Genomic DNA, 112804 nt, shown 5'->3' on the forward strand with positions numbered 1-112804 from the left:
GACACGTCCGGCCAGCGCGTCCAGGACTGCGTCATCAGCTTCGGGCAGCGCGGCAAGAAGCTGCGGGAGAACAATCGAGAAATCGCGGCTACAGAGGACCGCCGCCATTTCCTCCAGCTCGATGTCGAGGTCGCGGGGCAATTGCTGCTTGAGCGCAGCATACAGCCCCGCCGATCGAATTTGGTGCAGTCCGCCGAGGCTACCATCGTTCCTGACGCGTACGGCGTGTTCGTCGACCAGCCGCGCCAAGGCGCGCGCGAAATCACCCTGGCTCAATCCCAAACGGTCGCGGAGCCGTTCGGATTCGGCCGCCCCTCCAAAACGCGCGGCAGGAACGACCGCCTGAAGGATGGCAAGCTCATCGTCGCGCCCTTCGAGCAAGCGGCGGCGGACCTGCGCGTCCAAAGTATCCTGTAGCCGCCGTCCGCTTGTCAGCAGATGCCCGTATTCGAGCAGAAGCCCTTCGCTGCGTTCGAAGGGCTCCCGCCAGTGGAGGAAAGCCAGCTCGCGCTCTGGCCGCAACGCCCGCCAGATTCGTTCGGCGAGATCCGCGTCGAGAGCGGGACGTGCCAGTGCGGTCGAGGCGAGACTGTTAATAAGGAAGAGGTCCTCCTCGCGTATCGTGCCAAGCAGCAGCACTCCGGGCGTGTGGCTGAGCTCATCTGCCAGCGCTTCCCAGATCCCGCCAAGGTCGCGACCGACATCATCGAGCACGAATCCCACGGCGCGCTCAGGCGATGCTTCGAGGCTACGGGCCAATTGTACCAGCAGATGAGCCTGATCGGCGGACGCGCGTCGCAGCCGAAACCAGCGGATGGCATGCCGGTTTTCGTATGCGAATAGCCAAGCCGCTGCGGATTTGCCGCTTCCTGATGGCCCCGTGATCAGCGCGCGCCGCCGCCGCTGAAGGCCGGTCGCCAGCTCGATCATCAGGTCCGGGCGCTCCATCACGAGCCCCGCTGCGACATGGCCGGGCGCAACGTCGACGCCCTCATAGAAATAAGAATCTTCCACGGGCGCAAAGTTGACTGGCTCGCAAAGGCCAGCCGCGATGGCCGGAAACAATCCATCCCAGTCGACAAGGGCTACAACCGCAGCGGCTAACGCTTCGACGTCGGTCGCGTCCACGACGGCCGGCTTGTCTGCGGGCGCGCGATAGTTGTGGTCGGCTTTTTCGCCGACAAGGTGACGAAGGCGGTGCGCAATCAGCCGGCCGACCGCGTCGGCGGTATCGCGACGAGCACCAAAAAGGATGACGCTCTCATCAAGCGGGTTGGCGATGCTCACCACTGAGGTGACTTTAAGGAGCTCGTTGAGGGTCAGGCCCTTCGATGCGGTGAAGTCCTCAAGATGGGAGGCCAACAGCGCAGCATTGTTGGCGTCATCGGCGAGTCTGCCGTCCCAACCGGTTTCGATGATCTCCTCGGCGGGCCGCTCGAGCAGAAGCACGATCCTGCACGAGCCTGACCGCAGCCTCTCTACCTCGATAGTACCGGCCGATTTCGCCATTATCGCCGCGAGTTCCGCGGTCGCGAATCGCCCGCGCGGATTATGGCGCGACTTTGCCTGGACGCGAATCTCCGCAGTTCCGCCATGGAGCGTGAGGTCGTCCACGCCCTCGGGTACGAGGACCGTAGCATCAAGACTCCCAGCCCAAATCCGGGTCGCCAACCACGCGCCCGCGGCATCCTGAAAGCGAAAGCCTCGCCCCGCCCGCGCGCCTGCTCGGCTGGTTGCCCAGAGACTGGGATCAATCTGAATTGCAGCGTCCGCCATAAGCGACATCCTGGCATGGTATGGCTGCAGAAACAAATCCGTGCCTCGTGTGCCCGAGCAAGTACTGCTAGTCACCCTGTTAAATACTGCGAATGTTACGGATACGTCTGCTCATAAATTCAGTCGGCCGAACTCATATAGCGGGTATCGGCGAAGGATTTTGGAATGAGCGGCAGTTTTGGGATCTCCGGCGAATCGCCGCTAATGGAGCGCTATGCAGAAATCGCCCGCCCGCCGCGACCATTCTCGATCCAAAATTTAGCGCCTCACCTCGGTAACCTGAGTGCGGCCGCACCTTTCGCATCCAGCGCCCCACTCACCCCCCGCGCCGCAGCAATCACCTCTTCCGCAAACGTCCGATACGCCGCCATCCGCTCCGCATCCCACTGCGGCGGGAAGTTGGCGATGTCGTGGAGGTTGGCGATCTTGTCGCTTAGCTTGATCAGCCGCGCCCCAGCGGACTTGCTCGCCGTGGTCGCAACCTGCAGTCGCTTGCGCTCAGCCTTGGGCAGCGTTTTGTCGTCGGTGACCTCGGCGACATAGCCGGCAACCACTGGCCCGAACCGTTCGGCAATCTCCTCAGGGGTTGTCTCGGTGTCCTCCACCGTGTCGTGGAGCAGTGCCGCGACCAGTACGTCGACGTCCTCGATACCGGCCTCTGCAAGGATGGCAGCGACGCTGAGGGGGTGGTTGATGTAGGGGGTGGCGTCGACGTCCTTGCGCCGTTGGTGACGGTGCCGGTCGGCAGCAAAGCGGGCGGCGTCGAGCAGCCGCGCCAGGCCGGTTGGTGGGCGGGTGTCAGTGAACATGGTCGGTCTCCTGATAGGCATTGATGATCGTGTCGAAGCAGGCGGCGGCGTGGAGGGGTTCGTCCTCGACCAGAATGTCGGGGTTGCGGGTGGTCGCTGGCAGGTAACCCAGCACCTCGAGGATCATCCGCATCCACTCCGGCCGGCCGAGGATGACCCCGAAACAGTGCCGGTCGACCCAGTGACGCCACCGGTCCAACTCATGCTCATAGGGACAGTCGAACAGGGTCAGCTGGGGGTTGAACAGGGTGTTCCGATACCACGTGCACACCCTGTCCCACGTCGGGATCAGGGGTGCCATGTCGACACGGGGGTACCGGTCGAACAGGTCCGGCAGGAGGACTCCGGGACGGGTCAGCAACAGGGCGTTGCGATAGGCCTGCCAGCAGCCGTGCAGCAGCTGGTGGAGCATCACCACGGAGCTGCGGCGCTGGATATAGGCGAACCCGTCGATGGTGAGGACTCCCTCGGGACGGGTCACCGAGGGGTAGGGGTCGAGACGTCGGAAGGAAGTCCTAGGACTCGTCTGACAGTGCGGACACAGGTGGTTCGGCATCGGCAGTCTCCCTGACCGGCCGACCGACAACAGCACCTCCCGTTCCGACACCCGGAACGACGTTTGCCGTCGTCGCTCGGGTCTCTCGCAGTGGTGCCCAACATGGGCGGGGACGTTGGTCGGGTGACCCGTCCAACGTCTCCCGACTAGGCCGACAGGGGACGTCAGGCAACCCTCGTTTACGATGGATCGGAGTCCTTCGCGCGCTTTTCGAGCGTATCGCGGAGCGCGATCAGAGATGGCGATACGATTTCGGGGTGTCCGCCGTTGGGACTGGCCTTTGCCGCCCATTCCTGTCGGCGGATATCGGCGTCGGTTTCCTCGCTCGGCGGCCCGTCCGGGAACGCCTCGTCAACGACAGCCTGGTCGATGAACTCACCGGCCAGACCACATGTGATTAAGTACCATGGCGTCTGCCGAACCCGCTCGACCGTCCACGGTCTGGGAGCCTTTGGCTCATCATGATGCTCGAGCATTGGCTGGGGCGGATTTGCCGCCCGCTCGATGTCGTCCGCCATGGCCCGCAGCAGGTTGATAGCGCGCACTTGGACACGAACCGCCTCTTCAGCCGCCTCGCGGATTGCAGCCTCGACTTCATTCGGGAAGCGGAAGACCTGGCGCAGTGCCTCTCGAGCTGCCTTAAGCACAAACCATTCGGGTAGGTCGTCGAGTCCCGCTGCAACAGCGACTAGCCAGGCCCTGCCTTGTTCCTCACTGGCCATTGGGATGACCTTTGCGCCAAGTGGCTTGAGCGCGTCTCTGACCTTTGCCAAAGCTGCAGCACGGTCGGTCTCGTCCAGATCGGTGATAGGCGTGATAGTCTTCAGGGCTACCGCGATGGTCGCTGCGATTTCGCCGAGGCTTGGGTCAAGTTGCTTGATCTGCGCCATGGTCGAGGCACCGAGCGCAACACGCAGCAGATCGCGGTTCGGCCGAGTGGGAGCGAGCGGGTTGGTCATAGCAGGCCGGTGCTCGTCCAGTCGGACTCGGGTGTCGTCCATGCTGACCGTCTCGCAGTGGAGCGGCGGGGGGTGGGGGAAACGCCGTTGCGTCTCCGGGCGACCGTCTGGCGGATGGCCGCGTCGAAGTAGCGCAGCGAGTGGATCGGCTCGGGGGCATTGGCGACGCCCTGCTTGATGCAGTTCAGGATCTCGTCGTGCGTGGCCCCGCTGGAAAGCCAACTGCCCGTCAGGTCGATGGCTTTGGCAACGGCGGTCGGCGTGGCGATGCGTACCCCAGCCGCTTCGGCGCACTGGCGAGCGAAGGTTGGCGTGCCGTCAGGGTCGAGGGCATCGACGTCTGCGACCGGTTCGAACTCCGCATCGACGATCGCGCGCGCGTCGTCGTCGACGAATATTAACTCTGTCTTTGACTCTGATTCTGTCTCTGTATCTGTGTCTGTTGTTGGGGGCGTTGCGCGACGTCGCCGCGACGTTGCTGCGACAGGTTGCAACGTTGCGCTGCCGTTGCGCTTCCTTTCCCGATGCAGACGCGACCGCTCGGTGCTACTATCGCTTTCATATTGGCGCCGCGTCCACGCGACTACGACGTTATCGGCAATCATGCCGATCTCGGTCATCGCGGACATTACTCGCTCGATCGTTTGGGGTGGCTCGCCCAAGACCACCGCAACACGGCGCGCGGTTGCATCGAACCGGCCGGCCTCATTCACCTTGGCAGCGCTTTCGAGAATGCAGTGCCACGCAGCGATCGCGACCGAACGGCTACACTCGGCGACGAGTGCCACCTCGGCCAGCTTCGCGTCGGTGACTGTGCCTTCATATGCGCGGTACCAGCGGGTCATGGCAGCACGCCAGGCCGACGCCGAAGAACCTGCCTGTCAGCTTGATCCATCCAAGGCATGGCTCATGCCTGTCCGGACAGCAGCGCACGCAAGGCCTCCGCCGGGACGACAGTCCGCCCGCCAACACGGACAACCTGCAACCGACCTGCGGAGATATGCGAATACAACGTCGAACGACTCAGGCTTGATGCGGCGCAGGCCTCACGAATGCTGTAGGCCAGTTTTTCTTGCTGCTTGATCATGTTGAAACGCCCTCAACTCACGTCGGATGAGGACGGACTGGCAAGGATATCTGGGATTCGCCAGCATTCAGGGGGTGCACAAAACCTCGGGAGGTTTCTTGCTATGTGTCAGTCCCGCTTATTTCCTTCACACGTTCGAGAGCACACTCCCACCGGTGTCGATTCATTTGGCGCTCGCGCTCTTCCTGTTCCGTCGCCTCCACCTTCTTAATGGCGCGACGTATTGTGTCCGTGCTGACCCGACACGCCTTTGCCGCCTGCTCGCGGGCGGCCTTCGTCTTGCCGATAACGCTCAATTGAGCGAGATACTCGCCGTACAGTTCCAGCTCATTCCGCTTTGGTGTCTTGGTCGCCAATTTCGGACGCCCACCCTTGGAGGGTGGTCCGTCCGGGTGATCAACCACCATCAGTCTAAACTTGGTCTGCGCTGCCGAACCTGAGAGCAGGTTGCTCAGCTCCAATGCCACCTCCCGATCCGGAATGCCGCGGTGCTTCTTCAAGTAAGCATCCAGCGAGCTGAGCGAGCCATTCCGCAAATCGATCAAAACAGCCATAGGATGGAGTGGTAACCGCACCCTGCGCCGTGTCGGAACGACCCGATTAAACCGCTTCGCGAAAATACTCGTTGCCTGGACTGGCCTTAGTGACTTTCCCTTTTTCGGCACGTTGGGCCGCTCCCGCCTGACCAATCCAGTGCATGGTATAGCCCCAAATCGTACAGCATCGAACACCAATACCGCTTGTCCCGCCCGACGATGCTGGGTAGCTCACAGCCATGTTCGAAAACGCCTTCAACAATATCGACCGGGCCATGCGTAATGACGAGGGTCTGGCGTCTGAGCTCGACTACGCAGAGCAGACCAGCTGGCTCCTGTTCCTCAAATACCTCGACGACTTTGAGGCTGCGCAGGAGGACGAGGCGGAACTGGAGGGCCGGGCTTACACGCCCATCCTGGAGCCGGAGTTTCGCTGGGACGTGTGGGCCGCGCCCAAACGGGATGATGGCGAAATCGATCACCAGATCGCCATGACGGGGCAGGACCTGATCGACTTCGTCAACGGCGATCTGTTCCCCTACCTCAAGACCTTCAGCGCCGACGCGGACGATCCCGATACGATCGAGTACAAGATCGGCGAGATCTTCACAGAGATCATCAATCGGTTCCGGTCCGGCTACTCCCTGCGCGACGTGATCGACATCGTCGACACGCTCGATTTCGGCAGCAGCAAGGCCAAGCACGAGTTGTCCGACCTTTACGAAACCCGCATCAAGCGCATGGGCAATGCCGGACGCAATGGCGGCGAATACTACACCCCGCGCCCGCTCATCCGCGCCATGATCAAGGTGGTCGATCCCAGGATCGGCGAGACCATCTATGACGGCGCGGCTGGCTCGGCCGGATTCCTGTGCGAAGCGTTCGAATACCTTCGCTGCCCAGACCTGTCCGCGGCCGAGTGGGACGTGCTCCAGCGCAGGACCTTCTACGGGCAGGAGAAGAAGTCGCTCGCCTATGTGCTGGGCGTCATGAACATGATCCTGCACGGGATCGAGGCGCCGCAGATCCGCCACACCAACACGCTCACCGAGAACGTGATGGACATCCAGCAGGCCGACCGTCACGACATCGTTCTGGCCAACCCACCCTTCGGCGGGGGTGAGCGCAAGGAGGTGCAGCAGAACTTCCCGATCAAGTCCGGGGAGACCGCCTACCTCTTCCTGCAGCACTTCATCCGCAAGCTGAAGGCGGGCGGGCGCGGGGCGGTGGTGATCAAGAACACGTTTCTGAGCAACACCGACAACGCCAGCGTCGAGTTGCGCAAGGAATTGCTGACCAGCTGCAACCTCCACACCGTGCTCGATTGCCCCGGCGGCACGTTTCAAGGCGCTGGCGTGAAGACGGTGGTGCTGTTTTTCGAGAAGGGCGCACCCACCCGGCAGGTCTGGTATTACCAGCTCGATCCGGGCCGCTCGCTCGGCAAGACCAATCCGCTGAACGACGATGACCTTGCCGAGTTCGTCGCGCTCCAACCGGACAAGGCAGACAGCGCCAAGAGCTGGATGGTGAACGTCGACGATCTCGATAAGTCGACATGGGATCTGTCGGTTCGCAATCCCACCGCCCCAGAGGAACCGCCGCTGCGCGCACCAGAGCAGATCATCGCCGACATGCTCGCCCGCGACGAAGAGACGCGGCAAATCCTCGAAGAGATCCGGGGGATGCTGTGAGCGCAGCCGCGGTCTTGGATGCTCCCTCCGTGAAGGCTTGGCCACAAGCGAAGCTGGCCGACGTCGCCGACATAGTGAACGGCGGCACGCCCAAGTCGAACGTGGCTGAGTTCTGGGATGGGGAGCATCAGTGGCTTACCCCTGCCGATATGGGCAAGATGGCCGAGCGAGAGATCGCCCAGACTCCCCGGACGATCACTGCAATGGGCCTTGCCAAGTCATCCGCGCGGCTTGCGCCCCCAAAGTCGGTAATCCTGTCGACACGCGCACCCATCGGCCACCTTGCCATCAATACCGTTCCGATGGCCTTCAACCAAGGCTGCCGCGCTCTCGTGCCCGGATCGAAGCTGGATTACGGTTTCCTCTACTATTTCCTGCTGCATAGCCGAGAGCTGCTGAACGACCTCGGCACCGGGACGACGTTCAAGGAGTTATCGGCCACGAGCCTCAAGACTGTACAGATCCCGCTCCCCCCGCTGGAGGAGCAGAAGCGGATTGTTGCGGTGCTGGATCAGGCCTTCGCCGCCCTCGACCGCGCCCGCGCCCTCGCCGAAGCCAATCTGGCGGATGCGGAGGAGTTGTTCGGCACTGCCGTTGACGCCGTGATCCACCGATTGGCGAATGGCAGGGAGAGGTCGTTGCGCCTCGGTTCAATCGTGACGCGGCTAACCAACGGTTACGTTGGCCCTACACGCGACATCTACGTTGATGACGGTGTGCCCTATCTTCTGGCGCGCCATGTTCGTAACAATCAGCTTACCTTTGATAGGAAGACCTACGTCTCCAGCGCTTTCAATGAAAAAAACAAGAAATCAAAGCTGAAGGCAGATGACGTTCTATTGGTGCAGAGCGGTCATATTGGCCATTCCGCCGTCGTCCCAGAGGAACATGCTGGCCATAATTGCCACGCGATGATCGTTCTGACGACAATCAAGGAGGTTCTTTCTGGAGAATATCTCTCTGCGATTTTTAACACGCCGCAGATGCAAGAGCAGTTCCAAGCGATTAGAACCGGCTCAACGGTGCCTCATCTAACTTGCGGGATGGTCAAAGAGTTGGTGCTACCAGTTCCCCCGGTTGAAGTGCAGGAGGCTGTTCTTTCTGAAGTCCGCGCGATGCGGCAGCAGTCTGCCTCACTAAGATCGAAATATGCCCAAGCCGTCGCCGACTTGGCCGATCTCCGTCAATCCCTCCTCCAGAAGGCGTTCGCCGGGGAGCTAACCTGAACCGATGCACGAGACCGAAGCCGATACCCGCGCCAATCGCATCGATCCCGTGCTGCGTGCGGCTGGCTGGGGTGTGGTCGAGGGAGCGCATATCCGGCGTGAGGCCATCTGCCCGGGGCGGATCATGCCCGGCGGCCAGCGCGGGGCTCCGCTCTCGGCAGACTATGTCTTCGAATACCGCGGCCAGAAACTCGCCACCATGGAGGCCAAGCGCCACGGCAAGGGGGCAGGCGCCGGCGTCGGACAGGCCAAGGATTACTCAACCCGGCTGAAGGCCCGCTTCGCCTACGCCTCCGACGGGGCCGAGTGGTATGAGGTCGATATGCACACGGGCAAGGAGGGCAACATCGCCCCGCCTTTCCCGACGCCCGACGAACTGTGGCAGCGCTGCTTCCCCACCGGCAATGCCTGGCGCGAACGCTTCGGCGCGATCCCTTTCGAAACCGGCGGCGGCAAGTGGCAGCCGCGCTATTACCAGCACAATGCCATCACCGCTGTGCTCGAGGCGATTGCCAAGGACCAGCAGCGCATCCTGCTGACGCTCGCCACCGGCACCGGCAAGACCTCCATCGCGTTCCAGATCGCGTGGAAGCTGTTCCAGTCGCGCTGGAACCTGACCCGCGAACCGGTCCGCCGCCCGCGCATCCTGTTCCTCGCCGATCGTAACATCCTCGCCGATCAGGCCTATAACGCCTTCAGCGCCTTCCCGCCCGATGCGCTGTGCCGGATCAGCCCCGAGGAAATCCGCAAGCAGGGCAAAGTGCCGACCAATGCGAGCGTGTTCTTCACGATCTTCCAGACCTTCATGACCGGCGAGGACGAGTTCCGGTTCGAAGGCTATGAGCCGGATTTCTTCGACTTCATCGTGATCGACGAATGCCACCGCGGCGGCGCGAAGGACGAAAGCACCTGGCGCGGGATCCTCGAATATTTCAAGCCCGCCGTTCAGCTGGGCCTGACCGCCACCCCCAAGCGGGACGTCAACGCCGATACCTACCGCTATTTCGGCGAGCCGGTTTACACCTATGCCCTGAAGGACGGGATCGGCGACGGCTTCCTCACCCCGTTCAAGGTGCGCCAGATGGCGAGCACCATGGACACCTACACCTTCAGCGACGACGACGAGGTGGTGAGCGGGGAGATCGACCCCGACAAGGAATACACCGAGGCCGATTTCAACACGAAGCTGATCATCGACGAGCGCGAGATGAGCCGCGTGTGCGAGTTCATGGACCAGATCGACCAGCGCCAGAAGACGCTGGTGTTCTGCGCCACGCAGGATCACGCCGCCCGGATCCGCAACTTCATCAACCAGGTGAAGACCAACGCCGACCCGCATTATTGCGAACGGGTGACCGCGGATGACGGCAAGCTGGGCGAGCAGCACCTGCGCGAGTTTCAGGACAACGAAAAGACTCTGCCGACGATCCTCACCACGTCGCAGAAGCTGTCGACCGGGGTGGACGCGCGCAACGTGCGCAATATCGTGCTGCTGCGCCCGGTGAAGTCGATGATCGAGTTCAAGCAGATCATCGGCCGGGGCACGCGGACGTTCGACGGCAAGGACTTCTTCACGATCTACGACTTCGTGAAGGCCTATGAGCACTTCAAAGACCCCGCGTGGGACGGCGAGCCGGAAGAGCCCGTAGGCGGGACTGGCGGCGGTGTCGGCGGCGGCGGCGATGGGGACGATGACGGCGGCGATGAGGGCGAAGGCGATCCGAATCCGCCAGTCGAACGCATTGTGGTCAAGCTTGCCGACGGCAAGGAGCGGAAAATCCGCTACATCGCCGAGACGACCTACTGGTTCAACGGCCGCCAGATTACCGCCACAGAGTTCATGGACCAGTTGTTCGGCGATCTCGGCACCATGGTCGCCAGCGCAGACGAGTTGCGGGCCATCTGGACCGACCCCGACCGCCGCACCGTCTTTATCCGGCGGCTGGAGGAAATGGGCTACGATCGGGACCGCATAGACGACATGCGCCGCCTGATCGACGCTCCCAAAAGCGATATCTTCGATGTCCTCGCCTATGTCCGCTTCACCCTGGACCCATTGTCGCGGTCTCAGCGAGTGCAAGGCGCAAAGGCAACGGGCCTCAGTGGCTACGAGGCCGAGATGCGCGAATTCCTGAGCTACATCCTTCAGGCCTACGAATTGCAGGGCATCGACGAGCTGGCACCGCACCGAATCAGCGACTTCCTACAGATTCGCTATGGCGGGACTAACGATGCAAAGCGGGCGCTAGGCTCGATCATGGCCATACGCGGCGCTTTCATCGACATCCAGAAGCACTTGTTCATGTAAGCCTAACTAACGTCTCTGAGTAACCAATGCTCATATGGCGTGCGATGAGATCGCCCGCTCCAGGTCCTCACTTCTTATCAACGTTCGACGACCGATCCGATGAGTGGGAAGCAATCCCTCAGCGATCATGCGATAAAGGGTCGTCTTGCCGATCCCGAGAAACTCGACCGATTCTGCAACCGAGAGGTAGCGAGGCCTGCTGTCAGATTGATAAGTGCTTAGCTTGCCTGCGATTGCGTCTGACAGTGCTGAGATAGTGTGCGGGTCCAACTTCATTACACGCCCAGTTCTGAATTCCAAATTTTCGAGGGGTAGAATCGAAAGTTGGCTCAAAAGCCGGTCGATGTCGGACTTCCGCCATCGCTCGATAGGCTCGCCGAGATCCACCGGGGCAAGCTTTTTACGGATCGCCAACTCCAGAAATTTATCCTCGTCGATACTCAAGTATCTGGCAGCAAGTGAAATGCTCATCAGTGCTGGCCACTCCGAGGTGGACTTGGAATCGCGAGAATGTCCCATTGGGGTGCCTCCATCATCGACAGCGCCGCTTTTCCCAGTTGTTTCGGCAGAAATCATGGCGCTAGTGCACCCTCGAAAAATGGCCAGCTGCCCTGCCACCACTCAGACGTGAGGTTGCGGCTCCCCTTTCAAGACTGCCCGTCATCCATGCGCTTGTCTTCTAGCCGGACCGCTGTTAGACGCGCCCTCGTGCCGCTTTAGCTCAGTTGGTAGAGCATCGCATTCGTAATGCGGGGGTCACGTGTTCGAGTCACGTAAGCGGCACCAGTCCTCGGCCATTTTCATTTCGTCGACGACGTGATCGAGCCTGGCAACGGCCATCTAGCTACCTGAGACGCCCCGGCGGGCCCACTGTTCGATGGGTGCCGCACTCGTCGACTCAACGGTGAGAGGGAGGTACTTGTTCGGTATTGTCCAATCCTGTTCGACCGCAGCCGCTAGAGCGCTGTGGGAACAATTGTGGGAACAGCGGATAGCGAGTGCGATTTTATACCGCAAAATCAAAGCGCTGTTCAAAAATTTTGGTGGAGCCTAGCGGGATCGAACCGCTGACCTCCTGCATGCCATGCAGGCGCTCTCCCAGCTGAGCTAAGGCCCCAATTCCTGCTGCCGAGCAACGCTTGGCAGCGGTGAGGCGCGGCCCTTAGACGAGCATGCGCCTCCATGGCAAGGGGCGAATTGACGCCCCTCGACAAAAATCAGCTTTCCGGATCGTCGTCGTCGCTGGTTTCGACGCCAAGATCGTCGTCGCCGCCCAGATCGACATCATTGTCGGGCGAGACATTGTCGTCATCGACATCGACGTCGAGATCGAGATCGGTATCGCCGACGGTGGCGTCGGCATCGGGCGCAGGCGTGCCGGGCTTGAGCTGCTCATAGGGCATCGGCTGCTTGGACTTGAGCACGGGCTCCGGGTTCCATGCATAGCCGCAGTTGATGCAGGTGACCGGCTCGTCCTTGGTCAGGTCATAGAAACGCGTGGCGCATTTGGGACAGCTGCGCTTTGTGCCCCACTCAGGCTTGATCATAAGTCGACTTACTCGTTTGAAAACGCGCGTCGCCGCCGCCGGATCGGCGCGTACGGGGACGAATCGGCGGGGCATTGCCAGAAAGGGTGCGCGCTGTCAAAAGCCGCGCGCCCATGACCCACTCTGCCCTGCCCAGCCCCGCCAGCTTCGTTCGGTCCGCCCCCTTGCGCGGCAGTGTGCGCGTGCCCGGCGACAAGTCGATCAGCCACCGTTCGCTGATGCTCTCGGCCCTTGCCGTCGGCGAAAGCCGGGTGACCGGCCTGCTCGAAGGCGAGGATGTGCTGGCCACCGCTGCGGCGATGCGCAGCATGGGCAGCCGCATCGCCCGCGAAGAAGACGGTAGCTGGACCATCCACGGGGTCGGCGTCGGCGGGTTGCTGCAGCCGGCAGGCGCGCTCGACATGGGCAATAGCGGCACCTCCACCCGCCTGCTGATGGGCGTGGTGGCGAGCCATGCCATCACCGCAACCTTCATCGGCGACGCGAGCCTCAGCAAGCGGCCGATGGGCCGGGTCATCGATCCGCTGTCGGCCATGGGTGCGGATATCAGTGCTTCGCCAGGCGGCCGCCTGCCGCTGATGGTGCGCGGGCTGGTCCCCGCCGTGCCGCTGTCCTACCGGCTGCCGGTCGCCTCGGCACAGGTCAAATCGGCGGTGCTGCTCGCAGGGCTCAACACGCCGGGCGTCACCGAGGTGATCGAACCGGTGCCGACGCGCGATCATAGCGAGCGGATGCTGCGCGGCTTCGGCGCGGACTTGTCCGTCGAGGAGGTCGGCTTAGCGCGCCACATCCGGCTGATGGGCGAAGCGGAATTGAAGCCGCAGACCATCGACGTCCCCGGCGATCCTTCCTCCGCCGCTTTCTTCGCCGTTGCCGCCAGCATCGTGCCGGGCAGCGAAGTGCGCCTGACCAATGTCGGCCTCAACCCGACCCGCGCCGGTATCTTCAAGCTGCTGCGCGCAATGGGCGGCAGCATCGAGGAAGTCGACGCGCGCGAGGTCGGCGGCGAGCCGGTCGCCGACCTGATCGTCCGTCACGCCGCGCTGACCGCGGTCGAACCCGACCCTGCCGGCGCGCCGAGCATGATCGACGAATTTCCGGTGGCATTCGTCGCCGCAGCACTGGCGCAGGGACGCAGCGTGTTTCGCGGCCTCGACGAACTGCGGGTCAAGGAAAGCGACCGCATCAGCGCGATGGTCGCCGCACTGACCGAGATCGGCGCGCGCGTCGAGGAGCTGGAAGACGGCCTCGCCATCACCGGCACCGGCGGCGAGCCATTGCCCGGTGGCGGCACGGTTGCGGGATTACTTGATCACCGCATCTGCATGAGTGCGGCGGTGGCGGGGCTGATGTGCCGTCAGGCGGTGACCATCGATGACATGAGCCCGGTGGCGACCAGCTTTCCGGGGTTCGAGGGGTTGTTGCGGGGGCTGGCGGGGTGACGAAGCAATCTGCCAATGTGCTATTGGCTGTGAGCGTGAGCATGTTGACAGCCTTTGGAGCCGTAGCCCTTGCCATAGGTAGCATATCGACTGCGACGCCCGGTTGCGACCCCGAACTCGTCTATTGCCCCAGCGAAATTCAGGAGCGCGTAGACCGCAGCTTTTCCGACATCCGAATCGACACGATGCTGGATGCGGCGAGAGGTCAGCTAACCGAAATTTCGACCGACTGCTTTCCCGGTGAGTGTGACTGGCGAGATAGGCGTGGCGTTCGGCACTATTTTTTCGGCGACCAGATGGTCGTCAAATCGGTTCGCGCGGATGAATTTGTCGGCCAACCGATCGAGGCACTAGGCATCGGCTATGCCCGTGATCGCCAAGAAGTGATCGCAAAAGCCACGGACTTTCTTGACGGTGTTGCGCTTGACTGTCGTCGATCCAATTCGCGTGATCGTGGATGTCTTGCCTACCTGGAACCAGGCTGGGTCTGGATCAGTTTCGACAACAATGATCGCGTGAAAGTCGTTCAGTTCGACGGCTACCACTTTACATGACCGCCTTCATCTCCCCCCTCGCCGCCGACATCATCGGCATCTGTGGCAGCGTGCTGTTCATCATCGGCTTTGCCTATGCCAATCTGGCCAAGGCAATGGACCAGTTGCTGTTCAACGCGCTCAACCTCGGTGGTGCCGTCCTGCTGCTGATCTCGCTGTCGGTCCATTTCAATCTGGCTGCGGTGGTGCTGGAGGTCGCGTGGGGGGCGATTGCGCTGGCGGGTGTTGTTCGGGCGTTGTGGATGCGGCGGATAAAGCCCCTCCCGCGTGCGGGAGAGGGTGGGGTGGACCTGTCCGAAAACGCAGGCTTCGACTCGCTCCCACCCCCGGCCCTTCCCGCAAGCGGGAGGGGAGAGGGCGCATGATCATCGCCGTCGATGGCCCCACCGCATCGGGCAAGGGCACCATTGCCAAGGCGCTCGCGGCGCATTTCGGCGTGCCGCATCTCGACACCGGCCTTCTCTACCGCGCCGTCGGGCAGCAGGTAGCGCTGAACGGCGGCGACCCCGACGACCCCGCCGACGCACTCGCCGCATGTGCCTTCCCCGATGCGCTGCTCGACGATCCCGTGCTGCGCGACGAGGCGACCGGCGGGCTTGCCAGCCGCGTCTCCATCCACCCCTCGGTCCGTGCCGCCCTGTTCGAACGCCAGCGTGCCTTCGCGACCCGACCGGGCGGCGCAGTGCTCGACGGGCGTGACATCGGCACGGTGATCGCGCCCGACGCCGATGCCAAGCTGTTCATCACCGCCAGCGTCGATGCCCGCGCCCACCGCCGCTGGCGGGAGATGATCGGGCGGCTCGGCACCGAACAGGCCCCGACGTTTGCGGCCATCGCCGCCGACCTCGCAGCCCGCGACGCACGTGACGCGGCGCGCGCGACGGCGCCGCTGACCATGGCGACGGATGCGGTGCTGATCGATACCAGCACGCTGAGCATCGATGCGGCGATTGCGGAAGCGATCGCCGCAGTGCGCGCCCGGATCGACTGACCTTACCCGGGGATCGGTCCAGCCAATCTGTTCGAGCACGGCCTTCGCCCCATTTTCCTTGCTTTCCTGCGCTTTTGCACCTATCGGCGCGGCGTCCCTCTAGCTCTGGCTGTTTGGACCTTCGCTCCGGCAATCCGGCCGGGCGGGGAAATCGGCCCTTTTGGCCCGCCTTCGGCAATCCCGCCGGGGTGGAGAAAAGACCAGCGGACCCAACCGCCTGGCCGGAAACATTGTTGAAGGATTACAATTGCATGGCCACTTCGGCTCACCCTACGCGCGATGATTTTGCCGCGCTGCTTAACGACATGCTCGGCGGTGCCGACACCCAGTTCGAAGGTCGCGTCGTCAAGGGCACCATTACCGCCATCGAAAACGATCTCGCCGTCATCGACGTCGGCCTGAAGAGCGAAGGCCGCGTGCCGCTGCGCGAATTCGCCATGCCGGGCCAGAAGGCCGACCTCAAGGTCGGCGACGAAGTCGAAGTGTTCGTCGATCGCGTCGAAAATGCGATGGGCGAAGCGATGCTCAGCCGTGACCGCGCCCGCCGCGAAGCCGCCTGGGACCGCCTCGAAGAAGAATTCACCAAGGAAGGCCGCGTCGAAGGCGTTATCTTCGGCCGCGTCAAGGGCGGCTTTACCGTCGATCTGGGCGGCGCCGTGGCGTTCCTGCCGGGCAGCCAGGTCGATATCCGTCCGGTCCGCGACGTGCAGCCGCTGATGGACCTGCCGCAGCCGTTCCAGATCCTCAAGATGGATCGCCGCCGTGGCAACATCGTCGTCTCGCGCCGCGCCATCCTCGAGGAAACCCGCGCCGAACAGCGCACTGGCCTCATCCAGAATCTGGCAGAGGGCCAGATCATCGACGGCGTCGTCAAGAACATCACCGATTATGGTGCGTTCGTCGACCTGGGCGGCATCGACGGCCTGCTGCATGTCACCGACATGAGCTACAAGCGCGTCAACCACCCGAGCGAAGTCATCGCCATCGGCGATACCGTCCGCGTGCAGATCGTCCGCATCAACAAGGACACCCAGCGCATCAGCCTCGGCATGAAGCAGCTCGAGAATGATCCGTGGGAAGGCGCGATGGCCAAGTACCCGATCGGTGGCAAGTTCAGCGGCCGGGTGACCAACATCACCGAATATGGCGCCTTCGTCGAGCTGGAGCCGGGCATCGAAGGCCTGGTCCATGTGTCGGAAATGTCCTGGACCAAGAAGAACGTCCACCCCGGCAAGATCGTTTCGACCAGCCAGGAAGTAGACGTCACCATCATCGAGGTCGACAGCGACAAGCGCCGCATCAGCCTGGGCCTCAAGCAGGCCCAGTCCAACCCGTGGGAAGCCTTTGCCGAGGCACATCCGGTCGGCACCCAGGTCGAGGGCGAAGTCAAGAACGCCACCGAATTCGGCCTGTTCATCGGCCTGCCCGGCGACGTCGACGGCATGGTCCACATGTCCGACATCGCCTGGGGCATCACCGGCGAGGAAGCACTGGCGCTGCATCGCAAGGGTGAGATGGTCAATGCCATCGTGCTCGACGTCGATGTCGAGAAGGAGCGCATCAGCCTGGGCATGAAGCAGCTCGAAAAGGGCGCGCCGAGCGCCGCTGCTGCTGCAACCGGTGGCGCGGGCGTCCGCAAGAACGAGATCGTCACCGTCACCGTGCTCGAAGTGCGCGACGGCGGCCTCGAAGTGCAGGTGGGCGAAGATGGCGCGACCGGCTTCATCAAGCGCACCGATCTGGGCCGCGACCGCGATGAGCAGCGCCCCGAGCGCTACCAGGTCGGCCAGAAGTTCGACGCCATGGTTACCGGCTTCGATCGCTCCAAGAAGCCGACCTTCTCAATCAAGGCGATGCAGATCGCCGAGGAAAAGCAGGCCGTCGAACAATATGGGTCGTCCGATTCGGGCGCATCTCTTGGCGACATTCTGGGCGAGGCCCTGAAGGCCAAGCGCGAGGGCTGATCGTTACGACTATAATAATCAAATGCTTAGGCACGAAAGGGCGATCGCAAGATCGCCCTTTTTTGTTGATGCTTGCTATGTGCGTGGCCGAAACGACCGGCTGCATTGCTTTGGCGGGTGTTTGGACTATACTGCCGACACGGTGGAAGGGTGGGCCACCGCAAGCTTGCCGGCCATTGTGCGACGCGCTGGTGCAGAGCGGCATCATGAGGACACTCCACCCTCGGGCATCGCCCCGACACCGGGATATTCGGCCATGATACGCTCCGAGCTGATCAAGGAAATCACGGACGAGTTTCCAGGGCTGACCCTGTCCGATGTCGAAAATGTCACCGACATCATTTTCGATTCGATCGCCGAGCAATTGTCGGGTGGTGGCCGGGTCGAACTGCGCGGTTTCGGCACCTTCAGCGTGCGCGCGCGGGAGGCTCGCGAAGGTCGCAACCCGCGCACCGGCGCGCCTGTATCGATCGCCGCGAAGCATGTGCCGCATTTCAAGGCCGGCAAGGAATTGCGCGACCGGCTCAACCCGGCCTAACCCGCTCCCCGTCTTGCCACCTGCCGTCGGCCGAGGTAATCCCTGACCCACGGGACAAACGCGGCGTCCCGTTCAGGCGTCCCTCGCCCAAGTGTCGCGACTGGTTTCGGCGCGGCACGTCCGGGTCGAGAGGGACGAGGGCATGGCACCTGCATTTTCCGAACTGACCCGCGTGTTTGCCCGCATCGGCTGCCTAAGCTTTGGCGGGCCCGCCGGACAGATAGCGCTGATGCATCGCGAACTGGTCGAAGAACGCGGCTGGATCGAAGAAGGCGCCTATCTGCGTGCGCTCAATTTTTGCCATCTCCTGCCGGGACCCGAGGCTCAACAGCTTGCCACCTTCATCGGCTGGCGTCTCGCCGGAACGGCGGGCGGCCTGGTTGCCGGACTGCTGTTCGTCATTCCCGGCGCGCTGACAATATTGGCCCTGTCCTTCGCCTATGTGGCCGCAGCAGGCACCAGCTGGTTCGACGGCCTGTTCCTCGGCATCAAGGCGGCCGTACTGGCGATCGTCGTGCAAGCGGTCACCCGCATCGCGGGGCGGGCGTTGAAGGGGCGCGCGCATGTGGCGCTGGCCATCGCTGCCTTTGCCGCGCTCGCCCTGTTCAACCTGCCTTTTCCCCTCGTAGTGCTGGGCGCGGGTGCCATCGGCATGATCTTCCTTGCCGCACAGAGCCATGCACCACCGGCCGCTGCCCCTGTTGCCGTCATCGGCACCGCCACGCTGCTGTGGCAGACCGCCAGGACCGTGCTCGTGTGGCTTGCCATCTGGGCCGCGCCGGTGGCTCTGGCCATTATCACGCTCGGCCAGGACCATATTCTGGTCTCCATCGCCGCCTTCTTTTCCAAGCTCGCGGTCGTCACCTTCGGCGGCGCCTATGCAGTGCTGTCCTACATGGCGCAGGAGGCGGTGCAGACGCACGGCTGGCTGTCCCCCGTCGAGATGGCGGACGGCCTCGGCCTCGCCGAAACCACCCCCGGCCCGCTGATCATGGTGACGCAGTTCGTCGGTTTCCTCGGCGCGTGGCGCATGCCCGAGCCATTTGCGCCTTGGCTGGCCGCGCTGCTCGGCGCCGGCATGACCACGTGGGTGACGTTCGCGCCCTGCTTCCTGTTCATCTTCGCGCTTGCGCCGTGGATCGAGCGGCTGGAGCGCGCGCGCCGCCTGCAGGCCGGTCTCTCGGCCCTCACCGCAGCAGTGGTCGGCGTCATCGCCAATCTGGCGCTCTGGTTCGCGCTGCATGTCCTGTTCAGCCGCGTCGGCCGGGCAGCGGCAGGCCCGGTCGACGTCGCGGTGCCCGACCTTTCGACCATCGACTGGCGGGCCGCAGCCATCGCCCTGCTGGCCTTCATTCTCACCTTCCGAGTGAAGCTCGGCACCCTGCCCTTGCTGGCCATCTGTGCCGCTGCCGGTCTCATCGCCCGCATCGCATCATAACCCGCCCTTGCCCCGCGCCGCGCATGCTGCAAGGGAGAGGCACGTGCGGACGTGGCGGAACCGGTAGACGCAGCGGACTTAAAATCCGTTTTCCCCTGGAAGTGCGGGTTCGAGTCCCGCCGTCCGCACCAGATGCGTTGCCTTTTACGACGACAATTGCCTTTTGCGCCCGACCAAGTCATGCTCCACCAAGCAAGGAGTGAGCATCGATGCAGCAAAGCAGCGGAAATCTGCTTGAACAGATATTGAGCGCGGCGTTCGATGTTTTTCGCGGGTTTCATCGCTTTGACGGGCGGTCAACACGCTCGACACTTGTTTTCGGATACATATTCATCGGTTTGATGGTCACCGGTCTGGTTATTTCCATGGCGGCGATCGGACTGGCTGCCCCCCAATGGCTGGTGCCACTGCTGACCGGTTGTCTTTCAGGGGCCTTGCTTATCCGCCGACTGCATGACGCCGACTTCAGCGGATGGTGGTTGCTGGGTCCACTCATGCTGATCCCGGCAAGCCTCTATGCCGACTATGCAGGCGTACGGTTTCCACCGACCGGCAATTTCAGCGCCACCGTCCTGATGGATGTCAGCAATCTGGGCTGGATCGCGCAAGCCGTGCTTTTGCCGTTTATCTCGTTGGTGGCGTTTTGGCCGGGCACGGTGGGAGACAACCGGTTCGGGGCCAACCCGCGCGCCGCCGTCCTGCCGGACAGGCAGGACGCGACCATCTGATTTCCATTGCAACTACCGGCGGCTCCGCCCTATCTGCGCAACACAGTCTCGCCCTGAGACATAAGCGAGAGAGAGGATCGCCCCCCGATGACCCGCCCGATTGCCCTGCTGCTGGCCGGCTCTGCCGCCATCGCCACCCTGTCCGCCTGCACCCCTGCCACCACCGCGAGTGAACCCGTGTCCGCATCCGCCGCCCCTGCCCCTGCCGCTACCGGCAACCCGCTGGCTGCCGCCTTCACCGGCCCTTATGGCGGCGGGCCCGCCTGGGATCGGCTCGACCCCGAACAGTTCCCGGCCGCCTTTACCGAGGCGATGGACGAATGCCGCAGCGAAATGGCGGCGATCCGCGACAACCCGGCACCGGCCACCTTCGAGAATGTCCACCTTGCCCGGATGCTGGCCTGCCAGAAGCTTGGCCGGGTCTACAGCTATTGGGGCGTTCAGACCTCCAACCTCTCCAGCCCGCGCGTGCAGGAACTGGAAGCCGAGTGGGAACCGCGCCTGTCGGCCTTCTTCGATGAGCTGCGGCTCGACGACAAGATGTTCCAGCGCGACAAATCGGTCTACGATCGCCGTCACACGCTCGGCCTCAACACCCAGCAGATGCGTATCGTCGAGCGCAGTTACGAGGACTATGTCCGCAACGGCGCCAATCTCAACACCGAACAGAAGGCGCAGCTGAGCGCGATCAACACCGAGCTTGCCGGCCTGTTCGCCCAGTTCGGTGCAAAGCTGCTCGCCGACGAACAAAGCGTCATCACCATCACCGACGAGCGCCGCCTTGCCGGTCTGCCCGAAGCGTTCAAGGCCAGCCTGGCCGCCGCCGCCGGCCGCCCCGGCGCATGGGCAATCAAGAACACGCGCTCATCGGTACAGCCGGTGCTGCAATATGCCACCGATCGCGCCTTGCGTGAGGAGGTGTGGCGCGCCTTCACCAATCGCGGGGACAATCCCGGCGCGAACAACACCGGCCCGACCATCGCCCGCATCCTCGAGCTGCGCCAGCAACGGGCACGCCTGCTCGGCTTCGAAAATCACGCGGTGTACCGCATGCAGGATACCATGGCCGGCACGCCAGACCGCGCGATGGACCTGATGATGCGCGTCTGGCGTCCCGCCGTCGCCCGCGTCCGTGAGGAGGTCGCGGACATGCAGCGCATCGCCGATGCCGAGGCGCGCGCCAACGGCACGCCGCGCATCACCATCGAGCCTTGGGATTACCGTTTCTACGCCGAGAAGGTCCGCAAGGACCGCTACGACCTCTCTGAAGAGGAAGTGAAACCCTATCTCGAGCTCAACAACATGGTGAACGCCATGTTCTGGTCGGCGGGGCAGCTCTACGATCTGGAGTTCCGCGAAAACACCGGCACGATTCCCGTGTTCGAGCCCAATGTCCGCACTTTCGAGGTGACCAACAAGCGCACCGGCGCGCATGTCGGCGTCTTCTACCTCGACAATTTCGCGCGCGACGGGAAGCGCTCGGGCGCGTGGATGACCACCTATCGCGATCAGCGTCGCCTCGCCCCGGCGCAGACCACCATCGCGTCCAACAACAATAACTTCACGCCCGGTGCCAATGGCCAGCCGACGCTGATCAGCCTCGACGACGCCAACACGTTGTTCCACGAATTCGGCCACGCCATCCATTATCTGCTGCAGGATATCACCTATCCCGAGCTCGCCGGCGTGCCGCGCGACTTCGTCGAATATCCCAGCCAGGTGAACGAGAAGTGGCTGATGACGCCCGAGGTGCTCGATCGTTTCGCCAAGCACTGGCAGACCGGCGAGCCGATGCCGCAGGCGCTGCGCCAGAAGATCCTCGATTCGGACAAGTTCAACCAGGGCTTTGCCACGGTCGAATATCTGGCGAGCGCCATCCTCGACATGCAGCTGCACAATCGCTCGACCCCGGTGACCGACATCGCCGCGTTCGAACGGCAGGCGCTGGCCGAGCTGGGCATGCCGCGCGAAATCGTCATGCGGCACCGCCTGCCACAGTTCGGGCACCTGTTCAGCTCGGACGCCTATTCGGCCGGCTATTACAGCTATCTCTGGTCGGAGACGATGGATGCGGACACCTGGGCCGCCTTTACCGAGGCGGGCGGACCGTGGGACCGGACGGTGGCCGACCGCTTCCGCACCATCCTGCTGTCCACCGGCAACGAGACCGACCGCGCCGAGGCCTATCGCGCCTTCCGCGGCCGCGATCCCGATGTCGGCGCGCTGCTGCGCAGCCGGGGTTTCCCGAGCGAGTAAGTCCTCTCCCTTTGGGGGAGGGGACCATCCGCAGGATGGTGGAGGGGCAAGTGCGGCGTTGCGTGACCACATGTAGCAACCGCGTGCCCCTCCACCAGCTTCACTGGTCACCCTCCCCGTTCCGGGGAGGAACTGGTTGCCCTGCTCAACTCCCCCCGCTACCGCCCGCGCCATGTTGAGACGCCTCTACGACTGGACCATGGCCAAGGCCGCGCATCCGCACGCCACCGGCTGGCTGGCCGCCTTCAGCTTCATGGAGGCGAGCTTCTTTCCGATCCCGCCGCACCCGATGCTGGGGCTGATGTGCCTCGCCAACCCGTCGCGGGCCATCACCTATGCGCTGATCACCACCTTTGCCTCGGTGCTGGGCGGCCTGTTCGGCTATGCGATCGGCTATTTCCTCTACGATACTATCGGCACCTCGATGCTCGCTGCGCTCGGCCTCGCCGACAGCTTCCCGCAGGCGGCCTGCTATCTTAGGCAATATGGCGCGGAGATCATCCTGGTTAAGGGCGCCACGCCGATCCCGTTCAAGCTCATCACCATCACCGCCGGCTTCATCCACATGGATTTGTGGACCTTCATCTGGGCCAGCGTGCTCAGCCGCGGCTTCCTGTTCCTCGCCGTCGGCATCCTGTTCCGCATCTTCGGCGCGCCGATCAAGGCATTCATCGACAAATATCTCGGCCTCGTCACCGCCGGTTTCCTCATCCTGGTGGTCGCAGGTTTCGTCATCGTCGGCATGAGCGGCGGTGAAGCCAAGAGCGACGCATGCTCGGGCGCGCAGGTGACGGCAGCGGCCTGACCCCCATTCCTATTCATCTCTGCGTAACTTAGCACTCGCAATATTCCTTCAGTCGATTACTCTTTGCAGAAGTAATCGGAAACAGGGGGGGGACAGGCGATGCCACGAAGCGCTTGGGCAGTTTTACTGGCGGCCATCGGCACACCATTGCCGGTAGCCGCGCAAACTGATCCCACCCCCGCCACGGCGCCGACAACGGCGCAGGGCGATGTCTCGGTCACCATCTACAACAATAATCTCGCCCTGGTGCAGGACGTTCGCCATATTGCATTCGGCGCCGGCCGAGTCCGCACCGAATTTCCTGATGTTTCGGCGCAGATCCAGCCCCAGACGGTCGCCTTTGCCGCCGATGGCACCAGCATTCTCGAGCAGAATTTCGATTACAGCCTGCTTTCGCCCGATTCCCTGATGCGCGCTGCGGTGGGGCAAACCATCACCATCGTTCGCACCAATCCCGCGACCGGCGTCGAGACGCGGGAGCGCGCCACTGTGCTGGCGGTCAATGGCGGCGTCGTATTGCGTATCGGCGAGCGGATCGAGGTGCTGCGCGATGACGGTCTGCCGGTACGGGCGATCTTCGATTCCATTCCCGCCGGGCTGCGCGCCCGGCCGACGCTGTCGATCACCGTCGACTCGGCCCGTGCGGGGGCGCGTCAGGCAAGCTTGCGTTATCTGACCAGCGGGCTCGCCTGGAGTGCCGACTATGTCGCGCTGTTCGATGAGCGTGCCGGCCGCATCGATGTGCAAGGCTGGGTGACGCTGACCAACAACAGCGGCACCACATATCACAACGCCAATACCGTGCTGGTCGCAGGCAGCCCCGGCGAGAACACCAACCGCGGCTATGCCCAGCCCGCGCCTGGCCGCGGTGTGCTCGCCGCACCGGGCACCGAAACCTCGACCCGCGAACGGCTCGGCGATTTCTACCTCTATCCCATTGCCGGGCGCACCACCATCGCCGCCAGCCAGACCAAGCAAGTCAGCTTCCTCGACGCGCAAGGGGCGCCGGCGCAGCGTATTTACCGCTACTTCGAAGATGGCTTCAACAGCGACGAGGAGGCGCAGAGTGTGGAGAGCGCCATTGCCTTCTCTGCAGCGTCGCAGGGCGGCCTGGGCGACGCGCTGCCGGCCGGCACCGTCCGCTTCTACCAGCGTGACCGCAATGGCGCGCCGCAATTCATCGGTGAACGCGCCATCGGCCACACCACGCGGGGCAGCCGCCTCACGCTCGTCACTGGTGAGGCGTATGATGTCAAGGTATTGACCACCCGTGTCAGCCGCGAGCAATTGACCGCCGAACAATGGCGCAGCGCCAGCCGCCGCACCATCACCGCGCCGGGCGAGGTGACCCGCGTCATCAGCACCGAAGTGCTCGAGCGGCGCCCCTATTGGCGCACCACAATGCGCTATACGCTGACCAATGCGCGCCCCGAAGCGGTGACGGTCGATCTGACGCAGACCGGGCTCGACTGGTGGTATGGCGCGACGCGCATCGTGTCCGAACCGATCGAAGGCGTGACCGACCGGCAGGGCGAACGGCGCTGGTCGATACCCGTCCCCGCCAACGGCGAGCGGGAGTTCGTCGTGGTGTATGAGACGCGATACTGAGGGGCGGGCTGATGGCCGCTGCCTCAGGTCCGGAACAGGCCAGTCGTCATTCCCGCGTGGGCGGGAATCCATCCGCTGTGGGGCCCGTCTGCACTGGCATCAGATGGCTTCCCGCCTTCGCGGGAATGACGAAATTGGCGTGGATAGCCCTGCTTTGTCTTGCCGCTCCCGTCACCGCCCAAACCCCGCCCGCCACCATCGTCCGCTCCTCGACAGTCGATGGCACCAGCGTCACCGTCTACCGCGCGCCATATCGCTCGAGTGGCGGCAGCATCGACCTTGAAGCGCTCGAAGGCTTCGCGCTGATAACCGAGACCCGCACCATCACCCTGCCACAGGGCGCAGCCACCATCCGTTTCGAGGGCGTTGCCGACGGCATCATCGCGGTCAGCGCGCTGGTCAGCGGCTTGCCCGGCGGGGTGGTGCAGAAGAATCGCGACGCCGCCCTGCTCTCCCCTGCGTCGCTGCTCGATGGCAGCCTTGGCAACCGTGTCCACCTTCGCCGGACAATCCGCGCCACCGGGGCGGTGAGCGAACAGGATGCGATCATCCGCAGCGGCAGCGGCGGTGCGCTGGTTGTGCAATCAAGCGAGGGACTGGAGGCGCTGCGCTGTTCGGGCATGCCCGAAACCATTCTCTATGACGCAATCCCCAGCGGTCTCGGCAATGTTCCGGTGCTCAGTGTCGATACGGTCAGCCCTGCCGCGCAGACGGTGACGATCACGCTGACCTATCTCGCCACCGGCTTCGACTGGTCCGCCGACTATGTGCTGCGCGTGGCTGAAGACAGCGACCGGGCCGACCTGTTCGGCTGGATGACCGTCGCCAACAGCAACCGCGCGACCTTTGTCGACGCACAATTGCTGGGGATTGCGGGGACGCTGAATATCGACAGCGATTTCGATGAACTGGTCGAGGTGCAGGACGAACCGTATCTCAACCTGACCTGCTATCCGCTCGACGGCACCAGCACCGCGCCCGTCGAACGGCTTATCGGCCTGCCCGGAGTGATGCCGCTCTCCGCGCCTCCGCCGCCCGGCTACGCCTGCGAAGACGATTGTGCCGACATCATCGTCACGGGGGCACGCCGCGCAGAGATGGTGTTCGACGTACCGGTGGCGGTCAGCGCATTGGCAACCGAAGAGGCTATCGGCACGCTCCGCCTGTTCCGCGTGCCGTTCCAGACCACAGTCGCTGCCGAGGCGCAGAAGCAGGTGGCCTTTCTCGACAGCCGCGCCATCCGCACCACCCGCGTGTATCGCGCGGAGGCTGACTCATGGGCCTATCGCGACCCGCCTGTCCCGCTCGATATCGTGCTAAAGATGCGGAACCGTGAAAGCGATGGTCTCGGTCGCTCGATCCCCGCCGGCAGCGTCGCCATCTTTTCCGAAGACGGCCGCCTGATCGGGCTTGACGATCAGCGCGACCTGACCGTTGGTGAGGACTTCGAATTCACTCTGTCACCATCGCCACAGGTCAGTTTGACAGTCATCCGTCCCCCTCGCGATGACAGCGACGATGCCGTCGAACGCATTCTCACCGTCACCAACGCCAATCCTTTTGCCATCACCGCCGAAATCATCATCGAAGATTTCGACGAGGAAGACTGGCTCATCGAACGCCGCCAGCGCCGCAGCATCTCGGTCATCCGTGGCAACCGGACCTGGACGACGCGGGTTCCTGCGAACGGCAGCGCGCGACTGAGGCTATATAATCCGGACGAGGATTGAACGAACGAACCAGCTAATGCGGATGGCCGACCACCCTGAGCGTGTCGAAGGGCTGCCTTTTCTCTCCGTGACAGCGAGAAGCGACAATCCTTCGACACGCTCAGGATGGTCGGATCTGGGAAGCAGGTCGAATCTCTATCTCGCTGCTCACCGCGCGAACAGCATCGCATCATCCGCAAACGCCTTGAACTCCAGCGCATTGCCGGCGGGATCGCGCAGGAACATCGTCTTCTGTTCGCCCGGCAGCCCGGCAAAGCGGGTCATCGGTGGGTGGACGAAGGTGGTGCCGGCCTGCTCCAGCCGTGCCGCAAGCGCGTCGAACTGGGGCGGAGTCAGCACCACGCCGAAATGCGGCACCGGCACGTCATGGCCGTCGACGCCGTTATGCCCTGCATCGCCACGCTGCCCCGCCACATGATGCACCACCAACTGGTGCCCCAGAAAATCGAAGTCGATCCACTCTTCCGAGCTGCGCCCCTCGGCGCAGCCCATGGTGCTGCCATAAAAGGCGCGCGCGGCGCTGAGATCGTCGACGGGGATGGCGAGGTGGAAAGGGCGCAGGGTCATGGCATCGCCATAGCAGCGTCATCAATCCTCCGCTATGAGCGCCCGCGATGCTGAACCGCCTCTCCGCGCTCGCGCTCCGCCGCCCCGGTCTGACCGCCCTGCTGATCGGTGCCGCGAGCGCCACCGGCTTTGCTCCGCTGGGGCTATGGCCGGTAACATTGGTCGCGCTGGCGCTGCTGCTGTGGTTGCTCGAACATGCACCGCATCACCGCGCCGCCTTCGGCCTCGGCTGGCTGTTCGGGCTCGGCCATTTCACCATCGGCAACAACTGGATCGCCACCGCCTTCACCTTTCAGGCGAAGATGCCCGCGTGGCTCGGCTGGGTCGCGGTACCGCTGCTCTCGCTTTACCTGGCAGTGTTCATCGGGCTGGCGACTTGGAGCGCGTGGGCGGTTTGGCGGGCACTTGCCGCTCACGCACGTCGTCATTCCCGCAAAGGCGGGAACCCAACCCCTGCCGGTGTGACCCCGCCGGACCTGGAGTTGGGTCCCCGCCTTCGCGGGGATGACGAAAGGGGAAGTCGGCTGGCCCTCGCCCTCCTCTTTGCTGCAGCGTGGATCGTCACCGAATGGCTGCGCAGCTGGGTGTTCTCGGGGTTCGCTTGGAACCCGTTGAGCGCGATTTGGGTAGCGCTCCAAAGCGATTCAGCTTCCGTCGCACGCCTCGCCTCTCCTTGGATTGGGTCCTACGGAGTGTCGGGTCTGCTGGTTCTTTTTGCGGGTGGCATGCTGGAATGGCCTCGCAGCCTGTCGAAGCAACAAAGGCAGCGTGAGATTGAGGAGATGGAGAAAAGCCCTGGTAAGACGCAGTTGCTTTGGGGCGGTGTGCTGACTGCGGCCGTTCTCTTTGCGATTTTCTTGCAGAACAATCGGCAGTCTGCATCTACAAACATCTCCGTCACCATCGTCCAGCCCAATATCGGCCAGGGCGACAAATATGACATGGAGGCGCGCGCCGCGAACTTCCGCAAGCTCGCCGCACTCTCACCCCGCCGCGAAGACCAGCCGCCGCGCCTGCTGCTGTGGCCCGAGGCCGCCGTCCCCGACTATCTCGAAAGCGGCTACCCGCTCGACTGGTACATCGAGGCGCCCGCCTTTGCCCGCGCCAAGCTGGCCGGACTGCTGGGGCCGGAGGACGTGCTGCTGACAGGCGCGGTCAAGCTCGATCCGACCGCGGACGGGCGCGACATCGCCTATGCGCGCAACAGCGTCTTCAGCCTCGATGCGCGCGGCACGCTCGGCCCGCGCTACGACAAGTCGCACCTGGTTCCCTATGGCGAGTATCTGCCTATGCGGTCGATCCTGTCGCTGTTCGGTATCTCCCGCCTCGTCCCGGGATCGATCGATTTCCGCCATGGCCCGGGCGCGCGCAGCATCGATCTCGGCCGGTTCGGCAAGGTCGGCGTGCAGGTCTGCTACGAGATCATCTTTTCCGGCCAGGTGGTCGACCGCGCCAACCGCCCCGCCTTCCTGTTCAACCCCTCCAACGATGCCTGGTTCGGCAGCTGGGGCCCGCCGCAGCATCTGGCGCAAGCCCGGCTCAGGGCCATCGAGGAAGGGTTGCCGGTGATCCGCGCCACCCCCACCGGCATCAGCGCGATCATCGATGCAGACGGCCGGGTGCTGGACTCGATTCCGGCCGGCGTCGCGGGCCGCATCGACAGTTATGTCCCCGCCGCCCATGCGCCGACGCTGTTCGCCCGCTACGGCAATATTTTACCTTTGGCCTTCGCAGTTTTTCTGTTCGGCCTCGCCGTTGTCGCCACCATTGCAAGGCCGCGCCGCCACCGCTAAGGGCGCACATAAAGCAATCTTTATATCCCAAGGACACGGAACCCCCATGCGCTCCAGCTTCCTCTTCACCTCCGAATCCGTCTCCGAAGGCCATCCCGACAAGGTTGCCGACCAGATCAGCGACACCATCGTCGATCTGTTCCTGTCGAAGGACCCGGAAGCGCGCATCGCCTGCGAAACGCTGACCACCACCCAGCTCGTCGTGCTGGCCGGGGAAATCCGCGGGCGCGGCATCATGGACACCGCAGGCAATTGGGCGCCGGGCATCGAGGCCGAAATCGAAGCCGCCGTGCGCAACACCGTGCGCGAGATCGGCTATGAGCAGACCGGCTTCCACTGGAACCAGTTCCGGTTCGAGAACAACCTGCACGGCCAATCCGCGCACATCGCGCAGGGTGTCGACGCCAGCGGCAACAAGGACGAGGGCGCGGGCGACCAGGGCATCATGTTCGGCTACGCCAGCGACGAGACGCCGGACCTGATGCCGGCGACGCTCGACTACAGCCACAAGATCCTCGAAGCGATGGCCGCCGACCGCAAGTCGGGCGCCGCCCCCTTCCTCGAGCCCGACGCCAAGAGCCAGGTAACGCTGCGCTACGAGAATGAAGTGCCGGTGGAAGCGACCGCCATCGTCGTCTCGACCCAGCATGCGCCCGGCTATTATTTCCACAATGGCGAGGGCGACGAGGCCCGCTACGCCGAGCTGCGCGACTATGTGAAGGGCGTCATCGCCCGCGTCATGCCCGCGCGCCTGCTGACCGAAAACACCGTTTATCACATCAACCCCACCGGCCGCTTCGAGATCGGCGGCCCGGACGGCGATGCGGGCCTTACCGGCCGCAAGATCATCGTCGACACCTACGGCGGTGCTTCCCCGCACGGCGGCGGCGCCTTCAGCGGCAAGGACCCGACCAAGGTCGACCGCTCGGCCGCCTATATCACCCGCTATCTGGCCAAGAATGTCGTCGCCGCCGGCCTCGCCCGCCGCTGCACCATCCAGATCGCCTATGCCATCGGCGTCGCCGAGCCGCTGTCGCTCTATGTCGACCTGCACGGTACCGGCACCGTCGATGCGAGCGCGGTCGAGGCGGTGCTGCCGACGCTGGTGGCGCTCACCCCGCGCGGCATCCGTACCCACCTTGGCCTCAACAAGCCGATCTATCGCACCACCGCGGCCTATGGCCATTTCGGCCGCACCGCGGATGGCGATCTGTTCCCGTGGGAGAAGACCGATCTGGTCGACGCATTGAAGGCCGCGCTAGGCTGAATTTCCAGTATCCGTCATTGCGAGCGCAGCGAAGCAATCCAGAGCAGACGCAAACCGCACTGGATTGCTTCGCTCCGCTCGCAATGACGGATATAATTTGACGCGCGATGCCCGACCCCACCACCATCAACCGCCTCTACGGCCGCTCCAAAGGCAAGCCGTTGCGCGCGCACCAGCAGCATCTGGTCGACACGCTGCTGCCCGAGATCGCCGTGCCGCAGGACGGCCCGGTCACCAGCCGCGCCTTGTTCGGCGATGAGCGGCCGCTGCACTTCGAGATCGGCTTCGGCGGCGGCGAGCATATGGCGTATCGTGCCGACCTGTTGCCCGATCATGGCTTCATCGGCTGCGAACCCTTCCTCAACGGCGTCGCACAGGCGCTGACCCACGTGCATGGCACGGCCGAGAAGCCCGGCGTGCCCAATGTCCGCATCCACCATGGCGATGCGCTGGAGGTGCTGCGCCGCATCCCCGACGGCGCGCTGACCATGGCCTATCTGCTGCACCCCGACCCGTGGCCAAAGGCGCGCCACGCCAAGCGTCGGATGATGAACGACGGCCCCATCGACCTGATCGCCGCCAAGCTCAGGCCCGGCGGAGAATTCCGCTTCGGCACCGATCACCCCGTCTATGTCGCGCACGCGATGATGGTGATGCGCCGCCACCGCGAGCAGTTCGAATGGCTCGCCGACAGCGCCGACGCCTTCCTGAACCGCCCCGGCGGCTGGCCCGAAACCCGCTACGAAGCCAAGGCCCGCCGGCTGGGCCATGAGGTGTGGTACTTCCGCTACCGCCGGCGCTAGCCCGCGCATGGGAGGGGCGGGCGGGCGCCGCCTGTCCCATTGCTGCCGCCAAGTCTCTTGGCTGTGGCAGGAATGCTATCGATGCACTAAGAATTCAAAAACCCTGCGTGTGGCAAATAAATTCGGCGGTCGTGCGTCGGTTGCCGCGCTGAGTGAGGCGGTGCGCCATGGGAGGCAGAACAAGGCGGGGCAGACAATTCATAACGACAGACTATGCTTGGCGCGCAGTTCTGCAATAACTGGGGGCCATTACACGCGCGTCGTAGTTCCCGAGCAAATATTAATAATAATACAAAAGTCTAGTTTTTAAATGGCTTGGTTGCCTCTTCGTAGGTTTTTATTGCCTCTTCGTAGGTTTTTAAAGCCTGCCTTGCGCATTTTTCATCGATTTCGATAGCAATATCATTTTGAGAATTGTCCAAAACGTGAAGTAAAAATTCATCATCAAGGCCAATACGATAATTCTTAACATAATAAGAGAGATCAAATCGCCATGTCCAATGGCCGTCTGTCATAAGGCTTGCTCCACCCGCGATGCCCCTCGTCGGATCAAATGGGTCGCGCTCGTAGCCCATGAACGAAATTACTTCTTCGCCAGAATCCAGATATTGACAGATTTCGCTGGCAATATCTGCTGGTAAGGCGCCCCTGACCTCAAAATATAGAAGGAAGATAGGCGCGATATTGTTCAAGTTCTCGAAAAACTCCTACTGCTTTCATCGATGTTCTCCAATGGGAAAAATTAATCCAATATCCCTCATCACCAATAATAGGTTCTTGATTTAGCCTGCCGTTTCTATGGTTCCAACTCTGGCGGTGACCCCCGCACTGGAACGCAAAGTATATTGCCAAGCTCCTGGGCCGGGCCGCGTGCGCCAAAGCACGTGATCAGGCGTACCGGCCCACCATCATAACCCGGATTATTTCTTATAGCATCAGCGTTATGATAATGGCTGGTCCGGTAGTTGCCAACAACAAACATGGCGACGGGAGGGTCATTTTGCATAAGCCCTCCATAGACCACTACATCATGGAATCAATTGATCCGCCGGATGGGTAGGACGTTGGCAATCGTACTTGCATTGCTTCCAATCCTCGTTAGTCGACGACCGTAAACGACTTCGGCACCGTCAAAGGTGAAGGAGTCCCCCATCCCACTGAAGCGTGCCCCTCGAAGCCCGGACATAGTCATTGCCTTAGTGCGAAGGAGTTCCGCACCGTAATTACGGTGACACGTGCAGTAACCCCAGTATCGGCACGACTCTGCAACGAGCACAGCGCGGTGCCATGGATCGACTTCTCCGTCCCGCTAAACCCCGCCCCGCGCGTCCGGCACCAACTGCGCCAATAGAGCGATGTCCGGCCGTTGGCGGATATTCACGGCTGACCTTGGTATCCAGGGGGCAGCGCCAATCGGCCTTGTGTCCGACTGGCGCAACTGTTCGGGCGCGGGCGACGCCCTGAGGCGCGATGCGGCCCGCCCGCCCCGCCGCCATCGCGCATCGCCCGCCGGTTATTCCTGCAAGGCATGGAAGCTATCGCTGCAAGCGGTCTGCCGGTCGTCGGCATCCTCGGCCATCTGTGTGGCACGGCATCGCTGCCGCGCTACCAAAGGATGTTGCCATGACCACCTTCGCCGTTCCCACCCGTGACACCGTCAGCCCCGCCAACCAGGCCATGTTCGATGCGCTGAAAGGCAAGCTGGGTTTCGTCCCCAATCTTTATGCGACCTTCGCCTATTCCGATAATGCACTCGGCACCTATCTGGCGCTGCAATCGGCCAAGAGCTCGCTCGGCGCCAAGGCCCGCGAGGTCGTCAATCTGGTGGTGAGCCAGGTCAATGAGTGCGATTATTGCCTCGCAGCCCACACCGCGCTGGGCAAGATGAACGGCTTCAGCGACAGCCAGATCCTCGATATCCGCTCCGGCCGTGCGCCCTTCGATGCCAAGCTCGATGCGCTCGCCCAGCTCACCCGGTCGATCGCCGTCAACCGCGGCCACGCCGATCAGGCACTGGTCGACGCGTTCTTCGCCGCCGGCTGGACCCGGGAAAATCTGGTCGATGCCATTGTCACCATCGGTGACAAGACCGTCTCCAATTTCCTGCACGGCACCACCCGCGTGCCGGTCGATTTCCCGGCCGCTCCGCCGCTGAGCATGGCGCTCGCTGCCTGAGCCTTGTCCCTTCCTCTCCCCCGGCCCGGCGCTTCTCCCCCCTTGCCGCCGGGCCGCCCCTGGAGCCCCGCCATGTCGCTTGCACCCTCCTCCCCCACAGAGCGGCATGGCGGGGCCCCATTCTCTGCCTCGCCCGCCACCATCGGCCTCGCCGCAGGCGTTTTCGCCGCGATGATCTGGGCGACCTATTTCGTTTTCGCCAAGTCGGGCACCGCCAGCGGACTGCTGCCGCAGGATTTCGTCCTGCTGCGCTTCGGCACCGCGGCGGCAATCATGCTCCCCTGGCTGCTGCGCAACGATCCACGCCGCCTCGCCGGGGTTGGCTGGCGCCGCGCCACCCTGCTCTCGCTGCTGGCGGGACCGCCGTTCATCCTGCTGGGCACCGGCGGCTATATCTTCGCGCCGCTCGCCCATGGCGCGGTCATTCAGCCGTCCACCATCACCCTCGCCTCGATGATCATCGCCGCCGTGCTGCTCAACGAGCGGCTGACGCGCGACAAGCTGATCGGCGTGGCGCTGATCATCGCCGGGCTCGCCACCATCGCCAGCCATGCCAAGGCGATGGGCGGCGGTCCTGTCTGGATCGGTGATCTGCTGTTCATCGCGGCCGGCCTCTGCTGGACCGGCTTCACCATCCTGATCCGGCGCTGGAACCTGGGTGGGCTCGCCGTCACCGCCGCGGTTTCGACCGTTTCGGCCATCGCCATTGTCCCGGTCACGCTGATCCGGGGCGACATCGGCCGCATCGCCGCGCTCCCGCCGACGACTCTCGCGGCGCAGCTGATCGTCCAGGGCCTGCTGTCCGGCGTGCTTGCCGTCATCGCTTACGGCATCGCCGTGCGCCACCTCGGTGCCGCCAAGGCCGGCCTGTTCCCCGCCATCGTGCCCGCCGCGACGCTGGTGGTCGGCACAATCGTCACCGGCGCGATGCCGACGCGGTTCGAATGGACGGGAGCCGCGCTCGCCACGCTCGGTCTCATCACCGCGATCGGCCTGTTCCGCCCGCTCATCGCCACCTTCCACCCGCAGCCCCCAGCATAAAGGACACGCATCATGACCGACGATCCCCTGTTCCAGCCGATCCGCTATGGCGCGATCCACGCCCCCAACCGCATCGTCATGGCGCCGCTCACCCGCACCCGCGCCAATGCCGAGGACGCGCCGCACGCCTTGCAGCAGACCTATTACAGCCAGCGCGCCAGTGCCGGGCTGATCGTCTCCGAAGCGACCCATATCTCGCAGCAGGGCAAGGGCTATGCCGGTGCGCCGGGCATCTACAGCGACGCGCAGGTCGAAGGATGGCGCGGCGTGACGCAGGCAGTCCACGCCGCCGGCGGCCGGATGATGCTGCAACTCTGGCACGTCGGGCGGCTCTCGCACCCGTCGCTGCAGCCCGGCGGTGGCCTGCCGGTCGCGCCCAGCGCGGTCGGCTTGCAGGGGCATGCCTTCACCTATGACGGGCCGCAGGACTTCGTCGTCCCGCGCGCGCTGGAGCTGGAGGAAATCCCCGGCATCATCGACGATTATCGCCAGGCCGCTATCAATGCCAAGGCCGCCGGGTTCGACGGAGTAGAGGTGCACAGCGCCAATGCCTATCTGCTCGATCAATTCCTGCGCGACGGCACCAACCATCGCACCGACGGCTACGGCGGCAGCATCGAAAACCGCACCCGGCTGACCCTGGAAGTCACCGATGCGGTCGTCTCGGTGTGGGGTGCAGACCGGGTCGGGATCCGCCTCTCGCCCTCGCTGACGATCAACGGGATGAGCGACAGCAACCCAGCGCCGCTGTTCGGCTATCTCGCCGAGCAACTTGGCAAGCGCGGCCTCGCCTATCTCCACTGCGTCGAGCCGAGCGACCCGCGCGGCGATCCTTTCGACCGCATTGTCGACCCGCAGATCGTGCGCCGCGCGTTCGGCGGCACCTACATCGCCAACGGCAGCTATACCGGCGAACGCGCCCGCGCCGCGCTGGAGGCGGGGGAGATCGACGCGGCCTCCTTCGGCCGGCTGTTCATCGCCAACCCCGACCTGCCGCGCCGTCTGGCGGAGAATCTGCCGATGAACCCGCTGAACCCCGCGCGCATCTACTCGGGCGGTGCGGACGGCTACACCGACTATCCCTTTCACGACTGAGCCTGCGATGACAGCGACCGTCACCGCCCGACCCGTCATTGCGCCACTTGCAATGCTCGCGGTGGCCGCATTCGCCGGCAATTCGTTGCTGGCGCGGGCAGCGCTCGGCGAAGGCCTGATCGGCGCCGGCAGCTTCACCGCCATTCGCCTCGCGGCGGGCGCGGCGGTGTTGCTGCCGTGGCTGGTGCGGGGGCAGCGCGAATGGCCGCAATGGCGCGGCGCGTCGGCACTGTTCGTTTACTGCGCCGCCTTTTCCTTTGCCTATGTCCAGCTGGGGGCGGCGACCGGCGCCATGGTGCTGTTCGCAGCCGTACAGGCAACCGTGCTCGTCGCCGGCATGATCTCGGGCAAGCCTCTGCGCGCGATCGACGCGGCCGGCATTGCGCTGGCGTTCGGCGGAGTCAGCCTTCTGCTTGGCGCGCACCTCGCTCCCGGACCGTTGCTGGGAATGGCCAGCATGATATTGGCGGGCGTGGCATGGGGCCTTTACTCGGTGATGGGACGCACCGCCATCGATCCCGCGCGGCATACCGCCGGCAATTTCGGCTTGGCGGCACTGTTCGCCGCGCCACTGCCTTTGCTGGATGCTGCAGGGCCGGTCACGCTGCACGGCGTGCTGCTCGCCATCCTGTCGGGCTCCGTAACCTCGGGACTGGGCTATGTCGCGTGGTACCGGCTGGTTCCCCGTCTGCCGCACGCAGCGGTGGGCAGTGTCCAACTTGCCACGCCTCTGCTCGCAGCGCTCGGTGCCGCAGCTCTGCTCGGCGAGCCATTGACGGTGCGGCTCGGTGTCGCCGCGGCGCTTATCCTTGGCGGCATCGGCCTGACCCTGCGGCGCGCCTGATCATCCGTCCCGCAACACCAGCGATACAAAATCGGCAAAGCTGCGCGCCTTGGCGCTGGCGAGGCGTCCGGTGGGGAACACTGCCCACAGGTCGATCGGCGGCAGGGCCCAGTCTTCCAGCACCCGCACGACGGCCCCGCTCGCCAGTTCGCGGGTGAACATCCACTCGGATGCGACAGCCAGCCCCATGTCGGCGAGCACGGCGGCGCGCAGCCCCTCGGCAGCAGTCACGCGCAGGCGGCCACCGACGCTCACCGACGCCTCGCTGCCCGACACATGCCGGAAGGTCCAGTTGCGCGCCTCATAACGGGTATAGACGACCGCCTGATGACCGGCGACGTCGGCGGGCGTCTGCGGCACCCCGGCGCGTGCAAGATAGGCCGGCGTTGCCACCAGCGAACGCCGACCGGCGGCGAGCTTGCGGGCGGTGGCGCTCGAATCCGGCAGCGCCCCCATCCGCAGGGACACATCCACGCCTTCCTCGACCATGTCGATCACTCGATCGTCCATGATCAGTTCGACGTCGAGTTCGGGATGCTCGGCCAGGAAAGCGGGCAGACGCGGAACGATGTGCAGCCGCGCGAAGGTGGTTGCGGCCGACACGCGCAGGCGCCCGGTCAATCCGCGGCCCGCCCCGCGCGCCGCCAGCTCTGCCTCGTCGGCCTCGTCGATGGCCCGGCGCGCCCGCTCATAATAGCGCTGGCCAGCCTCGGTGGGGGACAGGCCGCGCGTCGTGCGGGTGACAAGGCGGACGCCGAGCTGCTCCTCGAGATGCGCTATCGCTTTCGATACCGCCGGCTGGCCGACGTTGGCGAGGCGCGCGGCAGCCGAAAAGGAACCGGTGTCGATCACGCGGATGAAGGTGGTCATGGCCTGGAATCGGTCCATCGTCATTCCTCCCTGGAATGAATACTATTGCCACAGCGGGTCTGCCCTGTCCCCCCGAAAACCGACATTGCTGTCTTACCGGCACAGCGGATTGGCCGCTGCCGCCCGGGGAAGGAGCAAGACGATGCTGCGACAAGCACTTCAGGATGGACTGATGGTCCTCCAGATTACGGGCAGCGTGACCACCGCCGTCCTCGCTGTCGCCGCGCCACTCGCGCTCCATGCCCTGCGCCGCTGACCAGGAGGGACAATCATGATCGAAGTCTATGCATTCGCCACGCCCAACAGCGTCAAAGTGCCGATCGCGCTCGAAGAGCTGGGGCTCGATTACGCGCTTAACGGCATCAACGTCCGCAAGGGCGAGCAGAAGGCGGCCGACTTTGTCGCGCTCAACCCCAATGCCAAGGTGCCGGTGCTGGTCGACGGGCCGCTGGTGCTGACCGAATCCGCCGCGATACTGGTCTATCTGGCCGAGAAGACCGGCCGCTTGCTGCCTGCATCGGGTGAGGGCCGGGCGCGGGTGTTCGAACAGCTGTTCTTCCACGCCTCGGGACTCGGCCCCGCCTTCGGTCAGGCCGGCTTCTTCAAGAAACAGGCGGCCGAGCCGCAGCCGCTCGCCATCGCCCGCTTCGAGACAGAGGCCGCGCGCACCGCCGGCATGCTCGATCTGGCGCTCTCCACGCGCGAATTCGTCGCCGGAGACGCATTCACCATCGCCGACATCGCCCATTTCGGCTGGCTGTGGCGCCGCGCCTTTGCCGAGGTCGACATCTCCAGCCTGCCGCACCTGTCGCGCTGGGTCGCCGCGACAGAGGCTCGCCCCGCCGTGCAACGGGCCATCGCCCGCGTCGAAGCGCTGGTCCCGACCGCCTGACCGCCCGCCTCTGAAAGGGAGAACCGCCATGTCCCGCTTTGCCGAATACCAGCACCGCTTCGCCAACGCCCGCCTGACCCGCTCGGAGAGCGGCGTGCTCGAGCTCGCCCTGCACACCGACGGCGGCAAGCTCGTCTTCAACGGGCACACCCACGAACAGTTCGTCGAGCTGTTCCACATGATCGGCGAGGATCGCGACAACCGCGTCGTCATCCTCACCGGTTCGGGCGATGCGTTCATGGACTCGATCGACCCTGAAGGTTTCGATTTCTTTTCGCCGCTCGGCTACGACAAGATCCTGCGCGAAGGGCGCAAGGTGCTGTCGAATATCCTCGACATCGAGGTGCCGATGATCGCCGCCCTGAACGGCCCGGTGCTGCTGCACAGCGAATATGCGCTGCTCGCCGACATCATCCTCGCCACGCCTGAGACGGTGTTCCAGGACAAGCCACACTTCGATTTCGGCATCGTTCCCGGAGACGGTGTCAACCTGCTCTGGCCGGAAGTGATCGGCTCCGTGCGCGGGCGCTATTTCATCCTCACCCGCCAAGTCCTCGATGCCCAGACCGCCAAGGATTATGGCGCGGTCAATGAAATCGTGCCGGCGGATCAGCTGCTCGCCCGCGCGCACGGCATCGCCGAGAGCCTTGCCGCGCTGCCGCCGTTGACCGGACGCTACACGCGCATCGCGCTCACCCAGAAGCTGCGCCGGATCATCGACGAGGGCGCCGGCTACGGCCTCGCACTCGAAGGTATCAGCGCCGCCGACGTCGCGCGTCGCATGGCCGAAACAGCCTGACCTTTGCCCATCCCCTGCCCCCCAAGGAGAATGACCATGAGCCTGCAAGACCGTCTCGATGCCTTCAAGGCCGAATTTCGCGCCGCCCGTCCGCCCGAAGTGCGGCAGACCATGGAACGCGCCACCGCAGAACTGATCGCCTCGGGCGCTGCCGGCCGCGCGCTCAAGGCGGGAGACCGTGCACCGGCCTTTCTGCTCGAAGGACCCGACGGCACTCCGGTATCCTCCGCCGAGCGCCTGGCGCGCGGGCCGCTGGTGGTCAGCTTCTATCGCGGCGTGTGGTGCCCTTACTGCAACATGGAACTGCAGGCGCTGCAAGCGGCCCTGCCCGCGTTCGAGGCGGAAGGCGCCAGCCTGGTAGCGATCTCTCCGCAAAGCCGCGCCAACAGCCGCAAGTCGGTGCGCGAGAATGGCCTCAGCTTCGCGATACTGTCGGACCCGCGCAACGATATCGCCAATGCCTTCGGCCTGAGGTTCGCGCTGCCCGACTATCTGGTCGAGCTCTACAAATCGCTCGGCAACCAGCTGCCCGCGTTCAACGGGGACGATAGCTGGACCCTGCCGATGCCCGCCCGCTACGTGATCGGCAGCGACGGCATCATTGCCTATGCAGAGGTCAATCCCGACTATACCCGCCGGCCCGAACCCGACGACATGCTGCCCGCAATCCGTCGCGCGGCCGAGCGTGTAACCGCCTGATCGGCCGCAGCTTTGCTGCCCGCGATTCCGGGCAGCATATGCTAGACATTGGCCTGTTTCTGGCGGATAGTTTCGCCCATGGCCTTCACCGAACATCCCCTGCGCCGATGGGCGGTGGACGAGATGCGGTTGCGGCGATTTGCACCGGTCGGCCGCGATTGCGACATCTATCAGGCGGTGCGGCTGATCGACCGGGCCGAACGCGCGGCGGAAGACCAGTGGCTGCTGGCCGATCGCCCGGCCTTCGATGACTGGAGCATCGCCGCGCGCCACGCCGCCGGCCGTACCGGCGACGGGCTGCACTTCATCTGGGAACGCCATACCGAAGCCAGCACCATCACGCTGATCCTGCCCGGCACGATGAGCGATGCGGAGCGGATGCCCTTCATCCACTGGCTGGAGCATTGGCCGGGTTCGGTGGTGCGGGCGACGCGCGTATTCGTTGTGCCCGACTCCCGGCACATGGAAGCACGGGTCGTCGCCATGGGCATGTCGATGGACGACATGGTGTGCTGCGACGTCAATGGTGCGGTGCGCATCTGGTCCGACTTCGGCATCTTCGATGACGGTTATGGCCGACTGTTCGTGACCGCAGGCGATGTCGGCGATGGCGAGCGCGGGCGGATCGTCCAGCGGCTGCAGGAACTCGGCAATTATCGCAATCTCGCGCTGCTCGGCTTCCCGGTGGTGCAGCATTACGGGCCGCAGCTCGACAGTATCGAGGAGCGACTCGCCGGCCATGCCAAGCGCGTGGCGCTGGCGGACCAAGATGAAGAAGGGCTGCTCAACGAGCTGTCCGCGATTTCGGCCGAACTCGAGCTGGTGCGCTCGGCGACCAGTTTCCGGCTGAGCGCGACCGCGGCCTATGCCGAAGTCGCAGCAGACCGGCTCGCCGCGCTCGATGTCCGCACCCTGCCCAATCACCAGAGCCTGACCGACTTCACCGAGCGACGGCTGGTGCCGGCATCGCGGACTTGCGCCGGTTTCCGCCAGCGGCTCGACCATATCGCCGAGCGTATCTCGGGCGTGATGCACACGCTCGACGTGCGCATCGACAGCCGCATCAAGACGCAGAATCTCAGCCTGATGCGCTCGATGGAGCGCTCCACCCAGCTGCAGCTCAGGCTGCAGACGCTGGTCGAAAGCCTCTCGATCATCGCGGCGGCCTATTATCTGGTCGGCCTGATCGCCTATGCCATCAAGGGCGCGGCAGGTTTCGCCAAGGGCTATTGGGTCGATGTCGCCATTGGCGCAACCACCCTGCCCGTGGTGCTGCTCATCTACGGTCTCGTCCACATGCTGCGCAAACGTGTGCTCAACGATGCCGAGCTACCGTAATTGGACCGTATTGAAGACGCGGCGAGGCTGAAAGTAACGGCTTTTATTTGGAGGGAGGGTGCATTACCCTATCCCCGGGTTGGACTGGATTGGACAGCACTGCGTGCTGCCCGCATCGCGATAGGAGAGTTTATGGTCAAGACAAAGATGATGGTCGGCCTGGCCAGCTGCGCCCTGCTCGCTGCCTGCTCCGGTGGCGGCGGTGAGAGCGAGAAGGCCGAAGCGCCTGCGGCGCCCGCTCCGGCTCCGGTAGCGGCCGCTCCGGCTCCCGCTCCCGCGCCCGCCCCTGCGGCCACCGCCCCTGCCGCGACCGACGTTGCAACGCTAGACGGCGTGCAGTTCGCCAGCCTGACCGGCAACGCAACCGCGGGCCGCGCCGTCTTCGCCCAGTGCCGCACCTGCCATGTCACCGATCCTGGCGTGAACCGCATCGGCCCGTCGCTGGCCGGGATCATCGGCCGCGCCGCCGGCAGCGTTCCGGGCTTCGCTTACTCGCCGGCCAACTCGGGTAGCGGCATCACCTGGACCAAGGAAAAGCTGTTCCAGTATCTGGAGAACCCGCAGCGCGTGGTTCCGGGCACCAAGATGATCTTCCCCGGAATCCCCGACGCGCAGCGCCGCGCCGACCTGATCGCCTATCTCGAAAATCCGAGCTGATCGGCCGCCTGTCGACCAAGAAAAAAGGCCGGGGGAAACCCCGGCCTTTTTTGTTCGGTTCCTCTCCCCTTGCGGAAGAGGAAGCGACCGGTCAGGCCGCCATGTCCCGCCGCGCCAGTTCGCAATGCGACCAGATTTCGCTGAGCGCGCGGATCAGCCGGTCGATGTCGCCATCGCTGTGCACCGGCGAAGGCGTAATGCGCAGCCGCTCGGTGCCGCGCGGCACCGTGGGATAATTGATCGGCTGCACATAGATGCCGTGATTGTCCATCAGCCAGTCGCTGATGAATTTGCACTTCTTGGCATCGCCGACCATCACCGGAATGATGTGGCTGGGGTTGGGCAGATGCGGGATGCCCATGCGATCGAGCGCGCCGCGCACTTTCGCCACCCGCTCCTGATGCCGGGTGCGTTCCGCCTGGCTGTCCTTGAGGTGGCGGATGCTGGCGCAGGCCCCGGCGGCAACGGCTGGCGGCAGCGCGGTCGAGAAGATGAAGCCACTGGCAAAGGTACGCACGAAGTCGCACAGGTCGCGCGACGCCGCGATATAACCGCCCATCACGCCGAACGCCTTGCCGAGCGTGCCCTCGATCACGGTGATGCGATCCATCAGCCCTTCGCGCTCGGCCACCCCGCCTCCGCGCGGTCCATAGAGGCCGACGGCATGGACTTCGTCGATATAGCTCATCGCGCCATGCTTTTCGCAGACCTCGACGATCTCGGCGATCGGCGCGATGTCCCCATCCATCGAATAGACGCTCTCGAACGCGACCAGCTTGGCGCGATCGGGATCGAGCCGGGCCAGCTTGCGGTCGAGGTCTTCGGGCGAATTATGCTCGAAGATCATCCGCTCGGCGCGGCTGTGGCGGATCCCCTCGATCATCGAGGCATGGTTGAGCGCGTCGGACAGCACCACGCAGTCGGGGATCTTGGCGGCCAGCGTGCCCAGGGCCGCCCAGTTGGACACATAGCCCGAGGTGAACAGCAGCGCGTCTTCCTTGTGGTGGAGATCGGCGAGTTCCGCCTCCAGCAGCACATGATGGTGGTTGGTCCCGGAGATGTTGCGGGTGCCGCCGGCACCGGCGCCGCATTCATCGATCACGCGGTGCATGGCCGACAGCACATCGGGGTGCTGGCCCATGCCCAGATAATCGTTCGAGCACCAGACGGTGACGTCGGTTGTGCCGCCATCGACATAGCGGGTGGCATGCGGGAAGGAGCCCGCCTTGCGCTCGATCTCGGTGAAGACGCGGTAGCGCCCTTCGTCGCGCACGGCCGCCAGCTGCTCACCGAAAAACGCCTGATAGTTCATGGTTGGATTCCTTCCCCCTCGATGTCGTTGATTGCACGCCTGCCGTCGGCCGCCATTGCCCAGCTCCACAGGGCTGAATCGCGGATCGGCAGGGCGAGAAACAGATGTTCCAGCGCGGCGAGCAGAGACAGGCCGCACAATAGCGCGCCATGCACCACCGCTTCGGGCCGTTCGGCACGCCAGGCTTCGCCGGCAAACCACAGCGCGCAACCGACGATCAGCAGGATCGACAGCGGCAGCACCGGCCGCAGGCGCTTGGGCCCGAAATAGCTTTTGAGGTAATCGAGATGCCGCGGCAGCAATTCGTCGCTGAGGTGCGGCACCCCCCAGAAAATGTTGAGCTTGGACGACAGGCGGAACAGCAGCAGCAGCGCGAACACATAGGCGCCGGTGGTGTTGGTGGTGAAGGCGGCCAGCGACAGCAGCAGGGCTGCGGTCATCGCCAGCGCGACCTCATGGTGGATCAGCGCCAGCGTCGCCATGCTGAACCGCTGCCATCCGCGGGCATCCGCCGGGCACGCCTCGCGATGCGACCCGGTCACCGCGCCGGTCAGGAAGCCGATCTCGTGCCAGCTCCAGATCAGCAATCCGCCAAGGAAGGAGGCGTAGATCGCCCACGGCTGCACCGAATGCGCGCTGACCACGATCGACGCGAGACCGACAAAAGCGCAGGCGCAGCCGATCAGCAACGGGCGCAGGTTGCCGGCGCGCAGGCGATGGTTGACCATCGCCACCAGCCCGGTGCCGACGAACCAGAGCAGCACCACCACGGCGAAGGGCAGCAATAGGCTCGCCCCATTCACCATGCCGGAGCAAGCCGGGTCTGCTGCGGCAGCTCATTGCTGCGCGGCGGCATCAGATACATGCGGGCAAAGGCATAGCCGGCGCGCGCGATGCCGCCGATACGACCCAGCGCACCGCCGATGCCACCCCGCGCCTTGGCATCCTCGATCGCGACCGAGGCGCGGCGCAGATCCTCCATCGCCGCGCGGAAGCGGGGGTCGTCGGTATCGAGTTCGACCGGGAACACCTGACGGCTGATCTGTGTGCAGATCGAGAAGACCTTGTAGCCATATTCGGCCGGATGCATCCCCAGCGCCTGGTGGAAAACCGGACGGTTATGGTCGCGCACATACATGGTCGCATAGACCGACAGCAGGAAGAAGCGGATCCACAGCTTGTTGAGCCCGGTCAGCAGCTTGGGGTCGGCGCGCATCAACAGCGCAAACGCCTCGCCATGGCGGAACTCATCGTTGCACCATTGTTCGAACCAGTCGAAAATCGGATGGAATTTGTTCTGCGGATTGCGCGCCAGGTGCCGGTAGATGGTGATGTAGCGCGAATAGCCGATCTTTTCGGAAAGATAGACGGCGTAGAAAATGAACTTCGGCTTGAAGAAAGTGTATTTCTTGGCCTTGGTCAGGAAACTGAGGTCGATGCCGATGCCTTCGGCCTTGAGCGTCTCGTTGATGAAGCCGGCATGGCGGCTCTCGTCGCGCGCCAGCAGCTTGTACAGCCGCTTCATCTCCGGATTCTTGGTCCGCTTGGCGATCTCGGCATAGAGAATGCAGCCGGAAAATTCGGACGTCAGCGAACTGGCGAGAAAGTCGACGAACTCGGCCTGCAACTTGGGCTCGAGCTGTTCGATGACCCCGTCGAACGCGTCGGTCTTGCGGAAGTGGCGGCGGTTATGGTCCTCCTCCATCTCCCCCATCAGATCGTCCCATTCCGCCTGCACCGGAGAGATGTCGATCGCGTCCATCGCCGCGAAATCCGTGGTGTAGAAGCGCGGCGACAGCACCGTCTCGCTGCGCGCGATGGCGAGCGTATCGTGCTTGGCGGCAAGCGGCTTGGCGATGGTGGTCTGGGCGTTCATTTCAGCCTCCCGGGAGTGAAACTGACCTCGTACAATTCGGACAGCTCGAAATTGCTGGCAAAGCGGGTCCAGGCGCGGCGCAGCGGCCCGGCCCGTTCGACGGTGGCGATGCGGTCGAAGACGCGGCGCTCGCCGAAGCCGATGGTGATCGGCTCGCCATGCACTTGCACACGGTCGCCGGGCGCGATGGCGATGTCGCCGGCCAGTTCGACATGCGCGTGGAAATGGTCGGGGCTCTGCTCGATCTCGATCCGGCACGGCGTATCGAAGCGCCCGGCAAAGAACAGCCCGCTCATGTCGCAGATCCCTTCAGCATCTCGGCAAAGGCGCGGCTGTGGTCGGCCCCGAAGCCATGCAACTCGGCATTGGCCCCGGTTTCGGGATCGGAGAGCGACAGCGCGCCATTGTCCCAGCGGGTCAGCAGAAACGGCGGCTGGGCGCCGATATGCTCCGCCGCGCGCAGCCGGGCCAGACGGCGCAGGGTGGCACGGGCAAAGCCGCCTTCGCCGAAGCCGATGATCTTGACGGTCTCGCCGGTCGCGGCATCGGTGATGACGACCGCGCCGTCTTCACGGTCGGCAAAGCGCAGCAGTCGCTGCTCGGCCGGCTGGACATGCTGCGCGGCACGGCTCGCGGTCGGCACGGCGGAATGCGGCAGCAGTCCCAGCCGTACCGCCCCGGTCAGAGCCAGGGTCGTGGCCAGCAGCACCGCCGCACCGATCAGCGCGCCGCGCGGAACCGTCGGGTCGTGATGCACAGCGTGGCTCATGCGGCCGCTCCTGCCAGTTCGCGCACCGGCTGGCGCGCCGGAGCCTGGCCATGTTCGGCGGCTGCCGCGGGCGCGATGGCCTGCAGGCGGGCAACCGCCTGATAGAGCATCCGACTGACGGCGAGGGCATCGGGCACCGCCCGCAGCATCGGCTGCGGACTGATCACCCGCAACGACCGTGCGTGCGGCCACAGCATCAGATAGCCCAGTCGCGGCATGCCCTTCAGCTTCAGCACCAGATTGCCATGGCCCTGCCCCAGCATCTTGAGGTCGGCCGAGGCGATTTCGGTCAGCGGCAGGTTGACGCATGTGTTGAGCGCGACGCCGATCCGCAGCACGATCCGGCGGTCGGTCAAGGTGTAGACGGTGGTGCGCGCCACGCCCCACGCAAACAGCACGAACAGGCCGATCGCCACCGCGCCGAGCAGCGCGACGGCGGCAGCGGTCGACAGGTCGCCGCTGATCAGCGCGCCCAAGGCGACGATGGCGAAATAGCCGGTCGCCAGCCGGATGTGCAGCGCGCCCGCAGCAAGCTGCCGCCAGTCCGGCGCGCCCTGCCACAGCATATGTTCACCGGGCGGGAGCAGCCCTGGCAGCCCCCGCACCGGTTCATGATCATATTCGCTCACAGGATCGGCTCCTGCCGCGCACGATTGGCATAGAGGTAGCCGCCGCCATAGTAAGCGACGATCCGCTCCTCCTCATAGAAGGTGATCTGCCCCGGCGTAGCCAGTTGCGGCACCGCGGCAAAATCGGCGGCGTTGATCGCGTCGATCTCCACCTGCCGCGCCTTGCCCTTGACCTTGGACATCCCCATCGGCGCCAGCACCCTGGCCGACCCGGTATCCACTTCGAGATAGCGGATGACATGTTCGGCCCGGTCGACCCACAGGTCGGTCACGGTGCCGGCGACGGCGCCGTCGGCTGCGATCACGGTCATCCCGCGCGGGTCGGGATCGCGGGCGTTGACCGCGATATGCTCTGCAGCGCCGATCGGGACGATGCGGTTGCGCCCTTCGCCGTCCAGATCAGGGTGGTTGGCCCGCTCCGCCCATGCCGCCGGGCCGACGCCATCGACAAGCGGATTGCCGGTCGGATAATATGGCGCACCGGGCGAGGCGAAGGTCCGCTTGGCCGGCAGGTCGACCCGCTCGCGGCCCTTGGTGGGGGTGGTGACGATGCCACGGCCGAAGGGCATGCGGAACATCTTCGGCGCCGCCTGCGACAGCACGCCGCCCGGGGTGTCGACCCGGCCCGTCACCTCATCCTCGAGCGGATAGCCTTCGCGGCGGTCCTCACGCCTCAGGTAGACCAGCAACCCCAGGAAAAACAGGGTGAAGGTCCAGAATACAAATTCGGTCACGTCATAGGTGCCGACAATATTGGCACTGTCCATCGTCGTTCTCCTGCCCAGTCTGTCAGGTTGGAAACTCGCTCAACCCGAAGCGTCGTTCTTCATCATCCGTCAGCGTCCGCCCGGCACCGACCACCGGCCCGAGCACCACTATCGCTACCAAAAGAAGCGCAATTTCAATGCAGTAGACGGTACCGTAGCCGGTCGACCGGTGCGCCAGCGTCGCGCCCAGCGCGTCGCGCAGCGCGGCATTGGCCATCGCATCGCGGACGAGTCCGCCCAGCGCCACGCCAAGGCCAGCGCTGCTGGCCTGCACCGCGCCCCATGCCCCGAGCGCCAGGCCGGCCGATCCCTTCTCGGCCAGTCCCATCGCAGCGATCATCGTGCCGACGGAAAACAGGCCGGTGCCGAAGCCGATGCAGGCGGCGCCGGCGTAAAGCATCGGCACCGACGCCAGCGGCGCGGCGAACAGGGTCATCAAAAATGCGGCCACCCCGGCGACGGCGCCAAGCCCCGCCTGCCGCAAAGGATCGGCCCCGCGGGTCAGCTGCCGTCCACCATGGGCAAAGGCGATCAGCGCGCCGATGGCCCATGCCCCGGTCAGCGATGTGGTCGATCCGACCGACAGGCCGAGTATCTCTCCGCCATAAGGCTCGAGCAGCGCATCCTGCATCGAAAAGGCCATGGCGCCCACGCCGATCGCCAGCAGCAGCCGCTTGGCGCTGGGCCGCGCAGTGAAATCGGCCCAGATGTCGGCAAAACGGGGGTCGGTCTCGGTCGATGTGGTCAGCGCGCGGTTGCGCGCCTCCTGCTTCCACAGCGCGACGATGTTGAGGCCCATGGTCAGCACCGCCGCGCCCTGGATGACCTGCACCAGCTTGGTCGCGGTGAAATCGCCCAGCAGATTGCCGATGGTGAAGGCCGCCAGCATCATCCCGACGAGCAGCATCACATAGAGCAGCGCGACCACCCGCGGACGCTTGTCCTCGGTGGCGATATCGGTGGCGAGCGCGAGTCCTGCCGTCTGGGTGACATGCATGCCCGCACCGGTCAGCAGGAAGGAAAGGCACGCCGCGCCGACGCCGAGCGCGAACGTATCCGGTCGCGTGATCAGGATCAGCGAGAAAGGCATGATGGCAAGGCCGCCGAACTGCCCGAGCGTACCGAACCAGATGTAAGGCACCCGCCGCCAGCCGAGCACGGAGCGATGCGTATCCGAGCGATAGCCGATCAGCGCGCGGAACGGCGCGACAATCAGAGGGATGGCGATCATCAGCGCAACGATCCAGCTCGGCGTGTCGAGCTCGACGATCAGCACCCGGTTGAGCGTGCCGTTGAGGAGGACGGCAGCGATGCCCACACTGACCTGGAACAACGCGAGGCGCAGCAGGCGCGACAATGGCAGCTCGGCGGTGGCCGCATCGGCGAAGGGCAGGAACCGTATGCCCACGGCCTGCCAGAAGGTCATCGCTGATGGCCGTTCGGTCATGCGCGGCTGATCCCCGTAGCCTGGGATTTGTAGAAACCGCTCGACACGCGCTGGCTGAAATCGATCTGCCAGCCGGGCAGCCCCTCGCCGATGGCGCGGGCGAGGGTTGTTTCCGAAACCGGCTTGATCGCAGGCGAGCGGTCGCTGCGCGGAAACGCCTTGCCCACCAGATGCATGGCGCGCAGCAGCGGCGTGCCCGGGGCGACAGTGAAGACGATATGGCCGCTGCGCTGCGACCACGCCTTGAGGACGCCGACGATGTCGCCCTCGTCATAATGGATCAGCGAATCCATCGCGACGACATGGTCGAACAGGCCGAGGCCATTGTTGCGCATGTCGCCGACCCGCCAGTCGATCGCCAGATGCGGCGGGGCGCGCCGTTGCGCCACGTCGATCAGACCCTGCGACACATCGATGGCCACGACCTCCGCGCCGCGTTCCGCCGCCGCGATCGACAGCGCGCCGGTACCGCAGCCCGCATCGAGCAGGCGCTGGCCGCGCATGTCGGCAGGCAGTGTCGACAGCAGCAGATCGCGCATTGCCTCGCGGCCGGCGCGGACTGTGGCGCGAATGCCACTGACCGGGACATCCGACGTCAGATCTTCCCACGCCTTGCGCGCGGTCTTGTCGAAATAGGTTTCGAGCGCGGCGCGGCTTTGCTGGTAGCTGGTCGAGGCGAAGCCGCCGCCGAGAGACTGCGTGTCCATCATTCGAACCCCAGGAAGTCGAAGATGTCGCGATCTTTCATCGGCTTGGCGTCCGCCGGTTCGACGCCGGCCCACAAGGTGCGGGCGAGGTTCATATATTCCTCGCGCGCGATTTCGACCTCCGGTGAATCGGGCATTTCGAACAATGTGCACTTTTTCAGGCGCGATTTGCGGATGGCATCGACATCGCCGAAATGGGCAAGGCGGCGGATGCCGATGGCCGCGCTGAACCGGTCGATCTCGTCGGTCTCACGGCTGCGGTTGGCCACCACGCCGGCGAGGCGGACGTTGTAATTCTTGGCCTTGGCGTTGATCGCCGCGACGATGCGGTTCATCGCGAAGATGCTGTCGAAGTCATTGGCCGCCACCACGATGGCGGCATCGGCATGCTGCAAGGGCGCCGCGAACCCGCCGCACACCACGTCCCCCAGCACGTCGAAAATGACCACATCGGTGTCTTCGAGCAGATGGTGCTGCTTGAGCAGCTTGACCGTCTGGCCGACGACATAGCCGCCGCAGCCGGTACCCGCCGGCGGGCCGCCAGCCTCGACGCACATCACGCCGTCATAGCCTTCGAACATGTAATCTTCGGGCCGCAGCTCTTCGCTGTGGAAATCGACCGTCTCCAGCACGTCGATGACGGTCGGGATCATCTTACCGGTCAGCGTGAACGTGCTGTCATGCTTGGGATCGCAGCCGATCTGCAGCACCCGATGCCCCAGCTTGGCAAAGGCGGCGGAAAGGTTGGAAGAGGTGGTCGACTTGCCGATCCCGCCCTTGCCATAGACCGCAAACACCTTCGCGCCCTTGATCTTGTCATTGGGGTCGAGCGCAACCTGCACGCTCCCTTCCCCGTCGGGCGGTGCGCCGCGTGTATCGAGGAGGTTGAGGGTCATTGCGTTGCTCCAGTCATTCTGCCGGGATCAGGCCTTCCAGCCTGTCCTCCAGATCGTTGCTTGCCGCTTTCAGCGCCGCGAGGGTCGCGGCATCGGGCGTCCACAGTTCGCGTTCGCAGGCTTCCAGCAGCCGGTCGGCAACACGGGCCGAAGCTTTGGGGTTGAGCGCGGAGAGGCGCGCGCGCATCTCGGCATCGAGCACGAATGTCTCGCTGATCTGCTGATAGACCCATGGCGAAACGCTGCCGGTGGTGGCCGACCAGCCCACGGTCGTGGTCACATGGCTTTCAAGATTGCGGACCCCTTCGAAACCATGCTTGAGCATGGCTTCGTACCAGCCCGGATTGAGCATGCGGGTTCGCGTTTCGATGTCGATCTGCTCGCCCAGCGTGCGCACCTTGGTGTCGCCCTGTGTCGCATCGACGATATAGACCGGCGCGGCCGTGCCCCGCGCCTTGGTAACGGCGCGCGACATGGCGCCCAGCCCGTCGACATAATGGTCGATGTCCATCACGCCGAGCTCGACCGATTCCAGATTCTGGTAGGTGAGTTCGACGCCCGCAAGCTCGGCCTCGAGCAGCGCGCGCTGCTGCACCGGCGCGCCCTTGCGGCCATAGGCATAGCCCTTGTGGGTTTCGAACATGGTCGCCAGCTCTTCGGGATCGGTCCAGGACCCGCTGTCGATCATCATGTTGACGTTGGCGCCATAGGCGCCCTGCGCGTTGGAAAAGACCCGCAGCGCAGCGGTGTCGAGATCGCATCCCTGCGCGGCGCTGTGCGCCAGGCTGTGCTTGCGGACAAAGTTGCGATCGACGGGCTCGTCGGCGGTGGCGGCGAGCCAGGCCGCCTCGGCGATCATGCGGGTCTGCAGCGGCAGCAGGTCGCGGAAGATGCCCGACAGGGTGACGACGACATCGATGCGCGGGCGGCCGAGCGCGTCGAGCGGGATCAGGTCGGCACCGGCCAGCCGACCGTAATCGTCGAACCGCGGGCGGGCGCCGATCAGCGCCATGGCCTGCGCGATCTGCGCGCCCTCGCTCTTGAGATTGTCCGTGCCCCACAGCACCATCGCGATGCTTTCAGGGAGCTTGCCGCCATTGGCGATGTGCCGCGCGATCAGCTGCTCGGCCTGCCGCTCACCCTGCACGCAAGCAAAGCTGCTGGGGATGCGGAACGGGTCGAAGCCATGGATGTTGCGGCCCGTCGGCAGCACGTCCGGATTCTTGATGAGATCGCCGCCGGGCGCCGGCAGCACATAGCCGCCGTCCAGCGCATGAACCAGCGCGCCGAGTTCGTCGTTGGCATCGAGCTGCGCGGCCATCGCGGGCTGGTCGACTCCGGGCGATGCCGTGGCAATCGCATGCAGCAATCCCGCCCGTTCTTCTGCGGTCGGCGGCTTGCCGAACACGTGCAGGCCATGCGGGATAAGCTCGCGCTCGATCTCGTACAGGCGGCCCGACAGGGCATCGAGATCCTCAGCTTCTATTTCCAGATCGGCGCTACGGTCGCGGATCATCTCCGCAAGATCGCCGCGCTCCGCGCTGTCGCCCGGCAGCGCGCGATAGCGTTCCAGCATCGCCTTCAGGTCGGCAAAGCCCTTGTACAGCCCGGCTTCCGCCAGCGGCGGAGTCAGATAGCTGATCAGCGTCGCGCCCGAACGGCGCTTGGCGATGATCCCTTCCGACGGGTTGTTGGAAGCATAGATGTAGAAATTGGGCAGCGCGCCGATCATCCGTTCGGGCCAGCAATCGCCGCTCATGCCGGCCTGCTTGCCGGGCATGAATTCAAGCGCGCCGTGGGTGCCGAAATGCAGCACCGCATCGGCGGCAAAATCCTCGCGCAGCCAGCGATAGAAGGTGCTGAAGGCATGGGTCGGGGTGAAGCCGCCTTCGAACAATAGCCGCATCGGATCGCCTTCGTAGCCGAAGGACGGCTGCACGCCGACAAACACGTTGCCGAACGCAGCGCCGAGCACATGGATCGACGCCCCGTCGCTTTGCTGGCGGCCGGGGGCCGGGCCCCATTGCGCCTCGATCGCGCGCAGATAGGGCTCGCGCCGAACATGATCGTCGGCGGAGATGCGCGCCGCGACATTGGCGTCGGCACCGAACTGGGCCGCATTGCCGACCAGCAGTGCGTCGCGCAGCGCATCGACACTGTCGGGCACATCGACGGCATAGCCCTCGGCGGCGAGGCGCAGCAGCGTTGCATGCAGCGATTCGAACACGGCGAGGTGCGCGGCCGTGCCGGTCGCCCCGGCGTTGGGCGGGAAGTTGAACAGCACGATGGCCAGCTTGCGCGTGGCGCGCTCGGACCGGCGCAGCGCGATCAGCGACACCGTCTTTGCCGCCAGCGCCTCCGCGCGCTCAGGGCAGCTGTGCATCGCGCGAATGCCATCGGCGACGGCGAAGGTGCAGCGACGCTCGCACCCGGTGCAGCCTTCGGCGGAACCGTCCGACCGGCCGCCGAACACGCTGGGCACGATCGCGCCGTCGAGTTCGGGGATCGCCACCATCATCGTCGTTTCAAGCGGCAGCAGGCCCATTCGCCCGGCGCCCCATTGTTCGAGCGACTGGAACTCGATGGGATGCGCGGCGACATAGGGCACGTCGAGCGCCGAGAGCGTCGTCACGGCGGCATCGACATCATTGTAAGCGGGACCACCGACCAGGCTGAACCCGGTGAGGTTGACCACGGCATCGACGATCGGCTTGCCGCCGCGGACGAAATAGCGGTCGATGGCCGGGCGGGCGTCGAGGCCGCTGGCGAACGCCGGCACGACATTGAGCCCGGCCTGTTCCAGCGCGGCGATCATGCCGTCATAATGCCCGCTGTCGCGCCCCAGCAAATAGGAACGCAGCATCAGCACGCCGACCGTGCCGCGCGCCTTGGCCGAGCGCGGCAGACGCGCTGCGTCTTCGACGATCCGCTCTGCCAGCGCGGGATGATAGAGGCCGACATCGGGATAGGAGCGGGGCGGCTGCGCCGGCAGACGGCCCTTCAACGCCGCGCGCGGGCCGCTTGCAAAGCGATCGATCAGGCCGCGCACCATGTCGACGACATTGTCGTCGGATCCGCTCAGCCAATATTGCAGCGTCAGGAAATAGTGCCGCACATCCTGCGCGGGGCCGGGGATGAAGCGCAGGATCTTGGGCAGGCGGCGCAGCATCTTCATCTGACCGGCGCCCGAGCTGCCACCGGGCTTCGACGATCCGCGCAGCTTCTTGAGCAGCGCCATCGGTCCCTTGGCAGGCTTGTCCATGCTGTAGCTGCCGAGCCTGGTCAGCTTGACGATATCCGCAGCGGACATGATGCCGACCATGGCGTCGCAATGGTCGCGCCGCGCCAGCAGCGCCGGGTGGATGGCCCGCACATGGTCTTCGAGGAACAGCATGGTGGCAATCACCACATCCGCTTCGGCAATCGCGGCCTGCGCCCGGTCCAGCACGGTCGGGTCCCGATCCCAGTCGGACGCGGCGAACAGCGCGATGCCGATATTGTCCGGTGCCAGCACCCGGTTGGCGCGCTCCACCGCGCCCGCCAGATGATTGTCCAGCGTCACGATGACCACGCGCACTGCGGCGCTGGCGGCAGGGGCGGCCTTACCGGGCATAATGCGCTTTCGCTTCGTAAAGCGTGGCAAGCTCGATGGTCGCGACACCGCGTTCGACAGCGAACAGCTCGGCGTTGCGCCGCGCCTTGCCGCGCACGAAGAAGGGTATCTTGCGCAGTTCGGACTGCGCCTCCGTGCTCCACAGGATGACGGTGTCGGCCTCTTGGGCGGATGGGATTGGGAGCGCCGCGGCCACCGCTGCGGTGTCCGGCTGGTCCGCGCCCCCGGCCTCTCCCCGGGATGGGAGTGGAGCATGAAGATGCGACGCGCCCGCCGCATCATGAAATTCGAAATCGTCGCGGAACATCGTCAGCAGATGCTCCTCGAGGCCCATCACCAGCGGATGCACCCAGCTGTCGAAGATCACATTCGCGCCTTCGAAGCCCATCTGCGGGGAATAGCGGGCAGGAAAATCCTGGACATGCACCGGCGCGGAGATGACCGCGCAGGGAATGGCAAAGCGCTTGGCGATGTGCCGCTCCATCTGCGTGCCCAGCACCAGTTCGGGCTGCGCCTCCTGGATGGCGGCCTCGACCGCCAGATGATCGTCGGTGATCAGCGGCTCGATGCCGAGCTTTCTGGCGGCTTCGCGCACGCCGCGGGCATGTTCGCGGTTATAGCAGCCCAGCCCAACGACCTTGAATCCCAGTTCCTCGCTGGCAATCCGTGCCGCCGCGACCGCGTGCGTTCCGTCCGCGAAGATGAAGACACGCTTGCCGGTCAGATAGGTCGAGTCGATCGACCGGCTCCACCACGGCATGCGCGACTGGGCATCGTCCAGCACCGGCTGCGGATCGACCCCTGCCAGAGCCGCGACTTCGCGGATGAATTCGCGCGTGGCGCCGACCCCGATCGGCACGGTGCGCACCATCGGCTGATGGAAGGTCCGCTCGAGATACTGCGCCGCCAGCTCGCCGGTCTCCGGGTAGAGGAGAATGTTGAAATCGGCCGCACCAAGCCGCGCGATATCGCTGACGCTGGCGTCCAGGGGCGCGACGACATTGATGTCGATACCCAGCGCTCGCAGCAGCCGGCTGACTTCCTCGACATCGTCACGGTGGCGGAAACCGAGCGCCGTCGGCCCCAGCAAATTGGCGAGCGGCCGACGGTTGGCGTGGTCGCTGGCGCGCACGCTGCGGTCGGCAAGATGGCGGACGATCTGGTAGAATGTCTCCGCCGCGCCCCAATGTTCCTTGCGGCTGTAGCTCGGCAGCTCCAGCGGAATGACGGGGATGGGGAGCCCCATTTTTTCGATCAGCCCGGCCGGATCGTCCTGGATCAGCTCTGCGGTGCAGGATGCGCCGACGATCATGGCATCTGGCCGGAAGCGCTCGATCGCATCGAGCGCGGCCGTCTGGAACAGCTCCGAGGTGTCCTTGCCGAGATCGCGCGCCTGGAAGGTGGTGTATGTCACCGGCGGGCGATGGCCGCGCCGCTCGATCATGGTGAACAGCAGGTCGGCGTAGGTGTCGCCCTGCGGCGCGTGCAACAGATAGTGCAGCCCGCGCATCGCCGTCGCGACCCGCATCGCGCCGACATGGGGCGGGCCTTCATAGGTCCAGACCGACAGCTGCATGGCGCTATATCCTCAGCATGTCGCGACGGCGCAGGGGCCGCGCGAACAGTTCGGCAAGATCGCCAGCCTGGTCGAAACCGTGGATCGGGGAGAAGACGAGCTCGATCGCCCATTTGGTCGAGAGCCCTTCGGCCTCCAGCGGGTTGGCAAGGCCGAGGCCGCACACCGTCAGGTCGGCCCGCACGGCGCGCACCCGGTCGAGCTGCCGATCGACGTCCTGCCCTTCGCTGATGGTCACTCCGGCGGGGAGGGCGGCAAGCTCCTGCGCCATGTGGCGCGCATGCAGGAATGGCGTGCCGACTTCGGTGAGCACCATCCCCATTTCGCGGCTGAGGAAACGGGCCAGCGGCAGCTCCAGCTGCGAATCCGGCATGAAGAAGATGGACCGGCCCGCCAGCCGCTCGCGATGGTGCGCCAGCGCTGTCTCCCCGCGCTGGCGATAGGGTGCGAGCACCGTCTCGACATGCGCGCGGTCGATGCCGAACGCCTCGGCAGCGGCAGAAAGCCAGTCGCTGGTCCCTTCGATGCCGAAGGGGAACAGCGCATCGATACGCTGCGCTCCGCGCGCGTCCAGCGCCTGCCCGGTTGCGCCGAGGAAAGGCTGAGCCAGCAGGTAGCGCGTTTCAGGGCCGACGGCGGGCAGATCCGCCACCGCCCGCTCGGGCAGGAAGCCGACCGGGGCGATGCCGATGGCGTCGAACAGGCGGCGGAACTGGTCCTCGACGATGTCGGGCAGCGCACCCACCACCAGCAGATTGAGCGGCGCATCGGCAGCCGGCGTCGGCATCTCCGGCACCAGCGCCGCCAGGCAGGCGTCTTCGCCTTCGGTGAAAGTGGTTTCGATGCCGCTGCCCGAATAGTTGACGATGCGCACCGCCCCGCCATGCTTGACCGACAGGCGCTGCGCGGCCTTGGCGAGGTCGAGCTTGATCACTTCCGACGGGCAGCTGCCGACCAGGAACAGCGTCTTGATCTCCGGCCGCCGCGCCAGCAGCTGGTCGACGATGCGGTCAAGCTCCTCATTGGCATCGGCCAGGCCGGCAAGATCGCGTTCTTCCATGATCGCGGTGGCAAAGCGCGGTTCGGCAAAGATCATCACGCCTGCTGCCGATTGCAGCAGGTGGGCGCAGGTGCGCGAACCGACGACGAGGAAAAAGGCATCCTGCATCTTGCGATGCATCCAGATGATACCGGTCAGCCCGCAGAATACCTCTCGCTGGCCACGCTCCTTGAGCACAGGGCCGCAATCGCCGCCTGCGGGGGTGGCGACGGGGCCCTGGGCGGTCATGCCGCACCCGCCAATGCTGGCGATGTCTGCAATCGCGCGACCCTGAGCTTCCAGAGGAACTAGCCGGCGTTGATGAGATAGGCAGCATAGCCGCACAGCGCGACGACCATCCGCTGCTCGGCGCTGCCATGGCCGCCGAACAGCATGACCAGATAGGCGGTGTGCAGCGCCAGCACTGCCATGCTGAACACATCTTCCCAGAAGAAGGGTTTGGCGAACAGCCATTCGCCGAAGACCTGCTTTTCCCAGATCGAACCGGTGATCATGATCGCATAGAGCGCCAGCGTTTTGGCGACGATCGAGGCGTCGGCTGCGGCTTCACCGGCTCCGGTGGCAAGGAAGCGCAACACCAGACCGAGGCTGATGGCGAAGATAAGGAACTGCACGGGCGCCAGCACCCCCTGCACGATCGTCCAGCGCGACTCGTCGCGCCGCCGGCGCTGCTCGGGCGTGTACAGCGGCGCCACGGCCGTGCGAACCGCGCTTTCCGAGCCGAAACTGGCCGGACTTGGTTGGCTGCCGGTATGCAAGCGCCCTGTCTCCCTTGTTCTCCCGGCAAAGTCTGCGGCGACTTCCGAAAAGTGTCAAGTTTTTTGGACGTCTAGTTTCGGTGACATTCCGGTTTGCGCTCGACGCTGTTTGTCTATAGTCTCCCGACTCACGGGGGGCCGAAGGAGCAGCCCCCGACGGGCCGACGTATTCCGCGCCGACCAGACTTCGGGAGAGTCTGTTGATGGCCAGCATATTCAGGCAAGCGGGATTAAAGTCCGGACTCAGCGATGGGGCTGGTCAACGCGGCCGAAACAAAGCTGGGCGGTCCGGCGCGGATGCCGTCGCAGCGCGACCGGGCGGCGAGGATGCACGTGCGGGCGACAGCGCCCGCAAAGAGGTCAACCGACTTGTCGAACAGCTCGTGATCCCCCGGCTGATCGCCACCAGCATCGACCCGGAGCGTAGCCTCGCCGGAACATTGTTCGGTCCTTCTGCCAAACGCACCAGCCACCGCTTCAGCGAACAGGAAATCGTCGAATTCACCCGCCTGTGCATCAGCGAAAAGACCACGCGTCTGCTCAGGATCATCGACCGCCGGCTCGCGGCCGGCCATTCGGTGGAATCGATCTACATCGAGATGCTGGCACCGGCCGCCCGTCTGCTCGGCACCTATTGGGAAACCGATGAAGCCGACTTCGTCGCCGTCACCATGGGGCTGTGGCGCATCCAGGAAATCCTGCGCGAACTGACCGTGCGGGTCCCTCCGCCGCAAGCCAGGGGCAGCGGCATGCGATCGGCGCTGCTGTCGCCCATGCCCGATGACCAGCACAGCCTCGGCACGCTGATGGTCGCCGACCTGTTCGAGCGCAGCGGCTGGCAGACCGATGTCCTGCTGGAGCCGTCCGCCTCCGAATTGACCGTCAAATGCGCCAGCCAACCCTATGATGTCGTCGCATTGACCATATCCTGCGATTGCTCTAGCGCGCGGCTTGGCCAGTTGATCACCAGTCTCAGGACGGTAGCGGTCAACCGGCATCTCAAGATCATGGTCGGTGGGCAAGCAATCAACAGCCAGCCCCATCTGGCAGTTGAGTGTGGTGCAGATGCGACGGCGGTCGACGCATCGTCGGCGGTCGCGGTGGCGGATCGCCTTGTCCCCGTCGTCGGGGTCGGTCTGGATTATCTGGCGTAGGGAAATGGCCCCGGACGATGAATGGTGAACATCCCAGCCATGACTGGACCTCTTTCAACGATCCAGATGCGATTTTTGACGGTTTCACCGCTGCCGACACGGCGCGCCTTGCCCACACCGCCGGAGACCTGATGCTTGCCGTCGACGAAGACGGCATCATCCGTGACGTTTCTGCCGGAATGCACCAGCATGGCTTTGCCACCGAATATCTTGGCCGCCGCTGGGTCGACACCGTGTCGTCGGAAAGCCGGCCCAAGATCGAGGAACTGCTGGCGGGCAACGGCCGCGATCCCCATGTCTGGCGGCAGGTGAACCATCTCAATGACGGCGAATATATTCCCGTCAGCTATCGGCTGCTGCGCCCCATCGCCGGCGGCATGGGCCTGGCCATCGGTCGCGACCAGCGGGCACTGGCGCTGCTGCAACAGCGGCTGCTCAAGACCCAGCAGTCGATGGAGCGCGACTATCTGCACCTGCGCCAGACCGAGACGCGCTACCGGCTGCTCTTCGACATCATCGCCTATCCGGTGCTGATGGTCGATGGGGATACGCTGGTAGTCCAGCAGGCCAATCGCGCCTGCCATGCCCTGCTGGCGCTGCCGCCGGGGTCGCTCGACGGCAAGTCGTTGCTGACGCTGGTCGAACCTGCCAGCCGTGACGATGTCAGCGCCTATATCGGCGCGATCGCGGTCAACAGCGCCACCGCGCCGGTCAGCGTACGTCTGGCCGGCCGGCCGGGCTATGTGCGCCTCTCGGCTGTCGCCTTCCGCCAGGCAGGCAAGCAGCACTGGCTGGTCACCATCGACGACGGCCTGCACGAAGTGCCGGGCAAGCAGTCGGACCGGCACATTCTCGACATGGTCGACCAGATGCCCGACGCCTTCGTGGTGACGGACGAGAAACAGGCGATCATCGTCGCCAATCGCGCTTTTGCCGATCTCGTCCAGGCCGGCTCCGTCGAGCAGTTGGTCGGCGCATCGCTCGGGCGTTTCATCGGGCGGCCCGATGTCGATCTCAATCTGCTCAAGAAGCAGCTGCGCGAGCATGGCGCCATCCGCAATTTCGGTTCGATCCTGGTCGATCTGACCGGGCAGGACGAGCCCGTGGAGATTTCGGCGGTCATGGTCGAGCGCAACCACTCGCTGTTCGGCTATGCGATCCGCAGCGTCGGCCGGCGTGAGCGCGATCTGCCGGCAGGCGGACAGGACTATCCGCGCTCGGTCGAGCAGCTCACCGAACTGGTCGGCCGCAAACCGCTCAAGGAAATTGTCCGCGAAAGTACCGACCTGATCGAGCGCATGTGTATCGAAGCGGCGCTGGTGCACACGGCGGATAATCGCGCCTCGGCAGCCGAAATCCTCGGCCTCAGCCGGCAAAGCCTCTATTCGAAGCTGCACCGGCACGGGCTCGGGCATCTGATCGGTCGCGATTGACACAGCTACCCCGGAACCGCCGAAAAACTGTCCAATTTGATTGACACTCTGTACTGTCCGACATAGCTTTCTGCTATGTCGGACTCGGCACTTCCCCGCACCCTCCATGCCCGCCCGCGGCTGCGGGACGTCGTGGAACTCAGCAAGCCGGTCACCTGGTTCCCGCCGATGTGGGCCTTCCTGTGCGGCGTCGTGTCCTCAGGCATCTCGATTGTCGACAACTGGCTGTTTCTCGTGGCCGGCATCGCGCTCACCGGGCCCATCGTCTGCGGCACCGCGCAGGTCATCAACGACTGGTGCGACCGGCATGTCGACGCGATCAACGAGCCACGTCGTCCCATTCCCTCCGGCCGCGTTCCGGGCCGCTGGCCGGTCGGCATCGCGCTCGCCGGGTCACTGACCGCGCTTGCCATCGCGGCCTTGCTGGGCAGCTGGGTGCTGCTGGCGACGATGGTCGCGCTGTTCAGCGGCTGGGCCTACAGCGCCCCGCCGTTGCGGCTCAAGCGCAGCGGCTGGTTCGGCCCGCTCGCCTGTGCGCTCAGCTATGAAGGGCTGTCATGGTTCACCGGCGCTGCCGTCATGCTCGCCGCCCTGCCCTCTCCGCTCACGCTGGCGGTGCTGCTCCTCTACAGCCTGGGGGCGCACGGCATCATGACGCTCAACGATTTCAAGGCGGTGGAGGGCGACCGCGCGACCGGGCTGGCATCGCTGCCGGTGGTGCTGGGCGTACGCGGCGCGGCGCTGTGGGCCTGCGCGGCGATGGCGCTGGCCCAGTTCATCGTCGTCGCCCTGCTGGCGTGGAACGGCCTGACGCTGCCGGCGCTCATCGTCGGTCTGCTGCTCGTCGCCCAGCTCGCGCTGATGGTGCGGTTGGTGCGCGACCCGGCGCGGCTCGCCCCCTGGTACAACGCCACCGGCGTCTCGCTCTACGTGCTCGGCATGCTCGCTGCCGCCCTCGGCCTTGGAGGCTATCTATGACCGTTTCCGTATCGACTGCGCCGGGTATTGGCTGGTTCACCATCGTCCGGCTCGGTGCCGTGCAGGCGGCGATCGGCGCCATGGTGATGCTGGCCACCTCGTTGCTCAACCGGGTGATGGTGGTCGAATATGGCATCGCCGCCGCCATCCCCGCCGCGCTCGTGGCCTGGCATTATGCGGTCCAGTTGAGCCGCCCCATCTGGGGCCATCGCTCGGACCGCGCCGCCCGCCGCAGCCCGTGGATCGTCGGCGGGCTCTCCATACTCGCGCTCGGCATCCTCGCGACTATCGACGCAACGGTGATGCTGGCCGGCGGCGGCATCCTGCCGTTCCTGCTCGCCATCACCGGCTTCACCATGATCGGCTTTGGCGTCGGCATGGCGGGCACTGCGCTGCTGGCGCTGCTGGCATCGCGGGTGTCCGAAGCGCGCAAGCCCGCGGCCGCCGCGATCAGCTGGACGATGATGGTCGCCGGCATCGTCGTCGCCGCCGGAGTCTCGGGTGCGTGGCTTGATCCGTTCAGCGAAGTCCGTCTGGCGGTCGTCACCAGCCTGGTCGTGCTCGCCGCCTTCTGCACCGCGATGCTGGCGCTGGCCGGCGTCGAGGCGAACAGCCGCCCGGTCGCCCCCGCGCGCAGCGATGCCGCGCAGCCGGATTTCGGCGACACCCTGCGCGCCATCTGGGCGGACACGCAGGCACGCCGCTTCACCGGTTTCGTGTTCGTGTCGATGATCGCCTATTCGATGCAGGATCTGGTCCTGGAGCCTTTCGCCGGCTTGATGTTCGGCTTCACCCCGGGTGAGTCGACCAGCCTTGCCGGGGTGCAGCATAGCGGTATCCTCGTCGGCATGCTGCTCGCCGGGCTCGGCGGCACCCTGCACGCGCGCCGCTACGGGCAGAATCCGCGGCTGTGGATCATGCTTGGCTGTTTCGGCTCGGCCGCCATGCTCGCCGGGCTGGCGCTGGCCGCCTCGGTCGGCCCCGGCTGGCCGCTGGCTGCCAATGTCTTCGGCCTCGGCTTCACCAACGGCATTTTCGCGGTTGCAGCGGTCGGCGCGATGCTCGGCATGGCGTCCGACGGGTCGGGCAGCGAGGGTGCGCGCATGGGCGTGTGGGGCGCGGCGCAAGCCATCGCCTTCGGCAGCGGCGGTCTCGCCGGCGCGATGATCGTCGACCTGCTGCGCAGCCGCGGGCCGGACAGCCTTGCCTTCACTACCGTTTTCGCGGCCGAAGCAGCGATGTTCGTCCTCGCCGCGCTCGTCGCCGTCGGCACCCGGCTGACGCGCACCCCTTCCACGGGAAAGGCCATACCCATATGAGCAGCCAGCCTGACTTTGATGTCATCGTCGTCGGCGGAGGCCCATCGGGCGCGACCGCGGCGCACGATCTCGCCGTGGCCGGTCACAAGGTCATGCTGCTCGACCGGGCAGGCCGGATCAAGCCGTGCGGCGGGGCGGTACCGCCGCGCCTGCTCAAGGATTTCGACATTCCGCCGTGGCTGCTCGTCGCCCATGCCCATTCGGCCCGCATCATCGCGCCGTCGAACCGCAAGGTGGTGATGCCGGTCGGCGACGGCGGCTATGTCGGCATGGTCGATCGCGACACGTTCGACGAATGGCTGCGCGCCCGCGCCGCGTCCGCAGGCGCGACCCGCGTCACCGGCCGCTGCGAGGAAGTGGATGACGGCGCCGCCATTGTCCGCCTTTCCTACCGCCGCGATCGCCATGCCGAACTCGAAACGGTCACTGCGCGCGCCGTGATCGGTGCGGACGGGGCGCGCTCCGGCGTCGCCCGCCAATGCATTCCCGACGCCGACCGCGTCCCTTGTGTCTTCGCCTATCATGAGGTGGTAGAGGTGCCGGAGGCGATAGACGCCGATTATGACCGCACCCGCTGCGACGTCTATTATCAGGGCCATCTCTCACCCGATTTCTACGCCTGGATCTTCCCGCACGGCAAACAGGCCAGCATCGGCCTGGGCAGCGCCGACAAGGGCTTTCCGCTGCGCGAAACGACACGGCTGATGCGCGAACAGACCGGGCTTGCCCATTGGAAGACGGTGCGCACCGAAGGCGCGCCGATCCCGCTCAAGCCGCTCAAGCGCTGGGACAATGGCCGCAACGTGGTGGTGGCCGGCGACGCCGCCGGGGTGGTCGCCCCCTCCTCGGGCGAGGGCATCTATTATGCGATGACCGCAGGCCGGACCAGCGCCGCCGCGGTTGCCGCCTTCCTCGCCACTGGCAAGGCCAGCGCGCTGCGCAAGGCGCGCAAGGCGTTCATGAAGGAGCATGGCCGGGTATTCTGGATCCTCGGCGTCATGCAGTATTTCTGGTATTCGAGCGATGCCCGCCGCGAACGCTTCGTGGCGATGTGCGCCGACGAGGATGTGCAGCGCTTGACTTGGCAGGCCTATATGCACAAGAAATTGCCGAAACGGGATCCGTGGGCGCATGTCAGAATATTCTTCAAGGATCTCGGCCATCTGTTCGGGCTGCGCTCGGTCCATAGCTGAGGGCGGCGCATGACCCGCGCAGCATTGATGCCGATGCTGATCGCCGGGTCGCTGGCGGTGCTCACCGCAGCGGTCGGCAGCACGATTACCGTCCTCGACAGCTGGTATTACGCGCTCGAACAGCCCGCCTGGGCGCCGCCCGGCTACATGTTCGGCATCATCTGGACGGCGGTGTTCGCCATGATCGCGCTGGCCGGGGTATTCACCTGGGAGCGGGCACCCACCCGCCGCGATCTGGAGATCGCACTGGGCCTTTATGCACTCAACGGCTTCCTCAATCTCTTGTGGAGCTTCCTGTTCTTCCGGCTGCAGCGCCCCGATTTCGCCTTCTGGGAATTGCTGGGTCTGTGGCTGTCCATCGCCGCGCTGATCTGGTTCTGCGGGCGCTTTTCGAAGGCAGCAGCCGCACTGCTCGGGCCCTATCTGATCTGGGTGACCATCGCCGGCGTGCTGAACTGGCAGGTGGTCCAGCTCAACGGGCCGTTCGGGTAACGCTGTGGCGAGTCTGCGGGACCAGCGCGTGACGACGGGCCTGATATATGTTCACGCAAAGGCGCAGAGACGCGGAGGTGTAGATAAATTCCGCGAAGCGGCCCATCAATTGGCCCATGCGTCATCGACCCGCGAGGATTTGGAAAGCGGCTGCGCCGCAATAACTCTCTGCGCCTCTGCGCCTCTGCGTGAACCCGCTCTTCTTTATTGCAAGACATAGCGCCAGTGGAGCGGTTCTTCGCCTCCGGCTACGCCGTCGATGTGGTTTTGCTGGTGCTGGCGGTCGAAGCGCTGTGGCTCCGAGCGCGCGGCCAGAACTGGGCAGACATCCTCCCCGCCCTGCTCCCCGCCGTGCTGATGATGCTGGGCCTGCGCGCCGCGCTCACCGGCCTCGCCTGGCCTTTCATCTCCCTTCCGCTGGCGCTGGCGTTTCCGGTGCATATCTATGACCTGAAGCGACGGGGGATGATCGGACAACCCGCGAGCGGGAGTGGAGAATGAGCGGTCCAGACGCGGCTCAATGGCGCGCTTTCTTTTTTGCCTGTGTCGAGTGTCTGAAGCCCGGCGATTTCAGTCGTTCGCCCTCGCAGGGCGCCTCATGGTGTGCTTACACTAGGTCGTAAACTCATAAAATGCGCGTTCGAGGCGGTGAAATGGCGAAGATATCGGGTTCAGGCGGTCGCCGCCAGTAGTGGTTCTACTGGCAAGACCGCGTGGAGCCGAGATCGAAGCCATTTCACCGCCCCGCAGGGGTTCGACCCATTTTGTTCATGGCAGCGTTGGCAAGGCTGGAAATAGAACCACTATTCCTGCGCCTTGCCGCCTCGCCCTGAACAAAATGGCCTCGAACCTCGAACGCGCATTTTATGAGTTTACGACCTAGCTTCAGCCGCCTTGGTTCCGATGCAGGATATTGGACGTCGGGCTTGCCGCTCGCCGACGACATTGGAGAATTTGGCATCAACGATGGCGGGATATGGGGCCAACCCATTGCCTTCGACGATATTGCCCACGTCATCATTCCTCGGACCATTTACTGGGAGGACATTCGGGAGGGACGCTGGCTGAGCGATGGCAATGCCGTTCAAAACATCGACAGTCTCTCCCGTGCGCTCAGCGCCAAGGGAATTGATCACCGCCTGACCGCACGAGTGCTTGAGATCAAGTGCTACTGATCGGGGCGGCAGCGCATTTGCAGGCCCCCAACGGCATCCACACCCGCCGCACAGAAAAAACCCGGCCTTTCGACCGGGTTTCTTCACGTGCGGTCCGGCGTCGCTGCCGGACGCCACGCCCGCTCAATATTCAGGCGCGTAGTGGTGTTCGATCGCCCACAGATACCAGTTGTCGACAACCGTACCCGTCAGCAGGATGCCGATGCCGCCGCACAGCGGGCAGAGGACGGCGAACCACCACGCCCAGCGATGGATCGATTCCATCGTGGCATTGAAGCCCATCGTCCAGCGCCAGAACAGCGCCGCGCGCTCGGAGGCGGTGCCGCGGTCGGTGATCTGCTCCAGCTCGCGCTCGCCACCATAGCGGCCGACCGCGAGGATGGTCGCCCCGTGCATCGCGAAAAGCAGTGCCGATCCGTAAAGGAAGGCGATCGAGAGCGCGTGGAAGGGGTTGTAGAACAGGTTGCCGTATTGCAGCGAGAAGTTGTTGGTCCATTCAAGGTGCGGGAAGATGCCGAACGGCACCGATTGCGCCCAGCTGCCCATGAAGAACGGGCGGATGAAGCCGATCACCAGAAACAGCCAGATCGCCGCGGCAAAGGCCCAGGAGACGTGCGTCCCCATGCCCAGTGCCCGTGCCCGGCGATAGCCGCGCACCCACCACAGCAGGACCGATGTGGTGAGGAAGAAGCCGGTCAGTATCCACCAGCCGCCCTTGTCCAGCGGCACGAACGGCGAGAAGCCATATTCGGGCTGCGGCGGATAGAGCCCCAGCCAGAAGAACTGGCGCAGGAACTCGCGCGGATCCCAGCCGACCGACGCCAGCATGTTGAGCCCGATGATCTCGAAGGCGAGGAAACCGAACAGCAGCGAGGCGAGGCCGAGCCAGCCGAGATAGATGGGGCCGATCTGCGCCTGGCCGAACTTGCCCATCCAGTAGCTGAAGCCGGTCATCGCGATGCGGCGTTCGTCTCCGGCGGGCAACGGCATACCCATTTCCGGCGCGTGGACCAGTTGGACCTGGGTGAAGATATTCTGATAGCGAGCCATGATACTCTCCCCCCTCAAGACCAGATCGGAATGTTGCGCCACCATTCCCACCATTCCGGCCAGCCGCCGGCATACAATGGCCCGGCGATGATGATGCAGATCGCGCTCCAGAAGCCGGCGTTGAGCGCCAGGAACAGCCCGAGGCGGTGGATGCCGATGGTGCCGACCGAATAGCCGATGAAGTCGCGGAAGAAGGTATCTTCATACTCCGGCGTCTTCACCTCTTCGCCCTTCTTCGGGTTGACCGCCGACAGGATCAGCGCGCCGTGCAGCGCCAGCGCCAGACAGGTGGTGAAGAAGAAGGACACGGCGATCATGTGCGCCGGATTGTAGTGGAAGTTGACGTAGGAATAGCCGGTGTTCGACACCCAATCGAGGTGGGTGAAGATGCCGTAGGGGAAGCCATAGCCCCATGCGCCCATCAGGAACGGGCGGAAAATCACCAGCGTTGCATAGGCGAGAATGGCAAAGCCGAACGCCACCGGCACGTGATAGCCCATGCCGAGCTTGCGGCAGATCTCCACCTCTCGCAGCGCCCAGGAGACGAACGCCCCCATCGCGCAGATGGTGATCACCTGCCAGAAGCCGCCTTCCTTGAGCGGCGCGAAGCCGAGACCATATTTGATGTCGGGCGGGTTGATGGAAATCAGCAGCGGGTTCCAGGTATCGCCCAGCGACGCCGCATAGAAGATCAGCGCCGTGCCCAATATGGCGCAGATCGCCGAGATGACGCCGAAAAAGCCGACGTAGAATGGTCCGATCCAGAAATCGAACAGGTCGCCCCCGATGAGCGTGCCGCCGCGGACGCGATATTTTCTTTCGAAACTGAGCAGTGACACAGCACACCCCCTCCTGCCCTGACGGGCGGAATCTGACGAGGCCGCCCTGGCGGGCAGACATCCATTCTTGCCACCCGGACGGGTGAATGGTCCGTTCCAGCGCAAGCGGGGCCGGACCAGCCGGCAGCCATCCGTCAGGGATGACAGCCGGCGCGGTCAGTCACGGCGACCCCGATGCGGGGCGCGACGGCCAGCGCCGCGCCCCCGGGGGGCCGTTCAGCCCGGTTCAGGGCGCCGGCGCAGGTGCCGCCGGCGGCGGTGCCACGGCAGCAGGTGCTGCGGCCGGTGCCGCCACCACTGCCGGCCCTTCGATCCAGTTGAAGCGGTCGGTGCTCAACAGGATGAAGTGGATCAGCAGTGCCAGTACGAACAGGAAGATCGCGAGCGCGACGAGAGTCCTGCGTGGGTCAAAAATGAGCCAAAGTCTCCACATGGTCTGGTCCTCCCTATGCCAGGAACGTCGTGACGGCGGCCTGGGCCACCTGCACCGTGTCAGTGATCATGGCGTAGCCATTCACACCGGGGAACCACGGCCGCCATGACCACACCAGCACATGCGCGATGATGGCGATGATGGTGAAGCCGATGAAGCTCGACACGAAAATCTTGTGGAATTCTTTTGCCTCTTCCGGGGTCAGATAGGCCCCGGGTCCGAAGCGTTCGTTATCGCTCATGATCCGTCCTCCAATTCAGCCCCAAAGGAGCGACGACGTGCAGCTCTTGCGGGCATTCTCCTCGGCAGCATCGCTGCAAAGGCTCGTGACATCCGGCGGATGCCGGATGAATGGGCCGGGGCGCTCATGCGTGCGCCCCTTCTAGCATGGTGGCCGCCAGCCTGTCGGCGGACACATGATCTTCACCGGCGGCGCGCGCGCTGCGCTCCGCGGCATCGCGCAGGCGCTTGGCTGCGGAAATGCGCACCAGCACCGGCTGCGCCTCGACGATCGCGTCGAGCTTGGCCTTGGCATCATTGTCCCAGCGCAGCGTAGCCTCGCGCCGCGCCGGCGTGGCGGCGCCGGCATCCATCTGCGTGGACAGCGGCAGGATGTGGAACAGCGCATCGAACAGCGCGTTGCACACTTCCTGGACCAGCCAGGTCGCGCCGGAATACCCCATGTACGGCGTGCCGGTGTGCCGCCGGATCGCCGCGCCCGGGAAGCTTGCCGGGATGAACATCCCCCGGCCCCCGGTTTCGGCCAGATACATGCGCTCGTTATAGCTGCCGAACAGCACCAGCGGCGGCGTATCGATGATCGCTGCACGCACTGCCTGATTGTCCGGCTTGACCCCGGCCTTGCGACCGAAGGCAAAGGTGCAGGGCAGCCCCATCTCGTCTTCGAGGAATTTGCGGATGCCGCGCGCATAGGTATCGTTGGCGACGATGCCGAAACTCGCGGTGCCGAAGAAATCCTGCGTCACCGACCGCCACAGATCCCACAGCGGCTTGATGGTGGTGTGCTTTTCGCGCTCGATGAACGGTTCGGGATCGAGCCCGGTCAGCTCGCCCAGTCGCCGCAGGAATTTGGTGGTCGAATCAAGGCCGAACGGGGCCTGGAGATAGGGCCGCTCGAGCAGCTCGCACAGATTGCGGCCGAACTCGCGGTACATGCAGACATTGACCTCGGCATGCGCCAGCTTCTGGATGTCGGCGAGGTGGGTGCCGAGCGGGAACACCATGTTGACCTCGGCGCCGATCCCTTCGACCAGCCGCCGGATTTCCGCGAGATCGGACGGCATGTTGAACACGCCATAGCTCGGCCCGATGATGTTGACCTTGGGTCGTTCGCCCTCGCCCCGCAGTTTGGGCGCCGGCATCTTCTTGGGCCCGAACTCGGTCCACAGCCACGCCAGCGCACGATCTTCGGCCTGCCATTGATCCTCGTCGATGGTGCGCGGCAGGAACCGCTTGATCGTTGTCCCTTCGGGCGTCACGCCGCCGCCGATCATCTCCGCGATCGAGCCGGTGACGACCACCGTCGGCAGATCAGGGTCGAGCGTCTGCCATGCCCGCTTCATCGCGGCTTCGGTGCCGGTCTTGCCCAGTTCCTCTTCGCCCAGCCCGGTGACGGTGATCGGCAGTTCGTGGGGCGGCAGGCCGTCGGTGTAATGCAGCACCGACGTCACCGGCAGATTTTCGCACCCCACCGGCCCGTCGATGATCACCTGCAGGCCCTTGACCGCGGTGAACGCATAGACAGCGCCCCAATAGCCGCCAGCCCGGTCATGATCGATGATCAGTGTCATGAGCCGATTGCCTCCGCCGCCTTGGCCGCGAGGGCATTTTGCGCCGCATATTTGGCCTTGAACTTCGGCCGGTCGGTCGGCGTCTCTTCCCAGATGCCGGCGCTATGGCCGCTGCCCACGCCTTCGAAGAAGGCCTGCATGCGCTCAAACCGCGCCTTGTTGCCGATTGCCGCGTTGACGACCTGCGCCAGGCTGCCCGCGCCCGCCGGCCCCATCAGCGGCCGCGCGGAAATGAGGTTGGTGAAATAGAGCGCGGGGATGGACCGGGCCTTGGCATGCTGGACGACCGGCGTGGTACCGATGGCAAGATCCGGGCCGAACTCTTCGACCGCCGCGATATCGGCTTCGAGGCTGGCGCGATAATTGACCCGCACGCCGCGGGCTTCCAGCCATTCGCGGTCGGGATCGGACCATCTGGTCCTGGGGCAGGCAGTGCCGACATAGGGCACGTCCGCACCGCTTTCGATCAGCAGCCGCGCAACCAGCAGTTCGGACCCTTCATAGCCCGAAACGGTGATGCGGCCCTTGATCGGTTTCGCGGCGAGCGCGCCCTGGATCGCGGGCAGGATGGCATTCTGCGCAGCGGCTATGCGCTCCGCACTCGCGCCGGTGGCCTCGCCGATCGCCTTGAGCCAGGCGGCGGTGCCGTCGCGGCCCACCGGTGCCGAGCCGACGACCGTGCGGCCAGCCGCCTCGAACTCGCGGACACTGGCGGTGTAGAACGGATGGATGGCCGCAATCACTGCGCCGCCGAGCGCGGCATATAGCTCGCGCCACTCGCGCGTCGGCACGACCGGCCCCGCAGCGAGCCCGAGCGGTTCGAGCATATGGCCGATGCCGATCGGATCGACCGGGAACATTTCCCCGAGCAGCGTCACCGACGGTCGGTCCGGCAGCGCGGAGGGCGCGGCCACCGGGCCCTGCTCCGCTTCTCCCCTGGCATAGCGCAGCATTGCGCCAGCCAGCACGTCTTTGGCTTCGGCATGGGTTGGAATGCCGAAGCCTGGCACGTCAATGCCAATGATGCGCACACCATTGACCGCGTCCGGCAGCAGCCGCAGCGGCACGCCGCTGGCGGTGGGGACGCAGAGGTTGGTGACGACTATGCTGTCATATTTCTCCGGATCGGCCATCTCCTCGACGGCATCCTTGATGTCCTCGAACAGCTTGCCGGTGACCAGCGTCTCCGAGCTGAACGGCACATAGCCGACGCTGCGACGGGCACCGTAGAAGTGGGAGGTGAAGGTGAGGCCATAGACGCAGCAGGCGCTGCCGGAGAGGATGGTGCCCGTACGCCGCATCCTGAGACCGACCCGCAGGCTGCCGAAAGCGGGACACATCGACTGCGGCTGATCGTGCGGCCCCAGCGGATAATCGGCGGCATAGCGATCGAGTATCTCTGCCTTGCCCGCCTTCTTGGCCGCCTCGCGCAGCACGTCCTTCGACGAACAACCGCCCTCGACCGGCGCAGGCGCAAGATCGATGCGATCCGGCGCGCGCGCACTGCTGGTCAAGGCGGTCGATTCAGTCACGCATCATACCTCGTCATAAATCACTTCGAGCGATGGCTTGGTTTCGAACACCCCGCCGCGCATGTCGGCCTGGGTGGCGGGATAGAGGGTGAAGTCGGCGCCGGTGACATCGGCGCTGAACAGGCCGAGCAACCCGTCCTGATCGAGCGGCGCGGGGCGCAGCGGCGGAGCCTTGGCGACGTTGATCGCCAGCTCCTCGAACAGCGGCGCCCATTGCCCGCCGGGCTTGCCGATGATCTGATAATTGGCGGATTTCTTGCGGATATCCTCGTTGGCGGGGATCGCGCACAGCACCGGAATGCCCACCGCCTCGGCAAAGGCATTGGCCTCGCCGGTGCCGTCGTCCTTGTTGAGGATCATCCCCGCGACACCGACATTGCCGCCCATCTTGCGGAAATATTCGACCGCCTTGCAGACGTTGTTGGCGACATAGAGCGACTGCAGGTCGTTCGATGCGACGACGATCACCTTCTGGCACATGTCGCGGGCGATCGGCAGGCCGAAGCCCCCGCACACCACGTCGCCAAGGAAATCGAGCAGCACATAGTCGAAACCCCACTCGTGAAAGCCAAGCTTCTCGAGCGTTTCGAAACCATGGATGATGCCGCGGCCGCCGCAGCCCCGCCCGACCTCGGGCCCGCCCAGCTCCATCGCGAACACGCCGTCGCGCTGGAAGCAGACGTCCTCGATGCCGATCTCCTCGCCTGCCAGCTTCTTTGCCGAAGAGGTTTCGATGATCGTCGGGGTCGATTTTCCGCCGAACAGCAGGCTGGTCGTATCGCTCTTGGGATCGCAGCCGATCAGCAGCACGCGCTTGCCCTGCTGCGCCATCATGTAGGACAGATTGGCCAGCGCAAAGCTCTTGCCGCTGCCGCCCTTGCCATAAATGGCGATGATCTGCGTTTCCTTCTTGACCTCGCCGGTCGGCACCGGATCGGGCTCGATGGCCGCTTCCTGGCGCAGCGTTTCGACGTCGAGCATGGTCATGCGCATTCCCTCCAGTCGAGCACCATCTTCACGCAATCGGGATCGTCGAAAGCGCGCGGATAGGCTCGTGCGGCACTGTCGACAGGTTCGATGGCGGTAATCAGTCCGGACAGGTCGAGGCTGCCGGACGCGACCAGCGCGCGGACCGCCGTCATGTCTTCGGCCTGCCATTCGGCAGCGATGCGCAGTCGCGCCTCGCGCTGGAAGGCGGGGGCGAAGGCAAAGGCGATCGGCGCGCTGTAGAAGCCGGCCAGAACTAGCTCGCCGCCCTTGGCCAGGCGGGCGATGAAGCTGTCGAGCGCTGCGGCATTGCCGCTGACGTCGTAGATGCTGGCATAATCCGAACGGTCATCGTCATCGGGGTGGATGACGCGGTAGCCGACTGCGCCCGATTGCCGCGCCGCCTGGGTTTCCCAGACCACCGGCGGCGGCGCACCGGCCGCGACGGTGAGGCGCGCCAGCAGCCGGCCGAGCACGCCATGGCCGATGATCAGCTGCGGCAATTGCCCCCCCCGCGATCGCATGTCGCGCGGTGGCTGCCAGCGCAAACAGGATGCCCTGCTCGGCAAGCGACTCGTCGATGGGGATGGCGCGTGCCGACGGAATGATCAGCCGCCGCGACGCCCCGCCAAACAGTCCGCGCGCACCGGCATAGCAATTGGCACCGGGTGCAAACACCCATTCGCCGACGCGTGCATCGCAGTCCGCGCCGGCCGCGACGATGCGGCCGACCGATTCATAGCCGGGCACCAGCGGATAACCCATGCCGGGAAACTGCGGCATCGTGCCGGTCCACAGCAGCTTTTCGGTGCCGGTGCTGATGCCGCTGAACGCGACCTCGACCAGCACGTCCCCCGCCCCCAACGCCGTCAGACCGATCTCGCGTACCGCAAGCAGCCCTGGAGCATCAAAAATGACGGCGGTACTGAGCATCGGGCCCGCAACCTCTTCCCTGGTCCTCTCACCGTCATGCTGGCGGGACCTTTCTGATTGTCAGCCTAACGTAACATAACCGATTGTCAATTTTTTTGGACACACCGCGTGTCACTTTGTTGCGAGAATGGCCGAGGTGACCAGCGGCAGCGCGGTCGGGACCGGCGCAATGCGTGAAAAGCCGGCACTGGACAGCATGGCGCGCAATTCGCTCGCCGATCGCGGCCGGCCAGAGCCCATCGCCCACAGATAGAGGCCGAAATAAGCATCGCCCATGCGTGGCGCGCCGGCCGAGTCGGCGAGCGGCTCGACAATCAGCACCCGGCCGCCGGGCGGGAGAGCGGCATGCACCCGCGCCAGCAATGCCGACACGACATCATCGTCATGATCGTGCAGAATCCGCACCAGCGTGACGAGATCATGTCCCCCCGGCAGCGACTCGTGCTTGAAGCTGCCGCCGTGCAGCGTCACCCTGCCCTCGGCCACCGGCCCGGCGAGTCGCTGCGCCGTTCCCGCGATCACCTCCGGCAAATCGAAGATGCCCACCTGCAACGCCGGCGCCGCCCCGAGGATGTGCAACGCAAAACCGCCCGATCCGCCGCCGATATCGAGCATGCGGCGGTGCCGGGCAAAGTCATAGGCATCGCAAATCTGCTGGGCGACCATCGGCTGCGTCGCCGCCATCAGCGCCGAATAGGCGGGCGCCGCAGCGTCGCGATCTGCCCCTGCCTTGGATGCATAGCTCCAGAAGGCGGACAGAGCGGTCTCCTCCTTCCGTCCCTTGGCAAGCAGCGCGAGCGGATCGGCAAGGTCGGCGTACAGCAGCGGATGATGGCGGATCATGGCCAATGCCCCGCTGTTGGAGGATAACGGCGCGCCCGCCTCCCCCAGCGTCCACAGCCCAGGCTCAGGCGACTCGACCAGTTGCAGGGCACGCCCGGCACGGAGCAGGCGGTCGCATGCGTCCCGGTCCAGTCCGAGCGACTCGACAATGGCATCGAACGGCTGGAGCCGGCCCGCCAGGAAGTCGATCAGTCCGGATTCGACGTGCGCCAGCAATATCTGGGAATAGACAAAGCCCGCCACCAGATCGAACTGGGCCGCTGCCCGCTGCCGCGCGATGCGTCTGACCAGCGGCGTGCGCGCCGCCCAGCGCTGGAAACGGGGGCTGGCCAGCATCGCGTTGCGCCACAGCACCCAGCGACTTTTCAGCGTCGGCGCGCTCATGCGACGGTTCCCGGTGCCATCGGTCGGCCACCCTTCTCCAGCCGTGCTGGATACATGACATAATTATTTGTCCAATTGATTGGACTTCTGATAGCTTGGGGTCAATCGAAACCGCTATCGGGCGGGGACCGATGTGGCGGAGTGCTGCCATGGCGCAAGACGACCCAGTCATCGTCATCGGTGCCGGAATCGGCGGGCTGGTCAGCGCGCTGACGCTGGCGGCAAGCGGCTATCCGGTGACGGTCGTCGAACAGGAAAGCACGGCCGGCGGCAAGGTCCGCCAGCTTGCGGTCGATGGCGCGATGATCGACGCCGGCCCCACCGTATTCACGCTGCGCTCGGTGTTCGATGCGGTGTTCGAAGCGGCGGGCACGCGCACCGAGGATCATCTGGTGCTGCACCGGGCCGATCTGCTCGCCCGCCATGCGTGGAGCAAAGGCGAGCGGCTTGACCTGTACGCCGATCATGAGCGCAGTTGCGCGGCGATCGGAGACTTTGCCGGCGCGAAGGCCGAAGCCGGTTTTCGCAGCTTCTCGGCAGAGGCGGCACGCATCTTTGCGATCCTTAACCAGCCGTTCCTGCGCAATTCCAAAACCTATCCGCCCGGCCTTATGTGGCGCATCGGCCTGCATCGTGTCGGCGCATTGCTCGCCATCCGCCCTTATGAATCGCTGTGGAAAGTGCTGCGCGAGCATTTCGACGACCTGCGGCTGGTGCAGCTGTTCGGCCGCTATACCACCTACTGCGGCTCGTCCCCGTTCCGCACGCCGGCAACGCTGATGCTGATCGCCCATGTCGAATCGCAGGGGGTGTGGGCGATCGAAGGCGGTATGAGCGCGCTGGCGGCCGCGCTGGAGCGGGTCGCGCGCGCCAAGGGCGTGCAGTTCCGTTTTGGCGAAGCCGTCAGCCGCATCGAAACCGGGGGCCGCCGCGTCCAAGCCGTGCATCTGGCAAGCGGGGAGCGGCTGGCCACCGATCGGGTGATTTTCAACGGCGATCCTGCCGCCCTGGCCGACGGGTTGCTCGGCGATGCCGTGCGGCGCGCCGTCGTCCCCCAGGCCCCCGCCGCGCGCTCGCTCTCCGCACTGGTTTGGCTGGCGCACAGCGGCAGTGCCGGTTTCGACCTCGCGCATCACAATGTCTTCTTTTCGGCCGATTACCCGTCCGAGTTCAGGGACCTGGGCAGCGGCGCGGCGCCGCAGGATCCGACGGCCTATGTCTGCGCGCTCGACCGTGGCCACGGCACACCGCCGGACGGGCGCGAGCGCCTGCAGATCATCGTCAACGCGCCCGCCAACGGGGATTCCCACCGGCTTTCGTCAGAGGAGAAAGCGCAATGCACATCGGCCATGCTGGCACGGCTCAGGGCCTGCGGACTGGAACTGGAGCAGCCGCTGCCGCACCGCTTGCTGACCCCGGCGGACTTCGCGGCGCGCTTTCCGGGGACGGGTGGGGCCCTTTATGGACGGGCCTCGCACGGGTGGGCGGCAAGCTTCCTCCGGCCCGGCAGCCGGACAGCGATCCATGGGCTCTATTGCGCGGGGGGGGCGACGCATCCTGGCGCGGGCGTGCCGATGGCCGCCTTGTCGGCTATTCAGGCGAGCGACGCGCTGCAAGCCGACCATGGTTCGACACGGCTGTTCCACCAAAGGGCTACCGCTGGTGGTATGTCGACGCCATCAGCGATGACGGCCGCTACGGGCTGACCATCATCGCCTTCATCGGCAGCGTCTTTTCGCCCTATTACAAGCGGTCGGGCCGCGCCGCGCCCACCGATCACAGTTGCCTCAATATCGCGCTCTACGGCCGCGGCGGCAGCCGGTGGGTGATGACGGAGCGGGGCATGGGCGAGACCGCGCAGTCCGCCGACACCCTCTCCATCGGCCCCAGTGCGATGCGCTGGGAGCGTGACCGGCTGATCATCGATATCGAGGAACGCGATATCCGGCTGGGCGTGCCGTGGCGGCGGCGGGTCGCGGGCCGGATCGTGCTCGAACCGGAGATGACCAACAGCCGCGCCTTCCGGCTCGACCCCGCCGGCCATCATCATTGGCAGGCGATTGCGCCGCGCGCGCGCATATCGGTGACGATGCAGGCGCCTGAACTCGCATGGCAGGGCAGCGCCTATCTCGACGGCAATCATGGCGACGAGTCGCTGGAGACCGGCTTTCACAGCTGGCACTGGTCGCGCGCGCATCTTGGCCACGGTCGCAAGGCCGAGGTCGCGGTGATCTACGAAGGGCAGCGCCGCGACGGCAGCCATTTCGCCAGCGCCCTGCGCTTCGATGCCAGCGGCACGCCACATGAGGAGGACCTGCCGCTTGTCGCGCCGCTGCCGCCGACCTGGTGGGCGCTGCCCCGCCAGACCCGCGCCGACCGCGGCTATGCCAGCGTGATCAGGACCTGGGAGGATTCGCCCTTCTACGCCCGCTCGACCGTGGCAGCGCGATTGTTCGGCGCGCCGGTCACCGCCATTCAGGAAAGCATCTCGCTCAACCGGCTGATCAACCCGGTGGTGCAGTGGATGCTGCCCTACAAGATGCCACGCGAGGCCAGTTCGGCCTGACTGCGCAGCCGGATCGGACCCGCCAGTTCACTCGCCGGTGCGCGGCGCCTCGCCTTTCGCCGCCTTCTCGGCCTTGTCCTTGGCGATCTCGCGATTGATCGACCATAGTTGCCAGAACCCGAGGCCGAGCGCGACCACACCGACGAAGACGATCTCGATCCAGCCCAAATTGTCCAATGCGCCTTGCGCCATGCCGGTTGCTCCCTGCCCTGTCCGCGCCGATCCGGGTGCCCGGCGGCGATGCGGCGCGATGCTACCGCTAGCGGCGGTCGCTCGCAAATCGGGCGATGATCTCAGCTGCCGCGGCCGGTTCCTCCTCGTGCGCCAGATGGCCGAGCGCGGGTAGCTCATGCACGCGGCAGCCGGGGATGGCACGGGCGGCACTGTCGATCGCGGATGCCGGAATCGCCGCGTCCGCGCCGGCGCGGACCAGCAGCACCGGTGCATCGAGCCGGGCGAGGCGCGGCTGCAGATGGTCGAGCCGCCAGCTGGCCATCATCCGCAGCGCCCCGTCGCAATGGCCCGAATGGCTGAACAGGCGATGATAACAGCGCTCCCCCTCGGCATCGATCCGCGATCCGGTCGATCGACGCAGAAAGTCGGCGGTGGTACCCGGCCGCGCCGCCATGCGTGCAAAGATCACCGAGGCAAAAGGGTTGACGAACAGCAGGTTGGCAAGCGTCGGGAACAGGCGCTGCGCCAGTCCCGGAAAGGGCGTCAACGCCGGCGTAAATCCGACCAGCGGGACCTGCCAGCCGCGATCAAGCAGCAATTGCACGGCAATCGCGACACCGGCGCTATGGCCGACGACGATGTCCGGAACCACCGCAAGTGCGTCGAGCAGCCGGCCGACCGACGCCGCCATCCCCTCGATCGTCACCGCTGCCCCCGGGCGGGCGCGGGTGAAGCCATGCCCCGGCAGATCGGGGGCGATGACGTCATGACTGCGCGCCAGCAGCGGCAGCAGACCCCGCCAGCTATGGGTCGCAGCGCCTGTGCCGTGCAGCAGCAGGCAAACCGGCGCAGTGCCGATCCCGTCGGGCGCCATGCGCTGCACATGCCAGCGATAGCCGCCCGCCTCGATCATGCGGCTGGCAGCGCGGTTCGGCCAATCGGCGCCATCGCGCGCCCAATCGGGGTAGCGTCCGCTCATGCGCGGGCGAGGCTGTCGATCGCCTCGACCATCGCAGCACTGCGCGCGGCGGGCAGCGGCAGATAGCGTGCACGCAGTGCTTCCGCGAGCTCGGCCGCTTCGGCCCGCGGGCGTGGCGATATGTCGATGACGATGCCGGGAATGGCCAGGGCGGCGAGCTGCCGCGCTGCGACCAGCGCCTGCTCCATCGCCCCGACGCGGTCGGCGCCGCCGTCCAGCGCGATGTTGCCCTTGCCGTCGGTGAGCAGCGCAAGCACCGGGGAGAGGCCGCTGCGCGCGCTGCCCTCGGCCAGCTGCATCGCCGCTATCAACCCTGCGGCGAGCGGCGTGCCCCCTCCACCGGGCAGCGCGGTGAGCGCACGGCGGGCGCGGGTCAATGACCGCGTCGGCGGCAGCAGCAGCTCAGCCCCGCCCGCCCGAAACGCGATCAGCGCCACCCGCGCGCGGCGGACATAGGCGTCGGCCAACATCAGCTCGACCGCACCCTTGGCCTCCGCCAGCCGCGCCAGCGCCGAGGAACCCGACGCATCGACCGCAAAGATCACCAGACTTTCGCGCCGCTGCTCGAAGCGGCGCACCCTGAGGTCGCTCTTGCGAATGTGGATCCGGCCTGCGCCCTTCGCGTAGGATTCCTGGCGCCGGATACGCTGCCACGGCGCTGCGGCACGCAATGTCTCGACCAGCGCCAGTCGCCGCCCATGGCCGGGTACGCCGGGACGCGCCGACATCGGCCGCCCGCGCAGCGCAGACGCCTGTTTCTGGCCGGACTTGCCCATTTGCCCCTTGCCCCCGGCTTTTGTGCCATCGCCGATACGGGCCAGCACATCGGGCGGAATGGAGGCGGCGACGGCAGCCAGCAGCATCTCCTCAAGCTGCGCCGGATCGGGCAGCGGCGGTGGCTCGTCCCGGTCCCCGGCATCGCCGGGATCGGGCGGCGGCGCGGAATCCGGGGCCGGCTCGGGCGGCGGCGGCTGCTGCGGTATCTGCGTGGCGCGCGGTGCCACCGTCAGCCGCAGCGCAGCCAGCACATCCTCATCCGAGGGCTGCGTGCGACGATGCAGCGCGGCAATGGCGCGCGCCGCCCGGTCCGCGAACAGCAGCGCCCTGCCCGAACTGACGCCGAACGCCGAGGATGTCGTGGCAATCCGCTCGAGCTGCGCGGCGCTCAGCGGTTGAACGTCGGCCAAGGGCAGCGCCGTGCGCCACAGCGGTTCGATCGCCGGGTTAGCCATGCCCGCCAGATCGCAGCGGAATGCCACCCGTTCGAGCATGACGGCAGGCGGCTGCTCCTCATCGTCGCGGCCATCGTCGAGCAGGAGCACGGCAACCGACCGTTCATCCATCGCCCGCGCGAGCAAGGCCGCGGTTGCCCCGGGCATGCGTTCGGCCATCGGCACCACCAGCGCGCCGCCCGCCGCCAGATCGATCAGCCCGGCGCGCGGCACTGCCCTGCCGGCTGCCAGCGATGCGGTGAGGTCGATGCCACCGGTCAGCCGCTCCACGTCGACCGAAACCGGCAACCGCACCACCCGGCCACGCGTACCGATTGCGTCGCCCAGCAGGGCGACCGCGGCGTCCCGCGCATCGCCATCGCCGCCGAGCACGATCCCGCCGAACGCTGCGGCATCGAGTGCCAGCAGATTGATCGCCAGCTCCGCGTCCGCGCTCGCCGCATCAGGAGCGGCGGCGTCGCTCACCCGAACAGGTCTTTGAGCGCCATGTCGATGCGCACCGTCGATCCGGTTTCATCGAGCACATTGCGCCGCAGCCGGTGCCGCAGCGCCAGCGGCGCAATGGCCTTGAGGTGGCTGCGCTTGACCGTTTTGGCCCCCTCCAGCGCCGCCAGCGCGCGGCTGCCGCGCATCAGGGTGAGCTCGCCGCGCAAGCCATCCGCGCCCACCGCCTTGCACAGCGCCGCCATATCGGAGAGAAGCGGCTCGGGCGTTTCGACCTGCGGCAGTGCCTTCTTGGCCTTGGCGATCCGCTTGAGGATCTTCTCGTCCTCCGCCCGCCATGCCTCGGCAAAGCCTTCAGGATCGCGCTCCTGCGCGTCGCATCGGCGCATGATCTCGACACGGGCATCGAGCTCCTGCGGGGTGCGCACCTCGACCGACAGGCCGAAGCGGTCGAGCAATTGCGGGCGCAGTTCCCCTTCCTCGGGATTGCCGCTGCCGATCAGCACGAACCGGGCCGGATGGCGAATGCTCAGCCCGTCCCGCTCGACCAGATTCTCGCCCGACGCCGCAACATCGAGCAGCAAATCGACCACATGGTCTTCGAGCAGATTGATCTCGTCGATGTAGAGGAAACCGCGATGCGCCTTGGCCAGCAGACCCGGCTCAAAGCGCTTCTCGCCCGCGGCAAGCGCACGCTCGAGATCGAGCGTGCCGAGCACCCTGTCCTCGGTCGCCCCCAGCGGCAGATCGACGAACGGCACCGGTGCCTTGACCGTCCGCACTTTCGCCCCCGGCACATGGTCCGGACTGGCCTCGACCGCGTCGGGCGCGCTGTTGAAACGGCAGCCCGCGACCATCGCAATCGGCGGCAGCGTCGCGGCCAGCGCCCGCGCGGCGGTGGATTTGCCCGTCCCGCGATCGCCGAAGATCATAACCCCGCCGATGCGCGGATCGACCGCCGCAATCAGCAAGGCGCGCTTCATCTCTTCCTGACCGACAATGGCGCTGAACGGATACATCCCCATCTGTCCAAGCTACCAGACACTAGGGCAACCGCAAGCGGCGTTTGCAGTTGCGGCGTCGCGTCAGCGGTCTATTGTCCGTCCTGTCTCGGGACCAACGCGGAGAACAATGCCATGCGCCACGTCCTGTTGATTCTGCTGCTTGCCATCGGCACCGCGGCAGTGGCCCAGCAGCCCCCCACCCAGCGCCGGATCGAGGTGGCGACCAACGTCCCTTGGACGCACGCGCGCAGCGGCGTCACCCTGCCTGCCGAGGTCGACACGCTGAGGCGGGTGGGTATCGTCGAAAACACGCCCGGCGAAGTCGACATTCTGGCGAATTATGAGGACCGCGCCACACGTGTCACCGTCATCCTGTTCCGCCCGCAGCAGAATGATGTCGGTTTCTGGTTCGACCGGTCGGAGCTGGCACTGCCGGCCAACCCGATGTTCGCGGGTCTCACCCCGACCACAGCCGAACCGGTACGCTTCGCCACCAGCATCAGCCCGACGATGAGCAGCCTGCGCCGAAGCTACAGCAGCACCGGCCGCTGGCGCGGCACCGGCACCGCAGTCATGCCGGTCGGTCGCTGGCTGGTGAAAATCCGGGCCAGTTCGGCCGCGCTCGATGCAGCGGCCATCGACCGGCTGATCGACAGCACCATCGCCGCCATCCGTCTGCCCGCCGACGCGACGGCGGCTCCGGAAGCGCGCATTATCGCCGCATGCACAGACACACTGCGCTGGCGTGAGGCGCGGATCGTGCAGCCGTCGATGGAAGATGTACTGATGGCCAGCGTCACGCTTGCCATTGTCGCAGAAGCCAAACCGACCGAGCCCGACCAGCCCCATGGGCTCGCCCAACCGGACCTGTGTCGGGACCCGGTCGAGGCAGATGGTGGCACCGTCTATCGCAGCCCCGGCGAAACAGGCCTTTACTGGATCGGCTATGGCGATTTTGGCACTTATGCGACCGTCGCGCCGACATTGTCGCTCGATGAACTCAGCAACTCCACGTCGCGCCGCGGCAACTCCCGGGTATCGGTCACGCTGGCGACACCGACAGACTCGCTGGTGTATCCCAACTTCAATCGCTTGCCGACGCCACGGCAAGTGACAGCGATGCTCAACAGTCGCGGACCGATCAGCCGGACCAGCTTCGATCCCGAAGCACCCGAAGGCGACGGGCCTGAAATCCAGATGACCACACCACCGTGAGCGCTGCCCACCCCGCATAGCTATTCACATTGCACCGCTCTGCGGGGTGCGGCACTCTTGGCGGAGCCAGCCCCCGGAGCGCTCCCATGACCCTGCATCCTGCCATTTCCGCTGTCACCGACCGCATCATCGAGCGCAGCTGCCCGCGCCGCGCCGCTTATCTCGATCTGATGCGCCAGCAGCGCGAAGCCGGGACCAATCGCGGCAGCCTCTCCTGCGGCAATCTCGCCCACGGCTTTGCGGCGGCGGAGGATGACAAGCCGGTGATCCGCAGCGGCCAGGCCATGAACATCGGCATCGTCACCGCCTATAACGACATGCTCTCCGCCCATCAGCCCTATGGCCGCTATCCGGAGGCGATCAAGATCGCCGCACGCGAAGTCGGCGCTACCGCACAGGTCGCAGGCGGGGTGCCGGCGATGTGCGATGGCGTGACGCAGGGCCAGGCGGGCATGGACCTGTCGCTGTTCAGCCGTGACAATATCGCCCAGGGCACGGCCATCGCCCTGTCCCACGCGATGTTCGAAGCCGTGCTGATGCTCGGCATCTGCGACAAGATCGTGCCGGGCCTGCTGATCGGCGCGCTGCGCTTCGGCCATCTGCCGACCATCCTCATCCCCGCCGGGCCGATGCCGAGCGGCATTGCCAACAAGGAAAAAGCCCGGGTCCGCCAGCTTTATGCCGAGGGCAAGGCAACGCGCGACGAACTGCTCGAAGCCGAGGCGGCGTCCTATCACGGCGCAGGCACCTGCACCTTCTACGGCACCGCCAACTCCAACCAGATGATGATGGAGCTGATGGGACTGCACGTCCCCGGCGCGGCCTTCGTCAATCCCGGCACCAAGCTGCGCGGCGAACTGACCCGCGCCGCCGTCCACCGTGTCACCGAAATCGGCTGGACCAAAAATGGCAACGACAACGCGGATTACCGTCCGCTGGCCGAATGCGTCGATGAACGCGCCATCGTCAACGCCATCATCGGCCTGCTGGCGACCGGCGGATCGACCAACCATGCCATCCACATCCCCGCAATCGCGCGAGCGGCGGGCATCACTGTCGACTGGGAGGATTTCGACCGGCTCTCGGCGGCGGTACCGCTGCTGGCCCGCGTCTATCCCAATGGCTCAGCGGACGTGAACCACTTCCACCACGCGGGCGGCATGGCTTTCGTCACCCGCGAGTTGCTCGGCGCGGGGCTGCTCCACGGCGACATCCTGACCGTCGGCGGTACCATGGCAGACTATGCGCGGACGCCGCAGATGGACGGCGATAGACTGGTCTGGCGCGACACCCCCGCCGCGTCGGGCGACGAGACCATCCTCCGCCCAGCCGCCACGCCCTTCGCTGCCGATGGCGGAATGCGCCTGCTCTCGGGCAATCTCGGCCGCTGCGTCATCAAGGTCAGCGCGGTGGAACAGGACCGCTGGACCATAGAGGCCCCGGCGCGCATCTTCGACACGCAGGACGCGGTGATCGCCGCGTTCAAGGCGGGCGAGCTGGAGCAGGATTGCGTCGTCGTCGTCCGCTTCCAGGGCCCGCGCGCCAACGGCATGCCCGAACTGCACAAGCTCACCCCGTCGCTGGGCGTGCTGCAGGATCGCGGTTTCCGCGTCGCCCTGCTCACCGACGGGCGCATGTCCGGCGCGAGCGGCAAAGTCCCCGCCGCCATCCATCTCTCGCCAGAGGCGCTGCCCGGCGCGGATGGCACCAGCGGCCCGCTGGCCTATCTGGCTGACGGCGACATCGTCCGCATCTGCGCCGTCTCCGGGGAAGTCACCGCGCTCGTCGACCCCGCTGACTGGGCCAAACGCACCCCGGCCAAGGCCCCGCCCCCCGCGCTCGGCGTCGGTCGGGAACTCTTCGCCCTCTTCCGCCACCATGCCGATGAAGCGGAAAAAGGCGGCAGCGCGATGCTGGCGGCGATGGAGGCGACGCTCGCCCCATAACGTCGCCCCGGACTTGGTCCGGGGCCGCTCTCTCCCCGGTGCAACGCCGCTTGCTACCCCGGCTCAAGGCCGGGGTGACGAGTGAAGGAAGGCTTGGCGCAAGCTGATCGTTGCACTAAGTGTCGCAATGCGGCCCACGCCGCACCGGAGTGTTGATGTTAGAGATTGCCCGCAACCGCTAGCCGCCTGACCCGATCGGGGTGATGTCCCCGTCTGGGTGAAAGGCGAGCTGCGTGGACCGGCAGGGGAGTGCCCCCGCGCCGATCCCTTTGTTGCATCTCAACTATCCACGAGACATCCGATGAACATTTCGCGCCTCGAACAGCGCGTGCTCCACGTCCTCGCCAAGGGCGGGGCCATCCACCACACGCGCGGGCCGAACGGCAAGATCGCCGAAATCGCCTGCTTCACCCGCGAAGGCCATGTGCTGGCCGATTGCACGCTCAGCCTGTTCCAGCGGCTCAGGCGTCGCGGGCTGATCCAGTCGGCGGGCGGCCAGCCCTACCGCATCACCCTGCTCGGACGGCGCAGCGTGCGCGCCCAGCCCGACAACCAGTAAACTGACGAACACAAGGACATCGCAATGAAAGCCATTTTCACACTTCACCCGCTCGACCGCAGTGACATCGCCGGAGTCGAGGCCGTGCTGGAATCGAGCGGGCTGTTTCCTCCCGATCTGCTAGGCTCGATGGTCGCGCCCTATCTCAAAGGGTCCAGCGAGGACTTCTGGCTGGTCGCGCGCGCCGAACAGGCCCGGCTCGGCTTTGCCTATGTCGCGCCGGAGCGGATGACCGATGGGTGCTGGAACATGCTGGCCATCGCGGTCGACCGGCCATGGCAGGGCCATGGCGTCGGCCAGGCGCTGGTGCGCGCGGCCGAGCAGCGGCTCGGCGACAACGGGCAGCGGCTGCTGCTCGTCGAAACCTCGGGGCTCGATGCCTATGCGCTGACGCGGCGCTTCTACCGCCAGCTCGACTATGCAGAAATCGCGCGCATCCCCGACTATTATCAGGCGGGTGAAGACAAGATCATCTTCAGCAAGCGGTTCGGCAACCGACCTCGCCAATAAAAGCGGGCGCGGCGCGGCGCTCTCGACTGCCTCTCGTCAACCGCTTCACCTTGGTGTAGGCGGTGCCGTCATGAAAGCCGAAGAGCGCCGCGCCGCGATCATCGACAGGCTGGCCGACCATATCCTGAGCCATGGTCTGGCCGCCTCGTCGCTGCGCGCGCTGGGCAAGGCAGCCGGCACCAGCGACCGGATGCTGCTCTATTATTTCTCAGACAAGGCGGAGCTCATTGCCGCAGCGATGGAGAATATCGCCGCGCGCGTGGTGGCGCTGATGGAGGCGCAGGGCCCGCCCGTGCCGCGCTCGGCCGACGCGCTGTGGCAGGACGTGTCCCTCATGATCCTGTCGGACGATCTGTGGCCGTTCATGCGGGTGTGGCTGGAAACGGCCACCTTGTCCGCGCAAGGGGACGCCATGACCCGCAGCATCGGCGGCGCCATCGGTCGCGGTTTCCTCGCCTGGACCGAAGGCCAGATCGATGAACCCGACGCGGCGGTGCGCCTGCAAAAGGCATCGCGCCTGCTGGCGATGGCCGAGGGGCTGGTTCTGCTCAAGGCGCTCGGCCTCGACGATATTTGCGAACAAGCGGCGAAATAAGCACAACGCCGCGGCAACGGCCGGGCGCGGCGTTGCCTGTTCCGCCGCAGCGGCCTAAACTTGCACCACAATAGAAAGCGGAGTCCTTTCCCATGTCGGATCCTGTCGTCATCCTCTCCTACGCCCGTACCCCGATGGGGGCGATGCAGGGCGCTCTGTCCGATGCCAGCGCCACCGATCTCGGCGCAACCGCAGTCAAGGCGGCGGTCGAGCGGGCGGGTATCGACGGCGGCGATGTCGAGCGCATCTACATGGGCTGCGTGCTCCCCGCAGGGCTGGGCCAGGCGCCGGCGCGGCAGGCGGCGATCAAGGCCGGTCTGCCCAAGTCGGTGCAGGCGACCACGGTCAACAAGGTGTGCGGCTCGGGCATGCAGACGGTGATCATGGGTGCGGAAGCCATTGCCGCTGGCAGCGTCGACATGGTCGTGGCGGGCGGCATGGAGAGCATGACCAACGCCCCCTATCTGCTCAAGAAGCACCGCTCGGGCGCACGCATCGGCCATGATACGGCCTATGATCACATGTTCCTCGACGGCCTCGAAGACGCCTATGACGCGGGCCGGGCGATGGGCACCTTCGCACAGGATACCGCCAACGAGTATCAGCTGACCCGCGAAGCGCAGGACAATTATTCGATCGAATCGCTGCGCCGCGCCCAGACCGCGATTGCCGAGGGCGCCTTCGCCGGCGAGATCGCCCCGGTCACCGTCAAGGGCCGGGGCGGCGATACCATCGTCGATACCGACGAGGCGCCGGGCAAGGGCAAGCCCGACAAGATCCCGACGCTCAAGCCCGCCTTTGCGAAAGACGGTACCATCACCGCCGCCACCAGCTCGTCGATCTCCGATGGTGCGGCCGCCGTGGTGCTGACCCGGCAGTCGGTCGCAGCGGCCAAGGGTGTCGCGCCGGTCGCCCGCATCGTCGCGCATGCCGCGCACGCCCAGGAACCCAAGGACTTCACCACCGCCCCCGTCGGCGCGATCAACAGCGTGCTGGCCAAGGCCGGCTGGAGCATCGGCGATGTCGACCTGTTCGAGGTCAACGAGGCCTTTGCCTGCGTCGCCATGTTCGCGATGCACGACCTCGGCATCCCGCACGAGAAGATCAATGTCCACGGCGGCGCCACCGCGCTCGGTCACCCGATCGGCGCAAGCGGCACCCGCATCATCACCACGCTGATCGGCGCGCTCAAGCGCCACGGCAAGACCCGCGGCATCGCCTCCTTGTGCATCGGCGGCGGCGAGGCAACGGCGGTGGCCATCGAGCTGGTGTGATGCGCCGCCTCGCGCTGCTCATTCTGCTCGGTACTGCGAGCGCCGCCTTCGCCAGCGATGGAGCGACGACGACGTCGGCGATCGCTGCCACCAGTACGGACGAGGAAGTGGCGATCGCGCAGGCGCTGCGCCGCGGCCAGGCCATCTATCGCTACGATCAGGCAGCATGGCATACCACCGATACATTGTTGCAAGACCTGCCGACCGATGAATTGAACCAGGTCCGAGGCTGGGTGGTTGTGCCGGTCGAAGGCGGACTGCGGGTCTATTATTACGGTGGCGAGCCAGGTATCCGGCACGCCATCTACTCGGCCGATTGGCTGGACGCCGGCTCGGTCGCCAACCGCCGCCGCTTGACCACTGCCGAGGATCGCGCGCTGCCTGCCGAGGCGGTGCGATTGAGCGCGCTGATCGATTCGATATCGCTGGATGGCCTGCAAAACTGTTCCGACCGGCGCTTCAATATGGTCATGTTGCCCGCCAGTGAGACCGGGGCGACCGACAGCCTCTATCTGCTAACCCCTCAGACAGGGCCGGAAGTGCCGTTCGGCGGCCATCACCGCATCGACTTTGTCGACGGTCGAGAGGTGTCCAGACGCCGCTTCACCAACGGCTGCCTCAGCATTCCGGGCCGAGGAGAGGTGCTGGTTGTCACCCACCTGCTCGATCCCATTCCGACAGAAATTCATGTCTTTTCGATGTTCGCGGCCCGCAGGCCGGTAGCCGTTGGCACGCCCGACGGTCGTATCTGGGCCATCGAGATCACACGCGGTCGCGCGACCATCGAAGCAGTCCAGCACGTTCGACAGGCAAACTGACGTCTGCAAACCATAGACCGGCTCCTCTATCGCGCGGCTACGTCTCCCGGTGCGCCTTCCTGCGGCAGGATCAGGATCGGCACCGCGCGGTCCGGCGTCAGATAGCGGGCGGCGAGCGCCTGCAGCTCGGCCGGCGTTACGCTGTTCAGATCGGTGAGGTAGCTGCGCAGCGCCGTGAAGTGACGTGGCTCGCGGGTCGCGCCCTCGGTCTGCACCATCCAGAAGACATTGCCCGAAGAGGCCCGGATGATCTGCTCGCTGGCCGGGCCGGTGGCACGGCGCAGCTCGTCGTCGGTGACCGGCGTGGTCGCCAGTTCGGCGGCGATGGCGCGCGCGGCGTCGAACATCAGCTGCGTATCCTCGGGCCGGACCAGCCCACCGGCAAAGACATAGCCGCCGTTGGCAAAGCTGGTCGGCCAGTTGCTCGCCACCACCTGGCTGTAGCTCGCACCCGCTTGGTCGCGCAGGCGTTCGTAGAGCCGGTCGTTGAAGATCGCCGACAATATGTCGAGCTGGCGCGAGGTGCGGATCGAATCGAGCCCGCCGCCGGTGCGATAGCCCAGCACGGCCGCCGCCTGCGTCGCGCCGCCGCTGTGGCGGACGATGATCGGCTGCGCCGGCACCGCTGTCGGCGTGACATCGGCCGCGCCCGGTGGCGCCGCCACCGGCTGGCGCGGCGGCAGCGCGCCAAAGGTCGACAGCAGCATGGCCTGCAGGTCGACCGAGGCAACATCGCCGAACACCTGCACCTCGATCGGCCCCCGCTGCAGCAGCGGTTCCCAGAAAGCGCGGAACGCCTGCGGCGTCAGCGCATCGACCTCGGCTCGCGTAGGCGGAGCGAAACGGCGGTCCTGCGAATAGAGCAGCGCGTCGAGCTCATTCTCGAACACCGCGACCGGCGATTCGCGCAGCGAATCATAGCTGAGCAACCGGCCGGCGCGGGCCCGGCGCACCGGCGATTCCTGCCAGCCGGGTGCCACGAACTTCGTCGCCAGCAGTCGCAACTGGTCGGCAAGGTCGCTGGGCTGGGTTTCCGCCTGGAATTCGAACGCGTCATTATCGACATCCATGCGCATGCCGATCTGGCGGCCATTGACCAGCCGGTCGAGCGCGGACTGGTCGAACCGGCCGATGCCGCTTTCGACCAGCGCCGCCTCCCCGCTCCACAGCAGATTGGGCTGGTCGGGTGCCAGCGCGGAGCGGCCACCGCCCCAGCGGACATTGATGCGCACCTTGTTCGGCTCAATCGGCGTGTTGCGGACCAGCACGGTCACGCCATTGGACAATTCCCAGCGCTCCATGCCGAAGCGTTCGACCGGCGCGCGGGTGACGATGCGGCCAGGGCTGCCGAGCCGCGGCAGATCGGCAAAGGTCGGCGCGCGACCGCTCTGGTTGGCGCGGGCCAGGGCGCGCGGCTGGGCGGTGAGCGCAGCAGCAAGCTGCGCCTCGCCACCCGCGACCGGGCGCGGCGTGCTCAGCAGGATGCGGTTGGCATCGCCGGAGAACAGCACGCGCATGCGGCGGTGCAGCTCCTGCGGCGTCGCAAGCGGGCGGGTCGAGCGCCAGATGTCGAGCGCATGATCGGGCGAAGTCGTGGTCTCGCCGATGTCGACCGCCTGGAGCAGGTCGTCCGCCTGCTGGGTGCCCGGTTCATTCTGGGCGTTGGCCAGCTCGCGTTGCAGGAAGGTTTCGATATCCGCATTCTCGCGGGCGATCTCGGCAGCGGTCGGCGGAGTCGCCAACGCGGCCGCGATCACCGAACGCACTTCGGCAATCGCCCCCTGCCAGTCGTCCTCGAGCGGCACGACGGTGACGGTGGTGATCCAGGCCGAACGGCTGGGCCGATCATCTTCCACCCGCGCCAGCAGGTAATTGCCGCCGGTGCGCGCCCGCTCTTCCAGCCGCCGGTTGAGGATTTGCGTGGCCAGCGTGTCCATCATCAACCCTTGCGTCCAGGCGATGCTATCGGTGACGCGGGTCCAGGGACGGATCCAGGCAAGGTTGGCGACCAGCGGCTGCGATGGCTCGACCACGATGCGCGCAACCGGGCGCGACGGATCGGGCCGGCCGAAATCGGGCTCGGTCGGCGCCGGGCCCTGCGCCCGCCAGTCGGCGAAATTGCCTACAATGGCCTGTTCGAGCAAAGCCGGGTCCAGATCCCCGGCGATGGCGATCACCACCCGCTCGGGCCGGTACCAGCGCTGGTGGAAGGCCTGGATGCCGGCGGCATCGGCCGCGCGCAGCGTCTCTTCGGTGCCGATGGTCGAGCGCTCCCCGAACAATTGGCCGGCGAACATATGCTCGCGGCTGGCCGTGGCGATGCGGAATTGCGGCCCGTCGAACTCGCGCCGCTCCGCGATCACGATCGGTCGCTCGGCGTCGATGGTGGCATCGCTCAGCACCGGCTCGCGGATCATGCCCGACAGATATTGCATGCTCTGCGCAAGCGCCGCCGGCGTCGCATTGGGGATGTCGAGCTGGTAGATGGTCGCGGTCGCGCCCGTCGAGGCGTTGGAATCGCTGCCGAAGGTGATGCCGAGCCGCTGCCAGGCACGCCGCGCCTCGCCGCTCGGCAGATAGCGCGATTCGCGGAACGAGAGATGCTCGATAAGGTGCGCCCAGCCCGCTTCGTGCGGCTGTTCCATCATCGCGCCGGCATCGACGCGCAGGCGGATGGTCACCTGCCCCGGCGGCACCCCGTTGCGGCGCACGGCAAAGCGCAGGCCGTTCTCCAGCGCGCCGAACTGCCAACCCGGATCGGGTGGGATGTCGCTGCCTTCATAAAGCCAGGGCGAGCGATCGACGGCGGCGGAGGGGGCCGTCGCGGGTGCATCGGGCGCGGTCGCCGTTTGGGGCTTGGCCGGAGACTGCGCCAGCAGCGCGGACGGCGGAGAGAGCAACAGTGCGGCTGCGACCAGCGGCAGAGTCAGGCGACGAACGGGGGAGGAAGCCATCACAGGCGGCATAGGGGGGAATGCTTTCGCTTGGCTGAACGGGGGGTAGGAACGTAGATGAACCTGACAGCACGACCGCATGATTGCCAGAAGGTTTTGCCAATGACCCGTATCGCCCTGCTCCAGACCACAACCGGCATCGATCCCCACGCCAATGCCGCAACACTTGCGGAGGCGACGGCGCGCGCCGCCGGGGAAGGCGCCGCGATGCTGTTCGCGCCCGAAATGGCGGGCCTGCTCGACCGGGACCGTGCCCGCGCCAGCCGCCACATCGTTGCAGAAGCGGACAGCCCCTATGTCGCTGCGGCACAGCAGGCCGCGGCCCGCGCGCGTCTCTGGCTGCACATCGGCTCGCTGCCGGTGCTGGCGGAGAGCGGTCGCTGGCGCAATCGCAGCCTGGTCATCGATCCGGACGGCACCATTGTCGGTCGCTACGACAAGATCCACCTGTTCGACATCGACCTGCCGACCGGGGAAAGCTGGCGCGAATCATCGGCTTACGAGGCAGGGGAGGCACGTGCGGTGGTCGTGCCCGGCACGCCGGTCGGCGCGCTCGGCCTAAGCATCTGCTACGATCTGCGTTTTCCGTCCCTGTTTCTGGCGCTGCGTGATGCTGGTGCGGAGACCATCGCGCTGCCCGCCGCCTTCACCGTACCGACGGGCCAGGCGCATTGGCATTGTTTGCTGCGCGCCCGCGCGCTCGATAGCGGCTGCCACGTCATCGCCGCAGCGCAGACCGGGACACATGCCGACGGCCGGTCGACCTACGGTCATTCGCTGGCGGTAGATCCGTGGGGGGAGATTCTCGCCGATGCAGGGGAAGCCGCAGGTCTGTGCTTTGCCGACATTGCCGCCAGCCGTCGCGAGGACGTGCGGCAGCGCATGCCGGTTCAAGCGCACCGCCGCGCTATCGCCGCCAGCTGAGGCGCGCCAGGCTTGTTCTGCCCGCGCGACCGAGCCCTGTGTCGCACACGCAAACAGGGCCGCCGGTCGCCCGGCGGCCCCGCTCGAAACTCGGTATCCGACTCAGTTGGGGCTGGTCGGGCTGTCGTTGGTGCCATCGGCAGCAATCACCGTGGCCGCAATAATGGCTGCGATCGCTGCAAGGAGAAGCAGAAGCTCTTCCGCACTGAGGCCACCGTCTTCGGCCTGCGCCATGCGCTGATCCATCGCGCTGTTGGCGCGAAGATCTTCAAACTGCGCGGTGGCAGCGGAGGCGGCGACGGGAGCAGTCACCATGGACAGGGCAGCGAAAGCCGCAGCCGCTTTAGAGAGGAAGGTCATCGAAATCTCCACTGGTGGTTTTGCACAATCTTTTAGAGTGGACACGACCTATTGGCCTGAGCCCCGCATTCCCGCTCTGACGATGGTTACTAACGCCCGGATTCGCGAAAAGCAAGCCAATCTGCAAACAATTGCGGTGCAGTGCAGCAAAAAGCCGTCCTGCAGCCACCACGGCATGCCCTTAATGGCAAGCCGTGAAAGCCAGGTTAACCGCGCATTGCGCTGTCGAAAGCCTCGTGCGTCACCGGATAGCCGCAGTCATCGCGAATGCACAGATAACGTTGTCCGTCACGCACCTCGACCCACGGCGTGATGCGGCGCGGCTCGTATCGCTGCGCCGATTCGACGGCGTCCGCAAAGCTCGCAAAATGCGAAAGACGTTCGAGATTACGGCGCGTGGGAAAGATGATGTCGATCGCGCCCGAATCGGCCCGTTGCAGCGTGTCGGCCGCGCTCGCCCAGAACAGATCGCTGTTTTCCCCGGCATGCACGCTGAGTTCCGGCAATGCGCCTTCGGTGCGCGCCAGATAGAATCGGGCATCGAACACGCGGGCGTGGGCGAAATTGGGCCGCCACCGCGCGAAAGGGACAAGCGCGTCGAGATCGAGTCGCACGCCATGCGTGTCGATCAGCGTCGACAGCGGCTGCTCCGCCATCAGCCCATGGCGAACGGCCGCGAGCCGCTCCGGGCCGTGGCTGCTGGCAATGCCGACACCCAGCCCCGTCTCTTCCAAAGTCTCGCGGATCGCGGCGACACGCGCGGCTGCATCGGCCATTACCAGCGAATCGCCGCGCAACTGTTCGGCCAGCCGGAAATCGTCGTCATCCACGCGCCCGCCGGGAAAGACGGCGGCCCCGGCGGCGAACTTCATCGCCTTCGATCGCCGCACCATCAGCAGTTGCGGCGGCTGCGGTGCATCGTCCTCGCGAAAGATCACCAGCGTCGCGGCAGGATGCGCGGGGGTCAGCCCGGTCTCATCGTCATCGTCGCTGAACACATAGGCCGCTGGCCCATCGGTGGCGTCATCGCCCGGGTCTGTGCTGCTCATTGCACCGTCTTGCGCGCAGAGCCGCAACGATGCAACCGCCGCCGCCCGGCGCCTAGCCCCTATCCGGTGCCGGCAATGCGGTGGCGATACGCCCTCGGCGAAATGCCGAAGCGCTCATGGAATCGCGAGGCGAAATGGGAGGGCGATGCGAAGCCCAGCGCATAGCCGATTTCCGACAGTTGCAGCCCTGTCGTGGCGATCTTGCGCGCCGCGACATGCAGCCGGAACGACATCGCATAATCGGTGTAGCTGCAGCCGAACAAGGCCGAGAACCGCCTCGAGAAATAGGCGGGCGACAGGTGGCAGAGGGTAGCTGCGTCCTTCAGCGGCAGCGGCTGGCCCGGCGCAGCCCGCAGCTGCTCGATCACCGGCAGGAACCGCGCCAGTTCCACGCTGCGCCCCGGTTGCTCGTCCGGTGTCTCGCGCGGCGCGACGCACAGGCTGTGCATGATCAGCGCCACGATCTGGTCGATCAACGGATCGGCCGGGTTGGCGGTCGATACGTCGACCAGCCAGTCGGACAGCATCGCCAGACGGGCGCGCCCTGCAGCCGTCGGCTGCACGCACAGTGGTGCGGTCGGCACTTCGACGGTGGTAATCTGTTCGAGCACATAAGGATCGACCTGGATCAGCGTCCAATTCTTGGGGCCATCGTAGAATTCGAAATCATGATAATGCATCGACGGCGCGAACACCGCACAGCCCGGCACGATGGCAAAGCGGCTGGACCCGCATTCGAAGCGCCCATGCGTCTCGCCGAACAGCACGATCTCAGCGACATCGTGAAAATGCAGCAGCCTCGACGGGGGCGGCGCCGACGCGGCTACCGATACGCGCGCGACCAGCACGTTGATCCCCAACGGAAGCCCGACAGGCTCGCAAATCGGCTGTGCCACCATGGCGTGACAGGCTGGCACGTTTACCGCCGACCGACAATCCGGGGGGGCGCGGCGATCGATCGGACTCAGGACGCCCTCTCCGCTTCGGCGGGCCGATGCACAGGCACGAAGCTCCACAGCAGCGCAGACATGGCGATGAACAGGCCAGAGAGCGCGAACAACAGCCCCTTGTCGTCAGCAGCGGCCATGAATCTGCCGATGCCAAGGCTGCTCACCAGTTGCGGCAGCACCACCGAGAGGTTGAACAAGCCCATGAACAGCCCCATCCGCGCCGGGGGCACATTGCCGGACAGGATGGCAAACGGCAGGCTGACGATCGCCCCCCAACCGATGCCGCACAGCGCCATCAGCAGATAGAGCTGCCAGGGCTGCGTCACCCACAGCCATATCGCGCCGCAGCTTGCCGCCATCAGCACCAGCGCGGCGACATGCACCGGCAGCGCCCCCGCCACGCGCGCCAGCCGGGCGAGCAGCAGCGGCACTAGCGCGGCGACGCCGTTCATGGCCAGAAAGGCGAAGGCAGTGGTCTGCCCCAGCGCCGTATCGCCCAGTCCCGGCATCCGTCCCTGCAGAAAGCTGACCATATAGACGAAGATCGGCTGCACCCCGAGCCAGCAGAAGGCACTGGCCGCGAGCATGCAGCGCAGTGCCCCTTGTGGGCCCGCCCGCGCATGGAGGGCATGCGCCACCAATCCCAGCGTCGCCACGGCGCACACTGCCTCCGCCGCATAGCCGCCCATCGAACCGCCTGCGAGCCGCACGCCGAGCCCGTAAACATCATAGGCGAAAATGGCCCACAGCGGCGACAGCGCGGCAAGGATCGACCGCGCATCGACACCTGCCCGCGCCTCCGAACTGCCGCCGTCCCAGGCGACAGGGTCGACCCGCTCCTCCCGCAGATTGCGTGGTTCGGCAATCGCCAAGGCCGGCGGGATGGCGAACAGCAGCACGACGACCACCGCGACATAAATCAGCAGATCGTTGCCGAACAGCGCGCCGATGGCATAGGCGGCCACCCCGCAACTGCCCGAAACCAGCTGCATGACGCTATAGGCCGTCGTCCGCTCGGCCCCTTCGGCGGTGACATCGGCGATCAGTGCGCGGGTCGGACTGAATCCGACGTTGACGGCGAGGTCGAGTGCCAGCGCGACGGCGATGGCGACGCCGAGCACGCCGGAAAGCCCGATGGTTTGGGACACCAACCCGATCTGCGGCAGCAGCAGGATGGCCAGCGCGGCAATCGCGGCACCGACGATGATGAAAAAGCGCCGCCGGCCACCCCAGAGCCAGACCCTGTCGCTGAGCCCGCCGACCGCCAACTGGCCGACGATGCCGGCAAGCGGGCCGGCCGCCCAGACCAGCCCGATCTCCTCGATGGCGAGCCCGTAGCGAGTCGACAGGATCCAGCTCAGTACCGAGATCTGCACCGACAGGGCAAAACCCATCGCGGTGGCCGGCAGGCTGATCAGCAGCAGAAAGGCCAGTCCGTGCCGCGGCCGGGTGCCAGCCGCGGACGCCTCGCCCGGCAACCAACCCGAACTGTTGTCGACCAAACCGCCCCCCTCTCCGCCGCGCGCCTTTCTTGGCCACCGATGGCCCATGCCGCGTGCATCGATCCTTAGCGTGACGGGGCGCGGCGGTCCGTTGCCAGTGTGTCCGGCATCGTGCCAAACACTGTCAGAAATTTGCGCATCGGGCACCCCTGCCACGGTACGCTGGGCAGCTGCCGGCCGCCAAGCGCAAGATGATGATGGTTTATGGCAGGATATGCGCCACTGCCGCCCGGCGCATCCCCAAGGAAACGCGTGTATGGCGCGAGCATGACCGATCTTCTCGCCTCCGCCGACCTCGACCGCGCCTTTCCCATCGACGCGGCCACGGTCGATGCGTTTCGCCGCGACGGCTTTGTCCATCTGCGCGATGTGCTGCCGCCGGACTTGCTCGAGCATTACGGGCGCGAGATAACCCGCCTGACCATCGCGCTCACCACGCAGACCCTGCCCCTGGCTGAGCGGACCACCTACGACCGGGCGTTTCTGCAGGTCATGAACCTGTGGCAGCACAGCGCCATGGTGCGCGCGTTCGTGTTCGGGAAGACGCTGGCACGGATCGCCGCCGACCTGCTCGAGGTCGATGGCGTGCGCCTCTATCATGACCAGTCGCTCTACAAGGAGCCGGGCGGCGGCATTACCCCGGCGCACGCCGACCAATATTATTGGCCGCTGGCCAGCGACCGCACCGTCACCGCGTGGATCCCGCTGCAGCCTGTGCCGCGTGAGCTCGGCCCCCTCGCCTTCTACGCCGGCAGCCACCGCTCGGCGCTCGGTCGTGACCTGCCGATTTCGGATGAGAGCGAAGCCGCGATCACGGCCGCGATGGAGGCGCAGGACTTCCCCATTGTCGACCAGCCCTTCGCGCTCGGCGATGTCAGTTTCCACGGCGGCTGGCTGTTTCACAAGGCCGGTCCCAACCGCTCGACCACGCCGCGGTCGGTGATGACCATCATCTACATGGATGCGGCGATGCGTCTTGCGGAGCCGGTCAACGATCCGCAGCGGGCCGATCGGGCACAATGGTGTGCCGGCGTCGACGTCGGCGCCGTGATCGACACGCCCGGCAATCCGCTGCTGTTCGCACGGGAGGCGGCATGACGTCAGCCATCAGCCGGCGCGGTATTCTTGCCGGATTGGCGGCCACACCGCTGCTTGGCGCGGCACGGGTGCGGGCGCAGGACGGCCCCGATGCGGCATCGCTGACCCGCTATGTGGATCCGTTCATCGGCACCGACGGCACCGGCCATACCTTCCCCGGCCCCTGCCGCCCGTTCGGCATGATCCAGCCCGGGCCCGACAATGCCGACAATGGCTGGGACTTCACCAGTGGCTACCAGTATCGCGCGCCGCGCATCCTCGGCTTCTCGCAGACCCGCGCCAGCGGCACCGGCATCCCGGAACTCGGGGACCTGCTGCTGCAGCCGACGGTCGATCCGCGCGACGATCTGTCGAGCGGATATGACAAGGCGAGCGAGGTGGCGCGGCCCGGCTATTATGCCGTCCGCCTGACCGACAGCGGCTGCACCGTCGAGCTCGCCTGCTCGCTGCGGGTCGCGCTGCACCGCTATCGCTTCGCGCGGGGCGGGCGCGTGCATGTGCTCGTCGATACCCACCACCGGCTGCGGTTTCTGGATGGCGAACGAGTGACCGCGGCCGACGTGATGCCACGCGCCGATGGCGTCGACGGCACCATATCCTCGGTCAACTGGGCCGAGCGCAGCATGGCCTTCGCGCTCGATTTCGACCGCCCGGTGGCATCGCTGCAGGAATTGCCAAAGCGCCCCGGCCAGATCGCGCCACGCTATCTGCTCGGTTTCGATGTCGGTGACGATGGCCTGCTCCACGCCAAGGCCGCGCTGTCGACCGTCGATGTCGCGGGCGCCCGGGCGAACATGGCCGAAGTGCCGGGCTGGGATTTCGATGCGCTGGTGCGCGATGCCGATGCCGAATGGGCCGCCCTGCTCGGCCGGGTCGCGATCGATGCCGATACCACGACCAAGCGCATCTTCTACACCGCGCTGTACCACCTGCTGTTGCAGCCGAGCACCCTGTCGGATGTCGACGGGCGCTATCGCGGGGCGACTGGCGCGGTCGCGCAAACGCGGGGCCGGGTCTATTATTCGACGCTGTCGCTGTGGGACACGTTCCGCGCCGCCCACCCGCTCTACACAGTGCTGGTGCCCGAGCGCGTCGACGATTTCGTGCTGACCCTGCTCGATCATCACCGCGCGCAGGGGCATTTGCCGCTGTGGCCGATCTGGGGGCGGGAGACCTGGTGCATGATCGGCAATCCCGCCCTGCCGGTCATTGCCGATGCCTGGACCAAGGGCTTTCGCGGCTTTGACGGCGGCGAAGCGCTGGCCGCGATGGTCACCACCTCGACCGTCAACCACCGCCTCGCCGATTGGGACGCGATCGACCATTATGGATACTACCCCAACGATCTCTTTTCCAACGAATCGGTCTCGCGCACGCTGGAAGCCGGGATCGGCGACGCCGCCACCGCGCATATGGCGCGGATGCTGGGCCAAGGCGGCGAGGCGCAGCGCTTCGGCACCCGCGCCGGCAACTACCGGCGGCTGATCGACCCCGAAACCCGGCTCGCCCGCGGGCGCGACAGCCGGGGTGCATGGCGCACCCCGTTCGATCCGCTGCAGACCACCTCGCCGCTGGGCACGCCCGGCGATTATACAGAGGCCAATGCCTGGCAATATAGCTGGACCCCGGCCCTCCACGACATCCCCGGCCTGATCGCGGCGATGGGCGGGCGGGGCGCCTTCACGGCGATGCTCGACCGGTTTTTCTCCATCCATGGCCCTGGCGAGGACCGGCATCAGGGGCAGGAGGGGCTGATCGGCCAATATGCCCATGGCAACGAGCCGAGCCATCACATCGCCTGGCTCTATGCCCACAGCGCGCGGCCGGAGCGCGGGCCGGAACTGGTCGCCGAGATCGCCCGGCGCTTCTACAACGACACCCCGCACGGCATCACCGGCAATGACGATTGCGGGCAGATGAGCGCTTGGTACGTCTTCGCGACCTTGGGCCTATACCCCGCCGATCCGTTTCGCGGCAGCTATGTCCTCGGCCGCCCGCTGGTCGACCATGCGCAGATCGCCCTCGCAGCAGCGCGCCCGTTGACGATCGAACGGCGCGGTGCGGCTGCCACTCGCCCGTCCCTGAACGGCCGCACCATCGCCCACCCCACCCTGCCACACCATCGCCTGACGCAGGGCGGGCAGTTGCTGTTCGGTGGGGGAAGGGCCTGACCGTCCACTACCACAGCGCCGGCGCCGTTGCCCATCTGCCAATGCCAGTGCGGATGCGCGATTGTCTGTAGAAAATTGGCACCGCAAGCATTGGCATTGACCGACCCAGCGACAGTTGCAACACAGCACCGATGCCCAAGCTGACGCGCCGCACCCTGATCGCCGGAGGAGCCGGGACGCTCGCCGCCGCGCCGTTGCTCGCGCAAGGGTCAGGCCTGATCGACCTTGGCCTGCCCGGCGGGCCGGGTGAGCGGCCACTGGCGCCGCGTTTCCCCGGCAAGGGCGAGATGATCGTGCAGCGGGTCCGCCCGCCGCTGCTCGAAACCCCGATGGCGGTATTCGATACCGGCACCATCACCCCCAATGACCGCTTCTTTGTGCGCTGGTCGGGCGGGCAGATGCCGACGGCCATCGACCCTGATGCCTTCCGCCTGACCCTGCGCGGTGCAGTACGCAATCCCCGGCAGCTGACCCTCGCCGAGGTCGCGGCAGTCGGCGAGACGGTGGAGGTCACCGCGATCAACCAGTGCGCTGGCAACAGCCGCGGCTTCTCCCAGCCGCGCGTGCCGGGCGCGCAATGGGGCCATGGCGCGATGGGTAATGCGGTGTGGCGCGGCGTGCGCTTGCGGGACCTGCTGGACCGGGCCGGCATTACCGGCAACGCCCGGCGCGTGCGCTTCGCCGGGCTCGACGTTCCGCTGCTTCCCGGCGCGCCGCAGAAGATCAAGTCGATCCCCATCGACGTGGCACGGCGGGACGATGTGATCGTCGCCTGGGGCATGAACGGGGAGATGCTGCCACTGCTGCACGGCTATCCGCTGCGTGTCATCGTCCCCGGCTGGTTCGCTACTTACTGGATCAAGATGCTGTCGGACATCGAGGTGCTGACCAGCGACGAGGACGACAGCTATTTCATGGCCAAAAGCTACCGCCTGCCCGCCGTGCCGGTGCAGCCGGGCGACAAGGATTTCCCGACCATCCCCGTCACCACCATGGGCCCGCGCTCCTTCATCACCAGCCACACCGATGGCGCGCGCGTGCCGCCGGGACGTCCGCTGGAGCTGCGCGGCATCGCCATGGGCGGCGACTGCGGCGTGGCAAAGGTCGACATCCTCGCCAACGGTCGCACCATCCCCGCCACGCTGGGCCCGGACGAGGGCCCGCACGGCTTCCGCCGCTGGACGGCGACCATCCCTGCCGCCGCCGGTCTGGTCGGCCCGCGCTGCACCAACACGCAAGGCGTCGCCCAGCCGCTCGAAGCGACATGGAACCCCAGCGGCTATGCCCGCACCGTCGTCGAAACCATCCGGTTAGAGACCGCATGATCCGCCCGTCCCGCACCCTTGCCGCGCTTGCCATAATGCTCGCGCTCGGCGCCTGTCAGGACAGCGCCCCGGACTTTGCGCCGATGGACATCGCTCTGCCGCAGGACGACATCGCCCTGCCCGAGCGGCCGGGGGTGGAAGCGGTCACCGCCAACTGCACGGCCTGCCATTCCGCCGACATGATCCTCAACCAACCCGCCCTCACCCGCGCGCAATGGCAGAGCACGCTGACCAAGATGCGCGAGGTCTACAAGGCGAGTATCGATAGCGAAGCGGAAACGGCGATCCTGGATTATCTCGAAGCGCAGAGCGCGGCGGTAACCGCGTCCTCAGGCCGCCCCGCAGCCCCCTAGGTCAGGCCCTTACGGGTCGATATCCTGCCCGCCCTGCAGGAAACGCTTGGATCGCCACAGCAGATGCGTTGCACCGCCAGGATGGCCATGCAGCGCCTCGCCCATCATCTGCGCAAGCCCGCGCCGGTGCAGGTCGACCCCGGTCAGTCCCGGCGGGTCATCCTCGGCGAGCGCATCGAATGTCTCGAACGCCTGCCGCAACACCCCGGCATCGTCGCGACGCAGCGGGAAAAAGCCGTCGTCGCCATACAATGTCCCGCCCAGCTTGGCCGCTTCCGCCTCGAAATAGCCGAGCATTGCCACCACACGGTCATCCATCGCCGCATCGCGCCCGCGCGGCAGACTGAACTGGAGCGCAGTTCGCCGCTCTGATCCCAGCGCAATCGCCTGATCCTCCGTCTTAGCCTGGTCTGCCGCAAACCAGGCCGATCGCTGCAGGCTGAACAATTCGCCGAAACACAGGAAGGCAAAGGCGCACAGCCGCAGCCGGTCGATCTGGTCAGGCACCGCCTCCGCATAGTCGGAGTCGGCCCGCCACACCGACCATGCGCCGACACCGTCGCACGCCGTCTCGATCGCCAGCTTGCCAGGCACGCTCTGCTGCCGCTGCGCGACCAGCTCGGCCAGCGATCCGTCGCCCAGCGTCGTCAGCGCAGCCAGCCAGCCCGCCGGGTCGAGCCGCTCGAAATAATGGCCCAGTTCATGTCCACCGACGATGGCTGTCATCACGTTGGATATGGTCCGAGCCCGCGCGCCCAGTGCCGGGTCGGCGGCGGCGGCAGCAAACAGCGGCCGCATCACATCCTGCTCGTAGGCGATGGTCTCGATCAGCAGCGCCCGACCGATCAGGCAGTTGCCACGATACAGCGCACATTCGGCATAGATTTTCTTGAAATTGTGCCGCAGCGCCGCGAGCAGTGCTGCCTCCCCCTGCGCGCCATGGTGGAGCATCACCAGCGCCAGGTTATAGGCGTGTGACGCGAGGAATCCGTTGGAAACAACGAACAGGCGCCCGCCCGCTTCCACCAGCGACAGTCCGAAGATGTGGGCATAGAGACTGGCATAGTGGAGCGGCAACCCGCCCGCCTCGCCGGTCGGAATGGCGTCGTCACCGACTTGCAGCAGCCGATAGCCCGTCGGCAACTTGAGCTTCAACCTGCCAACGGCGACGGCAAGATCCAACGGCCCTGCCGCCGCTGTCATGCCGACTGCATTTCCTTGATCTTGTCGAGCAGCAGCGCCGCCTGATCTGCGGAATAGCCGTCTAGGGCGATCTCCTGCGTCTCGCCATCCTTGGTCCGGGCAAACCGCACCTTGGATCCACTGATCGCCTCCTGCCTGGCGGAAAAGAAGCCCAATATGCTCGCCAGCACATCCTTGCCGACGGTCAACAGCGCAGCAATGCTGATCTGCCCGCCGAAATTGTCCGCCTCGGTCACCTCGCCATCGGGAAACATCGTCCGGAATTGCTGCGCCAGCGCCTCGTCCTGCGTATCGAAGACAAACGCCAGATCGATCGCATCATGCTCTGCCATGTGCCGCCCTCCTGCACCAACCGCATCTCGCGCAGTAAAGCACAAGTCGATGACAAATGGCAGACAAATACTGGAACTAGGGCCTTTGCAGGAACGGAAGGTGTTGTCCGTGCCGCGTCGCCTCAGAACCCCACGAACACCGCCGCCTCATCCACCGACTTGCGTTCCGAGACCACCGCATTTGCCGGAAAGTCCTCGTCCGGCCAGCCCAGCGCGATGCTCTTCATGATCACCTGGTCCTCGGCGATGCCGGCATGTTCGCGCACCACCGGGGATTGCATGATGCCCTGGCTGTTGATCACCGCGCCCAGCCCGCGCGACCAGGCGGCGTTGACCAGCGCGGTGGCGACCGCACCGCAATCGAACGGCGCATCGTCGCTTTCCGCCAGCACGCGATCGTAGGTGACGATCACGCACACCGGCGCGTCGAACTGGCGGAAACCGCGCATCACCCAGTCCTGTCGCGCCTCGGCATCGTCCCGGGCGATGCCCATCGCCGAGAACAACTGCTTGGCCACGCCGATCTGCCGCTCGCGATGGACGCCGGTAAAGCCGCCGCTGCCGATGCGAAACTCGCGCGATTGCGGCACCCCGGCCAGCATTCGCTCGCAGTTGCCCTGCCGGATGCGGTTCAGCGGCTCGCCGGTGATGACGTAGAAGTTCCACGGCTGGCTGTTCATCGACGAGGGCGCGCGCATCGCCAGCGTGAGTATCTCCTCGATCAGCGCGCGCGGCACCGGATCGGGCTTGTACCCCCGGATGCTGCGGCGACCCATGATCACCTCGTCGAAGCCCATGCTCATTCGACTGTCACGCTCTTTGCCAGGTTGCGCGGCTGGTCGACGTCGGTGCCCTTGGCGCAGGCGACATGATAGGCGAGCAACTGCACCGGCACAGCATAGACCAGCGGGGCGATCAGCGGGTGGACCATCGGCATTTCGATGGTCGCCATGCAGCCTTCGCCGGCTTCGGCGATGCCTTGGGCGTCGGAAATCAGCACGATCTTGCCGCCGCGGGCGCGCACTTCCTGCATGTTGCTGACGGTCTTTTCGAACAGCGGGCCGCTCGGCGCGATGACGATCACCGGCACCGCCTCGTCGATCAGCGCGATGGGCCCGTGCTTCATCTCGCCCGACGCATAGCCCTCGGCGTGGATGTAGCTGATCTCCTTGAGCTTGAGCGCGCCTTCGAGCGCCAGCGGATAGTCCGGCCCGCGTCCCAGATAAAGCACATCACGCGCCGGGGCGATGAGGTGCGCCATTGCAGCAATATCCTCGTCATGCGCCAGCGCGGCGTTCAATGCGGCGGGGGCTTCGGTGAGGTGGCGCACCACCTCTTGCTCCTCGGCACGGTTCATCCGCCCTTTCTTGACCGCCAGATGCGCGGCGAAAGCGGCGAGCACGGCGAGCTGGCAGGTGAAGGCCTTGGTCGAGGCGACGCCGATTTCCGGCCCGGCATGGGTGGGAAGCAGCAGGTCCGCTTCGCGTGCCATGCTGCTGGTCGGCACATTGACGACGACGGCGATGGTCTGGCCCTGCTCCTTGCAATGCCGTAGCGCCGCGAGCGTGTCCGCTGTTTCCCCCGACTGGCTGATGAACAGCGCAAGCCCGCCTTCTTCCAGCACCGGATCGCGGTAGCGGAACTCGCTCGCGACATCGATGTCGACCGGCACCCGGGCGAAGGTTTCGAACCAGTATTTCGCCACCATGCCCGCATAGAAGCTGGTGCCGCACGCCACGATGGTGATGCGTTTCACGCCAGCGAGATCGAAGTCCATCTGCGGCAGCGCCACCTGCGCCTCGACCGCGCGGATGTAGCTTTGCAGCGTCTGTGCCACGACGGTCGGCTGCTCGAAAATCTCCTTCTGCATGAAGTGGCGATAGGGCCCCTTCTCGACCGCGGCGGCGGTGACGCCGGAGATGGTGATGGCGCGCTCGACCGGCTGGTTATCCTTGTCGAAAATCTGCGCGCCGTCGCGGGTGACGATCACCCAGTCACCCTCTTCCAGATAGGCGATGCGCTGGGTCAGCGGTGCGAGCGCCAGCGCGTCCGAGCCGAGGTAGGTCTCGCCATCGCCATAGCCGACCACCAGCGGCGAACCCAGCCGCGCACCAATCAGCATGTCGGGGTCGGAACGGAAGGCGATGGCCAGTGCGAACGCCCCGCGCAGCATCGGCAACACCGCCTTGACCGCAGCGACGGGCGCATGCCCCGCCTCGACCAGTTCGGAAACCAGATGCGCGACGACCTCGGTATCGGTCTCGCTTTCGAACCGGCGGCCGCGGGCCATCAGCGCGTCGCGCAGCGGCTTGAAATTCTCGATGATGCCATTGTGGACCAGCGCCACCTCTCCCGTCGCGTGCGGGTGCGCGTTGGAGGTGGTCGGCGCGCCATGCGTCGCCCAGCGGGTGTGGGCGATGCCGATCAGGCCGGGTGCGGGATTGCCGGCCAATTCCCTGACCAGATGCACCAGCTTGCCCTCGGCGCGGCGGCGCACCAGCTGGCCTTCGTGCACGGTGCAGACGCCGGCGGAATCATAGCCGCGATATTCCATGCGCCTGAGGCCATCGACCAGTCGGTCCGCCACCGGTTCCTTGCCGACAATTCCGATAATTCCGCACATGAGCCAACGCAGCTTTCTTGTTAGAGGATGTAGGGTACCCGGATGCCCGGCATCTCTGCCGGAAAGTCCTTGGTGTTTCGTGTGACGAGGATTCGTCCGGACACTTGCGCCGACGCCAATATGATTGCGTCAGGCGATTTCAGCGTCTTGCGATGATGCCTGAGCGCAGCGGCCCGGCGAGCGATCTCCTCGTCGATTTCGCTCATCGCGAACAGCCGCAAAAATTCCTCGGTTTCGGCCGCAGCGCTGTCCGGCACGCCGGACATCACTTCGATCCAGGTCATCCGGCTGATCCATGCGCGCGTGACATTGCGCACCTCGGCCCATGCCGCCGGGCGATTGTGCAACATGTCGATGACGATGTTGGTGTCGAAAAACCGTTCGCTCACGGGGCGTCACGTTTCTTGTTGAGCGGGTTGAGGTCGGACACGTCCGGCCATTCGCCGCGCAGCTGCCGTTCATACTCGAGGCCATCGACGGTAGAGCCATGCCGTTCCCACAGGCCGAAATATTTCTCGAACCCCTGTTTGGATTCGGCAGCAATATAGCTGGCCACGGCTTCCCGCAGCACCGCCGCACGCGATTTTCCCTCGGCCCGCGCCATCGCGTCGAGCCGGGCGACATCTTCTTCAGGTATGTCGACGAGGAATCGGGCCATAATGATATACTGATATCATATCATGATATCATGTCAACGCCTTCCACTCGTCGGCGAGCAGGCCGAAGATCAGCGAATCGCGGACGCCGATGTGGGTTTCCCATTCGCCGCGCAAATGCCCTTCCAGCGCGAAACCGAGCGATCGCAGCAGCGCGATCGATCCCTGATTGTCCGGATCGGTATCGGCCGCGATGCGGCGCAGACCCATCGTGCCGAAGCCATGGGTCACCACCGCCGTCAATGCCTCGCGGCCGAAACCGCGCCCCCAGCACGCCCGCGACAATATGTAGCCGACCTCGGCAACCCCGGCGCGTTTGATGCGCAGGTTGATCCAGCCGTGTGCGCTGCTGCCATCGCTGGTGATTGCCCAGCACGCCAGGTCGTCTCGGGCTTCGGCGTTGTGGCGAACCGCGTCTTCGGTTTCGGCCAGGGAGGCATGCGGACCGCGCCACCAGTAGCGCATCACCTCTTCGTCGGTGAACATCGGGTGCAGCGCCGCGGCGTCGCCTGGCACGAGCTGACGCAGCAGCAATTGATCGGTCACCAGCGTTTCGACCGGCATGGCTCAGCCCTTCTTGGCCTTCATCGCCGCGTGGAACCGCGTCGCCCAGCCGGCCTTCGCCTCCTGCGCCGGCCGCACCAGGCAGAGATCGCCAGCGGCGACATCCTTGGTCACCGTGCTGCCAGCGCCGACGATGGCATTGGCGCCGATGCTGACCGGAGCGACCAGCGCGCTGTTGCTGCCGATGAACGCGCCCTCGCCGATCACGGTCCGGTATTTGAAATAGCCGTCATAATTGCAGGTGATGGTTCCCGCGCCGATGTTGGCGCCTGCACCCACGTCCGCGTCGCCCAGATAGGTCAGGTGATTGGCTTTGGCGCCTTCGCCCAGTCGCGCCTTCTTCATCTCGACGAAATTGCCGATCTTGGCTTTCTTCTCGAGCACCGCGCCCGGCCGCAGCCGGGCATAGGGGCCGACTTCGCACGACGGCCCGATGTCCGCGCCCTCGATGTGGCTGAACGCGCGGATCGTCGCACCCTCGGCCACGCGGACGCCGGGGCCGAACCACACATTGGGTTCGACCGTGACATCGCGCGCGAGCACCGTATCGTGGCTAAACCAAACGGTTTCCGGCGCGATCAGCGTTACGCCATCGGCCATCGCCGCGGCCCGGCGGCGCTGTTGCCATACGCCCTCGAGCGCCGCCAGTTCGCCGCGGGCATTGACGCCGGTCACTTCGACGGGATCCTCCACCTCGATCACCGCGCTCGCCTGCCCGGGCAGCATGACGATGTCGGGGAGATAATATTCGCCGGCCGCATTGTCGTTGCCGATACTATCGAGCAGCACGAACAGGTCGGCCGAGCGCACCGCCATCAGGCCCGAATTGCACAGGTCGACCGCGCGCTCCTCCGGCGAGGCGTCCTTATACTCGACCATCTTGACGATGGTGCCGTCGCCCTCTGCGAGGATGCGACCATAGGCGCCGGCATCGGCGGGGCGGAAGCCGAGCACGACCGCGCGCGGCTCTATCCCGAAGCTGAGCCGCTCGATCATCCGGCTCATCGTCGCAGCGCTGACCAGCGGCACGTCGCCATAGAGAATCAGCACATCGCCAGCGAACCCCGCCAGCGCCTCCTTGGCCTGCGCGACCGCGTGACCGGTGCCGAGCTGCTCATGCTGCCAGGCGATGCTGACCTCGCGCCCCGCAACCGCCGCCTCCACCTGCTCCCCGGCGGCACCGACCACGACCACCGTGCGCTCCGCACCCAGGCCGGCGACGGTATCGAGCAGGTGATGCAGCATCGGCTTGCCGGCGAGGCTGTGCAGCACCTTGTGCTTGGCAGACTTCATCCGCGTCCCCGATCCGGCGGCAAGGATGATGGCGGCGAGCGGGCGGCGGAGGGCAGGGTCGGTCATGGCATATCCAAGTGCAAGGCAATCGTCCGGCTGCCCTTGCCAGCAAAAGATTGCGGTTTCCACCATGGCGCGGCATCGCCGCGACAATGAGCGACTTTCCCTTCTCCATCGTCGGTTTCGATCTCGACGGGACATTGATCGACACGTCCGAGGATCTGCGCACCGCGGCCAATCATGCGCTGGCGATGGCGGACATTGCGCCGCTGACACCCGCGCAGATCCGCTCGGCGATCGGCGGCGGGGCACGGCGGATGCTGGCCCGCGGCATCGAGGCAGCCGGTGCGCCGACACCCGCGCCCGAGCGGTTCGAAGCCATGTTCGATGCCTTTCTGGCGCATTATGAAGCGCATATCGCGGTGCACAGCCGGCCGTTCCCCGGCGCGCTCGATGCCCTCGATGAGCTGGCAGCGCAGGGCGTCCGCCTCGCCATCGTCACCAACAAGCGCGAACATTTTGCCCGGTTGCTGTTCGACGCGCTGGGCCTGACCAAGCGGTTCGATGCGATCATCGGCGGCGATACGCTGCCCACGGCGAAGCCCGATCCGGCACCGATCCGGGCCATGATCGCGCAATGCAGCGCGATGATGCCGGGCGGAGCAACCGGAAGCTTCAGACGTACATCCACCGTTCCCGGGGCTGTATTTGTAGGCGATTCGCATTTCGACATCGACGCCGCGCATGCGGCGGGCATCCCGGCCATCGCCTGTCGTTTCGGCTTCCTGATGCAGCCGGTCGAAACGCTGGGTGCCGAGGCGATCATCGATCATTTCGATGCACTCGTGCCGACACTCCAGCGGCTCGATCCCCGGATCAGGTCATGACGAAGGCGTTGAGCTTGTTGCCGTCGGGATCGCGAAAATAACCGGCATAGAAGCTGTCGCCGCGCGGTCCGGGCGGGCCTTCGCAGCTACCGCCATTGGCCAGCGCGATGTCATAAAGCCGGTGTACCTGCGCCTTGTCCCTCGCCTCCAGCGCCACCATCACGCCATTGCCGACAGTCGCCGGCTTGCCGTCGAAAGGTCTGGTCAGGCCGATGCCCGCCGCCCCGCCGGGCTTGCCCCAGGCGATGAACCCGTCGAACTCCATCATCCGCGGCGTATCCAGCTCGGCAGCGATTGCATCGTAAAATGCCGCTGCCCGCGCCAGATCGTTGGTCCCCAGGGTCACATAGCCGATCATCTTTCCCTCCCTCAGCCTGGATTGAGAACGTAGAGGGAACAAAGATCGTCGTCAAGCTGTGACGCCAGTCAGCTCCAGCGTGAGGCCTTGCGGTTGTAGTAGCAGACGAAACTGTCGAACTGCGCGCCCAGCCACCACTGCTTGCCGACCGTCGGCTCGCCGGCGGCACCGAGCCGCACATTGGTCATGCCCGCCTGCGACTGCAGCGGCAATTGCACCTTCCCCGCTACCCGATGCGCCTTGTGGCCGTCATGCTCCGGGGCAACCACGGTGATATGCCCGGACCGGGAGAGGTCCTTGCGACGGCCGCAGATGACCGCGACGGCGCCGTCATTGGCCTGGCTTTGCAGCTCGTCGAGATCGACCGTGCGTTTCCAGCCGAACTCCCCGCCCCAGTCGTTGAGCCAGTCGTGCAGCGAATTGGCGTTCATCTCCCGCACGGTCGTGCCGTAGCCGACCTCGACATCGGCGCCGTTCTGCAATTTCTTGATCGCGGCGGGCATCCACCAGACGCGCGGAATGAATACACCGGCGGCGTAGCAATAGTCATAGGCGTAGATGTTGCAGAAGGTGATGCCGCGCGGCTTCCAGCGCTTGTTGGCCGGGTTTTCGACCTTGGCCCAGTCGATGAAGCTGGTGAGTGGCGCGATTGCGAGGCCGTCCGCCTTCATCCGGCGCGGCATGCCCGCTTCGCCCAGCGGCTGCGGCCCGGCGATGCGCGTGCGGACCACCGCCGGATCGCCTTCCTTGTAATGGACAGCGGGAATCTTCGGCCCGCTCTCGCTGACGATCGCAACGCTTGCTTTCGGCACGATGCTGGCCTTGCCCACATAGCCGCGCAAATCGTCGATGCCGGGCACCATCACCTCGACCTTCCACCAGCGCGCGTCGCTGTCGTCGAGCACCTCCATCGGTGTGCCTTCGTGCAACACCGCCATGATGTTGCTGCTGTCGGCATTGCCCGGCGTGGACCGGATGAACAGATTGCCCTTTTTGACGACATAGATGGCCATGGCGAAACCCTCCCCAATTGAGGGTCACAGCCTTAGCGCTTGCCCGCCTTCGTTACGCGTGACCAACGTCACTAGGCCGCCCTGCGCTTGCGCCATTTCACCCACAGATGGCGCAGCAGCATGGGCAGCGGCATCCGCAGCAGATGCCCGCGGATGGTGAAGGCGAGCCGCAGCAACGGCCGGGTTTCCCTGCCCCAATCGTCGCGGGCGAGCAGACGGCGCAGGAACAGGCGGTCGGCGAGCGTCAGGGGTTCTGCCACATAGATCGGCGTGCCGAACAGATGGTGCGCGAGGCGCGCGGTCCTGGCGAAGGGGCGGTACAGGCCATGCCGTCCGCTTTCGGCCTGCAAGTCCTTCAGATACTTGCCGTTGGTGCGCCGCGCCATCTCCTGCACCAGACAATGGAAATCCCACAGATTCCTGAGACCGCCGTCGAGCTCGCCATCGGCCATCAGGTGCGCGACACAATGGTGGACGATGTCGAAGCGCCCGAGCACACGACAGCCGGTAACCGGCGGAGCCTCAGACGGATCGGCCGGCTCCTCGGGAAACTCTTCAGGTTCATGCAGACTTGCGAACCGGGTCGGCAGGGGCAACGCATGCGCATCGTCCAGCATCGCTGCCGCATCCGGCCTGATCCGTGCCGTCAGCGGCAGGATGGTGTGATGCACGTCGATCATCCGGTCCCGGGTCTGGTGAATCAGCGGCGGCAGCTCGTGCATCCAGCGCCGGTAATAGGCCTGATCATAGGGATCGTCCTTGACCCATTCCCACCCCGCCGCGCGCAGCGCCGCCTCCACCGTGTCGAGCCGGTCGCGGGGGACGAGGATGTCGAGATCGCCGATCTGCCGCCCGGCGGCATTGGGCAGCCCGGCGGCGGCATAGGCGGTGCCCTTCAGCAGCACCGGTGCCAACCCAAGCGGCGCGAGCGCGCGGCGGCACATCTCCGCCTCCCACAGCGCGTGCACCTGCGCCTGATCGGCAGCGATGCGGGCGGCATCGAGCACGGCGCGGACGGCATCGGGCACCGGGACATCGGCCAGCCGATATGCCAGCGTGCCCAGCAGCACCTCGGCGCGCGCCACGCCGATCAGCGCGCTCCAGCCTGTGCCATCGAGCGCTGTCACGCTGGCGGGCTCGCGCAGCGCCGCGACGAGGGCGCGCATCGCGCTCATGCGGGCAGCGCCGCCCACAGCGCCTCGACTGTCGCCATGCCCTCCTCGCTCGAGCCATAGCCGATGGCGACAGCGGGCACCGCGCCCACCAGCCGGACCAGCGCGGCAAAGGCCGGCTCGCCGAGCGCGACATAGTTGGTCGAGCTTTCGGTCAGGCGGACAAAGGCTTCGGATGGTGGCACCGGCCGCAGCCCCGGCGCGCCGCCATATTCCGGGAACAGCAACAATGCCGGGCGCGCCGGTTCGTCCATCCGCGCGATCGCATCGGCGCGCGGGATCAGATGGCGGATGCGGCCCTTGGGCGTCCCTTCGATCGGCGGGCCGAAGCGCGACGCCGGAACACGGCGTTCCATTTCCGCAATCGCCGCATTCTTCAGGCTGACAAGGCGCGGGAAGGCGTGGGCGAGGCCGCTATCGGTCGCCAGCAGGGTGAATTCGTCCCCCATCAGCCGCCATGGGCCTTCGCCGAGCAGCGCGGCGAGCGTCGACTTGCCCGATCCCGACGCGCCGATCATCACCACCGCCCGCCCGTCGCGCTCGACCGCGCTGGCATGCAGCAGCAGATGCTGGCGCCAGCCCAGCGCGACCTGCAGGTTCATGCCCATTTCCGCGGCCAGCAGCCCTTGGGCGAGCGGCAACGGCAGCGCATCGGGTATGGTGTAATCGCCACGGATATGCACCGACGGACGGACGAAGCGCCGCCACCAGCGGTTGGCCTCCAGCCGGACGGTGGCCGGCGCGAAGCCTTGCCCGGGCGCGGGATAACCGGTGTAGAGCCGCCGCAACTGCTCGACCGGCTCCGCCCAGTCGGAACCGACGCGCAGCGCGACCGGGCCGATGCGCATGGCGTGATGGTGCCTCACCGCGCCTCCACCAGCCCGAGTGCGGCGAGCTCTTGCAGTCGCGCATCGATGACCGCGAGCGGATCGCCTTCTGCCGCAAGGTCGAAGGCGGTGGAGAGGCGGGCCAGCAATTCCGCGCCGGTGGCGGGAGCGAGCGCAAGCGCGGCAAGGATTTCCGGCATCGGCGTGGCGAGGATATGGGTCTGCCCCGACAAGCGATCGAACACGGCGGTCAGGCTGTCGAGCGGCTCGACGCGCAGCCGATCGGGTGCAGCAGCATGCCAGACAGTCTGAGCGTCAGCAGGTTTTGTCACCCGATCCTGCCTTCAATCCCGCAGCCCCGGGCTGCGGTTTGCGGTAATCGAAAAGACCTCAGCGCGGCATCTGGATCGAGGCATAGCAGGTGAAGCCGCTCTGCCCCGCGCGCAGGCGGCGGATGTAATTCATGTAGGCCGCGCCCTGATCTCTCGTAGTGCCGGGGAGCGAGCGGCCCTGCAGGGCGGCGCGCACCTCCTCACCGGTGAAGGGGCGGGGCGCCGGCGGGAAGGCGCCTTGCGTACCCGGTGGCACCAGCGCGCCATCGAGAGCGATATACTGGCCGCTGCGCGGCGCATCGGGCACCGGAATCTGGCAGTTGAACACCGAAACGGCGGTTTGGGCAAAGGCCGGACGGACCGTCAGCACAGACGCCGCCCCGGCCGCGCCCAGCATCAGCAATTGCCGGCGGCCGCCGTCGGCGGTGCCGGTTGCGCGACCGGCGGTGCCGGTTGCGCGATCGGCGCTGTCCTCGCCTTGGGGTGTCGGGGCTGGGTCTTGGTCTGCCATGCGAGCGCCCTAACACAGCCAGGCCCCAGCACAAAAGATGCGCGTCGGCCAATGTGCCACTATGGCAAGCACGTTAACTTTCGCGACTCGCCAGCCACAAGGCCCACCCACGCCCATGCGCAACCCGCTCTCCCTGATCCTGGTTGCTCTCGCGATCATCATCGCTGGCGCGCTGCTCGCCTGGCTGCTCGGCGCGCCGGTCAGCGCAGTCATCGTCCTCGCCCTGGCCGGAGCCGCAGCGGTGGTGCTGGTGTTTGCGGCCAGCCCGGTGGCGGCGCGGCCGGCGCGGCGCGAGCCCGTCACCGACCCGGTCGTCCAGCCGCTGCACCTGCGCCCCGATTTCAACGATCTGTTCGATGTGCTGGAGCTGCCGTTGCTGCTGGTGCACAGCGCGCAGGTCCGCGCGGCCAATCGCGCGGCGCGGGCGCTGCTGGGCGATTTCATCGTCGGCGCGGACGTGCGCACCGCCATCCGCCATCCCGCGGCAGCCGACCGGCTGGCCAATCCGCGCACCCACGGCGCGGGCGGGGTTACCGATCTTGTCGGCATTGGCAGGCCTGGCCAGCGCTGGGAAATGCGCACCTATCCGCTGGCCGACGGCAGCCGCCTGGTCGGGCTGACCGACCAGACCGCGCGGGACGCCGTGGAGCGGATGCGTGCCGATTTCGTCGCCAATGCCAGCCATGAACTGCGCACGCCGCTGGCTGCGATCATCGGCTTTGTCGAAACCCTGTCCGACCCCGAAGCGGGCGGAGACGCGGCGACGCGGCAGCGCTTTCTGGGCGTGCTCGACAAGGAAGCGCGGCGCATGCTGCGGCTGGTGGAGGATCTGCTCTCGATCAGCCGCATCGAAGCCAGCAAGGGCTATCTGCCCGACGAGGTGATCGACCTTGCCGAATTGGTCAGGGATGTCGCCGCCGAGATCGCGGCCACCACCGATCCGCGGGGCGAGGATGTCGCGCTGCAGCTGGAGGGCCCCGCCCCGGTCAAGGCGGATCGGGCGCAACTCTCCCAGCTGCTGCACAACATCATCGGCAATGCGATGAAATATGGGCGCGCGGCCACGCCGATCCGTGTCCGTCTGAACCCCGCCGGGGCGCAGATGGTCGAGCTGTCGGTGGCCGACCAGGGCGACGGCATTCCCGCCGATGCGCTGCCCAGGCTGACCGAGCGCTTCTACCGCGTCGACAGCGCACGCAGCCGGACGCTGGGTGGCACGGGCCTGGGCCTTGCCATCGTCAAGCATGTCGTCGAGCGGCATCGCGGGCGGCTCGACATCGAAAGCCGCGAAGGCGAAGGCACGATCGTACGGGTGCGCCTGCCGCTCGCGAAGACCATCGAAACCGCGCAGGCTCAGCGTCCGGCCTGAGGCCCGGGCCGAACAGGCACCGCCCGCGACCGACCGCACCATTGGCCAGTGTCATCAAAACGTCACCGCGCTGTAAGATTGGCGGTTTCAACGAATCAATCACTGGGGCGCGCGCATGGTGCCGCCCTGTCGAGGACCATCCACATGCGGATCAGGGCACTGCTGCGGACGCTCGCGCTTTTTGCGATTGCGCCTTCGGCTCTCGTCGCCTGCAGCGCCGGGGCCTCCCGCGATTATATTTCCGCGGTCGGCTCCTCCACAGTCTATCCGTTCGCGACGACGTCGGCAGAACTGCTGGTGGCGGGCA

General features: G+C 65.7%; 110 protein-coding genes, 3 tRNA genes and 1 pseudogene (2 of these 114 running past the window's edge). 54 read left to right on the forward strand and 60 right to left on the reverse strand.

What is annotated here, in order from left to right; genetic code table 11:
* From AC0QC4_RS01095 to AC0QC4_RS01125, 7 genes are all read right to left on the reverse strand, one after another.
* Window positions 1–1614, reverse strand: the 5' end (the start) of a protein-coding gene (locus AC0QC4_RS01095) for a hypothetical protein (protein ID WP_483657789.1). 2094 nt of this gene lie to the left of the window's left edge; the window shows 1614 of its 3708 coding nt (coding positions 1–1614); it begins with the start codon at window positions 1612–1614; its stop codon lies off the left edge, out of view.
* Window positions 1615–2042: 428 nt separating this feature from the next.
* A complete protein-coding gene (locus AC0QC4_RS01100; RefSeq protein ID WP_483657791.1) occupies window positions 2043–2585 on the reverse strand; it encodes an HD domain-containing protein in 543 nt (180 codons plus the stop codon).
* Complete coding sequence (locus AC0QC4_RS01105; protein ID WP_483657793.1) at window positions 2575–3066, reverse strand: hypothetical protein; 492 nt, start codon at window positions 3064–3066, stop codon at window positions 2575–2577. Before AC0QC4_RS01105 ends, AC0QC4_RS01100 begins: the two co-directional genes overlap by 11 nt.
* A gap of 254 nt (window positions 3067–3320) precedes the next feature.
* Window positions 3321–4100 (reverse strand): hypothetical protein, encoded by a 780-nt coding sequence (locus AC0QC4_RS01110; protein WP_483657796.1) that lies wholly within the window; start codon window positions 4098–4100, stop codon window positions 3321–3323.
* Entirely contained in the window at window positions 4097–4945 is an 849-nt protein-coding gene (locus AC0QC4_RS01115) for a hypothetical protein (RefSeq protein WP_483657798.1), read from the reverse strand. The genes AC0QC4_RS01110 and AC0QC4_RS01115 overlap by 4 nt, the downstream gene beginning before the upstream one ends.
* A 62-nt stretch (window positions 4946–5007) precedes the next feature.
* Complete coding sequence (locus tag AC0QC4_RS01120) at window positions 5008–5187, reverse strand: helix-turn-helix domain-containing protein (RefSeq protein WP_483657799.1); 180 nt, start codon at window positions 5185–5187, stop codon at window positions 5008–5010.
* Between the two features lie 101 nt (window positions 5188–5288).
* Window positions 5289–5741 carry a hypothetical protein gene (locus AC0QC4_RS01125; protein ID WP_483657801.1) on the reverse strand — a complete coding sequence of 151 codons (453 nt, stop codon included), beginning with the start codon at window positions 5739–5741 and terminating at the stop codon, window positions 5289–5291.
* A 221-nt stretch (window positions 5742–5962) separates the two neighbouring features.
* Here AC0QC4_RS01125 and AC0QC4_RS01130 point away from each other — a divergent pair, with 221 nt between their 5' ends.
* Genes AC0QC4_RS01130 through hsdR form a run of 3 tightly spaced genes read left to right on the forward strand, consistent with a single transcriptional unit; the run spans window position 5963 to window position 10948 of the window.
* Window positions 5963–7414 carry a type I restriction-modification system subunit M gene (locus AC0QC4_RS01130; RefSeq protein WP_483657803.1) on the forward strand — a complete coding sequence of 484 codons (1452 nt, stop codon included), beginning with the start codon at window positions 5963–5965 and terminating at the stop codon, window positions 7412–7414.
* Window positions 7411–8640 (forward strand): restriction endonuclease subunit S, encoded by a 1230-nt coding sequence (locus tag AC0QC4_RS01135; RefSeq protein ID WP_483657805.1) that lies wholly within the window; start codon window positions 7411–7413, stop codon window positions 8638–8640. Before AC0QC4_RS01130 ends, AC0QC4_RS01135 begins: the two co-directional genes overlap by 4 nt.
* Before the next feature lie 4 nt (window positions 8641–8644).
* A complete protein-coding gene (gene hsdR / locus AC0QC4_RS01140) occupies window positions 8645–10948 on the forward strand; it encodes an EcoAI/FtnUII family type I restriction enzme subunit R (RefSeq protein ID WP_483657806.1) in 2304 nt (767 codons plus the stop codon).
* Between the two features lie 30 nt (window positions 10949–10978).
* Here the strand turns inward: hsdR and AC0QC4_RS01145 are convergent, their stop codons facing one another.
* A complete protein-coding gene (locus AC0QC4_RS01145; RefSeq protein WP_483657808.1) occupies window positions 10979–11524 on the reverse strand; it encodes a helix-turn-helix domain-containing protein in 546 nt (181 codons plus the stop codon).
* Between the two features lie 134 nt (window positions 11525–11658).
* Between AC0QC4_RS01145 and AC0QC4_RS01150 the strand changes: the two genes are divergently transcribed.
* Window positions 11659–11734, forward strand: a tRNA-Thr gene (locus tag AC0QC4_RS01150).
* Window positions 11735–11989: 255 nt separating this feature from the next.
* Here AC0QC4_RS01150 and AC0QC4_RS01155 read toward each other — a convergent pair.
* Window positions 11990–12065 (reverse strand) — tRNA-Ala (locus AC0QC4_RS01155).
* A 100-nt stretch (window positions 12066–12165) separates the two neighbouring features.
* On the reverse strand, window positions 12166–12495 hold the full coding sequence (locus tag AC0QC4_RS01160) for a TIGR02300 family protein (RefSeq protein ID WP_483657810.1): 330 nt from the start codon (window positions 12493–12495) through the stop codon (window positions 12166–12168).
* Window positions 12496–12608: 113 nt separating this feature from the next.
* Between AC0QC4_RS01160 and aroA the strand changes: the two genes are divergently transcribed.
* The 13 genes from aroA (at window position 12609) to AC0QC4_RS01225 (ending at window position 26549) form a co-directional block, all read left to right on the forward strand.
* Window positions 12609–13937: a 3-phosphoshikimate 1-carboxyvinyltransferase gene (aroA, locus tag AC0QC4_RS01165; RefSeq protein WP_483657812.1), complete on the forward strand. Its 1329-nt coding sequence runs from the start codon at window positions 12609–12611 to the stop codon at window positions 13935–13937.
* Entirely contained in the window at window positions 13934–14491 is a 558-nt protein-coding gene (locus tag AC0QC4_RS01170; protein WP_483657814.1) for a hypothetical protein, read from the forward strand. Before aroA ends, AC0QC4_RS01170 begins: the two co-directional genes overlap by 4 nt.
* The gene (locus AC0QC4_RS01175) at window positions 14488–14856 is read left to right on the forward strand and encodes a CBU_0592 family membrane protein (protein ID WP_483657816.1); all 369 of its coding nucleotides are present in this window, start codon (window positions 14488–14490) and stop codon (window positions 14854–14856) included. Before AC0QC4_RS01170 ends, AC0QC4_RS01175 begins: the two co-directional genes overlap by 4 nt.
* Window positions 14853–15482 (forward strand): (d)CMP kinase, encoded by a 630-nt coding sequence (locus tag AC0QC4_RS01180; RefSeq protein WP_483657818.1) that lies wholly within the window; start codon window positions 14853–14855, stop codon window positions 15480–15482. Before AC0QC4_RS01175 ends, AC0QC4_RS01180 begins: the two co-directional genes overlap by 4 nt.
* A gap of 251 nt (window positions 15483–15733) precedes the next feature.
* On the forward strand, window positions 15734–17446 hold the full coding sequence (rpsA, locus tag AC0QC4_RS01185; protein ID WP_483657820.1) for a 30S ribosomal protein S1: 1713 nt from the start codon (window positions 15734–15736) through the stop codon (window positions 17444–17446).
* Between the two features lie 256 nt (window positions 17447–17702).
* Window positions 17703–17984, forward strand: coding sequence for an integration host factor subunit beta (locus tag AC0QC4_RS01190; protein ID WP_483657821.1), 282 nt, complete (start codon window positions 17703–17705; stop codon window positions 17982–17984).
* 142 nt (window positions 17985–18126) lie between these two features.
* A complete protein-coding gene (gene chrA, locus AC0QC4_RS01195; protein ID WP_483657823.1) occupies window positions 18127–19422 on the forward strand; it encodes a chromate efflux transporter in 1296 nt (431 codons plus the stop codon).
* A 45-nt stretch (window positions 19423–19467) separates the two neighbouring features.
* Window positions 19468–19553 (forward strand) — tRNA-Leu (locus AC0QC4_RS01200).
* 78 nt (window positions 19554–19631) lie between these two features.
* Window positions 19632–20150 (forward strand): DUF805 domain-containing protein, encoded by a 519-nt coding sequence (locus AC0QC4_RS01205; protein WP_483657825.1) that lies wholly within the window; start codon window positions 19632–19634, stop codon window positions 20148–20150.
* Between the two features lie 87 nt (window positions 20151–20237).
* Entirely contained in the window at window positions 20238–22406 is a 2169-nt protein-coding gene (locus AC0QC4_RS01210; RefSeq protein ID WP_483657827.1) for a M3 family metallopeptidase, read from the forward strand.
* A 172-nt stretch (window positions 22407–22578) separates the two neighbouring features.
* Window positions 22579–23211, forward strand: coding sequence for a YqaA family protein (locus AC0QC4_RS01215; RefSeq protein WP_483657829.1), 633 nt, complete (start codon window positions 22579–22581; stop codon window positions 23209–23211).
* 99 nt (window positions 23212–23310) lie between these two features.
* A complete protein-coding gene (locus tag AC0QC4_RS01220) occupies window positions 23311–24819 on the forward strand; it encodes a DUF4139 domain-containing protein (RefSeq protein ID WP_483657831.1) in 1509 nt (502 codons plus the stop codon).
* A 125-nt stretch (window positions 24820–24944) separates the two neighbouring features.
* Window positions 24945–26549 (forward strand): DUF4139 domain-containing protein, encoded by a 1605-nt coding sequence (locus AC0QC4_RS01225; RefSeq protein WP_483657833.1) that lies wholly within the window; start codon window positions 24945–24947, stop codon window positions 26547–26549.
* A gap of 147 nt (window positions 26550–26696) precedes the next feature.
* Here the strand turns inward: AC0QC4_RS01225 and AC0QC4_RS01230 are convergent, their stop codons facing one another.
* Complete coding sequence (locus AC0QC4_RS01230) at window positions 26697–27116, reverse strand: VOC family protein (protein WP_483657835.1); 420 nt, start codon at window positions 27114–27116, stop codon at window positions 26697–26699.
* Between the two features lie 47 nt (window positions 27117–27163).
* Between AC0QC4_RS01230 and lnt the strand changes: the two genes are divergently transcribed.
* The 3 genes from lnt (at window position 27164) to trmB (ending at window position 30979) form a co-directional block, all read left to right on the forward strand.
* Window positions 27164–28909: an apolipoprotein N-acyltransferase gene (gene lnt / locus AC0QC4_RS01235; RefSeq protein ID WP_483657837.1), complete on the forward strand. Its 1746-nt coding sequence runs from the start codon at window positions 27164–27166 to the stop codon at window positions 28907–28909.
* 46 nt (window positions 28910–28955) lie between these two features.
* Entirely contained in the window at window positions 28956–30176 is a 1221-nt protein-coding gene (gene metK / locus AC0QC4_RS01240) for a methionine adenosyltransferase (protein ID WP_483657839.1), read from the forward strand.
* Between the two features lie 107 nt (window positions 30177–30283).
* On the forward strand, window positions 30284–30979 hold the full coding sequence (gene trmB, locus AC0QC4_RS01245; RefSeq protein WP_483657841.1) for a tRNA (guanine(46)-N(7))-methyltransferase TrmB: 696 nt from the start codon (window positions 30284–30286) through the stop codon (window positions 30977–30979).
* Between the two features lie 299 nt (window positions 30980–31278).
* Here the strand turns inward: trmB and AC0QC4_RS01250 are convergent, their stop codons facing one another.
* On the reverse strand, window positions 31279–31671 hold the full coding sequence (locus AC0QC4_RS01250; protein WP_483657843.1) for a VCBS domain-containing protein: 393 nt from the start codon (window positions 31669–31671) through the stop codon (window positions 31279–31281).
* Between the two features lie 931 nt (window positions 31672–32602).
* Here AC0QC4_RS01250 and AC0QC4_RS01255 point away from each other — a divergent pair.
* From AC0QC4_RS01255 to AC0QC4_RS01270, 4 genes are all read left to right on the forward strand, one after another.
* Window positions 32603–33154 (forward strand): carboxymuconolactone decarboxylase family protein, encoded by a 552-nt coding sequence (locus tag AC0QC4_RS01255; RefSeq protein ID WP_483657845.1) that lies wholly within the window; start codon window positions 32603–32605, stop codon window positions 33152–33154.
* A 72-nt stretch (window positions 33155–33226) separates the two neighbouring features.
* A complete protein-coding gene (locus AC0QC4_RS01260) occupies window positions 33227–34195 on the forward strand; it encodes a DMT family transporter (protein WP_483657847.1) in 969 nt (322 codons plus the stop codon).
* Window positions 34196–34207: 12 nt separating this feature from the next.
* Window positions 34208–35290, forward strand: coding sequence for an alkene reductase (locus tag AC0QC4_RS01265; RefSeq protein ID WP_483657849.1), 1083 nt, complete (start codon window positions 34208–34210; stop codon window positions 35288–35290).
* Window positions 35291–35297: 7 nt separating this feature from the next.
* Entirely contained in the window at window positions 35298–36134 is an 837-nt protein-coding gene (locus tag AC0QC4_RS01270; RefSeq protein WP_483657851.1) for a DMT family transporter, read from the forward strand.
* On the opposite strand, the gene AC0QC4_RS01275 is transcribed toward AC0QC4_RS01270, so the two are convergent.
* Entirely contained in the window at window positions 36135–37022 is an 888-nt protein-coding gene (locus AC0QC4_RS01275; RefSeq protein WP_483657853.1) for a LysR family transcriptional regulator, read from the reverse strand.
* Between the two features lie 253 nt (window positions 37023–37275).
* Here AC0QC4_RS01275 and AC0QC4_RS01280 point away from each other — a divergent pair, with 253 nt between their 5' ends.
* The 5 genes from AC0QC4_RS01280 to AC0QC4_RS01300 all read left to right on the forward strand — a co-directional run bounded on the left by AC0QC4_RS01280 (window position 37276) and on the right by AC0QC4_RS01300 (window position 41389).
* On the forward strand, window positions 37276–37896 hold the full coding sequence (locus tag AC0QC4_RS01280) for a glutathione S-transferase family protein (protein ID WP_483657855.1): 621 nt from the start codon (window positions 37276–37278) through the stop codon (window positions 37894–37896).
* 28 nt (window positions 37897–37924) lie between these two features.
* Complete coding sequence (locus AC0QC4_RS01285) at window positions 37925–38695, forward strand: enoyl-CoA hydratase/isomerase family protein (protein ID WP_483657857.1); 771 nt, start codon at window positions 37925–37927, stop codon at window positions 38693–38695.
* 36 nt (window positions 38696–38731) lie between these two features.
* Window positions 38732–39394 carry a peroxiredoxin-like family protein gene (locus AC0QC4_RS01290; protein ID WP_483657859.1) on the forward strand — a complete coding sequence of 221 codons (663 nt, stop codon included), beginning with the start codon at window positions 38732–38734 and terminating at the stop codon, window positions 39392–39394.
* A 78-nt stretch (window positions 39395–39472) separates the two neighbouring features.
* A complete protein-coding gene (locus AC0QC4_RS01295) occupies window positions 39473–40732 on the forward strand; it encodes a DUF3422 family protein (protein ID WP_483657861.1) in 1260 nt (419 codons plus the stop codon).
* A gap of 132 nt (window positions 40733–40864) precedes the next feature.
* Window positions 40865–41389 (forward strand): c-type cytochrome, encoded by a 525-nt coding sequence (locus AC0QC4_RS01300; RefSeq protein WP_483657863.1) that lies wholly within the window; start codon window positions 40865–40867, stop codon window positions 41387–41389.
* A gap of 91 nt (window positions 41390–41480) precedes the next feature.
* Here the strand turns inward: AC0QC4_RS01300 and hemA are convergent, their stop codons facing one another.
* The 14 genes from hemA to bchF are packed head-to-tail and all read right to left on the reverse strand — an operon-like array spanning window position 41481 to window position 56799.
* Window positions 41481–42701 carry a 5-aminolevulinate synthase gene (hemA, locus tag AC0QC4_RS01305; RefSeq protein WP_483657865.1) on the reverse strand — a complete coding sequence of 407 codons (1221 nt, stop codon included), beginning with the start codon at window positions 42699–42701 and terminating at the stop codon, window positions 41481–41483.
* Complete coding sequence (gene puhE / locus AC0QC4_RS01310) at window positions 42698–43507, reverse strand: putative photosynthetic complex assembly protein PuhE (RefSeq protein WP_483657867.1); 810 nt, start codon at window positions 43505–43507, stop codon at window positions 42698–42700. The genes hemA and puhE overlap by 4 nt, the downstream gene beginning before the upstream one ends.
* Window positions 43501–44577, reverse strand: coding sequence for a magnesium-protoporphyrin IX monomethyl ester (oxidative) cyclase (gene acsF / locus AC0QC4_RS01315; RefSeq protein WP_483657869.1), 1077 nt, complete (start codon window positions 44575–44577; stop codon window positions 43501–43503). The genes puhE and acsF overlap by 7 nt, the downstream gene beginning before the upstream one ends.
* A complete protein-coding gene (locus AC0QC4_RS01320; RefSeq protein WP_483657872.1) occupies window positions 44574–44873 on the reverse strand; it encodes a hypothetical protein in 300 nt (99 codons plus the stop codon). Before AC0QC4_RS01320 ends, acsF begins: the two co-directional genes overlap by 4 nt.
* Window positions 44870–45346, reverse strand: a complete 477-nt coding sequence (gene puhC, locus AC0QC4_RS01325) for a photosynthetic complex assembly protein PuhC (protein ID WP_483657874.1) — start codon at window positions 45344–45346, stop codon at window positions 44870–44872. The genes AC0QC4_RS01320 and puhC overlap by 4 nt, the downstream gene beginning before the upstream one ends.
* Window positions 45343–45975 carry a photosynthetic complex putative assembly protein PuhB gene (gene puhB / locus AC0QC4_RS01330; RefSeq protein ID WP_483657877.1) on the reverse strand — a complete coding sequence of 211 codons (633 nt, stop codon included), beginning with the start codon at window positions 45973–45975 and terminating at the stop codon, window positions 45343–45345. Before puhB ends, puhC begins: the two co-directional genes overlap by 4 nt.
* Entirely contained in the window at window positions 45972–46742 is a 771-nt protein-coding gene (puhA, locus tag AC0QC4_RS01335) for a photosynthetic reaction center subunit H (protein ID WP_483657879.1), read from the reverse strand. Before puhA ends, puhB begins: the two co-directional genes overlap by 4 nt.
* A gap of 22 nt (window positions 46743–46764) precedes the next feature.
* Window positions 46765–48189: a BCD family MFS transporter gene (locus tag AC0QC4_RS01340; protein ID WP_483657881.1), complete on the reverse strand. Its 1425-nt coding sequence runs from the start codon at window positions 48187–48189 to the stop codon at window positions 46765–46767.
* The gene (gene bchM, locus AC0QC4_RS01345) at window positions 48186–48896 is read right to left on the reverse strand and encodes a magnesium protoporphyrin IX methyltransferase (RefSeq protein WP_483657883.1); all 711 of its coding nucleotides are present in this window, start codon (window positions 48894–48896) and stop codon (window positions 48186–48188) included. The genes AC0QC4_RS01340 and bchM overlap by 4 nt, the downstream gene beginning before the upstream one ends.
* Window positions 48896–49792, reverse strand: coding sequence for a ferredoxin:protochlorophyllide reductase (ATP-dependent) iron-sulfur ATP-binding protein (gene bchL / locus AC0QC4_RS01350; protein WP_483657886.1), 897 nt, complete (start codon window positions 49790–49792; stop codon window positions 48896–48898). Before bchL ends, bchM begins: the two co-directional genes overlap by 1 nt.
* Before the next feature lie 13 nt (window positions 49793–49805).
* Window positions 49806–53405 carry a magnesium chelatase subunit H gene (locus AC0QC4_RS01355; protein WP_483657889.1) on the reverse strand — a complete coding sequence of 1200 codons (3600 nt, stop codon included), beginning with the start codon at window positions 53403–53405 and terminating at the stop codon, window positions 49806–49808.
* Complete coding sequence (bchB, locus tag AC0QC4_RS01360; protein WP_483657891.1) at window positions 53395–54981, reverse strand: ferredoxin:protochlorophyllide reductase (ATP-dependent) subunit B; 1587 nt, start codon at window positions 54979–54981, stop codon at window positions 53395–53397. The genes AC0QC4_RS01355 and bchB overlap by 11 nt, the downstream gene beginning before the upstream one ends.
* Window positions 54982–54985: 4 nt before the next feature.
* A complete protein-coding gene (locus AC0QC4_RS01365) occupies window positions 54986–56269 on the reverse strand; it encodes a ferredoxin:protochlorophyllide reductase (ATP-dependent) subunit N (RefSeq protein WP_483657892.1) in 1284 nt (427 codons plus the stop codon).
* A gap of 59 nt (window positions 56270–56328) precedes the next feature.
* On the reverse strand, window positions 56329–56799 hold the full coding sequence (gene bchF / locus AC0QC4_RS01370; protein WP_483657894.1) for a 2-vinyl bacteriochlorophyllide hydratase: 471 nt from the start codon (window positions 56797–56799) through the stop codon (window positions 56329–56331).
* 383 nt (window positions 56800–57182) lie between these two features.
* Between bchF and AC0QC4_RS01375 the strand changes: the two genes are divergently transcribed.
* From AC0QC4_RS01375 to AC0QC4_RS01410, 8 genes are all read left to right on the forward strand, one after another.
* Complete coding sequence (locus AC0QC4_RS01375) at window positions 57183–57953, forward strand: cobalamin B12-binding domain-containing protein (protein WP_483657896.1); 771 nt, start codon at window positions 57183–57185, stop codon at window positions 57951–57953.
* A gap of 17 nt (window positions 57954–57970) precedes the next feature.
* On the forward strand, window positions 57971–59386 hold the full coding sequence (gene ppsR / locus AC0QC4_RS01380) for a transcriptional regulator PpsR (protein ID WP_483657898.1): 1416 nt from the start codon (window positions 57971–57973) through the stop codon (window positions 59384–59386).
* 75 nt (window positions 59387–59461) lie between these two features.
* Window positions 59462–60364 carry a chlorophyll synthase ChlG gene (gene chlG / locus AC0QC4_RS01385; protein WP_483657900.1) on the forward strand — a complete coding sequence of 301 codons (903 nt, stop codon included), beginning with the start codon at window positions 59462–59464 and terminating at the stop codon, window positions 60362–60364.
* Window positions 60361–61683 (forward strand): BCD family MFS transporter, encoded by a 1323-nt coding sequence (locus tag AC0QC4_RS01390; RefSeq protein WP_483657902.1) that lies wholly within the window; start codon window positions 60361–60363, stop codon window positions 61681–61683. Before chlG ends, AC0QC4_RS01390 begins: the two co-directional genes overlap by 4 nt.
* Window positions 61680–62876, forward strand: a complete 1197-nt coding sequence (locus AC0QC4_RS01395; RefSeq protein WP_483657904.1) for a geranylgeranyl diphosphate reductase — start codon at window positions 61680–61682, stop codon at window positions 62874–62876. Before AC0QC4_RS01390 ends, AC0QC4_RS01395 begins: the two co-directional genes overlap by 4 nt.
* 9 nt (window positions 62877–62885) lie before the next feature.
* Entirely contained in the window at window positions 62886–63368 is a 483-nt protein-coding gene (locus AC0QC4_RS01400; RefSeq protein ID WP_483657906.1) for a TspO/MBR family protein, read from the forward strand.
* 225 nt (window positions 63369–63593) lie between these two features.
* The gene (locus AC0QC4_RS01405) at window positions 63594–63869 is read left to right on the forward strand and encodes a hypothetical protein (RefSeq protein WP_483657908.1); all 276 of its coding nucleotides are present in this window, start codon (window positions 63594–63596) and stop codon (window positions 63867–63869) included.
* A 425-nt stretch (window positions 63870–64294) separates the two neighbouring features.
* Window positions 64295–64543 carry a hypothetical protein gene (locus AC0QC4_RS01410; RefSeq protein WP_483657910.1) on the forward strand — a complete coding sequence of 83 codons (249 nt, stop codon included), beginning with the start codon at window positions 64295–64297 and terminating at the stop codon, window positions 64541–64543.
* A 123-nt stretch (window positions 64544–64666) separates the two neighbouring features.
* Here the strand turns inward: AC0QC4_RS01410 and pufM are convergent, their stop codons facing one another.
* From pufM to AC0QC4_RS01460, 10 genes and pseudogenes are all read right to left on the reverse strand, one after another.
* Window positions 64667–65593 carry a photosynthetic reaction center subunit M gene (gene pufM, locus AC0QC4_RS01415; RefSeq protein WP_483657912.1) on the reverse strand — a complete coding sequence of 309 codons (927 nt, stop codon included), beginning with the start codon at window positions 65591–65593 and terminating at the stop codon, window positions 64667–64669.
* A 14-nt stretch (window positions 65594–65607) separates the two neighbouring features.
* Window positions 65608–66432 (reverse strand): photosynthetic reaction center subunit L, encoded by an 825-nt coding sequence (gene pufL, locus AC0QC4_RS01420; RefSeq protein WP_483657914.1) that lies wholly within the window; start codon window positions 66430–66432, stop codon window positions 65608–65610.
* A gap of 226 nt (window positions 66433–66658) precedes the next feature.
* Window positions 66659–66865 carry a light-harvesting antenna LH1, alpha subunit gene (gene pufA, locus AC0QC4_RS01425; RefSeq protein ID WP_483657916.1) on the reverse strand — a complete coding sequence of 69 codons (207 nt, stop codon included), beginning with the start codon at window positions 66863–66865 and terminating at the stop codon, window positions 66659–66661.
* Between the two features lie 13 nt (window positions 66866–66878).
* The gene (gene pufB / locus AC0QC4_RS01430) at window positions 66879–67106 is read right to left on the reverse strand and encodes a light-harvesting antenna LH1, beta subunit (RefSeq protein ID WP_483657918.1); all 228 of its coding nucleotides are present in this window, start codon (window positions 67104–67106) and stop codon (window positions 66879–66881) included.
* Window positions 67107–67230: 124 nt separating this feature from the next.
* On the reverse strand, window positions 67231–68676 hold the full coding sequence (gene bchZ / locus AC0QC4_RS01435) for a chlorophyllide a reductase subunit Z (protein ID WP_483657920.1): 1446 nt from the start codon (window positions 68674–68676) through the stop codon (window positions 67231–67233).
* The gene (gene bchY, locus AC0QC4_RS01440; protein ID WP_483657922.1) at window positions 68673–70208 is read right to left on the reverse strand and encodes a chlorophyllide a reductase subunit Y; all 1536 of its coding nucleotides are present in this window, start codon (window positions 70206–70208) and stop codon (window positions 68673–68675) included. The genes bchZ and bchY overlap by 4 nt, the downstream gene beginning before the upstream one ends.
* A gap of 3 nt (window positions 70209–70211) precedes the next feature.
* Window positions 70212–71195: a chlorophyllide a reductase iron protein subunit X gene (locus AC0QC4_RS01445; protein WP_483657924.1), complete on the reverse strand. Its 984-nt coding sequence runs from the start codon at window positions 71193–71195 to the stop codon at window positions 70212–70214.
* Window positions 71192–71719: a hypothetical protein gene (locus AC0QC4_RS01450; protein ID WP_483658659.1), complete on the reverse strand. Its 528-nt coding sequence runs from the start codon at window positions 71717–71719 to the stop codon at window positions 71192–71194. The genes AC0QC4_RS01445 and AC0QC4_RS01450 overlap by 4 nt, the downstream gene beginning before the upstream one ends.
* 115 nt (window positions 71720–71834) lie before the next feature.
* Window positions 71835–72128, reverse strand: a pseudogene (locus AC0QC4_RS01455) (alcohol dehydrogenase catalytic domain-containing protein); the annotation flags it as partial.
* Window positions 72129–72239: 111 nt separating this feature from the next.
* Window positions 72240–73355 (reverse strand): methyltransferase, encoded by a 1116-nt coding sequence (locus AC0QC4_RS01460; RefSeq protein WP_483657926.1) that lies wholly within the window; start codon window positions 73353–73355, stop codon window positions 72240–72242.
* Window positions 73356–73504: 149 nt separating this feature from the next.
* Here AC0QC4_RS01460 and crtD point away from each other — a divergent pair, with 149 nt between their 5' ends.
* Window positions 73505–75061, forward strand: a complete 1557-nt coding sequence (gene crtD, locus AC0QC4_RS01465) for a 1-hydroxycarotenoid 3,4-desaturase CrtD (protein ID WP_483657927.1) — start codon at window positions 73505–73507, stop codon at window positions 75059–75061.
* 137 nt (window positions 75062–75198) lie between these two features.
* Window positions 75199–75921: a hydroxyneurosporene dehydrogenase gene (locus AC0QC4_RS01470; RefSeq protein WP_483657929.1), complete on the forward strand. Its 723-nt coding sequence runs from the start codon at window positions 75199–75201 to the stop codon at window positions 75919–75921.
* A gap of 27 nt (window positions 75922–75948) precedes the next feature.
* Here AC0QC4_RS01470 and AC0QC4_RS01475 read toward each other — a convergent pair whose 3' ends face one another.
* The 4 genes from AC0QC4_RS01475 to bchI form a co-directional block, all read right to left on the reverse strand.
* Window positions 75949–76113, reverse strand: a complete 165-nt coding sequence (locus tag AC0QC4_RS01475; protein WP_483657931.1) for a hypothetical protein — start codon at window positions 76111–76113, stop codon at window positions 75949–75951.
* Window positions 76114–76180: 67 nt separating this feature from the next.
* Window positions 76181–77074 carry an alpha/beta fold hydrolase BchO gene (gene bchO / locus AC0QC4_RS01480; protein ID WP_483657932.1) on the reverse strand — a complete coding sequence of 298 codons (894 nt, stop codon included), beginning with the start codon at window positions 77072–77074 and terminating at the stop codon, window positions 76181–76183.
* Window positions 77071–78771 carry a VWA domain-containing protein gene (locus AC0QC4_RS01485; protein ID WP_483657933.1) on the reverse strand — a complete coding sequence of 567 codons (1701 nt, stop codon included), beginning with the start codon at window positions 78769–78771 and terminating at the stop codon, window positions 77071–77073. The genes bchO and AC0QC4_RS01485 overlap by 4 nt, the downstream gene beginning before the upstream one ends.
* Window positions 78768–79775: a magnesium chelatase ATPase subunit I gene (gene bchI, locus AC0QC4_RS01490; protein ID WP_483657935.1), complete on the reverse strand. Its 1008-nt coding sequence runs from the start codon at window positions 79773–79775 to the stop codon at window positions 78768–78770. Before bchI ends, AC0QC4_RS01485 begins: the two co-directional genes overlap by 4 nt.
* A 111-nt stretch (window positions 79776–79886) precedes the next feature.
* Here bchI and AC0QC4_RS01495 point away from each other — a divergent pair, with 111 nt between their 5' ends.
* From AC0QC4_RS01495 to AC0QC4_RS01525, 7 genes are all read left to right on the forward strand, one after another.
* Window positions 79887–80969, forward strand: coding sequence for a hypothetical protein (locus AC0QC4_RS01495; RefSeq protein ID WP_483657937.1), 1083 nt, complete (start codon window positions 79887–79889; stop codon window positions 80967–80969).
* Between the two features lie 86 nt (window positions 80970–81055).
* Complete coding sequence (gene edd, locus AC0QC4_RS01500; protein ID WP_483657938.1) at window positions 81056–82915, forward strand: phosphogluconate dehydratase; 1860 nt, start codon at window positions 81056–81058, stop codon at window positions 82913–82915.
* Window positions 82916–83216: 301 nt separating this feature from the next.
* Window positions 83217–83474, forward strand: coding sequence for a YjhX family toxin (locus AC0QC4_RS01505; RefSeq protein WP_483657940.1), 258 nt, complete (start codon window positions 83217–83219; stop codon window positions 83472–83474).
* A gap of 24 nt (window positions 83475–83498) precedes the next feature.
* Window positions 83499–83984, forward strand: a complete 486-nt coding sequence (locus AC0QC4_RS01510) for a GNAT family N-acetyltransferase (RefSeq protein ID WP_483657942.1) — start codon at window positions 83499–83501, stop codon at window positions 83982–83984.
* Window positions 83985–84054: 70 nt separating this feature from the next.
* Window positions 84055–84579 (forward strand): TetR/AcrR family transcriptional regulator, encoded by a 525-nt coding sequence (locus tag AC0QC4_RS01515; protein ID WP_483657943.1) that lies wholly within the window; start codon window positions 84055–84057, stop codon window positions 84577–84579.
* A gap of 92 nt (window positions 84580–84671) precedes the next feature.
* Window positions 84672–85853, forward strand: a complete 1182-nt coding sequence (locus tag AC0QC4_RS01520; RefSeq protein ID WP_483657945.1) for an acetyl-CoA C-acyltransferase — start codon at window positions 84672–84674, stop codon at window positions 85851–85853.
* Window positions 85853–86671, forward strand: a complete 819-nt coding sequence (locus AC0QC4_RS01525) for a hypothetical protein (protein ID WP_483657947.1) — start codon at window positions 85853–85855, stop codon at window positions 86669–86671. Before AC0QC4_RS01520 ends, AC0QC4_RS01525 begins: the two co-directional genes overlap by 1 nt.
* A 26-nt stretch (window positions 86672–86697) precedes the next feature.
* Here the strand turns inward: AC0QC4_RS01525 and AC0QC4_RS01530 are convergent, their stop codons facing one another.
* Complete coding sequence (locus AC0QC4_RS01530; RefSeq protein WP_483657948.1) at window positions 86698–89625, reverse strand: M16 family metallopeptidase; 2928 nt, start codon at window positions 89623–89625, stop codon at window positions 86698–86700.
* A 102-nt stretch (window positions 89626–89727) separates the two neighbouring features.
* Between AC0QC4_RS01530 and AC0QC4_RS01535 the strand changes: the two genes are divergently transcribed.
* The gene (locus AC0QC4_RS01535) at window positions 89728–90549 is read left to right on the forward strand and encodes a carbon-nitrogen hydrolase family protein (protein WP_483657950.1); all 822 of its coding nucleotides are present in this window, start codon (window positions 89728–89730) and stop codon (window positions 90547–90549) included.
* Between the two features lie 102 nt (window positions 90550–90651).
* Here AC0QC4_RS01535 and AC0QC4_RS01540 read toward each other — a convergent pair whose 3' ends face one another.
* From AC0QC4_RS01540 to AC0QC4_RS01555, 4 genes are all read right to left on the reverse strand, one after another.
* The gene (locus tag AC0QC4_RS01540; RefSeq protein WP_483657951.1) at window positions 90652–90909 is read right to left on the reverse strand and encodes a hypothetical protein; all 258 of its coding nucleotides are present in this window, start codon (window positions 90907–90909) and stop codon (window positions 90652–90654) included.
* A 206-nt stretch (window positions 90910–91115) separates the two neighbouring features.
* Window positions 91116–91958 (reverse strand): NUDIX domain-containing protein, encoded by an 843-nt coding sequence (locus tag AC0QC4_RS01545; protein ID WP_483657952.1) that lies wholly within the window; start codon window positions 91956–91958, stop codon window positions 91116–91118.
* A 59-nt stretch (window positions 91959–92017) separates the two neighbouring features.
* The gene (locus AC0QC4_RS01550; protein WP_483657953.1) at window positions 92018–92818 is read right to left on the reverse strand and encodes a helix-turn-helix transcriptional regulator; all 801 of its coding nucleotides are present in this window, start codon (window positions 92816–92818) and stop codon (window positions 92018–92020) included.
* A gap of 104 nt (window positions 92819–92922) precedes the next feature.
* A complete protein-coding gene (locus AC0QC4_RS01555; RefSeq protein ID WP_483657954.1) occupies window positions 92923–94410 on the reverse strand; it encodes an MFS transporter in 1488 nt (495 codons plus the stop codon).
* 267 nt (window positions 94411–94677) lie between these two features.
* On the opposite strand from AC0QC4_RS01555, the gene AC0QC4_RS01560 reads away from it, so the two are divergent.
* The 4 genes from AC0QC4_RS01560 (at window position 94678) to AC0QC4_RS01575 (ending at window position 99357) form a co-directional block, all read left to right on the forward strand.
* Complete coding sequence (locus AC0QC4_RS01560; protein ID WP_483657956.1) at window positions 94678–95508, forward strand: phytanoyl-CoA dioxygenase family protein; 831 nt, start codon at window positions 94678–94680, stop codon at window positions 95506–95508.
* Window positions 95505–97679 (forward strand): GH92 family glycosyl hydrolase, encoded by a 2175-nt coding sequence (locus tag AC0QC4_RS01565; RefSeq protein WP_483657957.1) that lies wholly within the window; start codon window positions 95505–95507, stop codon window positions 97677–97679. The genes AC0QC4_RS01560 and AC0QC4_RS01565 overlap by 4 nt, the downstream gene beginning before the upstream one ends.
* Before the next feature lie 131 nt (window positions 97680–97810).
* Window positions 97811–99004: a molybdopterin-dependent oxidoreductase gene (locus tag AC0QC4_RS01570; protein WP_483657958.1), complete on the forward strand. Its 1194-nt coding sequence runs from the start codon at window positions 97811–97813 to the stop codon at window positions 99002–99004.
* Window positions 99001–99357, forward strand: a complete 357-nt coding sequence (locus tag AC0QC4_RS01575; RefSeq protein ID WP_483657960.1) for a cytochrome c — start codon at window positions 99001–99003, stop codon at window positions 99355–99357. The genes AC0QC4_RS01570 and AC0QC4_RS01575 overlap by 4 nt, the downstream gene beginning before the upstream one ends.
* A 9-nt stretch (window positions 99358–99366) precedes the next feature.
* Here the strand turns inward: AC0QC4_RS01575 and AC0QC4_RS01580 are convergent, their stop codons facing one another.
* From AC0QC4_RS01580 to glmU, 8 genes are all read right to left on the reverse strand, one after another.
* On the reverse strand, window positions 99367–100560 hold the full coding sequence (locus AC0QC4_RS01580) for a hypothetical protein (protein ID WP_483657961.1): 1194 nt from the start codon (window positions 100558–100560) through the stop codon (window positions 99367–99369).
* Complete coding sequence (locus AC0QC4_RS01585; protein ID WP_483657962.1) at window positions 100557–100892, reverse strand: hypothetical protein; 336 nt, start codon at window positions 100890–100892, stop codon at window positions 100557–100559. The genes AC0QC4_RS01580 and AC0QC4_RS01585 overlap by 4 nt, the downstream gene beginning before the upstream one ends.
* Before the next feature lie 122 nt (window positions 100893–101014).
* Window positions 101015–101689: a nitroreductase gene (locus tag AC0QC4_RS01590; protein WP_483658633.1), complete on the reverse strand. Its 675-nt coding sequence runs from the start codon at window positions 101687–101689 to the stop codon at window positions 101015–101017.
* 2 nt (window positions 101690–101691) lie between these two features.
* Window positions 101692–103515: a glutamine--fructose-6-phosphate transaminase (isomerizing) gene (glmS, locus tag AC0QC4_RS01595; protein WP_483657963.1), complete on the reverse strand. Its 1824-nt coding sequence runs from the start codon at window positions 103513–103515 to the stop codon at window positions 101692–101694.
* Between the two features lie 20 nt (window positions 103516–103535).
* A complete protein-coding gene (locus AC0QC4_RS01600; protein ID WP_483657964.1) occupies window positions 103536–103904 on the reverse strand; it encodes a PIN domain-containing protein in 369 nt (122 codons plus the stop codon).
* Window positions 103901–104173, reverse strand: coding sequence for a ribbon-helix-helix domain-containing protein (locus AC0QC4_RS01605; protein ID WP_483657965.1), 273 nt, complete (start codon window positions 104171–104173; stop codon window positions 103901–103903). Before AC0QC4_RS01605 ends, AC0QC4_RS01600 begins: the two co-directional genes overlap by 4 nt.
* A 28-nt stretch (window positions 104174–104201) precedes the next feature.
* Entirely contained in the window at window positions 104202–104735 is a 534-nt protein-coding gene (locus AC0QC4_RS01610; RefSeq protein WP_483657966.1) for a GNAT family N-acetyltransferase, read from the reverse strand.
* Between the two features lie 3 nt (window positions 104736–104738).
* Window positions 104739–106094 (reverse strand): bifunctional UDP-N-acetylglucosamine diphosphorylase/glucosamine-1-phosphate N-acetyltransferase GlmU, encoded by a 1356-nt coding sequence (gene glmU / locus AC0QC4_RS01615; protein ID WP_483657967.1) that lies wholly within the window; start codon window positions 106092–106094, stop codon window positions 104739–104741.
* 86 nt (window positions 106095–106180) lie between these two features.
* Here glmU and AC0QC4_RS01620 point away from each other — a divergent pair, with 86 nt between their 5' ends.
* On the forward strand, window positions 106181–106915 hold the full coding sequence (locus AC0QC4_RS01620) for an HAD hydrolase-like protein (RefSeq protein WP_483657968.1): 735 nt from the start codon (window positions 106181–106183) through the stop codon (window positions 106913–106915).
* On the opposite strand, the gene AC0QC4_RS01625 is transcribed toward AC0QC4_RS01620, so the two are convergent.
* From AC0QC4_RS01625 to AC0QC4_RS01650, 6 genes are all read right to left on the reverse strand, one after another.
* A complete protein-coding gene (locus tag AC0QC4_RS01625; RefSeq protein ID WP_483657969.1) occupies window positions 106905–107273 on the reverse strand; it encodes a VOC family protein in 369 nt (122 codons plus the stop codon). The genes AC0QC4_RS01620 and AC0QC4_RS01625 overlap by 11 nt on opposite strands.
* Window positions 107274–107341: 68 nt before the next feature.
* Window positions 107342–108286 carry an SH3 domain-containing protein gene (locus AC0QC4_RS01630; RefSeq protein ID WP_483657970.1) on the reverse strand — a complete coding sequence of 315 codons (945 nt, stop codon included), beginning with the start codon at window positions 108284–108286 and terminating at the stop codon, window positions 107342–107344.
* A gap of 71 nt (window positions 108287–108357) precedes the next feature.
* Window positions 108358–109461 (reverse strand): nucleotidyltransferase domain-containing protein, encoded by a 1104-nt coding sequence (locus AC0QC4_RS01635; protein WP_483657971.1) that lies wholly within the window; start codon window positions 109459–109461, stop codon window positions 108358–108360.
* On the reverse strand, window positions 109458–110324 hold the full coding sequence (locus tag AC0QC4_RS01640) for an HprK-related kinase A (protein WP_483657972.1): 867 nt from the start codon (window positions 110322–110324) through the stop codon (window positions 109458–109460). Before AC0QC4_RS01640 ends, AC0QC4_RS01635 begins: the two co-directional genes overlap by 4 nt.
* Window positions 110321–110617 carry an HPr-rel-A system PqqD family peptide chaperone gene (locus AC0QC4_RS01645; protein WP_483657973.1) on the reverse strand — a complete coding sequence of 99 codons (297 nt, stop codon included), beginning with the start codon at window positions 110615–110617 and terminating at the stop codon, window positions 110321–110323. Before AC0QC4_RS01645 ends, AC0QC4_RS01640 begins: the two co-directional genes overlap by 4 nt.
* A 58-nt stretch (window positions 110618–110675) precedes the next feature.
* Window positions 110676–111128 (reverse strand): hypothetical protein, encoded by a 453-nt coding sequence (locus tag AC0QC4_RS01650; RefSeq protein WP_483657974.1) that lies wholly within the window; start codon window positions 111126–111128, stop codon window positions 110676–110678.
* 115 nt (window positions 111129–111243) lie between these two features.
* Between AC0QC4_RS01650 and AC0QC4_RS01655 the strand changes: the two genes are divergently transcribed.
* Window positions 111244–112497 carry a sensor histidine kinase gene (locus tag AC0QC4_RS01655; RefSeq protein WP_483657975.1) on the forward strand — a complete coding sequence of 418 codons (1254 nt, stop codon included), beginning with the start codon at window positions 111244–111246 and terminating at the stop codon, window positions 112495–112497.
* 144 nt (window positions 112498–112641) lie between these two features.
* Window positions 112642–112804 carry the 5' portion of a substrate-binding domain-containing protein gene (locus AC0QC4_RS01660; protein WP_483657976.1) on the forward strand. 881 nt of this gene lie beyond the right edge of the window, so only the first 163 of its 1044 coding nucleotides appear in the window; the start codon lies at window positions 112642–112644; its stop codon lies beyond the right edge, outside the window.

The sequence above is a fragment of the Sphingomonas sp. jy18 genome, from assembly GCF_056931895.1.

Excerpts from the sequence above, each read along its gene's own strand:
- AC0QC4_RS01100 (WP_483657791.1), bottom strand. The coding sequence starts at position 2,585 with ATGTTCACTGACACCCGCCCACCAACCGGCCTGGCGCGGCTGCTCGAC.
- AC0QC4_RS01110 (WP_483657796.1), bottom strand. The coding sequence starts at position 4,100 with ATGACCAACCCGCTCGCTCCCACTCGGCCGAACCGCGATCTGCTGCGT.
- AC0QC4_RS01115 (WP_483657798.1), bottom strand. The coding sequence starts at position 4,945 with ATGACCCGCTGGTACCGCGCATATGAAGGCACAGTCACCGACGCGAAG.
- AC0QC4_RS01120 (WP_483657799.1), bottom strand. The coding sequence starts at position 5,187 with ATGATCAAGCAGCAAGAAAAACTGGCCTACAGCATTCGTGAGGCCTGC.
- AC0QC4_RS01125 (WP_483657801.1), bottom strand. The coding sequence starts at position 5,741 with ATGGCTGTTTTGATCGATTTGCGGAATGGCTCGCTCAGCTCGCTGGAT.
- AC0QC4_RS01130 (WP_483657803.1), top strand. The coding sequence starts at position 5,963 with ATGTTCGAAAACGCCTTCAACAATATCGACCGGGCCATGCGTAATGAC.
- hsdR (WP_483657806.1), top strand. The coding sequence starts at position 8,645 with ATGCACGAGACCGAAGCCGATACCCGCGCCAATCGCATCGATCCCGTG.
- AC0QC4_RS01145 (WP_483657808.1), bottom strand. The coding sequence starts at position 11,524 with ATGATTTCTGCCGAAACAACTGGGAAAAGCGGCGCTGTCGATGATGGA.
- AC0QC4_RS01160 (WP_483657810.1), bottom strand. The coding sequence starts at position 12,495 with ATGATCAAGCCTGAGTGGGGCACAAAGCGCAGCTGTCCCAAATGCGCC.
- aroA (WP_483657812.1), top strand. The coding sequence starts at position 12,609 with ATGACCCACTCTGCCCTGCCCAGCCCCGCCAGCTTCGTTCGGTCCGCC.
- AC0QC4_RS01175 (WP_483657816.1), top strand. The coding sequence starts at position 14,488 with ATGACCGCCTTCATCTCCCCCCTCGCCGCCGACATCATCGGCATCTGT.
- AC0QC4_RS01180 (WP_483657818.1), top strand. The coding sequence starts at position 14,853 with ATGATCATCGCCGTCGATGGCCCCACCGCATCGGGCAAGGGCACCATT.
- rpsA (WP_483657820.1), top strand. The coding sequence starts at position 15,734 with ATGGCCACTTCGGCTCACCCTACGCGCGATGATTTTGCCGCGCTGCTT.
- AC0QC4_RS01190 (WP_483657821.1), top strand. The coding sequence starts at position 17,703 with ATGATACGCTCCGAGCTGATCAAGGAAATCACGGACGAGTTTCCAGGG.
- chrA (WP_483657823.1), top strand. The coding sequence starts at position 18,127 with ATGGCACCTGCATTTTCCGAACTGACCCGCGTGTTTGCCCGCATCGGC.
- AC0QC4_RS01205 (WP_483657825.1), top strand. The coding sequence starts at position 19,632 with ATGCAGCAAAGCAGCGGAAATCTGCTTGAACAGATATTGAGCGCGGCG.
- AC0QC4_RS01210 (WP_483657827.1), top strand. The coding sequence starts at position 20,238 with ATGACCCGCCCGATTGCCCTGCTGCTGGCCGGCTCTGCCGCCATCGCC.
- AC0QC4_RS01215 (WP_483657829.1), top strand. The coding sequence starts at position 22,579 with ATGTTGAGACGCCTCTACGACTGGACCATGGCCAAGGCCGCGCATCCG.
- AC0QC4_RS01220 (WP_483657831.1), top strand. The coding sequence starts at position 23,311 with ATGCCACGAAGCGCTTGGGCAGTTTTACTGGCGGCCATCGGCACACCA.
- AC0QC4_RS01225 (WP_483657833.1), top strand. The coding sequence starts at position 24,945 with ATGACGAAATTGGCGTGGATAGCCCTGCTTTGTCTTGCCGCTCCCGTC.
- AC0QC4_RS01230 (WP_483657835.1), bottom strand. The coding sequence starts at position 27,116 with ATGACCCTGCGCCCTTTCCACCTCGCCATCCCCGTCGACGATCTCAGC.
- lnt (WP_483657837.1), top strand. The coding sequence starts at position 27,164 with ATGCTGAACCGCCTCTCCGCGCTCGCGCTCCGCCGCCCCGGTCTGACC.
- metK (WP_483657839.1), top strand. The coding sequence starts at position 28,956 with ATGCGCTCCAGCTTCCTCTTCACCTCCGAATCCGTCTCCGAAGGCCAT.
- trmB (WP_483657841.1), top strand. The coding sequence starts at position 30,284 with ATGCCCGACCCCACCACCATCAACCGCCTCTACGGCCGCTCCAAAGGC.
- AC0QC4_RS01255 (WP_483657845.1), top strand. The coding sequence starts at position 32,603 with ATGACCACCTTCGCCGTTCCCACCCGTGACACCGTCAGCCCCGCCAAC.
- AC0QC4_RS01260 (WP_483657847.1), top strand. The coding sequence starts at position 33,227 with ATGTCGCTTGCACCCTCCTCCCCCACAGAGCGGCATGGCGGGGCCCCA.
- AC0QC4_RS01265 (WP_483657849.1), top strand. The coding sequence starts at position 34,208 with ATGACCGACGATCCCCTGTTCCAGCCGATCCGCTATGGCGCGATCCAC.
- AC0QC4_RS01270 (WP_483657851.1), top strand. The coding sequence starts at position 35,298 with ATGACAGCGACCGTCACCGCCCGACCCGTCATTGCGCCACTTGCAATG.
- AC0QC4_RS01275 (WP_483657853.1), bottom strand. The coding sequence starts at position 37,022 with ATGGACCGATTCCAGGCCATGACCACCTTCATCCGCGTGATCGACACC.
- AC0QC4_RS01280 (WP_483657855.1), top strand. The coding sequence starts at position 37,276 with ATGATCGAAGTCTATGCATTCGCCACGCCCAACAGCGTCAAAGTGCCG.
- AC0QC4_RS01285 (WP_483657857.1), top strand. The coding sequence starts at position 37,925 with ATGTCCCGCTTTGCCGAATACCAGCACCGCTTCGCCAACGCCCGCCTG.
- AC0QC4_RS01290 (WP_483657859.1), top strand. The coding sequence starts at position 38,732 with ATGAGCCTGCAAGACCGTCTCGATGCCTTCAAGGCCGAATTTCGCGCC.
- AC0QC4_RS01295 (WP_483657861.1), top strand. The coding sequence starts at position 39,473 with ATGGCCTTCACCGAACATCCCCTGCGCCGATGGGCGGTGGACGAGATG.
- AC0QC4_RS01300 (WP_483657863.1), top strand. The coding sequence starts at position 40,865 with ATGGTCAAGACAAAGATGATGGTCGGCCTGGCCAGCTGCGCCCTGCTC.
- hemA (WP_483657865.1), bottom strand. The coding sequence starts at position 42,701 with ATGAACTATCAGGCGTTTTTCGGTGAGCAGCTGGCGGCCGTGCGCGAC.
- puhE (WP_483657867.1), bottom strand. The coding sequence starts at position 43,507 with ATGGTGAATGGGGCGAGCCTATTGCTGCCCTTCGCCGTGGTGGTGCTG.
- acsF (WP_483657869.1), bottom strand. The coding sequence starts at position 44,577 with ATGAACGCCCAGACCACCATCGCCAAGCCGCTTGCCGCCAAGCACGAT.
- AC0QC4_RS01320 (WP_483657872.1), bottom strand. The coding sequence starts at position 44,873 with ATGAGCGGGCTGTTCTTTGCCGGGCGCTTCGATACGCCGTGCCGGATC.
- puhC (WP_483657874.1), bottom strand. The coding sequence starts at position 45,346 with ATGAGCCACGCTGTGCATCACGACCCGACGGTTCCGCGCGGCGCGCTG.
- puhA (WP_483657879.1), bottom strand. The coding sequence starts at position 46,742 with ATGGACAGTGCCAATATTGTCGGCACCTATGACGTGACCGAATTTGTA.
- AC0QC4_RS01340 (WP_483657881.1), bottom strand. The coding sequence starts at position 48,189 with ATGACCGAACGGCCATCAGCGATGACCTTCTGGCAGGCCGTGGGCATA.
- bchM (WP_483657883.1), bottom strand. The coding sequence starts at position 48,896 with ATGGACACGCAGTCTCTCGGCGGCGGCTTCGCCTCGACCAGCTACCAG.
- bchL (WP_483657886.1), bottom strand. The coding sequence starts at position 49,792 with ATGACCCTCAACCTCCTCGATACACGCGGCGCACCGCCCGACGGGGAA.
- AC0QC4_RS01355 (WP_483657889.1), bottom strand. The coding sequence starts at position 53,405 with ATGCCCGGTAAGGCCGCCCCTGCCGCCAGCGCCGCAGTGCGCGTGGTC.
- bchB (WP_483657891.1), bottom strand. The coding sequence starts at position 54,981 with ATGCAGCTGTCGGTCTGGACCTATGAAGGCCCGCCCCATGTCGGCGCG.
- AC0QC4_RS01365 (WP_483657892.1), bottom strand. The coding sequence starts at position 56,269 with ATGACCGCCCAGGGCCCCGTCGCCACCCCCGCAGGCGGCGATTGCGGC.
- ppsR (WP_483657898.1), top strand. The coding sequence starts at position 57,971 with ATGAATGGTGAACATCCCAGCCATGACTGGACCTCTTTCAACGATCCA.
- chlG (WP_483657900.1), top strand. The coding sequence starts at position 59,462 with ATGTCGGACTCGGCACTTCCCCGCACCCTCCATGCCCGCCCGCGGCTG.
- AC0QC4_RS01390 (WP_483657902.1), top strand. The coding sequence starts at position 60,361 with ATGACCGTTTCCGTATCGACTGCGCCGGGTATTGGCTGGTTCACCATC.
- AC0QC4_RS01395 (WP_483657904.1), top strand. The coding sequence starts at position 61,680 with ATGAGCAGCCAGCCTGACTTTGATGTCATCGTCGTCGGCGGAGGCCCA.
- AC0QC4_RS01400 (WP_483657906.1), top strand. The coding sequence starts at position 62,886 with ATGACCCGCGCAGCATTGATGCCGATGCTGATCGCCGGGTCGCTGGCG.
- pufM (WP_483657912.1), bottom strand. The coding sequence starts at position 65,593 with ATGGCTCGCTATCAGAATATCTTCACCCAGGTCCAACTGGTCCACGCG.
- pufA (WP_483657916.1), bottom strand. The coding sequence starts at position 66,865 with ATGTGGAGACTTTGGCTCATTTTTGACCCACGCAGGACTCTCGTCGCG.
- pufB (WP_483657918.1), bottom strand. The coding sequence starts at position 67,106 with ATGAGCGATAACGAACGCTTCGGACCCGGGGCCTATCTGACCCCGGAA.
- bchZ (WP_483657920.1), bottom strand. The coding sequence starts at position 68,676 with ATGACACTGATCATCGATCATGACCGGGCTGGCGGCTATTGGGGCGCT.
- AC0QC4_RS01445 (WP_483657924.1), bottom strand. The coding sequence starts at position 71,195 with ATGACCATGCTCGACGTCGAAACGCTGCGCCAGGAAGCGGCCATCGAG.
- AC0QC4_RS01450 (WP_483658659.1), bottom strand. The coding sequence starts at position 71,719 with ATGCGATCGCGGGGGGGGCAATTGCCGCAGCTGATCATCGGCCATGGC.
- AC0QC4_RS01460 (WP_483657926.1), bottom strand. The coding sequence starts at position 73,355 with ATGAGCGCGCCGACGCTGAAAAGTCGCTGGGTGCTGTGGCGCAACGCG.
- crtD (WP_483657927.1), top strand. The coding sequence starts at position 73,505 with ATGGCGCAAGACGACCCAGTCATCGTCATCGGTGCCGGAATCGGCGGG.
- AC0QC4_RS01470 (WP_483657929.1), top strand. The coding sequence starts at position 75,199 with ATGGGCGAGACCGCGCAGTCCGCCGACACCCTCTCCATCGGCCCCAGT.
- AC0QC4_RS01475 (WP_483657931.1), bottom strand. The coding sequence starts at position 76,113 with ATGGCGCAAGGCGCATTGGACAATTTGGGCTGGATCGAGATCGTCTTC.
- bchO (WP_483657932.1), bottom strand. The coding sequence starts at position 77,074 with ATGAGCGGACGCTACCCCGATTGGGCGCGCGATGGCGCCGATTGGCCG.
- bchI (WP_483657935.1), bottom strand. The coding sequence starts at position 79,775 with ATGGGGATGTATCCGTTCAGCGCCATTGTCGGTCAGGAAGAGATGAAG.
- AC0QC4_RS01495 (WP_483657937.1), top strand. The coding sequence starts at position 79,887 with ATGCGCCACGTCCTGTTGATTCTGCTGCTTGCCATCGGCACCGCGGCA.
- edd (WP_483657938.1), top strand. The coding sequence starts at position 81,056 with ATGACCCTGCATCCTGCCATTTCCGCTGTCACCGACCGCATCATCGAG.
- AC0QC4_RS01505 (WP_483657940.1), top strand. The coding sequence starts at position 83,217 with ATGAACATTTCGCGCCTCGAACAGCGCGTGCTCCACGTCCTCGCCAAG.
- AC0QC4_RS01510 (WP_483657942.1), top strand. The coding sequence starts at position 83,499 with ATGAAAGCCATTTTCACACTTCACCCGCTCGACCGCAGTGACATCGCC.
- AC0QC4_RS01515 (WP_483657943.1), top strand. The coding sequence starts at position 84,055 with ATGAAAGCCGAAGAGCGCCGCGCCGCGATCATCGACAGGCTGGCCGAC.
- AC0QC4_RS01520 (WP_483657945.1), top strand. The coding sequence starts at position 84,672 with ATGTCGGATCCTGTCGTCATCCTCTCCTACGCCCGTACCCCGATGGGG.
- AC0QC4_RS01525 (WP_483657947.1), top strand. The coding sequence starts at position 85,853 with ATGCGCCGCCTCGCGCTGCTCATTCTGCTCGGTACTGCGAGCGCCGCC.
- AC0QC4_RS01530 (WP_483657948.1), bottom strand. The coding sequence starts at position 89,625 with ATGGCTTCCTCCCCCGTTCGTCGCCTGACTCTGCCGCTGGTCGCAGCC.
- AC0QC4_RS01535 (WP_483657950.1), top strand. The coding sequence starts at position 89,728 with ATGACCCGTATCGCCCTGCTCCAGACCACAACCGGCATCGATCCCCAC.
- AC0QC4_RS01540 (WP_483657951.1), bottom strand. The coding sequence starts at position 90,909 with ATGACCTTCCTCTCTAAAGCGGCTGCGGCTTTCGCTGCCCTGTCCATG.
- AC0QC4_RS01545 (WP_483657952.1), bottom strand. The coding sequence starts at position 91,958 with ATGAGCAGCACAGACCCGGGCGATGACGCCACCGATGGGCCAGCGGCC.
- AC0QC4_RS01560 (WP_483657956.1), top strand. The coding sequence starts at position 94,678 with ATGACCGATCTTCTCGCCTCCGCCGACCTCGACCGCGCCTTTCCCATC.
- AC0QC4_RS01565 (WP_483657957.1), top strand. The coding sequence starts at position 95,505 with ATGACGTCAGCCATCAGCCGGCGCGGTATTCTTGCCGGATTGGCGGCC.
- AC0QC4_RS01570 (WP_483657958.1), top strand. The coding sequence starts at position 97,811 with ATGCCCAAGCTGACGCGCCGCACCCTGATCGCCGGAGGAGCCGGGACG.
- AC0QC4_RS01575 (WP_483657960.1), top strand. The coding sequence starts at position 99,001 with ATGATCCGCCCGTCCCGCACCCTTGCCGCGCTTGCCATAATGCTCGCG.
- AC0QC4_RS01580 (WP_483657961.1), bottom strand. The coding sequence starts at position 100,560 with ATGACAGCGGCGGCAGGGCCGTTGGATCTTGCCGTCGCCGTTGGCAGG.
- AC0QC4_RS01585 (WP_483657962.1), bottom strand. The coding sequence starts at position 100,892 with ATGGCAGAGCATGATGCGATCGATCTGGCGTTTGTCTTCGATACGCAG.
- AC0QC4_RS01590 (WP_483658633.1), bottom strand. The coding sequence starts at position 101,689 with ATGGGCTTCGACGAGGTGATCATGGGTCGCCGCAGCATCCGGGGGTAC.
- glmS (WP_483657963.1), bottom strand. The coding sequence starts at position 103,515 with ATGTGCGGAATTATCGGAATTGTCGGCAAGGAACCGGTGGCGGACCGA.
- AC0QC4_RS01605 (WP_483657965.1), bottom strand. The coding sequence starts at position 104,173 with ATGGCCCGATTCCTCGTCGACATACCTGAAGAAGATGTCGCCCGGCTC.
- AC0QC4_RS01610 (WP_483657966.1), bottom strand. The coding sequence starts at position 104,735 with ATGCCGGTCGAAACGCTGGTGACCGATCAATTGCTGCTGCGTCAGCTC.
- glmU (WP_483657967.1), bottom strand. The coding sequence starts at position 106,094 with ATGACCGACCCTGCCCTCCGCCGCCCGCTCGCCGCCATCATCCTTGCC.
- AC0QC4_RS01620 (WP_483657968.1), top strand. The coding sequence starts at position 106,181 with ATGAGCGACTTTCCCTTCTCCATCGTCGGTTTCGATCTCGACGGGACA.
- AC0QC4_RS01625 (WP_483657969.1), bottom strand. The coding sequence starts at position 107,273 with ATGATCGGCTATGTGACCCTGGGGACCAACGATCTGGCGCGGGCAGCG.
- AC0QC4_RS01630 (WP_483657970.1), bottom strand. The coding sequence starts at position 108,286 with ATGGCCATCTATGTCGTCAAAAAGGGCAATCTGTTCATCCGGTCCACG.
- AC0QC4_RS01635 (WP_483657971.1), bottom strand. The coding sequence starts at position 109,461 with ATGAGCGCGATGCGCGCCCTCGTCGCGGCGCTGCGCGAGCCCGCCAGC.
- AC0QC4_RS01650 (WP_483657974.1), bottom strand. The coding sequence starts at position 111,128 with ATGGCAGACCAAGACCCAGCCCCGACACCCCAAGGCGAGGACAGCGCC.
- AC0QC4_RS01655 (WP_483657975.1), top strand. The coding sequence starts at position 111,244 with ATGCGCAACCCGCTCTCCCTGATCCTGGTTGCTCTCGCGATCATCATC.